General features: G+C 39.8%; 98 protein-coding genes and 1 pseudogene (1 of these 99 running past the window's edge). 34 read left to right on the forward strand and 65 right to left on the reverse strand.

The genetic code is table 11. The annotated features are described in order from the left end of the window. The first annotated feature begins 136 nt into the window (after positions 1-136). From QL984_RS03660 to QL984_RS03670, 3 genes and pseudogenes are all read left to right on the forward strand, one after another. On the forward strand, positions 137-766 hold the full coding sequence (locus QL984_RS03660; protein ID WP_036954828.1) for a hemolysin III family protein: 630 nt from the start codon (positions 137-139) through the stop codon (positions 764-766). A gap of 203 nt (positions 767-969) precedes the next feature. Further along, a complete protein-coding gene (locus tag QL984_RS03665; protein WP_290171983.1) occupies positions 970-3210 on the forward strand; it encodes a diguanylate cyclase in 2241 nt (746 codons plus the stop codon). A 12-nt stretch (positions 3211-3222) separates the two neighbouring features. Then, positions 3223-3999: pseudogene (locus tag QL984_RS03670) on the forward strand (EAL domain-containing protein); the annotation flags it as partial. Between the two features lies 1 nt (position 4000). On the opposite strand, the gene QL984_RS03675 reads toward QL984_RS03670, so the two are convergent. Both QL984_RS03675 and QL984_RS03680 read right to left on the reverse strand, forming a co-directional pair. Further along, positions 4001-4306: an MGMT family protein gene (locus QL984_RS03675; protein WP_013463248.1), complete on the reverse strand. Its 306-nt coding sequence runs from the start codon at positions 4304-4306 to the stop codon at positions 4001-4003. After that, positions 4296-5198 carry a LysR family transcriptional regulator gene (locus QL984_RS03680; protein ID WP_024600876.1) on the reverse strand — a complete coding sequence of 301 codons (903 nt, stop codon included), beginning with the start codon at positions 5196-5198 and terminating at the stop codon, positions 4296-4298. Before QL984_RS03680 ends, QL984_RS03675 begins: the two co-directional genes overlap by 11 nt. A gap of 122 nt (positions 5199-5320) precedes the next feature. Between QL984_RS03680 and QL984_RS03685 the strand changes: the two genes are divergently transcribed. After that, positions 5321-6403 (forward strand): efflux RND transporter periplasmic adaptor subunit, encoded by a 1083-nt coding sequence (locus QL984_RS03685; protein WP_013463246.1) that lies wholly within the window; start codon positions 5321-5323, stop codon positions 6401-6403. A gap of 2 nt (positions 6404-6405) precedes the next feature. Next, positions 6406-9471, forward strand: coding sequence for an efflux RND transporter permease subunit (locus tag QL984_RS03690; RefSeq protein ID WP_036954831.1), 3066 nt, complete (start codon positions 6406-6408; stop codon positions 9469-9471). A 57-nt stretch (positions 9472-9528) separates the two neighbouring features. Here the strand turns inward: QL984_RS03690 and rluF are convergent, their stop codons facing one another. The 10 genes from rluF to QL984_RS03740 all read right to left on the reverse strand — a co-directional run bounded on the left by rluF (position 9529) and on the right by QL984_RS03740 (position 24956). Further along, the gene (gene rluF, locus QL984_RS03695; RefSeq protein ID WP_024600878.1) at positions 9529-10518 is read right to left on the reverse strand and encodes a 23S rRNA pseudouridine(2604) synthase RluF; all 990 of its coding nucleotides are present in this window, start codon (positions 10516-10518) and stop codon (positions 9529-9531) included. A gap of 43 nt (positions 10519-10561) precedes the next feature. Beyond that, a complete protein-coding gene (locus QL984_RS03700) occupies positions 10562-11647 on the reverse strand; it encodes a DUF418 domain-containing protein (protein ID WP_024600879.1) in 1086 nt (361 codons plus the stop codon). Positions 11648-11674: 27 nt separating this feature from the next. Continuing rightward, complete coding sequence (locus QL984_RS03705) at positions 11675-12889, reverse strand: HDOD domain-containing protein (RefSeq protein ID WP_024600880.1); 1215 nt, start codon at positions 12887-12889, stop codon at positions 11675-11677. A gap of 83 nt (positions 12890-12972) precedes the next feature. Beyond that, positions 12973-14505: a glycogen/starch synthase gene (locus tag QL984_RS03710; RefSeq protein ID WP_024600881.1), complete on the reverse strand. Its 1533-nt coding sequence runs from the start codon at positions 14503-14505 to the stop codon at positions 12973-12975. A gap of 58 nt (positions 14506-14563) precedes the next feature. Continuing rightward, positions 14564-15838 (reverse strand): glucose-1-phosphate adenylyltransferase, encoded by a 1275-nt coding sequence (glgC, locus tag QL984_RS03715; protein ID WP_013463240.1) that lies wholly within the window; start codon positions 15836-15838, stop codon positions 14564-14566. Between the two features lie 20 nt (positions 15839-15858). Then, positions 15859-18384 carry a glycogen/starch/alpha-glucan phosphorylase gene (locus QL984_RS03720; protein WP_036954834.1) on the reverse strand — a complete coding sequence of 842 codons (2526 nt, stop codon included), beginning with the start codon at positions 18382-18384 and terminating at the stop codon, positions 15859-15861. After that, a complete protein-coding gene (gene glgX, locus QL984_RS03725) occupies positions 18377-20440 on the reverse strand; it encodes a glycogen debranching protein GlgX (RefSeq protein ID WP_051894360.1) in 2064 nt (687 codons plus the stop codon). The genes QL984_RS03720 and glgX overlap by 8 nt, the downstream gene beginning before the upstream one ends. Continuing rightward, positions 20433-22655: a 1,4-alpha-glucan branching protein GlgB gene (gene glgB, locus QL984_RS03730; RefSeq protein WP_058155994.1), complete on the reverse strand. Its 2223-nt coding sequence runs from the start codon at positions 22653-22655 to the stop codon at positions 20433-20435. The genes glgX and glgB overlap by 8 nt, the downstream gene beginning before the upstream one ends. Beyond that, entirely contained in the window at positions 22656-24644 is a 1989-nt protein-coding gene (gene malQ, locus QL984_RS03735; RefSeq protein ID WP_128583283.1) for a 4-alpha-glucanotransferase, read from the reverse strand. It abuts the gene before it with no gap. 9 nt (positions 24645-24653) lie between these two features. Next, positions 24654-24956, reverse strand: coding sequence for an isoamylase early set domain-containing protein (locus QL984_RS03740; protein WP_013463235.1), 303 nt, complete (start codon positions 24954-24956; stop codon positions 24654-24656). 384 nt (positions 24957-25340) lie between these two features. Between QL984_RS03740 and QL984_RS03745 the strand changes: the two genes are divergently transcribed. Further along, positions 25341-26264, forward strand: coding sequence for a hypothetical protein (locus tag QL984_RS03745; RefSeq protein ID WP_058155990.1), 924 nt, complete (start codon positions 25341-25343; stop codon positions 26262-26264). A gap of 1 nt (position 26265) precedes the next feature. Here QL984_RS03745 and QL984_RS03750 read toward each other — a convergent pair whose 3' ends face one another. The 3 genes from QL984_RS03750 to QL984_RS03760 form a co-directional block, all read right to left on the reverse strand. Beyond that, positions 26266-27291 carry a GGDEF domain-containing protein gene (locus tag QL984_RS03750; RefSeq protein WP_013463232.1) on the reverse strand — a complete coding sequence of 342 codons (1026 nt, stop codon included), beginning with the start codon at positions 27289-27291 and terminating at the stop codon, positions 26266-26268. 149 nt (positions 27292-27440) lie between these two features. Continuing rightward, on the reverse strand, positions 27441-27815 hold the full coding sequence (locus tag QL984_RS03755; RefSeq protein WP_024600887.1) for a hypothetical protein: 375 nt from the start codon (positions 27813-27815) through the stop codon (positions 27441-27443). A gap of 256 nt (positions 27816-28071) precedes the next feature. Continuing rightward, a complete protein-coding gene (locus QL984_RS03760) occupies positions 28072-28500 on the reverse strand; it encodes an Lrp/AsnC family transcriptional regulator (RefSeq protein WP_013463231.1) in 429 nt (142 codons plus the stop codon). Between the two features lie 191 nt (positions 28501-28691). Here QL984_RS03760 and QL984_RS03765 point away from each other — a divergent pair, with 191 nt between their 5' ends. The 4 genes from QL984_RS03765 to QL984_RS03780 all read left to right on the forward strand — a co-directional run bounded on the left by QL984_RS03765 (position 28692) and on the right by QL984_RS03780 (position 33319). Further along, positions 28692-29897, forward strand: a complete 1206-nt coding sequence (locus tag QL984_RS03765) for an aspartate aminotransferase family protein (protein ID WP_024600888.1) — start codon at positions 28692-28694, stop codon at positions 29895-29897. 81 nt (positions 29898-29978) lie between these two features. Continuing rightward, positions 29979-31013, forward strand: coding sequence for an arginine N-succinyltransferase (astA, locus tag QL984_RS03770; protein ID WP_013463229.1), 1035 nt, complete (start codon positions 29979-29981; stop codon positions 31011-31013). An 8-nt stretch (positions 31014-31021) separates the two neighbouring features. Beyond that, positions 31022-32488: a succinylglutamate-semialdehyde dehydrogenase gene (gene astD, locus QL984_RS03775; RefSeq protein ID WP_024600889.1), complete on the forward strand. Its 1467-nt coding sequence runs from the start codon at positions 31022-31024 to the stop codon at positions 32486-32488. Between the two features lie 27 nt (positions 32489-32515). Beyond that, positions 32516-33319, forward strand: a complete 804-nt coding sequence (locus QL984_RS03780) for a DUF1338 domain-containing protein (protein WP_013463227.1) — start codon at positions 32516-32518, stop codon at positions 33317-33319. A 213-nt stretch (positions 33320-33532) separates the two neighbouring features. Here QL984_RS03780 and QL984_RS03785 read toward each other — a convergent pair whose 3' ends face one another. Beyond that, entirely contained in the window at positions 33533-34813 is a 1281-nt protein-coding gene (locus QL984_RS03785; RefSeq protein ID WP_024600890.1) for a flavohemoglobin expression-modulating QEGLA motif protein, read from the reverse strand. Positions 34814-34959: 146 nt separating this feature from the next. Between QL984_RS03785 and QL984_RS03790 the strand changes: the two genes are divergently transcribed. The 7 genes from QL984_RS03790 to QL984_RS03820 all read left to right on the forward strand — a co-directional run bounded on the left by QL984_RS03790 (position 34960) and on the right by QL984_RS03820 (position 41772). Then, positions 34960-35217 (forward strand): DUF3081 domain-containing protein, encoded by a 258-nt coding sequence (locus QL984_RS03790; RefSeq protein ID WP_013463225.1) that lies wholly within the window; start codon positions 34960-34962, stop codon positions 35215-35217. Next, positions 35217-35519: a hypothetical protein gene (locus tag QL984_RS03795; RefSeq protein WP_024600891.1), complete on the forward strand. Its 303-nt coding sequence runs from the start codon at positions 35217-35219 to the stop codon at positions 35517-35519. Before QL984_RS03790 ends, QL984_RS03795 begins: the two co-directional genes overlap by 1 nt. 438 nt (positions 35520-35957) lie before the next feature. Continuing rightward, the gene (gene betI, locus QL984_RS03800; protein ID WP_024600892.1) at positions 35958-36533 is read left to right on the forward strand and encodes a transcriptional regulator BetI; all 576 of its coding nucleotides are present in this window, start codon (positions 35958-35960) and stop codon (positions 36531-36533) included. 1 nt (position 36534) lies between these two features. Beyond that, on the forward strand, positions 36535-37998 hold the full coding sequence (betB, locus tag QL984_RS03805) for a betaine-aldehyde dehydrogenase (protein WP_024600893.1): 1464 nt from the start codon (positions 36535-36537) through the stop codon (positions 37996-37998). A gap of 9 nt (positions 37999-38007) precedes the next feature. After that, entirely contained in the window at positions 38008-39675 is a 1668-nt protein-coding gene (betA, locus tag QL984_RS03810; RefSeq protein ID WP_036954848.1) for a choline dehydrogenase, read from the forward strand. A gap of 166 nt (positions 39676-39841) precedes the next feature. Further along, on the forward strand, positions 39842-41059 hold the full coding sequence (locus QL984_RS03815) for a BCCT family transporter (protein WP_013463220.1): 1218 nt from the start codon (positions 39842-39844) through the stop codon (positions 41057-41059). 8 nt (positions 41060-41067) lie between these two features. Continuing rightward, positions 41068-41772: a TorF family putative porin gene (locus QL984_RS03820; RefSeq protein WP_028834775.1), complete on the forward strand. Its 705-nt coding sequence runs from the start codon at positions 41068-41070 to the stop codon at positions 41770-41772. Positions 41773-41871: 99 nt separating this feature from the next. On the opposite strand, the gene QL984_RS03825 is transcribed toward QL984_RS03820, so the two are convergent. Next, the gene (locus tag QL984_RS03825; protein ID WP_016899724.1) at positions 41872-44118 is read right to left on the reverse strand and encodes a carbohydrate binding family 9 domain-containing protein; all 2247 of its coding nucleotides are present in this window, start codon (positions 44116-44118) and stop codon (positions 41872-41874) included. Positions 44119-44259: 141 nt separating this feature from the next. Next, complete coding sequence (fdxA, locus tag QL984_RS03830; RefSeq protein WP_008114035.1) at positions 44260-44583, reverse strand: ferredoxin FdxA; 324 nt, start codon at positions 44581-44583, stop codon at positions 44260-44262. A 188-nt stretch (positions 44584-44771) separates the two neighbouring features. Here fdxA and QL984_RS03835 point away from each other — a divergent pair, with 188 nt between their 5' ends. Together QL984_RS03835 and QL984_RS03840 are read left to right on the forward strand one after the other, a co-directional pair. Further along, positions 44772-46379, forward strand: a complete 1608-nt coding sequence (locus tag QL984_RS03835; protein ID WP_013463219.1) for an NAD(P)/FAD-dependent oxidoreductase — start codon at positions 44772-44774, stop codon at positions 46377-46379. Positions 46380-46471: 92 nt separating this feature from the next. Continuing rightward, the gene (locus QL984_RS03840; RefSeq protein ID WP_016899721.1) at positions 46472-47977 is read left to right on the forward strand and encodes an amidase family protein; all 1506 of its coding nucleotides are present in this window, start codon (positions 46472-46474) and stop codon (positions 47975-47977) included. Between the two features lie 29 nt (positions 47978-48006). Here the strand turns inward: QL984_RS03840 and QL984_RS03845 are convergent, their stop codons facing one another. Then, positions 48007-49308, reverse strand: a complete 1302-nt coding sequence (locus tag QL984_RS03845; protein ID WP_016899720.1) for a DEAD/DEAH box helicase — start codon at positions 49306-49308, stop codon at positions 48007-48009. A 317-nt stretch (positions 49309-49625) separates the two neighbouring features. On the opposite strand from QL984_RS03845, the gene QL984_RS03850 reads away from it, so the two are divergent. Further along, positions 49626-50093: a DUF3015 family protein gene (locus QL984_RS03850; RefSeq protein ID WP_008115277.1), complete on the forward strand. Its 468-nt coding sequence runs from the start codon at positions 49626-49628 to the stop codon at positions 50091-50093. Between the two features lie 39 nt (positions 50094-50132). After that, entirely contained in the window at positions 50133-51950 is a 1818-nt protein-coding gene (locus QL984_RS03855) for a DUF4105 domain-containing protein (RefSeq protein ID WP_016899719.1), read from the forward strand. A 72-nt stretch (positions 51951-52022) separates the two neighbouring features. On the opposite strand, the gene dapA is transcribed toward QL984_RS03855, so the two are convergent. Further along, on the reverse strand, positions 52023-52940 hold the full coding sequence (gene dapA, locus QL984_RS03860) for a 4-hydroxy-tetrahydrodipicolinate synthase (protein ID WP_016899718.1): 918 nt from the start codon (positions 52938-52940) through the stop codon (positions 52023-52025). Positions 52941-53112: 172 nt separating this feature from the next. Here dapA and QL984_RS03865 point away from each other — a divergent pair, with 172 nt between their 5' ends. Next, on the forward strand, positions 53113-53766 hold the full coding sequence (locus tag QL984_RS03865; RefSeq protein WP_016899717.1) for a DUF6058 family natural product biosynthesis protein: 654 nt from the start codon (positions 53113-53115) through the stop codon (positions 53764-53766). 241 nt (positions 53767-54007) lie between these two features. Here QL984_RS03865 and QL984_RS03870 read toward each other — a convergent pair whose 3' ends face one another. The 5 genes from QL984_RS03870 to QL984_RS03890 form a co-directional block, all read right to left on the reverse strand. Next, complete coding sequence (locus tag QL984_RS03870) at positions 54008-55069, reverse strand: DUF3137 domain-containing protein (protein ID WP_016899716.1); 1062 nt, start codon at positions 55067-55069, stop codon at positions 54008-54010. A 12-nt stretch (positions 55070-55081) separates the two neighbouring features. Then, positions 55082-55666 carry a LemA family protein gene (locus QL984_RS03875; protein WP_016899715.1) on the reverse strand — a complete coding sequence of 195 codons (585 nt, stop codon included), beginning with the start codon at positions 55664-55666 and terminating at the stop codon, positions 55082-55084. A 494-nt stretch (positions 55667-56160) separates the two neighbouring features. Next, complete coding sequence (locus QL984_RS03880) at positions 56161-56448, reverse strand: putative quinol monooxygenase (protein ID WP_016899714.1); 288 nt, start codon at positions 56446-56448, stop codon at positions 56161-56163. A gap of 66 nt (positions 56449-56514) precedes the next feature. Continuing rightward, on the reverse strand, positions 56515-57330 hold the full coding sequence (dkgB, locus tag QL984_RS03885; protein WP_013463211.1) for a 2,5-didehydrogluconate reductase DkgB: 816 nt from the start codon (positions 57328-57330) through the stop codon (positions 56515-56517). A gap of 147 nt (positions 57331-57477) precedes the next feature. Continuing rightward, complete coding sequence (locus tag QL984_RS03890; RefSeq protein WP_029609950.1) at positions 57478-58650, reverse strand: MFS transporter; 1173 nt, start codon at positions 58648-58650, stop codon at positions 57478-57480. 124 nt (positions 58651-58774) lie between these two features. Between QL984_RS03890 and QL984_RS03895 the strand changes: the two genes are divergently transcribed. Further along, complete coding sequence (locus tag QL984_RS03895) at positions 58775-59662, forward strand: LysR family transcriptional regulator (RefSeq protein WP_171046524.1); 888 nt, start codon at positions 58775-58777, stop codon at positions 59660-59662. Positions 59663-59775: 113 nt separating this feature from the next. Continuing rightward, positions 59776-60816, forward strand: coding sequence for a metal-dependent hydrolase (locus QL984_RS03900; RefSeq protein WP_008115296.1), 1041 nt, complete (start codon positions 59776-59778; stop codon positions 60814-60816). A 68-nt stretch (positions 60817-60884) separates the two neighbouring features. Here the strand turns inward: QL984_RS03900 and QL984_RS03905 are convergent, their stop codons facing one another. The 3 genes from QL984_RS03905 to QL984_RS03915 all read right to left on the reverse strand — a co-directional run bounded on the left by QL984_RS03905 (position 60885) and on the right by QL984_RS03915 (position 63154). Beyond that, the gene (locus QL984_RS03905; RefSeq protein WP_013463208.1) at positions 60885-61796 is read right to left on the reverse strand and encodes a diguanylate cyclase; all 912 of its coding nucleotides are present in this window, start codon (positions 61794-61796) and stop codon (positions 60885-60887) included. A 4-nt stretch (positions 61797-61800) separates the two neighbouring features. Beyond that, the gene (locus QL984_RS03910; protein WP_013463207.1) at positions 61801-62607 is read right to left on the reverse strand and encodes an alpha/beta hydrolase; all 807 of its coding nucleotides are present in this window, start codon (positions 62605-62607) and stop codon (positions 61801-61803) included. A 277-nt stretch (positions 62608-62884) separates the two neighbouring features. Next, entirely contained in the window at positions 62885-63154 is a 270-nt protein-coding gene (locus QL984_RS03915; RefSeq protein WP_013463206.1) for a hypothetical protein, read from the reverse strand. 252 nt (positions 63155-63406) lie between these two features. Between QL984_RS03915 and QL984_RS03920 the strand changes: the two genes are divergently transcribed. Together QL984_RS03920 and ykgO are read left to right on the forward strand one after the other, a co-directional pair. Then, positions 63407-63673 carry a type B 50S ribosomal protein L31 gene (locus QL984_RS03920; protein WP_058155974.1) on the forward strand — a complete coding sequence of 89 codons (267 nt, stop codon included), beginning with the start codon at positions 63407-63409 and terminating at the stop codon, positions 63671-63673. Further along, entirely contained in the window at positions 63670-63804 is a 135-nt protein-coding gene (ykgO, locus tag QL984_RS03925; protein WP_004586489.1) for a type B 50S ribosomal protein L36, read from the forward strand. Before QL984_RS03920 ends, ykgO begins: the two co-directional genes overlap by 4 nt. Positions 63805-63858: 54 nt before the next feature. On the opposite strand, the gene QL984_RS03930 is transcribed toward ykgO, so the two are convergent. Both QL984_RS03930 and QL984_RS03935 read right to left on the reverse strand, forming a co-directional pair. Next, positions 63859-64245, reverse strand: coding sequence for an OsmC family protein (locus QL984_RS03930; protein ID WP_016899710.1), 387 nt, complete (start codon positions 64243-64245; stop codon positions 63859-63861). Positions 64246-64254: 9 nt separating this feature from the next. Next, positions 64255-64644, reverse strand: coding sequence for a cytochrome b562 (locus QL984_RS03935; RefSeq protein WP_128583287.1), 390 nt, complete (start codon positions 64642-64644; stop codon positions 64255-64257). A 136-nt stretch (positions 64645-64780) separates the two neighbouring features. Between QL984_RS03935 and QL984_RS03940 the strand changes: the two genes are divergently transcribed. Beyond that, positions 64781-65860 (forward strand): ABC transporter substrate-binding protein, encoded by a 1080-nt coding sequence (locus QL984_RS03940; protein ID WP_058155971.1) that lies wholly within the window; start codon positions 64781-64783, stop codon positions 65858-65860. 52 nt (positions 65861-65912) lie between these two features. On the opposite strand, the gene QL984_RS03945 is transcribed toward QL984_RS03940, so the two are convergent. The 19 genes from QL984_RS03945 to QL984_RS04035 all read right to left on the reverse strand — a co-directional run bounded on the left by QL984_RS03945 (position 65913) and on the right by QL984_RS04035 (position 88724). Next, complete coding sequence (locus tag QL984_RS03945; protein WP_128583288.1) at positions 65913-67691, reverse strand: sugar phosphorylase; 1779 nt, start codon at positions 67689-67691, stop codon at positions 65913-65915. A gap of 20 nt (positions 67692-67711) precedes the next feature. Next, positions 67712-68932, reverse strand: a complete 1221-nt coding sequence (locus tag QL984_RS03950; protein WP_028834751.1) for a glycosyl transferase — start codon at positions 68930-68932, stop codon at positions 67712-67714. After that, positions 68925-70667, reverse strand: a complete 1743-nt coding sequence (locus tag QL984_RS03955; protein ID WP_036954909.1) for an HAD-IIB family hydrolase — start codon at positions 70665-70667, stop codon at positions 68925-68927. Before QL984_RS03955 ends, QL984_RS03950 begins: the two co-directional genes overlap by 8 nt. Positions 70668-70813: 146 nt before the next feature. Then, positions 70814-72052 (reverse strand): uracil-xanthine permease family protein, encoded by a 1239-nt coding sequence (locus tag QL984_RS03960; protein WP_028834749.1) that lies wholly within the window; start codon positions 72050-72052, stop codon positions 70814-70816. Between the two features lie 9 nt (positions 72053-72061). Further along, entirely contained in the window at positions 72062-72694 is a 633-nt protein-coding gene (gene upp, locus QL984_RS03965; RefSeq protein WP_008115315.1) for a uracil phosphoribosyltransferase, read from the reverse strand. 133 nt (positions 72695-72827) lie between these two features. Next, a complete protein-coding gene (locus QL984_RS03970; RefSeq protein ID WP_036955032.1) occupies positions 72828-73790 on the reverse strand; it encodes an oxidoreductase family protein in 963 nt (320 codons plus the stop codon). Positions 73791-74001: 211 nt separating this feature from the next. Further along, complete coding sequence (locus QL984_RS03975) at positions 74002-75108, reverse strand: serine hydrolase domain-containing protein (RefSeq protein ID WP_024600909.1); 1107 nt, start codon at positions 75106-75108, stop codon at positions 74002-74004. A gap of 109 nt (positions 75109-75217) precedes the next feature. Beyond that, the gene (locus QL984_RS03980) at positions 75218-75532 is read right to left on the reverse strand and encodes a hypothetical protein (RefSeq protein WP_016899706.1); all 315 of its coding nucleotides are present in this window, start codon (positions 75530-75532) and stop codon (positions 75218-75220) included. Between the two features lie 112 nt (positions 75533-75644). After that, positions 75645-76034: a hypothetical protein gene (locus QL984_RS03985; RefSeq protein WP_013463192.1), complete on the reverse strand. Its 390-nt coding sequence runs from the start codon at positions 76032-76034 to the stop codon at positions 75645-75647. Between the two features lie 128 nt (positions 76035-76162). Next, complete coding sequence (locus QL984_RS03990; protein ID WP_016899705.1) at positions 76163-76549, reverse strand: hypothetical protein; 387 nt, start codon at positions 76547-76549, stop codon at positions 76163-76165. A 138-nt stretch (positions 76550-76687) separates the two neighbouring features. Beyond that, entirely contained in the window at positions 76688-77077 is a 390-nt protein-coding gene (locus tag QL984_RS03995) for a hypothetical protein (protein ID WP_016899704.1), read from the reverse strand. A 113-nt stretch (positions 77078-77190) separates the two neighbouring features. Then, on the reverse strand, positions 77191-77703 hold the full coding sequence (locus tag QL984_RS04000) for a DUF4410 domain-containing protein (RefSeq protein ID WP_010388992.1): 513 nt from the start codon (positions 77701-77703) through the stop codon (positions 77191-77193). A gap of 119 nt (positions 77704-77822) precedes the next feature. Then, on the reverse strand, positions 77823-78527 hold the full coding sequence (locus QL984_RS04005) for a polysaccharide deacetylase family protein (RefSeq protein ID WP_010388993.1): 705 nt from the start codon (positions 78525-78527) through the stop codon (positions 77823-77825). A 239-nt stretch (positions 78528-78766) separates the two neighbouring features. Beyond that, entirely contained in the window at positions 78767-79084 is a 318-nt protein-coding gene (locus QL984_RS04010; protein ID WP_008112402.1) for a heavy metal-binding domain-containing protein, read from the reverse strand. Between the two features lie 323 nt (positions 79085-79407). After that, positions 79408-81663 carry an acyl-CoA dehydrogenase gene (locus QL984_RS04015; RefSeq protein WP_016899703.1) on the reverse strand — a complete coding sequence of 752 codons (2256 nt, stop codon included), beginning with the start codon at positions 81661-81663 and terminating at the stop codon, positions 79408-79410. Positions 81664-81956: 293 nt separating this feature from the next. Next, positions 81957-82982, reverse strand: coding sequence for a zinc-binding dehydrogenase (locus QL984_RS04020; protein ID WP_016899702.1), 1026 nt, complete (start codon positions 82980-82982; stop codon positions 81957-81959). An 8-nt stretch (positions 82983-82990) separates the two neighbouring features. Further along, positions 82991-84403 carry a TolC family protein gene (locus QL984_RS04025; protein ID WP_016899701.1) on the reverse strand — a complete coding sequence of 471 codons (1413 nt, stop codon included), beginning with the start codon at positions 84401-84403 and terminating at the stop codon, positions 82991-82993. Beyond that, positions 84396-87545 carry a multidrug efflux RND transporter permease subunit gene (locus QL984_RS04030; RefSeq protein WP_016899700.1) on the reverse strand — a complete coding sequence of 1050 codons (3150 nt, stop codon included), beginning with the start codon at positions 87543-87545 and terminating at the stop codon, positions 84396-84398. Before QL984_RS04030 ends, QL984_RS04025 begins: the two co-directional genes overlap by 8 nt. A 9-nt stretch (positions 87546-87554) precedes the next feature. Further along, the gene (locus QL984_RS04035) at positions 87555-88724 is read right to left on the reverse strand and encodes an efflux RND transporter periplasmic adaptor subunit (RefSeq protein WP_028834103.1); all 1170 of its coding nucleotides are present in this window, start codon (positions 88722-88724) and stop codon (positions 87555-87557) included. Positions 88725-88842: 118 nt separating this feature from the next. Between QL984_RS04035 and QL984_RS04040 the strand changes: the two genes are divergently transcribed. Further along, the gene (locus QL984_RS04040) at positions 88843-89781 is read left to right on the forward strand and encodes a LysR family transcriptional regulator (RefSeq protein ID WP_008112392.1); all 939 of its coding nucleotides are present in this window, start codon (positions 88843-88845) and stop codon (positions 89779-89781) included. On the opposite strand, the gene QL984_RS04045 is transcribed toward QL984_RS04040, so the two are convergent. Beyond that, positions 89778-90800: a GGDEF domain-containing protein gene (locus QL984_RS04045; RefSeq protein ID WP_016899698.1), complete on the reverse strand. Its 1023-nt coding sequence runs from the start codon at positions 90798-90800 to the stop codon at positions 89778-89780. The two genes, QL984_RS04040 and QL984_RS04045, sit on opposite strands and share 4 nt — an antisense overlap. A gap of 111 nt (positions 90801-90911) precedes the next feature. After that, positions 90912-91775: a DUF6279 family lipoprotein gene (locus QL984_RS04050; RefSeq protein ID WP_016899697.1), complete on the reverse strand. Its 864-nt coding sequence runs from the start codon at positions 91773-91775 to the stop codon at positions 90912-90914. 316 nt (positions 91776-92091) lie between these two features. Between QL984_RS04050 and QL984_RS04055 the strand changes: the two genes are divergently transcribed. Then, the gene (locus QL984_RS04055; RefSeq protein WP_013463177.1) at positions 92092-92817 is read left to right on the forward strand and encodes a tetratricopeptide repeat protein; all 726 of its coding nucleotides are present in this window, start codon (positions 92092-92094) and stop codon (positions 92815-92817) included. Positions 92818-92880: 63 nt separating this feature from the next. Here QL984_RS04055 and QL984_RS04060 read toward each other — a convergent pair whose 3' ends face one another. The 11 genes from QL984_RS04060 to dnaK form a co-directional block, all read right to left on the reverse strand. Beyond that, entirely contained in the window at positions 92881-94299 is a 1419-nt protein-coding gene (locus QL984_RS04060; protein ID WP_036954927.1) for a coniferyl aldehyde dehydrogenase, read from the reverse strand. Positions 94300-94487: 188 nt separating this feature from the next. Next, positions 94488-95963, reverse strand: coding sequence for a DASS family sodium-coupled anion symporter (locus QL984_RS04065; protein ID WP_016899695.1), 1476 nt, complete (start codon positions 95961-95963; stop codon positions 94488-94490). Positions 95964-95974: 11 nt separating this feature from the next. Then, on the reverse strand, positions 95975-96931 hold the full coding sequence (locus tag QL984_RS04070; RefSeq protein WP_138764055.1) for a porin: 957 nt from the start codon (positions 96929-96931) through the stop codon (positions 95975-95977). Positions 96932-97105: 174 nt separating this feature from the next. Beyond that, on the reverse strand, positions 97106-98473 hold the full coding sequence (locus QL984_RS04075) for a sigma-54 dependent transcriptional regulator (RefSeq protein WP_036954930.1): 1368 nt from the start codon (positions 98471-98473) through the stop codon (positions 97106-97108). Then, a complete protein-coding gene (locus tag QL984_RS04080) occupies positions 98466-100196 on the reverse strand; it encodes an ATP-binding protein (RefSeq protein WP_036954933.1) in 1731 nt (576 codons plus the stop codon). The genes QL984_RS04075 and QL984_RS04080 overlap by 8 nt, the downstream gene beginning before the upstream one ends. A 172-nt stretch (positions 100197-100368) precedes the next feature. Continuing rightward, a complete protein-coding gene (locus QL984_RS04085) occupies positions 100369-100632 on the reverse strand; it encodes a hypothetical protein (RefSeq protein WP_010389010.1) in 264 nt (87 codons plus the stop codon). A gap of 163 nt (positions 100633-100795) precedes the next feature. Then, on the reverse strand, positions 100796-101047 hold the full coding sequence (locus QL984_RS04090) for a hypothetical protein (RefSeq protein WP_013463170.1): 252 nt from the start codon (positions 101045-101047) through the stop codon (positions 100796-100798). Positions 101048-101183: 136 nt separating this feature from the next. After that, positions 101184-101552 carry a response regulator gene (locus QL984_RS04095; protein WP_058155943.1) on the reverse strand — a complete coding sequence of 123 codons (369 nt, stop codon included), beginning with the start codon at positions 101550-101552 and terminating at the stop codon, positions 101184-101186. Positions 101553-101734: 182 nt separating this feature from the next. Next, positions 101735-102196, reverse strand: a complete 462-nt coding sequence (gene ybaK, locus QL984_RS04100; protein ID WP_138764054.1) for a Cys-tRNA(Pro) deacylase — start codon at positions 102194-102196, stop codon at positions 101735-101737. Positions 102197-102300: 104 nt separating this feature from the next. Next, positions 102301-103440: a molecular chaperone DnaJ gene (gene dnaJ / locus QL984_RS04105; RefSeq protein ID WP_013463168.1), complete on the reverse strand. Its 1140-nt coding sequence runs from the start codon at positions 103438-103440 to the stop codon at positions 102301-102303. 215 nt (positions 103441-103655) lie between these two features. After that, positions 103656-105572 (reverse strand): molecular chaperone DnaK, encoded by a 1917-nt coding sequence (dnaK, locus tag QL984_RS04110; protein ID WP_013463167.1) that lies wholly within the window; start codon positions 105570-105572, stop codon positions 103656-103658. A gap of 239 nt (positions 105573-105811) precedes the next feature. On the opposite strand from dnaK, the gene QL984_RS04115 reads away from it, so the two are divergent. Continuing rightward, complete coding sequence (locus QL984_RS04115) at positions 105812-106621, forward strand: thioesterase family protein (protein ID WP_008464384.1); 810 nt, start codon at positions 105812-105814, stop codon at positions 106619-106621. Here QL984_RS04115 and QL984_RS04120 read toward each other — a convergent pair whose 3' ends face one another. Continuing rightward, the gene (locus QL984_RS04120) at positions 106622-107392 is read right to left on the reverse strand and encodes a transporter substrate-binding domain-containing protein (RefSeq protein WP_058155936.1); all 771 of its coding nucleotides are present in this window, start codon (positions 107390-107392) and stop codon (positions 106622-106624) included. Between the two features lie 193 nt (positions 107393-107585). Here QL984_RS04120 and QL984_RS04125 point away from each other — a divergent pair, with 193 nt between their 5' ends. From QL984_RS04125 to QL984_RS04135, 3 genes are read left to right on the forward strand one after another with little or no spacing between them, the layout of a single operon-like run. Beyond that, complete coding sequence (locus tag QL984_RS04125) at positions 107586-108755, forward strand: paraquat-inducible protein A (protein WP_232311379.1); 1170 nt, start codon at positions 107586-107588, stop codon at positions 108753-108755. Continuing rightward, positions 108748-110403, forward strand: a complete 1656-nt coding sequence (gene pqiB, locus QL984_RS04130; protein WP_058155932.1) for an intermembrane transport protein PqiB — start codon at positions 108748-108750, stop codon at positions 110401-110403. Before QL984_RS04125 ends, pqiB begins: the two co-directional genes overlap by 8 nt. After that, positions 110403-111011 (forward strand): PqiC family protein, encoded by a 609-nt coding sequence (locus tag QL984_RS04135; protein WP_028834116.1) that lies wholly within the window; start codon positions 110403-110405, stop codon positions 111009-111011. Before pqiB ends, QL984_RS04135 begins: the two co-directional genes overlap by 1 nt. Here the strand turns inward: QL984_RS04135 and QL984_RS04140 are convergent. Then, a complete protein-coding gene (locus tag QL984_RS04140; protein ID WP_128583024.1) occupies positions 111008-111523 on the reverse strand; it encodes a GNAT family N-acetyltransferase in 516 nt (171 codons plus the stop codon). The genes QL984_RS04135 and QL984_RS04140 overlap by 4 nt on opposite strands. A gap of 301 nt (positions 111524-111824) precedes the next feature. Here QL984_RS04140 and QL984_RS04145 point away from each other — a divergent pair, with 301 nt between their 5' ends. After that, positions 111825-113207 carry a Na+/H+ antiporter NhaC family protein gene (locus QL984_RS04145; RefSeq protein WP_008112356.1) on the forward strand — a complete coding sequence of 461 codons (1383 nt, stop codon included), beginning with the start codon at positions 111825-111827 and terminating at the stop codon, positions 113205-113207. Positions 113208-113309: 102 nt separating this feature from the next. Here QL984_RS04145 and QL984_RS04150 read toward each other — a convergent pair whose 3' ends face one another. Beyond that, positions 113310-115343, reverse strand: partial view of an insulinase family protein gene (locus QL984_RS04150; protein WP_128583025.1) — the 3' portion only. 849 nt of this gene lie beyond the right edge of the window; 2034 of the gene's 2883 nt are visible here — the last part of the coding sequence; its start codon lies beyond the right edge, outside the window; the stop codon is at positions 113310-113312.

A 115343-nucleotide genomic window follows, 5' to 3' on the forward strand; every position in this document is an offset into this window, starting at 1 on the left:
ATATAACCAAATAGTAGTGTATTTTTTAACATGCCGTAATCCATAAACTGGCAGCACCATGTCAATCAATTCTCAATTGATAATTTCAGCGTACACTTGTACACTAAACGTTAAATTGTAAGTGGTAGGATCTGTTATGTCTTTTGAAGCGCCCTATTCTAAAAAAGAAGAGCTATTAAATGTTGTTAGCCATGCTTTAGGTATTTTATTTGCTGCATTTGTAATTTGGGATTTATTTAAACAAGCTAACTCTGTAAAAGGTTACGCCAGCACAGTCGTTTATGGCAGCAGCTTATTTATTTTATTTTTGTCCTCTACACTTTATCACGCCAGTGTTCGTCCTAAATTAAGAGCGTTTTATAAAAAATGTGACCACTGTGCTATTTACATGCTTATTGCTGGCACATATACCCCTTTTTTATTACTCTCTTTATCTGGGATTTGGTCTTGGGCTACCTTGGTATTTATTTGGACAGTAGCTTTAGCCGGTGTTGCTTATAAACTGCTTGTTAAAAATGGCAATAAAAAAGTGTCACTCGCTACCTATTTATTAATGGGCTGGTTTGCACTGGCAATTATATACCCACTTTACTCAAACTTACCTATCAACGCACTATACTGGCTACTTACTGGCGGTTTATTTTATAGCGTGGGTACATTGTTTTACAGCGCTAAAAACACTCAATATAGCCACGCTATTTGGCATCTTTTTGTCATTGGCGGTTGTGTAAGTCATTATATTGCCATTACTCACTATGTGTATTAACTAAATACACATAGTGCCTTCCTAGCTAATCTCACAATGTAGCCTATTATTTTACTCAAGCTTTAGTAAATCACGGTGGTTATTTTAAAGTATAATTAAATCTCCCTAATGCTTTAGATGACTGTTTGCTATACTGTTTCAGGAACTTAAAACGCCATTGTTCTAAATGGACGCGGCTTAAACAACGCTAGGTGTTATTTACATTGTCACCATCTAATACTCGACCACAGATACTGAGCTTGTTTATAAAAGCAAGACTGGTGTTGATCACATTGTTAATCTCAACGCTTGCATCTGTGTATTCAATTTATCTACTCGATCAATACATTTATCAGCAAAAGCAAAACTCTATCAGAAAGGTGGCGGGTAGCTACGTTAACCATATTAGAAATAATCTTAACCAAGCACTTTCTGCAGCCTATCCTATTGCGGCATTAATTCGTACTCAAAATGGCGAGACTAAAGGCTTTGAAGAACTCGCTTCTGAAATGTTAAGTCTTTATCCTGGTCTTGACGCCTTACAACTTCATAAAAACGGTATTCTTACACACGTTGTTCCACTTAAGGGCAATGAAAGTGCTATCGGTAATAATGTTTTAGAGAACCCACTGCGAACGCAAGAGGCATTTTTAGCCAAAAAAACAGGTAAATTAACCCTTGCAGGCCCTTTTGAATTATTTCAAGGTGGTATGGGTGCAGCGGCTAGGCTGCCTGTGTATCTAGATACCTCACAGGGAAACCAGTTTTGGGGATTTGCCACTGCGCTTATTCGTTTTCCTGATATTCTTCAAAGCGTTAATTTAGCTCAACTGCCACAGGCAGGCATTGGTTATGAGCTTTCAAAAGTCATGCCCGATACAAATGATGTGCAAATCATTGCTACCTCAGACAACCAAATAACAAAAAACACGGTCGACTTTAACATACAAGTGCCAAACGGCGTTTGGGTATTTAAAGCCTACCCTATCAGGGGCTGGCAAGACAATAGTATGCTGTTACTTGGTATTGCTATTGCGGTTGTGTTTACTTTCTTAACTTCACTTTCATCTTATCTGATAACCCGATTAAGAGCGAGCCACCTAAAATTAGAAAAAAAAGTAGAGCAACGTACTCATGCATTACAAAATAACATTAAAGCATTAACTGATACCGAAAGACGACTTCTTTTAAGCCAAAAAGTGGGGGGAATTGCGACTTGGGAATGGGACATAAAAACCAATATAATCCGCTTTTCTGAACATGGTATAAGACTAATTACTGGCAATGTTAAACAATTAGAAATGACTAAAAATGAATACCTAGCCAGTATTCACCCAGATGATCGCGCCAATATAGTAAGCGATATAAATCAATGTATTGACGCGGCGAAAGAATATAATGTTGATCACCGTATTATTACTAAACGGGGTAACGTTCGTTGGTTTAATACTAAAGGGACTCTTGTTAGAGACAGCTCTGGCAGCGCAATTACCATGTTGGGTGTCTCGGTTGATATTACTGAACGTAAATTAATTGAAGAAAAACTGCATTTATCCTCTCGGGTTTTTAGAGATACCCATGAAGGGATTATTATTACAAATGCTGATAAAGTTATTGTTGATGTCAATCCTGCCTTTTGTCATATAACCGGTTATAGCCACGATGAAGTTATAGGCCGCAATCCATCATTTTTAAATTCGGGCAAACAAACAGAGTCATTTTATAAAAACATATGGAAACAGCTCAGCCTATATGGTCATTGGCAAGGTGAAGTGTGGAACTGTAAAAAAGACGGTGAACTTTATGCTGAGCTACTTAATATTTCAGTTTTAAAAGACGACAACAACGTTACTTTTTACTTAGGAATATTTACCGATATCACCCAAGCTAAACGCCAACAAGAGCAACTTAGCCGTATTGCACATTATGATTTATTAACTAACTTGCCAAACCGCGTATTGCTTGCCGATAGGCTCAGCCAAACCATGTTGCAATGCCGTCGCCATAACAATTCTCTGGCGGTGGTGTTTCTTGATTTAGATGGATTTAAGCATGTTAATGATTCTCATGGCCATGATATTGGCGATAAGTTATTAATTGCACTTTCAATCCGTTTAAAAGATGCACTTCGTGAAGGTGATAGCTTGGCCCGTATTGGTGGCGATGAATTCGTTGCTGTATTAACTAATTTAGGATCAGTTGCCGATTGCGTACCTGTACTTGAGAGGCTACTGGCTGCAGCAGCAAAACCTGTCACTGTTAACGATATTGTTTTGAATGTCTCTGCCAGTATTGGGGTAACAATATACCCAGAAGATAATTTAGATGCTGAACAACTGATGCGCCATGCCGATCAAGCCATGTATATTGCCAAACAAATGGGCAAAAATCGTTATCATTTATTCGATACAAGTCAAGGAGATACAGTTAAAGCACAGCAAACCGGCATTACACTTATCCGTTAAGCCTTAGCTAATGATTGGTTTGTACTTTATTATCAACCAAAAGTAGATATGCGAACGGGTAGTATGATTGGCGTTGAGGCATTAATACGCTTGCAACACCCAGAGCGCGGGTTGCTTAGCCCTATTGAATTTTTACCTGTAATTGAAAACAATGCGCTAATGATAGACGTTGGCGAATGGGTTATTAACGCTGCATTATCTCAAATTAACCACTGGCAAATTTTAACACCTAGTTTAAACATAAAAGTGAGCGTTAATGTTGCCGCAGTTCAATTACAGCAGCCTGAATTTACAGCGCGGCTAACTGAATTACTATTGGCACATCCACAGGTCGATGCTAGAAACCTAGAGCTAGAAGTACTGGAAACCAGTGCGCTTAACGATGTAGCCCACGTATCTAAAACCATGCAAGATTGTAAAGCTTTGGGCGTTGAGTTTTCATTAGATGACTTTGGTACGGGTTACTCATCACTCACTTATTTGAGGCGTTTACCTGCAAGCCTAATAAAGATAGATCAAAGCTTTGTTAGGGATATGCTTGAAGACTCTAACGATTTAGCAATTGTAAAAGGCGTTATTGCACTGGCCAAATCGTTTAAACGAAGCGTTATAGCTGAAGGCGTAGAAACCCCGGAACATGCAGCAACACTAATGCTACTTGGCTGTTATTTAGCACAGGGCTATGGTATTGCTAAGCCAATGAAAGCCGAAGATATTCCTATTTGGCTAGACGAATGGACCGCAGATGAAATTTGGGCTTTAACTGACTTACATAAAATGGATAATTAGTTTATTGCCAGCGGTGTTTTGCCATATTGATTCGTTGATTGTTAAAAGTAACACCCTCAGAAAGTAGCTTTTCTCGTTGCGTTTGATACAGCGCACTGCCCTGTGCAAACGCTATTTTACCTTGGCTGTTAACCACTCTATGCCAAGGGATCGTCGAATCTTTTGGCATCTCTTTTAATAATCGGCCAACTAGCCTTGCATTATTAGGATACCCTGCAAGCGCCGCTACTTGGCCATAACTGGCAACACACCCTGAGGGTATACTCGCAATAATAGTATAAATAACCGTTTCTTTATTAACGTCCATTATTGTTTAAGTACTCCTGACTGAGTAATTCAAATTGCTGCCAAATTTTACGGGCAACAGGACCATGGTGCATAGCATGTTGACGAAAAGCACGAATTTGCGCGCTAAACTGATGCTCTCTGTCTGTTACTATTATTTGCTGTAATGAGCCCGCGGCAATTTCTTTTTTACAGTGGCCTAAGCTCATCATTGCCCATCCTGCACCTGACAATAAAAACGACTTTAGGGTAGATATGTCATCTATTTTCATCACCGCAGCCCCTTTAGAATAAGACAGCCTGTCGCTGTCTATGCTCAAGCCACTTTCAAACATCGCTAAACACGGGTAAAGTTGTAACTCATCGTAGGTAAGCTGCTTAGGTAAAATCCCTTTTGCGCCAACAATACCTATATCTAGCTTGCCTATCGGTAAGCTTTCTAAATCGCCGGTGGCATGAAATAAATCAAACCATGGGCCAATCCCAAGCTCGGCTTGGCCGGTATTCACTTGCTCTAAAGATACAAACCGTTTACCACTGGTTAAACGAAATTCTGTACTAGAAAAATGCTTAAAAGTATTACTTATGATCTCGTTATAACTTTGCACATGACAAATTTGCTCATAGCAAACTCTATATTGCGCTTCATTCCCCAGCGCCAGCTCGGTTGCAAGCTGTGTAAGCTGCTCATTCGCGTTTAAAAGCTGTTTAGCTTCACGATGAAAAATACGTCCTTTTTCGGTAAGTTGTAATCGGTATTTAGAACGGTCGAGTAGATCAAAACCTAATTTCGCTTCTAAGTTTTTAATCGCCAGTGTCAATGCAGGCTGAGTTTTATGTAGCTTTAATGCAGCGCCACTTAAGCTCGCACTTTGCACAATAGCATCTAAAATTTGTAATTGATTAAGTTTCATAGTCAGCCCAGCACATTATAAGTAAAACTTATTGAGTTTCTAAAATTTAATGAATTTTATTTTATATGTTTGCAGCGTATGCTGCACTGACTTATTTAGCCTTTTTTTATCATGGAGATATCATGCCACTGTTTCGCTTATGTTTACTATCTGCGACATTACTAAGTTTAATAGGCTGCTCGGAGCCAGAGAAAATAGTTAAAGAAGAGCCGATTCGCCCTGTTAAATTATTTAGTATTGGTCATGATTCGCAAACAAACATACGCAGTTTTCCTGCGGAAGTCGTTGCAAACCAGGGCTCGTACCTGGCTTTTAGGGTCAATGGTGAGTTGGTTGAATTTCCTGTATTAGCCGGTGAGCAGGTAAAAAAAGGGCAACTATTGGCGAAATTAGACCCTGAAGATTTTCAATTACAATATAATGAGCGCAAAGCGCGCTATGAACTGGCTAAGTCGCAGCTAAAACGTATTAAACAACTATTTGATAAAAATATCACCAGTCAATCCGAGCTTGATCAAGCGGTTGCCAATGAACAAGTCGCTGAGTCAGCGTTTAAAATTGCAGAAACAAATTTAGAGTACAGTGAACTTCGTGCTCCTTTTGCTGGCATAGTAGCCAAAGTGTTTGTAAAAAACTTTGAAAGTATTCAAGCAAAACAAAATGTTTTGCGCTTAGAAACCCGTGATTTTATGGATGTAGCAATACAGGTTCCTGAAAAAATCGTGGCACGTATTCAAAAAGATACCCAATATCAACCTATGGTTGAATTTGATGGCTATCACGACAAGCAATACAAACTCACGCTTAAAGAATGGGATACCCAAGCCGATCCTGCAACACTCACCTATAAAGTGGTGTTTTCATTACCGGTGCCAGAAGATTTTAACTTACTTGCGGGTATGTCGGGACAAGTGATGATAGATTTGAGCAAAGTTACACGCTCACAAACCCCCTACACTATTTTACCTATTGAGTCGGTATTTTCAGATCCTAATAAAAGCCTAAGCGATAATGCCTATGTGTGGGTTTTTAATCAGCAAACTGGCACTGTGCATAAACAAGCAGTACAAGTGGGCCAATTGCATCACGACACTATTGAAGTTCTTAGCGGCGTAAAAGAAGGCCAACAAATTGTCTCTGCTGGTGTTCACTCTTTACAAGAGGGCATGTCTGTTCGCCCTTGGAATAAAGAGCGAGGCTTATAATTATGGGCTTTGCGCAACTATCTATTGAGAAAAAGGTCATTAGCTGGATGTTTACGCTGTTGCTGTTAATTGGCGGCAGTGTGTCTTATTTTGATTTAGGCCAGCTGGAAGACCCTGAATTCACTTTAAAAAAAGCCATGGTGATCACTTTATACCCGGGCGCCTCTCCACAGCAAGTAGAAGAAGAAGTCACATTTCCGATTGAAAATGCCATTCAACAGCTCCCTTATGTTGATTATGTCACCTCTATTTCATCCAATGGTAAATCACAAATTACCGTAGAAATGAAAAGCACCTATCGTAAACAAGAGCTTAGACAAATATGGGATGAAATGCGTCGTAAAATTAACGACCTTAGCCCGTCGCTGCCAAGTGGTGTTTACCCCAGTAATGTGATTGATGATTTTGCCGATGTTTACGGCGTTATGTTTGCCGTCACGGGCGATGGCTACTCGTATGATGAATTAAAAGACTATGTTGATTATTTAAAACGAGAACTTGTTTTAGTCAAAGGAGTGAGTAAAGTTACAATTGCGGGACAACAGCAGCCACAAGTAATGGTTGAGGTATCGACGCAAAAGCTTGCCCAACTCGGTATTGCGCCTAGTCATATTTATGATTTACTGCAATCACAAAACACCGTATCTAACGCTGGACGTATTCGCGTGGGTGATGAGTCTATTCGCTTGCACCCTACTGGTGAATTTAAAGATGTAAAAGAACTTGAAACCTTACTAATTTCAAAATCAGGTGCCAGCGAACTCATTTATCTAGGCGATGTTGCAAAGGTTTACCGTGAATATGCTGAAGTACCGACCAATGTGATTCATTACAATCAACAACAGGCTCTGCTTATTGGTGTGTCGTTTATGTCTGGGGTCAATGTTGTTGATGTGGGTAAACACATAGATGAGCACTTAGCATCTCTTGAGTATCAACGCCCGCATGGTATTGATATTAGCTCAGTGTATAACCAACCTAAAGAAGTAGAGCAGTCGGTAGATGGCTTTATTGTTAGTTTAATAGAGGCCATTGCAATAGTTATTGTAGTACTACTTATTTTTATGGGCTTTAAAAGTGGGGTTTTAATCGGCGGTATATTATTACTGACCGTATTAGGCACATTTATATTTATGAAGCTGTTTGCGATTGACTTACAACGTATATCATTAGGTGCGCTAATTATTGCACTAGGTATGCTGGTCGATAACGCCATTGTTGTGACCGAAGGTATTCTCATCAACCTCAAGCGCGGACAAACAAAGCTTAAAGCGGCAGTTAATATTGTCGATCAAACTAAGTGGCCACTACTTGGCGCAACAGTTATTGCCATAACCGCTTTCGCACCGATTGGTTTAAGCTCAGATGCCAGTGGTGAATTTGCTGGTAGCTTATTTTGGGTGCTGTTTATTTCTTTGCTCTTGAGCTGGATCACCGCAATTACGCTCACGCCGTTTTTTGCCCACTTGATGTTTAAAGAAACCGAATTTAAACACGAACATAATCAAGAGCATGAAGACCCTTACCAAGGCATCATATTCAATGGTTATAAAGCGATATTAAATTTAGCTATGCGCTTTAGAAAAACAACCTTAGTCCTTATGGTTGCTCTTTTATGCAGCGCTGTAGTGGGTTTTGGTGCTGTGAAGCAATCATTTTTTCCAGCCTCGAATACCCCGATGTTTTATGTCGATTACTGGCAAGATCAAGGCGCTGATATTCGCGCAACCCTTGAGGGCATTAAGCAGCTAGAAGCTTATTTACAAAAGAATGAACTGGTCACAGAAATCACCAGTACGGTTGGCCAAGGTGCGCCGCGTTTTATGCTGACTTACGCGCCTGAAAAATCCTACCCTGCTTATGGACAGTTAATTATTCGTGTCACCAATCGTGAAGCCGTCGCAAAAGTCATGCAAAAAGTGCGCGATTACGCAAAGCAACATCCACTGTCAGCAAAGTTAAAAGTAAAACCAATGGAGATTGGCCCCTCAACTGATGCCAAAATAGAAGCGCGGTTCTCAGGCCCCGATCCGGTTGTTTTAAGACAGCTTTCATCACAGGCTAAAGAGATTATCGCTAAAGACGACGGTGCCTTTAACATTCGAGATGATTGGCGTGCACGCACTAAAATGATTCGTCCGCAATTTAATGAACAAAAAGCGCGCCGTTTAGGGATCACCAAATTTGATCTTGACCAAGTTCTGTTAACGAGCCTGTCGGGTAAGCAAGTAGGTGTATATCGTGATGGTACGCAATTATTGCCTATTATTGCCCGTTCACCGGCAAGCGAGCGTTTAAATGTAGACAGTGTTCACGATTTACAAATTTATAGCCCTGTTTTACGCGTGTTTGTGCCGGTTACCCAAGTGGTTGATGAATTTATTGTTGAGTGGGAAGACAGCTTAATTATGCGTCGCGATCGTAAACGCACCATTACTGTGATGGCAGATCATGATGTTTTGGGTGATGAAACGCCTGCAAAATTATTTGCTCGGGTTCGCGCTGAGGTTGAAGCAATTGATTTACCCCGTGGCTATGAAATGCAATGGGGCGGCGAGTTCGAATCATCAAGCAAAGCGAAAAAGGCTATTTTTGGCTCGTTACCACTGGGCTATTTAGCAATGTTTGCAGTAACAGTATTACTGTTTAACTCAGTGAAAAAACCTTTGGTTATTTGGGCAACTGTACCGCTGGCTATTATTGGTGTTAGTGCAGGCTTAATAGTGATGAATGCGCCGTTTAGCTTTATGGCGCTACTGGGCTTATTAAGCTTAAGCGGCATGCTAATTAAAAACGGCATTGTACTGGTTGATCAAATAAACTTAGAACTGAGTGAAGGTAAATCGCCATATCAAGCAGTGTTTGACTCAGGCGTAAGCCGTGTGCGCCCTGTAGCCATGGCCGCTATCACGACAATACTTGGCATGATCCCATTACTATTCGATGTATTTTTTCAGTCGATGGCGGTCACCATTATGTTTGGCTTAGGGTTTGCCACCATACTGACGCTAATTGTAGTGCCGGTTTTATACACTGTGGTATTTAGGATTGATTACCCTAAACAGTAGGCTAACAAAAAACGCAGCTAAGGCTGCGTTTTTATTTGCTTTTTTACACAAGCTTAATTACTTTTTTAAGCTTAACGTGCCACTGCTGCGGGTTTTGTTTCCTGTGGCAGTATTTGCTTTGTGAGTATTTGATTTACCCACATAAGTAGTAGAGCGTTTTTGATAAGGCGTATTTCGACTACTTTTTTTAGCTTGCTTTTGTTGCTCGTCATTATTTTCACGACGTAGTTTCCCGCCCTGAAAGTCACGCTTATGAGCAGATTTAGCGCCACTATTTTTAGCTTGTTCAGTGTAATTGCGCTGTTCAGTATCATCATAAAGTGAGTGTTCTTGCGTTTTACCTGAATCAGCAATTGAGTCGTTAATGACCGCCATTTCAGCGTCGCTTAAATGTCGCCACTGCCCTACTTTTAAGCCTTTGAGAGTTACGTTCATAATACGCACACGTTTTAGTGTAACCACTTCGTAACCTAAGTATTCACACATACGGCGAATTTGACGGTTTAAACCTTGGGTTAAAATAATGCTAAATTGCTGCGCACCAGTCTGAGTAACTTTACACTTTTTAGTCACGGTATCTAAAATAGGAATACCGTTCGCCATTTTATTTACAAACTGACGATTAAGTGGTTTGTCTACAGTAACCACATATTCTTTTTCGTGGTTATTGCCAGCTCGTAAGATTTTATTAACGATATCGCCTTCATTGGTTAAAAAAATCAGCCCTTCTGAGGGTCTGTCTAAACGACCAATCGGAAATATACGTTCAGGATAATTAACGGCTTTAACTATATTACTTTGAATTTTACGCTCTGTGGTACAGGTAATGCCCACAGGTTTATTATAAGCAATATACACACGTTTAGGTGGTGCTTTTAATGGTTTACCATCAACCAAAACTACATCTGATTGGGCAACTTTAACACCCATTTCTGGTAATTCGCCATTAACGGTAACACGACCTTGCTCAATATATTTATCGGCTTCGCGGCGAGAGCAAAACCCGGTTTCACTAATAAATTTATTTAAACGCTTCAAGTCTGTCATCAGGCAAATCTTCTTAAATATAAAGGCGCATAGTTTAAACTACTCAAGCTATTTTTTCGCGGTTAATTTTCGCTAATTTACGCCATAGGTATTCAAGCGGGCCTTGCTTAAAATACCGGCAATAAATAGCTGTAAATATAAGCTGTACAATCACTAAGCTAATAGCGACGAGCCAATAATCGAGTCGGTTAAATTTGAGCGTCCACTGCGGAAAAAACACTTTAAACAATAATAACTGCATAATGGTTTGGCTTATGTATAAAGTAAACGCTAAGCGTCCAACTTGTTGGATAAGCCCCCCTATGTGGGCGCTGTTGTCACAAAGTTTAACGATTAAATGAATATAAAGCAGTGCAACACATAAGGCAGCAAGTTCATTAACAGGCTCTTGTAAGGCATAACCAATACCTTGATTGTATGGCACTAACATTAACCTTAAGCTAATAAATAACGCACTTAATAGAATAAGCTTAATAAGCAGCGCCTTACTAAGCCCTTTACTAAACACACCGTATTTGTAAGCCAAAATACCAATTAGCATAAACCCAGCACTAGCCCACAATAATAAAATAGGCACAGCCAACAACATATAGGCGCTCATTGCTATATTTTGGCTAAAGTGAGCACCGATGCTTTGGTAGTAACTAGTGTATATTTCGTAGTACTCGGGGGAATCTCTGTATAATGGCGCCTCATTAAGTCCTAACATAAATATGGCAATAGTCATTAAAGAAATAAAAGTAAAAAGCGCAGCTTTGTTTTTAAGCTCTTCATTCGTGTAATCTAAATAGCGCAATATAAATAAACCTGACACCCCATATAAAAACAAAATGTCGCCCGCCCACAATAAAAAACCATGTATTAAGCCAAACACAATTAGCCAATGTAATCGTTTTTTTAGTGGCTCAGTGCATTGGTATCGCTGATACTGAATATAAAGACCCGCACCAAACAGTAAAGTGAATAAAGTGCGAAACCGCCCTTCAACAAATATAAGGCTTAGTATGTTTAGAAACTGATCACTAGGTGGTGGTGTTGTGAGTGGCGTATAATTAAGCTCGAAAATAGCGAAGGAAAAACAGTTAATAAATACCAGACCAAGTACGGCTATGCCCCTTATAAAGTCCATATTATAATTGCGCAAAGCATGAATTCCCTAAATATTATCTTTATAGCTATCGGCCCATTGTACCGCTTGTTTGTATAATTTTGGTAAAAAAGCACTGTCTAAATTAATCAGTAATACTGCATTCTCAAGCGCCCACCAGCTTCCTGTTTCGTAGGCTTTTACTGTTTCAAGGATATAATATAAGTTATTTTTTTCACCAGTTAACGCTGCTTTTATATCTTCCGGGAATGGAAGTTTATCAACCAGCAAGTCCATTGGCTTGTCTAAAATAGCATCGAGCAGTGAAAAAAGCCCCGTTAAAAATGCTTCACCTTGAACCTGCTTAGCAACTTTAGCGGCTATTAATTCACAAAACCGTGCGCGAATAACGCACATCTGCATGAGCTCTATAGGCTTAGAGCGTGCTGTATGGGCAGTGACAATTAAACTAACAAACTTTTTTAAACGTGCTTGGCCGAGGTAAACTAACGCTTGTTTTAACGACGAAATTTGGCTTTGTAGCGGAAACACACCGCTATTTAATAAACGCAGTAACTTGTAGGCCAATGCCGCATCAAGCTCAAATAAACCGGTGATCACTTTAACATCAGGATCTGGCTTCATTACTTCTGAGTAAATAGCGATCACTAGGCCGTAATTATAGTGAATATCTTTTTGTTCTATCATCACTGGGCGCGCAAAATAATAACCTTGAAAATAATCAAAGCCCATTTTACGGGCCAATTTATATTCTTCATCGGTTTCTATTTTTTCGGCTAGTAGTTTAATATTTTTGTACTTTTTAAGCTTATTAACCACCAGCGGAATTTCAGCAAGTGGAGTAAGGCGAATATCAAATTTAATTAAGTTGACCAGCTTTAAAAAGCGCTCCCACTGCGGCGTATAAACAAAATCATCCAGGGCTAATTTGTAGTTACTGTGAAATAGCTTGCGACATAGCTCGTAGGTATCGTCGGTGGGCTCTATGGTTTCAAGTAATTCAATTACAACATCTTTACAAGGTAAAAAATCACACAAATCAAGTTTTAATGACTCAGGGCCAATATTGATCAATGCTTTTTTACCCGAGGTAATGTGACGAGTACCTAGGTTAAGCTGGTTTTCCATGATAAGCCTCGCCGTTGCTTGACCATCAGATACACCAGGAAAGCAATTTTCAGGACTATCGCGAAATAGCAGTTCATAAGCAACTACATTTTGATTCCGATTTAGTATTGCTTGCCTTGCCACAAATACAGACACATTACCTACTTTATATTATTTCCACCAGACTAAGTAATTAAAGCGTAAATAAGAACGGATGTCACTGAACTTTATAAAATTTTTTAATATAAGTATGTTATATAATCAGTTACCACACTATCCCAACTAAATCGTGCATCAGCAGCTCGCCTTTTTATTGCTTGCCATTGCTTAGGGTTTGTTTGATATAGGCTAAGTGCCTCAGTTAAACTCTGCAAGAGTGCATCAGCTTGTGTACTTAGCGTATCGCCGTTAAAACAAAATCCACTGACATTATGCTCTACGGTATCTTTTAAACCTCCGACACTGTGCACTAAGCAAGGTTGGCCGGCTCGCATTGCGAGCATCTGGCTAATCCCACAGGGCTCAAAAGAACTCGGCATTAAAAATAAATCACCTAATTGATACATTAAATCGCCAACATCTTGCCCATAGCCTTTTAAAAACAAAAAGTTGTTATTACGTGCCATGGCGCAGGTAAAAAGGTGTTCAAGTTTACTATCGCCTGAGCCCAGCACAAGTAAACGCCCCTTAAATTGATTAATGATCTGACACACTGAATCAATAGTCAGGTCTTTGCTTTGTTGCTGGCAAAGTAACAATACTTTTTGCTCAGTGAGCCGCCCTACACTTGTTACAAGTGGCCCTTGCTTATCACACGCCATAAATTGTAAAACACGCTGATGGGCGATGTAGTGGCTGCTGTGTAATTGCGCGCTTTTTGCCATCCAACTAAACAAAGTCGATTCTATTTGCTCTAATAGCTGACTATAGGTTGCTTCATGTTCGTCTTGAATTGCGTAATCACAGCCGTTGAGTATGCCAATTAATTTGCCTTGCTCAGCCGCTTGTTGTAAATCTCGTTCAAGTCCTTCGCCACCAAAGAATCCGTGGGCGTCATTACTTGCTATTTGCACTTCTTGGCTATAACTCGGTGAAACCACATGTACTTTGTCGGCTAAATTAATGGCACTGCGCATAGGGTTAAAGCAATGCGGATAACGAGGGTCACATAATCGTTGCCCGTCGTAACTTAACGAGGGAAACCATGCTTCTAAGCTTGAATCATCCCCTTTAAAAGGACGAATTCCCTGCAAAGCTAAATTGTGCACCGTATATACCAAGCGCAGCTTAGCAAGCTTGCCATAACGAGGATTAAATTTAAGTAACACGGCCACACAGGCACTGTGCCAATCATGCAAATGTAAAGTGTTGGGTTGTGTTAATACGCCCTGTATCAGGGCTTCACAAATAGCGGCATTAAACAGTGCAAACTTGGTTGCATCGGTAGCAAATGGTCTATTATCGTTGTCGTTACAATACACACTCAATGATTGACTAAAAAGAGGATGACTTATAACTATTTGCCTCACCCCTTTTTGATTCTGTGTAATTTCAAACAAAGATAAAACGTGTGTCTCTGACTTAAATGCCACACTCACTTCACCAATAAAACAGCGCTCACCTAGTTCAAAACCATAATCAGGAATAACCACATCTACCGTCAGCCCCTGCGCCACTAACGCCTTTGGTACATCACGAATAACATCAGCAACACCACCAACTTTGGCATTAGGTAACGCATCATTCTCTGCAGCAACCATTAATACATGCATTAATTTACTCTTATAGTTTGCTGCAAGGCTTTCGCCTTGCTCTTTTAATTATTATTTATTAACGATGTGACTTATTGTCTAACTTCATCAGCATATCGCGGGTGACCAATACAATCCCTTTTTTTGATACCCGAAATCCATTGGCTTCATCGGTTTTACGATCAAAACCAATCTCTAATCCAGGTGGGATCTCACAGCTTCTATCTATAATTGCTCGCTTAATTTTACACCCTCGATTTACAATAGCACCGGGTAAAATGACCGACTCCTCAATGGTACAATATGAACGAATATGTACATTAGAAAATAATAATGATTTTCTCACTAAAGAGCCGGAAACAATACACCCACCCGACACCGTTGAGTCAACCGCCATCCCTCGGCGATCATCATCATCAAAAATAAATTTGGCAGGAGGAAGTTGCTCTTGGTAAGTCCAAATTGGCCAAGTAGGATCGTACAAATCCAGTTGAGGCTCTGGCATAACCAGTTCCATATTTGCTTCCCAAAACGAATCTAGAGTTCCCACATCGCGCCAATAGGGTTGTCCTACCTGTGCGGGATCTCTAAACGGGTAGGCAAACACATTATGCTCTTCAATAATAGCCGGAATTATATCATGGCCAAAATCACGCCCTGAGCCCTCTGTTTGCGCATCTTTTTGTAGCTGCTCAAATAAAAACTCAGTATTAAATACATAATTTCCCATTGATGCTAAACAGGTGCCTGGTTTACCAGGCACTGAGCTGGGCTCGGCAGGTTTTTCGTCAAACCGACGTACACGACTTTCTTCATCAACCGTCATCACACCAAAGGTACCCGCAGCTTCTTCAACCGGTACTTCTAAACAGCATACCGTCATGTCGGCGCCATTTTCTACATGCTTTGCCAACAGCCCGCCATAATCCATACGATACACATGGTCGCCAGATAAAATCATTACATATTTAGGTAACTCATGGCGAATAATATCCATATTTTGAAATACCGCATCGGCAGTACCGCAATACCATTCATCACCATGGCGCTGTGACGCAGGTAATATTTCAACTGACTCACCTAATTCCTTTTTAAAATGCCCCCACGCTCGATTTACATGGCGAATCAGTGAGTGTGATTTATATTGCGTTGCAATTCCGACACGTCTTACACCTGAGTTAATGCAATTTGATAGTGGAAAATCAATAATACGATGTTTACCACCAAAATAAACGGCGGGTTTAGCACGCCAGTCGGTTAGCTCATGCAAGCGAGAACCGCGACCTCCGGCAAGAATTAAAGCGTAGGTTTCTCTTGTTAAATTACTTATATAACGATTTGCATAACTGGGCATATTACTCTCTCCGTTTAGTGTCAGCTATTAGTGTCAGTGTTTGTTTTTACTGTTTGGTGTGTGGTATCTAGTGGAGTTAAATGCCATATATCATCACAATATTGACTAATTGTTCTGTCACTAGAAAATGAGCCACTGGCGGCAGTATTTAAAATACTCATTTGAGTCCAGTAGGTTTGATCTGCATAGGCTTTATCAACATCACGTTGCGCAGCTATATAGCTGGCAAAGTCATGGGCGGTTAACCAAGGATCGTTGTTACTTTTAATGCCATTAATCACATCGTCAAATAAGCCAGGTTCAAATAGATTGAAATGGCCACTTTCGAGTAAGTGCATCACACTATTCAAATCAGGGTTATTCGCAATTATTTCACTGGGGTTATAATGTGCTTTTATGTCGTCAATCTGCTCAGCTTGTGCGCCAAATAAGAAGAAGTTCTCAGCCCCAACAGCGTCACGTATTTCGATATTAGCGCCATCTAGGGTGCCTATTGTTAGCGCGCCATTCATCATAAACTTCATGTTGCCGGTACCTGAGGCCTCTTTGCCTGCGGTTGATACTTGCTCCGATAAGTCCGTTGCAGGGCAAATGGTTTCCATGGCGGTGACATTATAATTAGGTAAAAACGCGACTCTTAGAAAAGCAGATACCTGTGGGTCTTTATTGATCACCTCAGCAACATTATTAATGAGTTTAATGATTTTTTTAGCCATCATGTAACCCGGTGCTGCTTTACCACCTAATAAAACGCAACGAGGCACCATGCCTTGTGTGTCGCCACGGCGTATGCGGTCATATAAATGAATAACGTGTAAAATGTTAAGTAACTGGCGCTTATATTCGTGAATACGTTTTACCTGCACATCAAATAGCATATTGATATCAAACTCTACGCCACATCTTTGTTTTACTAAATCAACGAAGCGTTGTTTGTTTTGCTGTTTTGCTTGATGCCACTTTATATGAAACTGCGGGTCATCGTAGTAACGACGTAATTGGCCAATTTGTGCAAAATCACCTATCCAGTCTTTGCCTATTTTTTCGCTAATGATCTGGCTTAAACTCGGATTGCAGTATGCAAGCCAGCGCCGTGGAGTAACACCATTGGTTTTGTTGTTAAATTTATCAGGCCATAGCGCGTAAAAATCTTTAAACAAACCCGCGGTTAATAACTGCGTATGTAGCGCTGCCACACCATTGACAGAGTAACTGCCGACAATGGCTAAAAAGGCCATACGTATTTGCGGCTCGCCCCCTTCTTCAATTAATGATAAATCCCGTTGTTTTTGCACATCACCTGGCCAATGCATGGCCACCTCGGCTAAAAAGCGGGCATTAATTTCATAAATAATCTCTAAAATACGCGGTAATAATTTAGCAAATAACGATACCGACCACTTCTCTAATGCCTCTGGTAGTAAGGTATGATTTGTGTAAGCCATGGTTTTGGTGGTGATATTCCATGCCTGATCCCAATCCAGTTCATGGTCATCAACTAAAATTCGCATCAGCTCGGCAACCGCAATACTTGGGTGGGTATCGTTAAGCTGAAACACATGATGCTGAGCAAATTCAGTAAAATCATTACCGTATTGTTCAATCCATTGTGTAAGTACATCTTGAATACTTGCCGATGATAAAAAGTATTGTTGACGTAATCTCAGCTCTTTACCATTTTCACTGCTGTCGTTAGGGTACAACACCATGGTTATTTGCTCAGCGAGATTTTTTTGTGCTACTGCTTCAGAATAACTTCCGGCATTAAATTCTGTTAAATTAAATTCGTCCGTTGCTTCAGACTTCCAAAGTCTAAGGGTATTAACAATATTATTTTTATAGCCCGGAATAGGTACATCATAAGGCACTGCTAATACATCTTGAGAACTGATCCATTGGCGATGCTCACGGCCAAATTTATCGGTGTAGCTTTGTACATAACCAGAAAACTTAACCCGTTTAGCTTGCTCCGGTGCGCTTAATTCCCAAGGATGACCTTCTCGTAACCAGTTATCTGGTTGCTCAACCTGATTACCCTCTTTTATTGACTGATTAAACATGCCATATTCATAACGAATACCGTAACCGACTACTGGCAGCGCTAAACTGGCACAGCTATCTAAAAAACAGGCCGCTAGTCGCCCTAAGCCGCCATTGCCTAAACCGGCATCATGCTCAGCTTGTTCAACACTTTCAAGCTCAGTACAGTAAGCTTGCAGTGCCTTTGTAACTTGTGATTCTAAATCTAGATTTAATACTGCATTACCCAGCGCTCTGCCCATTAAAAACTCTAACGATAAATAGGCTGTTTTACGGCGTTTTTGTTGTTTTATTTGTTGATTGGTTTCCCTGCAGCGTGCCACTAACCGGTCTCTGATCGTCAGTGCTAATGCATGATACAAATACAGCTGTGACTCGCCCACCACATCACGCCCTAAGGTGTAATAAAAGTGTCGTGTTAAATCATCACTTAAAGTACTTTCGTCTATCACTGGGCCTGCTTGCCAGCCTTTTACTACACACACTTGCTCGTCTTGCTTAGTCATAATCATCGCCTTCTAAATTGGCACTAAAAACCCAACTACTTTGTGCTGAAATATTCACGGTTGCATCTTCTTGAATAACAGATGATGCGTTATTTACACTTGATAATACTAACGTCCATGGCGCGATAATGGGCGATTGTGGTAATTGGCAGACCACAGGCAGTTTACTAGCATTAAGAATAATTAATAACGCATGCTTATTTTGCTTATCAAGTAAGCTATACATTAAAAATTGCCGTGTATCTTCATGCCAATGTGTTTCATCCATTTTTTTACCTTGCTCGGTAAACCACTTAACGGTGAAGCGCTCATCAATATCATCCAAAAACACACTGTGTTTAAATGCACTGTGACCACGCCTGATTTTTAGCGCATCATCAATAAACTGAATCAATGAATGATTCAGTTGTGAGTCTTTCCAGGCAAGCCAGCTGGTGCGATTATTTTGACAATAAGCGTTATTATTACCGCCTTGCGAGTGCGCCATCTCACTGCCAGCGGCTATCATTGGCACGCCTTTGGAGAGTAATAAGGTGAGTAGAAAGTTTTTTTGTTGTTGTAAGCGCAAACTCATTACTTCTGGGTCGCTGGTATATCCCTCAACCCCGCAGTTAAACGAATAATTAGCGCTATGGCCATCCTGGTTGTTTTCACCATTGGCCTGGTTATGTTTTTGCTCATAACTGACTAAGTCGGCTAACGTAAACCCATCATGGCTGGTAATAAAGTTAATGCTATTTAGCGGGCCTCGGTTACTGTGTTCAAAAATATCAAACGAGCCATGTAAACGCTTTGCCACATCACTAATAATGCCTTTTTCACTTTGCCAAAAGCGTTTAATCACATCACGATATTGATCGTTCCACTCTCGCCAAGGTGAAGGAAATGCACCAAGCTGATAACCACCAGGGCCTATATCCCACGGCTCACTGATCAGTTTAACTTTATTTAACACAGGATCTTGGGCAATTGCTTGTAAAAAGGTGTGAGACGCACTAAAGCCCGTATTTGAACGCGCTAAAATGGTGGCTAAATCAAATCGAAAGCCATCAACGCCCATAACTTCAACCCAGTAACGTAAGCTGTCGAGTACCAATTGTAAGGTTTTAGGGTGATCGATATTTAACGTATTGCCACACCCTGTATCATTAATATAAACATTGGGTTGCCGCTCAATGGTGCGATAATATGTCAGGTTGTCGAGCCCTCGCAGAGATAAAATAGGGCCATCATTTCCTCCCTCTGCGGTGTGGTTGTATACCACATCCAAAATAACTTCAATATTGGCGCGATGTAACTCACTCACCATTTGTTTAAATTCGTTTATATCGTCATTAACCAAATAGTCTTTATGAGGAGTAAAAAAATTAAGACTATTATAGCCCCAGTAATTTTGCAGTCCTTTAGCGGTTAAAAACTGTTCGCTTATAAAAGCATGCACAGGCAAAAGCTCAATAGCCGTTACCCCTAAACTTTTTAAATGCTCAATAAAACTGGGATGACTCAAACCTAAAAATGTCCCTTGTAGCGCTTTAGGGATATCAGGATGGCGACAGGTAGCACCTTTAACATGGCACTCATAAATAACGGTATTGGCCCAACTATGCTGTGGCTTATTATTTGAATAAGCAACCGGCGCAGTCACTTTTGATTTAGGCATATCTATCGCATTATTAACCACGCTTTTAGTGCCAATGGGCATTTGCCCGTAATGACGTTCGCTCCAAGTAAATTCGTTAAACAAGTCTTTTGCATACGGATCAATCAGTAATTTATGCTCATTAAATAACATGCCTTTTTCTGGGATGTATTCGCCATCAACCCTAAAGCCATACAATGCGCCTGTGCTTAATGGGGCTATATGAATGCTCCATACGCCGCCTTCATTAATATTCATGGCTATTTTTAATATTTCTGTATGACCACTTTTATCAAATAAGCACACAAAAGCTTGGCTTGCATTAGGGGCATACAAGGCAAAGTTGACGCCTTGGTTTTGTACACTCGAACCCAGTGGCAAAGGCGCACCCTGAGTAACCTCAAAGCAATTACTCATCATTCACCTTTTCTAAGTAAAGTGTGGTTAAGCCACCAATATTAACTGTAATACTGTGATCAAACCCATGACTTGGCTGAACGACTGAATGGATAAGCTGGTTTTTATCCTCTGTGACACGATAACCTGAGCCAAAAAAGCAAACTTCATCGGTATTTAATACCACTTTATATGTGCCCTTCGCTGGCACACCTAAGGTGTAGTGTTGATAAGCCGTTGGTGTAAAGTTAGCGACAATAACCATAAACTGGTCAGCATTTTTAGCATAACGAATAAAGCTAAACATACTCTGCTGGCTGTTATTATTATCTATCCATGAAAAGCCCGTTGCACAGCTATCGAGCTCATATAAAGATGGATGCGCTTGATACACTTGATTAAGACGTTTAACCGTATGCTGAATCCCTTGATGGCTTTGATGCTCAAGCAAGTGCCAGTCTAGTGAATGGTCATGATCCCACTCTTTACGCTGTGCTATTTCGGCGCCCATAAACAGTAATTTTTTGCCTGGATGTGCCCACATAAACGCATAATAAGCACGTAAGTTTGCAAACTGCTGCCAATCGTCACCGGGCATTTTGTTTAGTAGTGATCCCTTGCCATGCACCACTTCATCATGACTTAGCGGTAAAATATAATTTTCACTAAATGCATACACCATAGAAAATGTCATTTTATGATGGTGATATTTTCTAAATAACGGATCTTGCTGCATATAATCTAAGCTGTCATTCATCCAGCCCATATTCCATTTATAACCAAAACCTAAGCCATTGTGTTCAACACTTTGCGTGACCCCAGGCCAAGCCGTTGACTCCTCGGCAACCATCATAATGCCGGGGTTATTTTTATAACTGCGTAAGTTCACTTGTTTTAGGCACTCTATTGCCCCTAAGTTTTCTCGACCGCCATAACAATTAGCTACCCACTGTCCTTCTTTACGACTGTAATCAAGGTAAAGCATTGACGCCACCGCATCTACACGCAGTCCGTCTATGCCAAATTGGCTAAGCCAATACATCGCATTAGAAATTAAAAAGCTTTTTACTTCAGGGCGGTCATAATTATAAATATAAGTGTTCCAATCAGGATGAAACCCTTGGCGCATATCAGCGTGTTCGTATAAATGGGTGCCATCAAAGCAATGTAAGCCATGTGGGTCGCTTGGAAAGTGCCCAGGAACCCAATCAAGTAATATGCCTATGTTAGCTTTATGACATTGCTCAACTAAGTATTTAAAGCTGTTGTAATCACCAAAGCGGCTCGTAGGTGCAAACAGCCCTACTGGCTGATAACCCCAAGAGCCATCAAACGGGTATTCACTGATCGGCATAAGTTGTAAATGCGTGAACCCCATTTCAATCACGTAGCCTACAAGCTTATCTGCAAGCTCGGTGTAGCTTAAGTAACGGTTATGCTCAGCGCGTTGCCAAGAGCCTAAGTGCACTTCATAAATACTAATAGCGGCATCAATATGATTACGCTTTTGGCGATTTATAATCGCTTGTTCACTTAGCAAAATAGGCGCTGGTTTGTACTGTAATATACTGGCAGTGCCCGGTGCTTGCTGCATTTTAAATGCAAAAGGATCGGCTTTATCTAAAACTTCGCCACTGAGCGTAGTAATAGCAAATTTGTAGCACATGTCTGCACTTAAACCCGGGATAAATAATTCCCATACCCCACTTGCCGGATGAAATCGCATAAAATGGCGATTCGCTTGCCAAAAATTAAACTCACCAATAACCGATACACTGGCGGCATTAGGCGCCCACACACAAAAACGAACACCATCTACCCCTTGTTGTGTAGTAAATTGCGCACCTAGGTGAGTATAAGCATGCTCAAGGCTACCTTCGTTAAACAAGTACATAGCCTGTTCATCCAATGTACTGCTGAAGCTGTATTCATCATAAAATGTAACATCGCTATTTTCATAACTAACCTGGCATTGGTAAACACTGCTAGGCATGCTTGATAACTCAGCGATAAATAAATCACTGTGTTTATAGCGTAACGTGCTAATAACTTGACCATCAATTAACAGTTCGACGCGTAATGCCGCTGGCAAATAGACGCGTATTTCAGTGCCACTTTGGGTGTTGTGCGCGCCTAAAAAACTAAACGGGTCTTTAAATCGCCCTGCAGTTAATGCGTTTACCTGTGCGTCATAATCAACTAATTGCGTTGATACCCTATTTTTAGTACTGCCCATTTACGCATTCCTTATTGAATGTATTGCAGCCAAAAGAGCAGCATTATCTTTAAAAATATCGTCGCATGTATGTGTGAGTACCCGTCGCCAATTAGGATACTCTTTATCGGTGCCAGGAATATTGACTGGGTAGTGTTGCTTGTCTAAATCATCAAGCTGTAATGCAAATAAACGAGACGGCGATTTAGCTAAACATACAGCCAAAGCGCTATAAACATCAAAAGCATCCGTGTTAAGTGAAAAGGAAGTGTTTTGTGGATTTAAAAAGCGTAATAACCGGTGTTGCTCTTGCTCTCGCTGCTGAACTAACTGCTGATACTCATCAGTATCAATCAGCCCATACTGCTGTTTAATTTTTAAATCGCTATGCTGCCACCAGCCCACAAATGGCGGTACATCATGATTGGCTATCATTAGCAGGCATTGATCGCTAAGGTCATCGCTATTTACAAATTCATCATTTTGTTGTTTTTCAAAATAAAATAAGCTGTTTGAGAAAATGCCACTATCAACCAGTGCCTCTTTTACCTCAGGTGGTACAACCCCTAAATCTTCGCCTATTACTATGGCCTGATTAAGATGAGATTCAATTTTTAAAATTGCTAATAAATGCTCAAATGGGTAGTACACATAACAGCCATCTTGGGTATTATTGTTTATGAAACACCACCACAAACGCCTAATCGCCATTACATGGTCGATTCGTAACCCGCCTACTGCATCCATATTAGCGCGTATGAGTGAACGATAAAACTGATAGTTATTGTCAGCAAGGCGCTGCGGGTTTATTGCTGGTAGCCCCCAATTTTGGCCGTTAGGTGCCCAAGGATCTGGTGGTGCACCAAGGGTTGCATCTTGACTAAATAATCCCTGCTGATATTTAAATTCAGTGCCCTCATTAGCACAGCCCACCGCTAAATCATTAATTAAACCAATCGCCATCCCTTGGGCAATACAATGCTGTTGGCATTGCGTAAGTTGGCTGTGTGCTTGCCATTGGAGGTAATATTCAAATGTGGGCTCTGTAGTTTCTAACATAGCCAGCACATCATTGTACTGTTTACAAAACGCACTAAATTCGTTTTGCCGTGCTTGACTGCCCTGTTGTTGAAAATGCTTAAAAAGCAGCTTAAAAGCAGCATATTTACACTCAGTAACCGTTTTATAATCAATAAAGGCTACATCTTGGTCGCTGTATTTACTTGAGGTATAAGCAGATAACAACTCAGTTAAATCCGGATTGTTAAAGCTGTCTGGCGATAAATTAATTGCGATATATAGCGGATTGAGTAAGGCACGATTGTTTGGGTTGTAGGGGCTGGCGCACTCAGGGTTATCTGCAAACAATAAGTGCAATGGGTTAAGTAAAATATAATCCATATTTTGCTTTGCACATAAGGTTGCCAACTCAAGTAAATCACTAAAATCGCCAATCCCGAGTCCGGCTTTATTTTTTAATGTATATAACTGAATTGATAAGCCAAAGCGTTTTTTATCCGCTATTTGGTAGGCTTGTTCAGGGGTAGACCAAATTTGTGTTTTAGCTGATTGCTCACCCATCGTTAATAACGCATCATAATAGCCGGTTGGTAAATGCGTCAGTGGTAGCGCTATTTCTATATAACGACACCCATTTACAAAGTACTCACCTAATGCTGCATACTGAGCAATGTGTTCAAATTGCAGCTTTATATTTAATGCTGCCACAGTTAATGTAATTTTGTGATGCGTATCAGCTTCATTAACACGCACCTTTAGCACATTACTAGCCTGATCTATTATGCTAACAGCAGGTGCGAGTGTTAACCATGTAGCCGCATCCAATTGATAATTTAACTGGGTTATTTGCGCCGTATCACGTGTGTCAACGCCACAGCAGTGCAAAGCAGATATACGGGTGTCTTCGCTAAATATAACGTGTTCACCCGTATACTTAGTGTATTCGTAACCAATACCATGCAAATAAAACAATTGCGATAGTGCGTCCATTCAGCGACCTTAATTAATGCGTTGTGTATTTACTATACTATTTTCTGTACCAAAATTATTAGCAATATACCCATCAGCCTGATGATCGTTATCCCACTGTTTACCATTTATTAAATAGCGAAAATGAAACTCTTTATCAACGGGAAGACGTTGCTTGCATTTAAATACGCCAAGCTTTTTGTTGTGCTTCATTGGCACCGGCTGCCAATCATTAAATTCTCCAAGTAAACAGACATCATCTGCATCTGGGTGAGAAAATTCAAAGGTTACTTCTGCTTCATTTTTTGTTTTAAAAAAGCGTTTATTCAACATAATAGGCTCCAACTAAACCATAAGGGTTATTCATCTTTGCCACAGGCCAAACAGCTTAAAAAGGCGATGTGGAATCCATTCATTCACATAAAAACAGCTTTAAAGTTAATCAAAACTTTATTTACGCATTATTACAGTGCGTTATTTATTTTACCGCACTGGTTTGGTGCAATTTTAACCATTAAAACTGATTTTTAAGTAAGCACTGCAACTGAGCAACTTTTAAACCAACTACACCATAACAGCTAATTAATTTGCTTTTGTCCTTATACACATACTTATTAATTTTTATTACTACATTAAAACTATAAAAACCTTTAGCTTAACAACATCATCAGCGATAATAACTATCTACTCAGCCAACCCGATGAACACTTAAATACAATGTTGAAAAAAAGCATCCTTATTACTTCTGTTATCGTCTTTAGCATCATTACGGCTGTTGTAGGCAGTTCAATTTATACACTATATAGTAAAAAGGTGGTCTCTGTAGACCCAAAACTAAAAGAAATTTCAGGCATTGAGTTTGATAAACATAAACGGCTTTGGGCTATTAACGACAGTGGCGACGAGCCTAAGCTTTATAGGCTCAATGACGATGGTTCAATTGCAAAAGAAGTACTCGTCACGAATGCAAAAAATATAGATTGGGAAGATATGACGCAAAATAAGTTTGGTCATTTCTTTTTAGGCGACTTTGGTAATAATAAAAATGATCGTAAATGGCTAACAATTTATAAAATAGAAAACCCTATAGATATAAAAACCAATACAACAGAAGCTGAAATTATAAAGTTTACCTACCCAGAATTAGATGGCAGCCCAATACAACCTGATCAACGTAATTATGACTTAGAAGCGTTTGTGGCTTTTGGTCGACATTTATACTTGTTTACTAAAAATCGCACAGAGCCATTCGATGGAATTACTAACGTTTACAAAGTAGGTGACCATGCAGCGAATTTTGATGCCCAGCTGATAGATTCATTTAAAACGTGCACCACCATGGAAAAGCTTTGCTGGATCACATCCGCAGCACTTAGCCCAGATAGAAAAAAGCTCGCGCTATTAGATTCAACCAGTATTTGGCTGTTTGAAAACTTTAAAGGCGATAAGTTTTTCTCTGGCGATGTATTTAAAATTGACTTAGGTATTGTAACCCAAAAAGAGGCAATCACCTTTTATGATGACAATACAATCGCCTTTACCGATGAGGAGTTTAAAGGCATTGGCGGCAATGTTTATTTTATAAAGCTCGACCAAGTAACCAAAGTGAAAGTGCAGCGAAGCCATCCTCAGCCGCAGTAGTTTAAAATAAATCTATTTCTGAGGAATTAACTTGTACACTGATTAAGTTCTCGGCAAGTAAATCTTCATAGATACAAAATTTATCTCGGCCATTATTTTTTGCATAATAAAGCGCTTTATCTGCGCTTTCTAGCACTGCAATTGGAAAATCATAAGGACTAATACGCGCTAAACCAGCACTGATCGTCATATTTTCAACAAAAGGAAACGATGTATCTCTAATGAGCTGTATAAATTCAGCCATTTTATTACTGATTGAGTCAGCATCTGTGGGCTCAAAAACAATCACGAATTCTTCCCCACCAAAACGAAAAATTAAATCTGTTGAGCGAAAAAAGTGACGCATTTTTTGCGCTAATACGAGTAACACTTCATCTCCACAGATATGACCGTATTGATCATTTATATTTTTAAAATGATCAATATCTAAAATAGCCAGCCAAGATGTTGATGCCTGCTTTTGTTGCCTTTTATCTTTATCTCGGGATGAGCCGTGCATTTTTAATACTTGTTTTTCAATTAGCTGTTTTATTTTTTTCTCAAAGGTCTGTCTATTTAACAGACCCGTTAATTTGTCTCTTTCGTTTTCATGGAGTATCACTAAATAGTTTTCAAATATGCGGCAAAAAGCATTTAGCATCACTTGAGCCGAACTATCTAAACTTTTTGAAACCACAGAAATGGCAGCAACTGTTTTTTCTTGGCGGGTAATGGGGAGCCAACGGCGTTCAATTCCATCGGCAGACTGAACAGTAATAATACAGGCAGAACGTAAACACGATAGAAGTTCATCCTCAGGCTGTGCAACAATTTGTCGTTGTACCCACTCGAATTGCTTTTCACCCGTCACTTTTAAGCAAAGACTTTGCTCAATAGTCAGTTGGCCTTGAACTTCTATATCTTTATAAACTGAGACTTCTTTACAGCCTATAAATTCTTGGATGGTCGATATCAAACTATATTCAAGAGAATCTACATCTCTATTTTTTGTTATTTTGATGACTGAATTCAGTAAATTTTCTTGCATTGTACTCCCTAAAGCAAACTGGGCGTTTGAGCATTAATAAAATTTAGCATAGACCACGCAGTGGAATATGCTAAATAAAAATTAAAGCATCAATGCTCATCCAGTTTAGGAGCCGCATTTTTAATAAATTAAGAACTGTAAGCGCTATTTTAGCTATTGGTCATGCAATTAATAAACTTCTCAGAGAGCTGTGTTATTGCCACTTTATCAGTGTACATAGGCTCGTTATTTTTTATTATAAACTCAGCACATTGTGCTTGAGATTGTTTGAATTTTTGCTTACATGAGTTTACCGATTCGCCAATTACTTCTTGGTAGATGCTTTCATCACACAAGCTATCGGCAAATTGACTCGCCCCGGTAATAATTTCATTAATGCTGACAGGAGAGGATTCTAATTTGAAGAATATATCGCTGTAAGTTTCAACCGTTATGCTCTGTGCAGGGTCAAATAAAGTCGCTTTTGCACTTAAATATGAGCCAGCTATTAATAATGCCACAGCAGCCATTGTTGTGTATTTCATAACATTTCCTTGTAAAGTCTTAGCCCAGTGGTGCCAAAAACGTCCTATTTCACTCACACCTTATTAGCCAATGCTAATAAGATTAATAACTGTATTGATGAGATTTTTTAAGTACTGGAGGATTGCAACAAATGTAGGGCAATAAGCCTATTGATTTGGTTAAAAACATTCCTTGTTCCTAATATCAAGTAGACTACAATCAAGTTAGCTTAAATGCAAATAATTAATGCTCACTGAATGTACTAAATAAATCGAATTAACGCTTAAATTTAGTCTCTAAAATAACCGATGAACGGGTACGCTCTACCCCATCTAAGTTACCAATATCATCAAGTAAGTGGCTTAACTGCTCAAGGTTCTGTGCTTCTACAATAGCAATTAAATCAAACTCTCCACTGATTGCATACAACTGAGAAATCGCATCAATTTGCTTTAATTCAATATTAGTTTTTGTTGTTAGCTTCTGTTTTACTTTTATTGAAACATGCGCAGAGACCAAGCTATTTAAAAAGTCATCTCCAAAGTCAACGCTATAACCCTTAATGATCCCACTTTGCTCTAATTTTAGCATTCGGCTTTGCACCGTTGAACGAGATAAACTCAAATGCCTTGCTAAGTCAGAAATGCTAGCGCGGGCGTTCGTTTTTAATACTGAGAGTAGTTTTTCATCTTGGGGAGTTATCATAATGCTAATTAAATTCGTTAATTTGACTATTATTCTAATCATTTTTCACAAAATAGCACTGCAAATTTCATTCATAACCTTTGATAATGACATTTTTAATAAGTAAAACACATTGTATTGCTGAATCATCCTGACCTTATCGTTATTTTTTCAGCAACGTATTTTTTTATGTGAATAATTTAGGTGTAAAAATGCAAGTAACCAGAGATTTATTTAACGACGTAATGGTCCCTAATTACAACCCTTCGGCTGTTGTTCCTGTTCGCGGTGAAGGCTCACGTGTGTGGGATCAGAACAATAACGAATTTATCGATTTTGCCGGTGGTATTGCAGTTAATTGTTTAGGGCATTGCCATCCTGCATTAGTCGGTGCACTTAAAGAGCAAGGCGAAAAAATTTGGCACTTATCAAATGTAATGACCAATGAGCCAGCTCTTCGTCTAGCTAAAAAAATGGTTGATGCCACGTTTGCTGAAAAAGTTTACTTTGCAAACTCAGGGGCTGAAGCAAACGAAGCAGCATTAAAATTAGCACGTCGCTTTGCACTGGATAAATTTGGTGCTGAAAAAACTAAAATTATTGCTTTCAATAAAGGTTTTCATGGTCGTACATTTTTCACTGTAACAGTGGGTGGCCAAGCTGCTTATTCTGACGGTTTTGGTCCAAAACCTGCTGATATTGTTCATTGTGACTACAATGATATTGCCGCTTTTGAAGCCTTAATTGGTGATGATACCTGTGCGGTAATGATGGAGCCATTACAAGGTGAAGGCGGCATTGTGCCACCAACTAATGAATTTGCACAAAAAGTACGTGAACTGTGTACTAAACACAACGCACTACTTATTTTTGATGAAGTGCAAACAGGCGTTGGCCGTACAGGTCACTTATACGCATACGAAGGCTTAGATGTTATTCCTGATATATTAACTACGGCTAAAGCCTTAGGTGGCGGTTTTCCAATTGGCGCTATGATCACCACCACTGAAATTGCAGCACACCTAAAAGTAGGCACGCATGGGTCTACATATGGTGGTAACCCGTTGGCTTGTGCTGTTGCAGAAGCGGCATTTGATACCGTTAATACGCCTGCTGTATTAGATGGCGTAAAAGAGCGTGAACAAATGTTCCGTGATGGTTTAAATGCAATTAATGAAAAATACCATGTATTTAGCGAAGTCCGTGGTAAAGGCTTACTAATCGGTGCGGTACTAAATGAGAAATTTGAAGGCCGTGCTCGTGACTTTTTAGTAGCAAGTGCAAATAACGGCTTAATGAACTTAGTAGCCGGTATGAACGTTATTCGTTTTACACCTTCATTAGTGATTCCATTTGAGGACATTAAAGAAGGCTTAGCTCGCTTTGAAAAAGCAGTAAGCGATGTAGTAAACGGTTAATAACTAAGTAAAACATAACTAAGTCCTGAGGCAAACACACGTTTACCTCAGGATTTTATATGTTGTTGGAGCAAGTAGTTAATGCAAGTATTACGTCCTATTACTGTCAATGATTTTGCAGCACTTAAAGAGATTGCCATTGAGTCTGGCCATGGCTTTACCTCTTTACCTGTCGATGATGGGCAACTACAAGAAAAAATTGATCGTGCGCAAAACAGTTTTACTAAAAACGTAGATAAGCCCATCGACGAAAGCTATCTATTTGTTTTAGAAGACAGTGAAACCGGCAAGGTAATTGGTACTACCGCCATTGAAGCGGCCGTCGGGTTATCTGTACCTTTGTATCATTATCATCTAGGTAAAACCGTTCACCATTCACCCACTTTAAACGTTTACAATACCGTAGATATTTTGAGTATGTGTAACGACTACACTGGCTGCTCAGAAATATGTACTTTATTTTTACGTGAAGACAGTAGAAAAGGCCTGACGGGACGTTTTTTATCACGTTCACGTTTTTTATTTATGGCGCAACACAGCGAGCGCTTTGCCGACACAGTAATTGCTGAGATGCGTGGTGTTAGCGATGAAGACGGTCACTCGCCATTTTGGCAATGGTTGCAGGAACACTTTTTTAGCATTGAATTCCCACAAGCCGACCATTTAGTGGGATTAGGCGATAAAGTGTTTATTAGCGAACTCATGCCTAAATACCCTATCTATGTGAATTTGCTGAGCAAAAAAGCACAAGCGGTGATTGGCCATGTGCATGATAAAACCAAACCAGCACTTAAACTGCTTGAAAAAGAAGGCTTTGAACACCGCGGATACGTTGATTTATTTGACGCAGGCCCCACAGTAGAAGCAAAGCTCGGTAATATTCGCAGTATTCGTGATTCACAGGTGTGCCCTATTACTATTGGCGAGCTTGAACATATCAATGAGCAAAGCTCAGACACCCTTGCTATTTGTAATCAAGGGGTTAGCGATTTCAGAGCCACATTTACTAAACATGCTCATTACAATCAGGCAAAGCACACCTTAATCATCAGCCAAGAAGTAGCTGATGCACTTCATTTAAAACAAGGAGATGCAGCGCGATTTTTCCGCCTGTAACATTATTTATGAACACACAACTAATTAATAATCAATGGCTTGTAGGCAAAGGCCCAGCGTTTGATTCTATTAACCCAAGTAATGGTGAAATTGTATGGCAAGGTAATGGCGCCAACGCAGAGCAAGTTGACAGTGCCATTAAAGCGGCAAGAGCCGCGCAAGTTCAATGGGCAGACATGCCAATTGAGCAACGTATTACTATTTTAGAAAACTTCGTAGCCCAACTAAAAGAACACAGCGAAGAGTTTGCCACTATTATTGCTCGTGAAACAGGTAAACCGCTATGGGAAACACGCACAGAAGTGGGCGCGATGAAAGGCAAAGTGGCCATTGCGATCCGTGCTTACAATGAACGTACTGGTACAACCGAAAACCCAATGCCTGGTGCAAAAGCCTTTATTCGCCACAAACCTCACGGTGTGGTCGCTATTTTTGGTCCGTATAATTTCCCTGGGCATTTACCAAACGGCCATATTGTACCAGCCATACTAGCCGGTAATACCGTGGTATTTAAACCATCAGAATTAACTCCTCATGTAGCGCAGTTTACGCTAGAACTATGGTTAAAAGCAGGCTTACCTGCTGGGGTTATAAACCTTGTTCAAGGTGAGTTAGAAACAGGTAAAGCGCTGGCCTCACATCAAGATATAGATGGCCTATTTTTTACTGGTAGCTCAAACACAGGTCATTTATTACATAAACAATTTGCCGGCCACCCAGGTAAAATTTTAGCGCTTGAAATGGGCGGTAATAACCCGCTAGTGGTTAAAGATGTTGCTGATGTTAGCGCCGCCGTGCACGATATTATTCAATCGGGCTTTATTACTTCGGGTCAGCGTTGTACTTGTGCACGCCGTTTATTTATTGAAAAGTCGCCCAATGGCGATGCTATTTTAGAAAAGCTGATCAGCGCCACCAAAAATATCCTAGTAGACGATAGCTTTGCGGACGATCAACCTTTTATGGGTGCCATGATCAGTGAAAAAGCCGCATTAGGCATGGTTGCAGCGCAAGCTGAGCTAGTTAAACAAGGTGCTGAGATTCTTGTTGAGCTTAAACAGTTAAAATCAGGCACTGGGTTTGTAAGCCCGGGCATTATTGATGTCACTAATATAAGCGAAATTGCCGATGAAGAACACTTTGGCCCGCTTATAAAAGTATATCGTTACACTGATTTCAATAGCGCTATAACAGAAGCAAACAACACCAGCTTTGGTTTATCTGCTGGTTTACTTGCTGATAGCGAAGATGATTACAGTCACTTTTTAAAACGTATTCGTGCCGGTATTGTTAACTGGAACCGCCCTATTACAGGCGCATCAAGCGCAGCGCCATTTGGTGGTATAGGTGCCAGTGGCAACCACAGAGCCAGTGCATACTACGCTGCAGATTATTGCGCATACCCAGTGGCCTCTGTAGAGTCAGAAAAAGTTAACTTACCGCAAACCCTCGCGCCGGGCTTAATAATTGAATAACAATTTAAATAGATTTAAGGATTTACCATGCATACTGATGTAAACACATTATTTGATAACCTGTGGCAAAACTACCTAAGCGTAACGCCATCGGCTGACAAAATTCATGACCTATTAGGCTCAACGCAAAAAGACGACATAATCAACGATCATATTGCGCTGCGTACTTTTAATATTGAAAAAGTAGGCCTTGAAAAACTAGCTGCACACTTTTTAGCCATTGGCTACAAAGAATGTGGTGAGTACCATTTTGAAGCAAAAAAACTCTACGCTAAGCACTACGAGCACAGCGATCCAACGCAACCTAAAGTGTTTATTTCTGAGTTATTAGTTGAAAAATGTTCACCTGAGCTTCAAGCAATTGTTACTGATATGGTTGCACAAATTGACGAAAGTGCGGTGACCGCCGATAACTTTTTATATTCAGGTACACATTGGCAAGTAAGCACTGATACTTACAAAAAGCTATTAGCAGAGAGCGAATATGCGGCGTGGATGTCTGCGTGGGGTTACCGTGCAAATCACTTTACTGTGAACATTAATACCTTAGCTAAGTTTGATAACATCCATGATGTAAACCAAGCTCTTAAAGATGCTGGTTTTTCACTTAATACCTCAGGGGGTGAAGTAAAAGGCTCACCAGAGGTACTATTAGAGCAATCATCAACATTAGCTGATGAATACGCTGTAACCTTTAGCGATGGCGATATGCGCATTCCTAGCTGTTTTTACGAGTTTGCTATTCGTTATCCAAAACCTGATGGTGAAATTTACACCGGTTTTGTCGCTGCCTCTGCAGACAAAATATTTGAAAGCACCAACGCACGATAACCAAAGTGTGTTGAATTTAAAAAGCCCACTTTTGGGCTTTTTTTATGCCTAATGAATGGTTTAAAACAATTTTATGTATCGATAAAACAATAAAAAATGAGAACAATTAATTGCCCCCTTATGGGCATGCAGGCTTATGTGTGTAAACTTAAACGCAGTTGCTTATTCCCACTGCGTTTTTTACTAAAAAAGGAGCAGCTTTCCTCTTTAATATTATAAAAACAACGGTTTATAGTCATTTTCTAATTGTTCAAAAGACAAATCGCCAATAAATCGACCAAAGCTGAGCCACGTAGCAAGGCCTCTTAAATCTTTAAAATGAGGCGGCACAAATTGCGGATTTTCAATGACACCTAAGTCATGCAATTGCGATATTAATCTAAAGTCATCAATTGATATTTTACCCACCAGCAATAATGGCAACTGATCAATTCGACCAAGCTGTATCGCCACCCTAATTAAGTTGTAAACTAAAACAAAGCCTTTTATGTAAGCAATATCTTTGGTAAAGGGTAAGCCGGTTGCGGTACTGCCTCTAAAAACGCGCTGTGCAAGAGTATAGCTGTCGTCTTTTGATAAACCTTGAGCAACGTAATCTCGGTAAATATCGATAAACTCAGCACCATCAATCACTTTCGTCACCGCTTGAATACGGTTTACTAATTTTGATAAACGACGTGGTGTTGATTTAAGAGTAATAATTTCCGTCAGTACTGCAAGCCCCTCTTGGGTAACCGTAGAGCTTGGTGTGCCTTTACTCAAGCAAGTTAAATAAGGTTGCGCTAAGCCATTTTGAGTGGTGCCTACATGGATCCAGCCCTCGTGCACTTCTAAAATATCTAATTCGCGCTGAGAAAACTTAACATCTTGATTGAGCTTAATATTATTAGCACCTGCTGCCGCATCGCTGACAATACCATCACTTAGCATCACTTCTACGTTTATTCCCGGCATGCTGGCATTGACCTGTTCAGATAAAATCCGCACCGCGTCGCTGGCATCAATATTTTTAGGATCTTCAGGCAAAATATCCGCTGCAAGTAAATTTTTTAAAGGCTGTTCAAGCATATTAGCCAGTTCTGATAGCGATGGCTCACCAGCATGAAACAAATCTTTAGGATGACCAAATAGCTCCACTGATAAGTCATGAAACTCTGGCGTACCGCGGTATTCAAGCATGCTCAGAACCGTTTTATATTCGGTACACATTTTACCCATATATTGTGCAATTGGGTTTAATTGCCCCAACTGGTTAATAATATTGCGGTGCAGTGTTGAAAATGCTTGGCGCAACTCGCTAGGAACAAATCCTAAATCGCGCTGTTGATAATAAGCACGATCAATAAGTGGATTTTTTTGACATTTTTGTCTAAAAAATTCCTCTTTAATTTGTTTATCCCAATTTATTGCATCGAGTATTCTAATAGGTGTTTGCAATGCAATGAGTTGGTCGGATAATTCACGAGTTTTCGAAAGTAACGCTTTGTCTATCATGGTAAAAGCTCAACAAAAAGTGAACTTTGAGCATAATTTATAAATGAAAAATAACAAAGCAATATCATACTTTTTAGACTATTGTTTTTATGATGATCGACCCTCACTTCTATAGCGTATGAGTGATTAAATAAAAGGGACAAACAATGAAAAATGAAATCGACAATAAACAGATTCTAGCGGTTTACGAACGCATTCAACAACGCGGAGAAGTCACAGAAGAAGGTAAATTTTATCAAGGGATCACTGCATATTCTGATATAGATGGCTACACCGTCTATTTACAAGGCAGTGGTGTTTTACTTCGCTTTGGGTTTCATAATACTTATCACCTTGATTATGAACACGACAAACACAAAGACGACTTTTTGAAAAAACTTTACAACATAGCTAATGAAGAGTGATGCGATCAACAAATAGAAGAAACAGACCAACCAGTTCGCGCAATTTGCAGTTTATTAATCAAGTTATTGCGCAATTAAAAGCAGAGCCTGAAAAACTGCAACTCATCAAAAACAACCTTGCTTATTACCGTGCGCAAACGCATTTAAAACGTGGATTTTTACTTGCAATAGAACGTTTTGATTGGGTATTTGAAGCGACCGATAATATTGATGAAATTTGCGACCAAATTATGGCTGATGATTATATTGGCAACCGTTTAAGACGTTATCCTTTGCTCTTTAAAGGCGTTGTTGAAACCTAAACAGCGTCTTTATTTATCTCTTAACTAAGTTAACATTTCTGTAAATTAATCTCATATTTCACTTCCTAAATCTTTTTTCTTGGATCTTCCCACAAACTCGCCTTACCGCTTTTTAAAGTAATCTGCCCACAAAAAATACAATTAGTACTCTAATAGTTATCACACTAATAAATAAATCACTAAAAGTTTCGCCAATTATGTAAACAAATAATTACACCGCAAAAGGCAATCAAAGAAACACACATAACAAATTGTTATTAAACGATATTTTATAAAAACCCAGCTTGTTGATATAACTTCATTTTAGACTTATTTTATTAATTATTTATCCACATTTCAGACACTCACCATTTGCACGAACCTTGAATTGTTAGAGCTATTACCTTAAGCTTATCTTTATTGAACGATCAATTAATAAAAATCATGCCTAAAGTTGGAATGGAACCTGTAAGGCGTCAGCAGCTAATTGACGCAACAATAGAGTCAGTTGCTCAAAAAGGGTTACAAGCAACCACAATTAATAGTATTAGCAAAAATGCGGGGATGTCTTCTGGCATAATTAGCCATTACTTTGGTGGGAAACAGGGGCTAATTGAAGCAACTGTGCGTTACTTACTGTCTAACTTGAAATATGACTTGATCAGCAAAGTAGATGAAAAGACCACGCCAACTCAAAGGTTAATGTTTATTGTTGAATCAAACTTTGCGCTAGTACAACAACGAAAAGACACCACTCGGACGTGGTTAAGTTTTTGGGCGCAATCAATGCACGACAAGGAACTTCATCGTTTACAAAATGTAAACAGCAAACGCTTGCAAAGCAATTTAACCGTTTCATTTAAGCAATTAATGCCTTTAGCGCAAGCAAATCTCGCGGCAGAGTTAACCGCAGCAATGATCGATGGTTTATGGCTACGAGCCGTATTAAGCCAATCAGACGAAAATCAGTTTAAACACAGTGAATCACTGGCTAAAAACTACGTGCATTCACTTATCAAGCAATATGGAGCCTAACGTGACTACACCTATCTATCAAAACTTTATCAACGGTCAATTCCTTGCAAACAAAAGCGGCGAAACATTTGATGTAGTAAATCCTGCAACCGGCCAAGTAATTTATGCCGTTGAAGTTGCCGATGAATACGTTCAAAACGCAGCAATTGAAAGTGCAAAACAAGGCTTTAAAGTTTGGTCAGCCATGACCCCTATTGAGCGCAGCCGTATTTTATTAAACGCCGTTGCTATTTTACGCAAGCGTAATGATGAGCTTGCACTAGTTGAAGTGCTCGATACCGGTAAACCAATGCAAGAAGCTAACTGCGTAGATGTTGAAACAGGCGCAGATGTAATTGAATATTTTGCAGGCCTTGCCCCTGCGCAAGTTGGTCAACAACAAATGGTTGGCGATGATTTTTACTACACACGCAAAGAGCCTTTAGGTATTTGTGCTGGTATTGGTGCATGGAACTACCCATTACAAATTGCATGTTGGAAGTCTGGCCCTGCCCTTGCTGCGGGTAATGCATTTATTTTTAAACCTTCAGAAGAAACCCCGCTTGGCGCAATTAAATTAGCCGAGGTATTTATTGAAGCAGGTGTACCCGCTGGCGTATTCAATGTAGTTCAAGGCGCGGGTGAAGTAGGCCAATGGCTTACTGCACATCAAGATATTGAAAAAGTATCGTTTACTGGTGAAGTAGGTACCGGTAAGAAAGTCGTCGCCAGTGCAGCAGGTACATTAAAAGATGTGACTATGGAGCTAGGTGGTAAATCGCCGTTACTTGTCTTTGACGATGCCAATATAGAGCAAGCAGTAAGCGCGGCAATGTTAGGGAACTTTTATACCCAAGGTGAAATTTGTACTAATTGCACTCGTATCTATGTTCACAAAAATGTGTACCAGCAGTTTATTGATGAGCTTAAAACTCGCACCGAAAACAATATTATTGCCGGCGATCCACAAGATTTAAACACTAACTTTGGCGCGCTTATTTCTAAAAAGCATCAAGATTTAGTACTGAGCTACATCAACAAAGGCCTTGAAGAAGGGGCAACGCTATTAACCGGTGGCTCAACGCTTTCACCAGCATCTGCGCCAAATGGTTATTTTGTAGCGCCAACCGTATTTGTTGATTGCAACGATGAAATGACCATCGTTAAAGAAGAAATTTTTGGCCCAGTAATGAGCGTTTTAGTATTTGATGACGAAGATGATGTAATTGCACGTGCTAACTGCACTCACTTAGGTTTAGCTGCTGGCGTATTCACAAGCGATATTAAACGTGCTCATCGCGTTATTCATCAGCTACAAGCGGGGATTTGTTGGATCAATGCTTACGGTAACTCGCCGGCAGAAATGCCTGTAGGTGGCTATAAGCAATCAGGTATCGGCCGCGAAAACGGCATACAAACGCTTGATCATTACACGCAAACTAAGTCTGTTTATGTTGGTATGGCTGACATAGAAAGCCCATTTTAAGGAATCATTATGAACCACTCTTTTGATTATATTATTGTAGGCGCGGGCTCAGCAGGTTGTGTGTTAGCAAATCGCTTGTCTGAAGATTCAAGTAACAAGGTATTGTTACTTGAAACCGGCGGCAGCGATAAAAGCATTTTTATTAAAATGCCCACTGCTCTGTCGATTCCAATGAATACCGATAAGTATGCGTGGCAATTTCATACGCAGCCAGAAAAGTACTTAGATAACCGTGAAATGCACTGCCCACGCGGTAAAGTGCTTGGCGGCTCATCATCTATTAATGGCATGGTGTATGTACGTGGTCATGCGAAAGATTTTGATGAATGGCAGCAACATGGCGCTAATGGCTGGGATTATCAAGCCTGTTTACCGTATTTTAAAAAAGCAGAAAGCTTTTATCTAGGTGAAAACAGCCATCGTGGTGGAACAGGCCCCCTTGGCGTTAATAACGGTAATAACATGGAAAACCCTTTGTATAGCGCCTTTATTGATGCTGGTGCTCAAGCGGGTTATGCCACTACAGCTGATTATAATAGTGCTCAACAAGAAGGCTTTGGCCCTATGCACATGACCGTTAAAAACGGTGTGCGCAGCTCAGCCTCTCGTGAATATTTAGATCCGATTAAGCATCGCAGTAATCTAACAATTGTAACCGGTGCACTTGCGCAGCGCGTTATTTTAGACGGTAAAAAAGCAACCGGTGTTGAATACAAGCTCAATGGCACAGTTAAAACAGCCACAGCAAGTAAAGAGGTTATTTTAAGTGCGGGCTCTATCGGTTCACCTCACCTGTTACAACTGTCCGGTATTGGTGATACACAAATACTTGAAAAAGCAGGTGTTGAAGTAAAACATCACCTACCAGGTGTTGGTCAAAACTTGCAAGACCATTTAGAGTTTTACTTTCAATATAAGTGTAAACAACCCATTACCTTAAACGGTAAATTAGGCTTGTTTTCTAAAGGTTTAATTGGTGCAAAATGGCTGCTTACCCGTAAAGGTTTAGGCTCAACTAATCACTTTGAATCGTGTGCCTTTATTCGCTCAAAACCCGGTGTTGAATGGCCTGATATTCAGTATCACTTTTTACCAGCAGCAATGCGTTATGATGGACGCAGTGCTTTTGCAGGGCATGGTTTTCAAGTGCATGTAGGTCATAACAAACCTAAAAGTCGTGGCAGTGTCACTATTGCCTCAGCAGATCCGACGCAGCCGCCAAAGATTGTGTTTAATTATCTTGAGCATCAAGACGACATTGAAGGCTTTAGGGCGTGCGTACGTTTAACGCGTGAAATTATTGAACAACCTGCCTTTGACGACTTCCGTGGTGAAGAAATTCAACCAGGGCAACAAGTTCAAACGGATGAGCAAATTGATGCCTTTGTGCGCCAAGCAGTGGAAAGTGCTTACCACCCTTCTTGCTCTTGTAAAATGGGTGAAGACGACATGGCTGTAGTTAACTCAAATACCCAAGTGCATGGCATGCAAAGCTTGCGTGTAGTTGACTCGTCGATTTTTCCAACCATACCTAATGGTAATTTAAATGCGCCTACCATCATGGTGGCCGAAAAAGCCGCTGATATTATTTTAGGTAATAAGCCTTTAGCTCATACAGGAGTTGATGTTGTGAATGCCACTGATTGGCAAACTTCACAACGAAATAAAACCCTTTAATTTAGCCTGCCATAAAGGCCACTCTTTTAGCAAAATGCTTTAAGGAGTGCCTTTATGCGCCTTGCAGTGGCTCACAAGCATAAATAGGTTATGCCTGTGTTAATGCAAGCACAATAAAAAAACGGAGTATATATGTGTTATTTTTATTCATTCTGGGAGGGCGATAATGACTATTTGGCTTAATGCAGGCATTATTTTCACCTTACTTGCCATTGTTACTATTTTAATAAAATGGGGCAATGTACGCGTAGTGGGCGTCACACCAGTGAGAACATTCACTTTTATAGCAATCCTGTTTACCTCAGGCCTAGACGTTGGCCTTATTATGTTCCCTTTAACCGAATTTGCCGGTTATGCAGACATAAAAGCAAGCCCAGAATATGCATTTGCCAATCCTCTCTCAATTGAGTTTGGTTATTGGGGATTTTTAATTTGGGGATTTTATTTTCTTACGTGCTTTTATTTCTGTGTAATAGAACCCAAAGTGAAGTTTTTTGAAATTCCATGGGTTAAGTTTTTAAACAACGTGGTCATTATTGGTACTTGTGCGTTTACCGCTTACTTATTACTGAGTAACTTGCCGTGGTATTTACCTGAACTCGGTGATGGCTCAAATGTTATTCCTGCGTTTTACTTAATCGTGCTTGCCGCTATTTGCTTTGCGGTGTATTCAAGTACCGATATTAAATATGTGCGCTTTTTAAGTATTGCAACTACTTGGTTGTTTATCGCCCTAATTGGCTTTATGTGGGCTGATGCCTTCTTATTTGGCGACAGTGAACTCTCTGCATTTACTAAAAACATCGGATTAATTGGTAATTACTTTGCCAACATCAATGAGTTTGTATTACCACTGAATGATTACCATGAGTTTTACTTATTTTGGTGGTTTGCGTGGAGCATTATGATTGGTCAATTTACATCGCGTTTTGTGGGCGGTTTAAAAACCTATCAAGTCCTTGGTGCTATGCTGATTTTCCCATCGATTCCAATCGCTATCTGGTTTAGTGTGTTATATCACTACCATGAAGCCGGTATTCCAACCGAGGGAATTAAAAACTTTGCTATGGTGTTTGTAGGTATCGTATTTGTTATTAATTCGCTCGATTCCCTGATCCGTTTATACACAGATAATTTAAACCTAACCGTAAAACGCTTTGGTAAATTTAAATATATTGCCATGAACGTTGTCGCTTTGTCGCTACTAACACTGCTATTTAAGCTTGAGTTTTTGCAAATTCAATGGGTTGGTGCTTTAGTTATAGGGTTATTCTTTATTTGCCTTGGTTTTATTGCCTACAGCAAACTTAAAACGGTCAGCAATATCGAAGGATCGCCTAAAGCGAATAAAATTGATTACACAAAAATAGAAACTATCAGCTAAGAAAACACATGAACAATAAATTAAAACAACTTTTTATCGCTTTACCGTTCACCGTTTTATCAACAACGGCAGCGGCTAACTGGTCAACAACGATTACGGCTGCATCTGATTACACCTTTAATGGTGTATCACAAACAGATAACGATCCGGCACTACAAGCAAGCCTTGACTACGCTTATGATAACGGTGTTTATGCCGGTGTATGGGCATCAAACGTAGATTTTGGTGATGACACCGACTTTGAACTAGATGCTTACGTAGGCCGATACATTCAGTTAAACGAACAAGTAAGCCTGGATTACGGTATTGCTTATTACACTTACCAAGGTAATAACAGCGATGGTAACTACGCAGAAGCGTATACTAAATTTGGTTACGCCAGTGACTACGGCCAAACAGAGCTTAACTTTTGGTACAGCTGGGATTACTTTGGCTACGATACTGGCCATGTGATTTCTATGATTGCGCACACTTACGAGCTTGCGCCAAATCATGCGATTCGTGCCAGCTTTGATATTTCAAACTCACTCGATGGCAATAAGTTCCAATGGGATGAAGCTAAGGGCGACAAATCGTATTATCACTACCGCTTAGCATACCAAACGAGCTATGAAGGGTTTGGCATTGAAGTGGCTGCTGAGAATACCAGCCTAGATTACGATTACGCAGATGAGCGAATTGTACTGGCTATCTCACGTACATTTGACTTGTAATAACTAGGTTTACCATTTAGTAAACACAAAAAAACACGCTACCCAGTAGCGTGTTTTTTTATTGCCTAGCAAAATCTTACTTTTATATTATTTATAGCGTTATAACTGCCACGCATAACTGACTTTAGTAAAGAAAGTACGTTGGTCTCGCTCAATGCTTTTTAACGAGTCATCCTGATAACCTTTATCTGAATACCCTAAGTAAAATAAGGTTTGTGCGTTAATTTTGTATGAGTACACCAGCTGACTACCGTAATCTTTGTTGATTTCGCTAACCTGATAAAAGTAAGCATCCTCATTTCTGTCTATATCTTCAAACTGTAAAATCAGCTTAAGCATAGCGCGCATACTAAACTTATAATAAAGCCTAAAATCAATAAGGTTTGCGGTAAAAACACGTCGCCCTTGGTAATCATCTAAATGGCTATAATTATGCCTAACATCGACCTGCCAATGGTTATTAATATCCCAAACAGCCTGCGATTGTGTGGTTAAAACATCGCCTAGCTGCTCATTAGTGTAATCTATACGGCTTGCATATTCGGCATATAACGATAATCTCAGATCTTTTGACGGTCTAAAAGCCGTATAAAAATAACCAATATTTTGGTTATAAAACTTGCCGTTATAATTTTCATAGCGATTTAACAAACCCAGCTCAAATACAGACTGCTTTTGACCTTGAAAGGTCATGTAACCTTCGTATTCTTCTTCAAGTAACTCGCCATTTTGCGCCCAGGTTTTATCCCAATCGGCGGTGTATGACCAGGTTGTTAGCATGTCATGTTCATCACCATACCAAGTTTGTCCGCCACCAAAGCCTACCTTTTCATAGTCTACCTTTTCTTGATAACCTAAATCGGTCCGGTAATCCTCACCAATATTGTCATAGGTCGCGTAGAGCTTATAATCACGCTTATCGCGTGTCAGCTTTAATGCATACGCCATATCCGACTGAGAGTCTGCTAAATTGTAGTTATCAACTAAAAACGGCGAGTTATTGGTATCAGCATTCGCGATTTGATAATTAAGCGTATCTGACTGATTAAACCAATAGCTTCCATCAACCGATAGCACCGTATTATGGTAGTCACTACTTTCTCTATGTGTAGAAGTGACACCAATAGTACCTTGTTGGCCAATATCATATTGATAACGTGCCACCACTGCTTTGGTTTTATCATTTAAGTTGGCAAAGCCCGAGCCTTGGTTAGTTGGCAATAAAATATTACTGTTATCGTCATCTGCAAACATCAGCGCATAACTGTGGCTGTCGGTTTTACCGGTGAGCTTGGCGCCAATATTTGGCTCAGCTATGGTACGGGTGTAAAGGAGTTCAAATAAGTTACTTTTAAAGTAAGATGCGCCATCTAAGAAAAACGGGCGTTTTTCTGCGTAATAAATAGAATATGTGGTGTTTACATCCAGTTCTAACGAATCGGTTTCTACCTGAGAGAAATCAGGGTTTATGGTGGCATTAATAACTGCATCTTTAGTGACGCCCCAACGCAGATCAAGCCCTACTTCTGTATTTACATCGCCGTTATCCCACGCACCAGGTACCTGTGTTTTTTGATCGTTTCTTAATGCGGTTAAGGTTGGCGTTAATTGCAGATTTTTACTCGGTGCTAAATTATTAAATCCAGTTATTTTGTCAAACTGACACAAACTACATTTAATATCACGGTCAAAGCCTGTACTTGATAATTGATACAACACATCACGCTGATAGTTGCGCATTACAGCAAAACCCCAGGTAGATTGATCTTTATTTTGTGCAAAGCGCAGAGCTTTAAACGGAATACGCATTTCAATTACGTAACCTTGCTCGTTTATGGTACCGGCACTGTCCCAAATGGCATCCCATGATAAGTCTGACACCCATTCATCGGTATCCGTCATGCGAAGATCACCTTGAGCGCCCAGTGGGTTTACATAAAACTCATAGCCTGTACGTTCATCGTTAAAGGTATCAATCACCAAACCGACAGTATCATCTTGCCAGAGGGTATCTCTGTCACGAAGCGCCGCGCGAATTTTACTCGGATCCGGGTCATAAGCTACAAACGCCACATATAAATTATGACCATCGTCATAAAGGTATGCATCTGTTTTTACTGGCGGTGTGCCTTTTTCATTCGGCTCATCTTGGTAATTTACCGCAACATGTGTTGCTTGTTGCCAATGTGGCTCGTTAAGCACGCCATCTACATCAATATTTTTATTAATGTGCGCGAGTTGATAATTAAGCTTATCGGCAAGTGCATTAGGGCTGAGAGTTAAACCGAGGCTGAAGCTGATCAACAACAGCCATTTTATTATTTTTGTAGGTATAAAGTACTGCATAAACATCCATTTAGATTTATTTACTTGTTAAAAGTAAACTTTGGTCTGGAGTGTAAATTATACAGGTACGTTTGTTAATACTTGCGCGTTAATATTTGCAATAAAATTAACAAAAAACTAATACACAACAAAATGGAATGATTATGTGTCGAGAAGTTTTAATTTATTAGCCACACCATTCCAACTATCGGCATCTTCCGGGGCGGGTTTAACTTGGGTGATGCGTGGCCATATTTCTGCTAGCTCCGCATTTAATTGGGTAAACTCTTTTTGCGATTCAGGTAATTCATCTTCTTGAAAAATAGCATCAGCGGCACACTCAGGTACGCATAAACCACAGTCAATACAGTCAATAGGACTAATAGCCAAAAAATTAGGACCTTCAAAAAATGCATCTGCAGGGCATACTGATACGCAATCAGTGTACTTACATTTTATACAATTTTCGGTGACTACAAACGCCATAATGGTTTAATACCTAATGTTTCACAATAACAGCTGCGGATCATACCCAACCCTTACCAAAACACAATAAATAAGTGCCAAAAGTGGGCAATTTAACGTAACATATGGCGCTTATAAATCAGCGCTTTGTGCACACCCCTTATTGTGAGCGGAATTTAATCCCCGCTATGACACCTAAAGAGATATTAATGATACGTTTAACCGAAATAAAGCTGCCGCTTGACCATGACGAAAATGCCATTGGCCAAGCCATCATCAATAAATTAAATATAAGCCCAGAGCAGCTACACAGCTACAATGTGTTTAAACGCGGTTACGATGCACGTAAAAAAAGCGCCATTTTACTGATTTACACGCTTGATGTTGAAGTGGATAACGAAGCACAACTGTTAACCTCGTTTGAAAAAGACCAACACGTTAAAGTCTCCCCTGACACCAACTACAAATTTGTAGCGCACGCCAATAGCAGTATTAAAGAACGCCCTGTGGTAATTGGCTTTGGCCCTTGTGGCTTATTTGCCGGTTTAGTGTTGGCACAAATGGGCTTTAACCCAATTATTTTAGAGCGCGGTAAAGAAGTGCGTGAGCGCACCAAAGACACCTTTGGCTTTTGGCGTAAAAAGGCCCTTAATACAGAATCAAACGTACAGTTTGGTGAAGGTGGCGCAGGCACGTTCTCAGACGGTAAGCTCTACAGCCAAGTAAAAGATCCTAAACATTATGGTCGTAAAGTCATTACTGAGTTCGTAGAGGCCGGCGCTCCTGAAGAAATTTTATACGTGAGTAAGCCGCATATTGGTACCTTTAAACTGGTAACCATGATTGAAAAAATGCGTGCACGTATTATTGAACTTGGTGGAGAAATTCGTTTTAGCACCCGCGTTGACGATATCCATTTAGACAACGGCCAAGTGACTGGGCTTACGCTTTCTAATGGTGAACAGCTTGAAACTCGCCATGTGATATTAGCGGTTGGCCACAGTGCCCGCGATACGTTTAAAATGATCCACGATAAAGGCATTTATGTTGAAGCTAAACCCTTTTCAGTGGGCTTTAGAATAGAACATAAGCAATCAATGATTGATGAATGCCGCTTTGGCGATAATGCGGGTAACCCTATTTTAGGCTCTGCAGATTACAAATTAGTACACCATTGTAATAACGGCCGTACTGTATATAGCTTTTGTATGTGCCCTGGCGGCACTGTAGTTGCCGCAACCTCTGAAGAAGGCCGAGTCGTCACCAACGGTATGAGCCAATATTCACGTAGTGAACGTAATGCTAACAGCGCTATTGTAGTGGGTATTTCGCCAGAAAAAGACTTCCCTGGGCATCCCCTAGCCGGCATTGATTTACAGCGTAAACTAGAAGAGCAAGCCTATGAACTTGGTGGTAAAAACTACGATGCCCCTGCACAGCTTATTGGCGACTTTTTAAAAGGTAAATCATCGGCTAATTTAGGCGATGTACAGCCTTCGTATACGCCGGGCATAAAACTGACTGATTTGAGCAACGTATTACCTCCTTTTGCGATTGAAGCCTTGCGTGAAGCAATTCCAGCCTTTAACAAGCAAATTCGTGGTTTTTCAACTAATGATGGCTTACTCACTGGGGTAGAAACGCGTACTTCATCACCAATAAGTATCAAGCGCGATAAAACCTTCCAAAGTATTAATACTAAAGGGCTTTACCCTGCAGGTGAAGGCGCGGGTTATGCGGGTGGTATTTTATCAGCGGGTATTGATGGTATTAAAGCCGCAGAGGCGGTTGCGTTATCGATGCTAGAAAACGCCTAACTCGATTTAATCGACCTTTATCGAAAAACCTCACAATGTGAGGTTTTTTTGTGCTAAAAATAACCTGTGTTTCCATAAAATAGATAATAACAATGATTATAAAACGGCTACTTTTAACCTTATGTGTTTGTACAATAACTAACTTACACGCAGCGGCTAACAATACAGAGCTTAAAACCATTAGTGACATTCACAGCGCCTATAAAAATAATAGCACTACAGCTGAACAGCTTACCCGCACTTATATCGACAGAATAAACGCGCTCAATCCTAAATATAATGCAGTAATTAGTATTGAGCCCACTGCAATTGAACAAGCCAAACAACTCGATGCACTGTTTAAAGCCGGAAAATGGGCAGGCCCTTTACATGGTATTGCGGTATTACTAAAAGATAACATTGAAACAACAGGTACATTACCCACTACAGCGGGCTCATTAGCACTTAAAAATAACATTACCAATAAAGATGCCTTTGTGGTTAAACAATTACGCCAAGCAGGCGCTATTATTTTAGGCAAAGCTAACTTAAGTGAATGGGCTAATTTTCGCTCATCGTATTCGTCATCTGGTTGGAGTGCAATAGGTGGGCAAACCCATAACGCCCATGATGTAACGCGTAATCCGTGTGGTTCAAGCTCGGGCTCTGCTGTCGCGGTTGCTTTAAATTTTGCACCTATTGCGCTGGGCACTGAAACCGACGGCTCAATTACCTGCCCTGCATCTGTTAATGGGGTGTACGCCATAAAACCCAGTATGGGACAAGTTTCGCGCGCAGGCGTGGTGCCACTTTCTAGTAGCCAAGATTCGGTAGGCCCAATGGCACATTCTTTAAAAGATGCACTCGCAGTATTGTCCGTCATTCAAGGGGAAGACCCTAATGATGTATCAACACTCAACGTAAATAGAAAGCTTGATAGTATAGCGCCTAAGCCGTCACTGAGAATAGGCGCTTTACCTGCCAGTAAGTTTACTGTGGAAACACAAAAACTTTACGCTAAACAGCTACAAGCATTAAAAGACGGAGGTCATACCGTTGTCAATGTTGAAGTAAAAGATGATTTAAGCACACTTTACGTTGATGAATACGCCATCTTGCTTTACGACTTTAAAGCCGAAATTAATCACTATTTAAGCCAAACACCAACGCAAGTAACGGTAAAAAGTTTAGACGATTTAATCGCATTCAATACCGCAAATAAAAAGCAAGAAATGCTCTACTTTGAGCAAGATATTTTACAGCAAGCCAACGCGGTTGATTTGAGTGAGAAACAACAATATCAAAAAACCAAGGCGCGTTATCGCGCACTAGCAAACCGCGCTATTAGCAATTTATACCGCAATAATAAGCTCGATATTGTGATTGCGCCCACCGTTTCGCCCGCCTGGAAAACCGATTTAATTAACGGTGATAACTTTAAAGGCAGTAGTAGTTCATTGCCTGCTATTGCAGGAACAACCCATATCACTCTGCCAGTAGGTAAAGTAAGCCACTTACCGGTTGGATTGTCGGTTATTGCTAATCAAAATGCTGAAGCGGCTGCTTATGCGTACGCTGCTATTATCGATAATGTATTAGGCATAAAAAAACCTGAGTAAACTCAGGTTTTTTTAATGGCTTAGCTATCTTACTTTTTAAGTGATAGCTTTTCGCCTTTTAAGCTTTTACGTACATTAGAAATACGCGAACGGTTCTTCGCTCTCGCTTCACCGGTAGCTTGGCCTGATGGCTTATTAGCACGGGTGCGGCGTAAATGCGCTGGCTTTTTACCAATTTTATCAATCAGTACTTCACGATTACTTACTTCGTAACCTTCTAAGTAAACACGTTTAATTTTTTGACCAATTAAGGTTTCAATTTCAAACAACATGTTTTCTTCTTCGCGGCTAACAAACGAAATTGCTTGACCTTGGTTACCAGCACGGCCTGTACGGCCAATGCGGTGTACGTAATCTTCAGCAAGCCAAGGTAAATCAATATTAATAACGCGCGGTAAACCGTCAATATCAATACCACGTGCTGCAACTTCTGTTGCAACTAGAACGCGTACTTTGCCTTCTTTGAATTCACGTAACGCACGACGACGGTTACCCTGCGATTTATCACCATGACACACTGCCGCTGGGATACCGTCTAGGTTAAGCTCAGTGACTAGCTCATCTGCGGTTTCTTTCATGTTTACAAACACCAGCACTTGCTGCCAGTTTTTCTTACCAATTAGCTCAGAAAGTAACTCTTGCTTACGGCGCTCTTCTACCGGGTAAACCACGTGTTGTACTGTGCTTGCGGTGCTGTTAGTTTGATCAACACGCACAATTTCAGGTTGCTTTAGCACTTTAGAGGCAAATTGTTTAATTGCTGCTGGGAAAGTTGCTGAAAACAATAAGATTTGACGCTCATCAGCACAGCTTTTTATCACGCTTTGCATGTCATTAATAAAGCCCATATCGAGCATACGGTCAGCTTCATCAAGTACTAAGTGTTTTACTTGGGCAAGGCTTAAGTTACCTAAACGAATATGATCAAGTAAACGCCCTGGTGTTGCTACTACAATATCCACACCTTCTTTGAGTGCAATTTCTTGTCCTGCGGTATTAACACCACCAAATAAACTCACTACTTTTAGCGAAGTGTACTTAGCAAAGTCTTTAAAGTTATTCGCTATTTGCTCTGCAAGCTCACGCGTAGGCGCAAGGACTAAGGCGCTTGGCGCATTCGTAGTACTGCAATCTGACTCAAATAACTTTTGGATAATAGGGAGTGCAAAGGCAGCGGTTTTACCTGTGCCGGTTTGTGCACTCGCTAAAACGTCTTTACCTTTACGAACAGCCGGAATAGCTGCGCGCTGAATGGGCGTAAGGGTGTGGTAATTAAGTTCGTCTAACGCCTGAATAAGTTCAGGGGCAAAACTAAAAGATTTAAAATTCATTGCTGTATAACCTGCGGCCACATTATCAAGGGTCGCAAATTATACAGTAAAATCGCTTAAACAGTTAGTTTTAAACACCAGAAACCACTAATTTATAAAATGCAGGGTAATTAGCTATTATTAGCCGCTGTTTGAATTAGCTAAATGATTTTAACTCGCAATATTAATCCTCGCTTATTCACTTCTTTATTGCGATTTTATAAACTTTACACCGTTCTTTTACATTGTGTTACATAACCATTTGCATTTAAATAAAAAAAGCAGGTACACTTTCCCGCCCATTTTGTTGGGTGAATATAAATTAAAGGAAATTAATAATGATAAAAAGATGTTTAACTGCTGCGGTATTAGTAAGCGCGTTTGTTTCAATGCCGTCACAAGCAAAAAGTGGCATCAACCCATGGCAACAATGTGGTATTGGCGCGATGGTTTTCCCAGATAATGGCGTTGCTGCAGCAATTTCTAATATTATTTGGGATTTAGGCACAACTGCAGTGTCTTCTAACATCTCTTCAGTAGAAAGTTGTGAAGGCGCTAACGTAAAAACAGCGCAGTTTATTCAACAAACTTTTCCTGTATTAGAACAAGAAATAGCACAGGGTGAAGGCGAGTATATCGCTGCAATGCTTAACGTACGTGGTTGTGATGTAACTGCACATCAACAAATTATCACTTCGGTACGTAACGATTACGCAAACGCGCCAATAGACAATGCACAAGCATTTTATGAATTAGTTGAAGGTAAAATTACAACTAACTTTTCATCTCAATGCGCTGCAATCTAATAATTAAAGGGCTTAACAGCCCTTTTTTTTGGTTAAACAATGAAACCTCTATTTTATTTAATTAGTGCTTTTTTATTCATCTCTTTCTCAAGCTCTGCCACGAAATCTATCTCTGTTTTAGCCAAACACCCAATATGGTTGAAATTAGGGCATTACAAAAACCAACCAGCTACCATCAGTTATATTACTAACGCATCATTTTTTATTGCAGATAACGGACGTACTGATCCGGCTGCCGAATTAAAAGCAACAATCCATGCTTTTAATAACCTGCCCTCAATGCCATGTCGCTACCCTGCTCGTTACCAATGGCTCAAAGAGCAAGGTTTAACCTTTTCAATGCCAGCTGCAGAGTGCCCAAAATTAAAGCAATGGCGAGAGCAACAAGCAATTCACTCTGTTAGTTTAGTATTTGCATCTGGTTATATGAGTAATCCCGCATCATTATATGGTCATTTATTACTTAAACTTAATCGCTCGACCGAATCAAAAAACAAATTATTAGATTACAGTATTAACTATGGCGCACACGTTCCAGATAATGAAAACGGCTTGGTGTATATTCTCAAGGGCTTGTTTGGTGGTTATAAAGCCGGTTTTTCAGATCAACTATTTTACCGCCACCAGCATAATTACGGTGAGATAGAATTAAGAGATTTATGGGAATATACGCTTAATCTAAACGAGCGCGACGTGGCTTTTATTGCTAATCACTTATGGGAAATTTTAGGCACTGAATTTGATTATTACTTTGCCGATGAAAACTGTGCATTTCATCTTGCGCAAATTATTGAACTTGTTATTGGCGATCAACTAACCAGCGAAGGCGCTCCTTGGGTAATACCAGCCACTATTTTTTCAAGATTAAACACGGCCACTTACCAAGGCCAATCGGCGGTTAAAAATATCACATTTACCCCCTCGCGCGACACTGTATTTGCCAAGCACGTTCAATCTTTAAGTGAAAAAGAGCTCAGCTTTGCAAAACAAATCTTTGCCGAATCACCTGTACTTAAAAACGAATCGTTTTTAGCTTTGCCAGTACACTCTCAAAAAGCCATTATTGGCGCTTTATTTGAACTCGTACAAGTAAAACAAATTCAAAAGCAAACCCCAGTAAAAATAAGTGAGTTAAAGAATGCACTTATTAAAGCGCGCTTAAAGCTGCCAATGGGCGAAAACAAAGTAAAATTTCAATTTACCCAACAGCCACCACATCAAGGGCAAAAGCCCTCTAATAGCTCAGTTTCTGCGGTGCACACGGCTGAGCAAACACAGTACACTTTGGGTTTTAGGTTGAGTTATTTTGATACCCTTGCCTCTGATATTGCCCGCATTCCATTTTCTAATTTAGAAATGTTAGATACCGAGCTGATGTTTACTGATGGCGAAACTTACATAAACAAAGTTCATTTATTAGATTTGGAGTCATTCAATCCAAACCAATTATCTTGGGCTAATGAATCTAAGTGGTCGTGGAAAATTAATGTTGGATTCGACAGACAACCAGCACTGTGCAGAACCTGTAAACGTAGGTTTGTTATGGGGGGAGCCGGACAAGCTTGGCAATTTAGCAACAACACCTTAGCCTATAGCTTAATTAATGGTTATTTAGGTGATTTAGCTAAAAACAGCCACTTTTATGATTCGTCGGTAGAAGTGGGGGTTATTACTGGTACTGACTCAGGTATTAAACTTAAAGCATCCTACGAAAAGTCATTCTTAAATGCCAAAAACCCTGCGCAAACCAAACTAGAAATGGCAGTGCCTTTAAGCCAAGATATTGATATTAGATTAGCGGTCACTCACGCTAATTCAGCTATGTGGCAGCTTAAACTCAACTACTATTGGCAGTGATATAAAAAAGCAGCCTCTGTGTATACAGTAGGCTGCTTTGAAAATTTAGTATTTAATAAATAGTCTAACAGTTTAAGATAAAATCAAAACCTTACTAATATCCACACACTGCGCTCGACTACCGACAAAATCTTGCTCATTAAGCTGATTAATTAGGGTTTCACCTTGTTGCTGTTGCTCATCGCTAAGCGGCACATAAGGCATTCTAAACACTGGGTTAACCGCGCCTGTCATGATCATCGCGGTGTTAATGGCAATTGGGTTTGGCTCGCAAAACAGCCAGTTCATTAATGGTTGTAATGAATTATTTAGCGCATCATTTTTGCTATCCATTAATTGACGGAACAAACCCGGGATCAGGTTAGACGTAACTGAAATAACGCCATGTGCTTTATGAGTATGGCGTGCATCGTGTGCTTCGTCATCATTACCAGACCAACACGCAATACCCTGTCGTTCATAGTGCGCTATACGCTCATTGCCACCACATTCTTTAACACCAATAAAGTGCTCATGCTGGGCCAGTGGTTCAATAATATCAGGGGTGAGGTCTTGACCTGTGCGCCCTGCTACGTTGTAAATAAACGCCGGACCAATATCAAGCACACGTTTAAAGTGCTCTTTAACACCGGCAATTGATGTGCGCCCGTAGTAAGGGTTAATTTGTAATGAGGCATGCATGCCGCTGGCAAAACCATATTTTGTTGCTTTAATTGCTTCGCGCGTATTATTACTGCCGGTGTTACCTACAATCAGTAATTGCTCACCAAATTTATTGGCACTGTGCGCAATTAGCATTAAGTGCTCTTCCCAGTTCATTAATTGGCCTTCACCGGTAGTGCCACCAACAACTATGCCGTCAACACCCGCTGCAATTTGTATTTCAACGAGTTCATCATACTTTGCAATATCTATCTCACCATTGGCTAAGTAAGGTGTTTTAATTGCAGTAATAAGGCTTGCTTGTTTAATTTGTTCTAGGGTGCGCATAAAAAAATCATTGTTATTAATACTTGCCCTATTTGTACCATATTTACCGCGCTATTTGCAGTGATAGCCAGTATTTAATTATAAAATGGCTTGTGTTATTGAGTTTGATGATACAAAATAAACAACTGTATAAATAAACAGTATTTTGTTTTTTACTATTAAGCGAGCCACTATGCGTTTATCTGACTATTTAAGCACTCACTTTTATCACACTGATGAGTTATGCCAAGCACTCAACATAGACACTGAAACTCTTGAAAATTGGCAAGCACAGAGCATTTTCCCTAAACCCAGTTATTGCATTAAAAATCAAATGAGCTGCAGCTCTTATTCAGGGTTATATGAATGTGAAGAATACGACGATTATTATCCCCGAGGTTGTGTAAATTGGGGGCAAGGATTAGTTAAACAAAAAATTGAATCATCTAACCAAGCTTTTAATCTGTTTACCCAGCACTATACCCAATGTTTGGCAAAGCTTGCACAGCAAGGCTTTATATTTAACGAAGAATTGTTTGGCTGTGAAATAGAAGAACATTTACAGCAAGTATGGCAACAATTTTTATGCAGCAAATATGGCGTGCTCACCCAAAACGGCTTAATTGATGAAATTGTGGCTGTGGATATTGGCAGATTATTAGTAGACGATATAACCGAACTGCGCAGCAAAGCCAGTTTAGATAAGGATGAGCGCACCCGCATTCATCCTGCTATGAAGCTTTTAAATAAAGCCCTCAGCCATGGCGCCGATCACGAAAAGCAACTCACATTACGTAGCCGCTATATTGATGCTCTTATTTTAAAATACGATTTATCGATTAAGTAAAGGGTCGTGTTTGGCTGAGGAGTTTAGCTATTTAAGGTTGTTATTTGAATGCTGCTAAAGCCCTGAACACATTTTTTGCGCTTTTATTGTTTGCTCAAGCTTGATTGTTTTTAATCCCTATAGCAGTAACGAATTATGTGAGAATATTAACCGTGTTTTAGAGCCCTAAGTTATGGCTATCTTTCTTCTATTCGACATAAATCGATAAGAACTTAGCTGTAGTGGAGCTTTAGGACCTATATTAAGACTTACTGTCCAAGTTATTTTCTTTTGAGACTCTACGAGCTGCCATTAGATCTAGATTCAATTGTTTTGCTATTGATATGAGCAAGGCCAACTCTTGTTCAATAAGTGGTAACGCATTAATTTCAAATGCTGACTGGTCGATCCAAGTTGGCTCTAAGAGGTTTTCTGTATGCCGAATAAAAAATACGGCTTTATTGCCAACAAATTCACATTCAAGTTGAGTAGCATTAACTTTCATAACAAAGGCGTATAATAACGACAGCAGTTGTTCCATCATAACCGGTGTTAGAATATAACGCGCTAAAACCTGATCATTTGAATAAACTTCAAATTTATTTTCAAAGTCGACGTTTTCTAGGGCGACTTTCTCAGTTGCTTTGTTATCTTTAGTGAGCCAGTTTAATACCTTGCCATGATCATGTTTCACAAGCGTATGTGAATTAAAATTAAAAGGCATTGTAAGTAAGACTAAACACCCTTTAAATACTCTATTACTACCATTTTTACTTCTTTTATGAAGAGTTAACTCAGTAAATTCAAATCCAATGTCGTCTATCTTTCCTGTTACGCAGTCTTCAGTTTTTAGATAATCAAAATTAGAAGCAATAGCTAAATTTTTGATGTCGTTTGCTTGTAAATTCGATTTAAGTGAATAAGTAAAGTCGCCATACATTTTCACAAGGATTGGCATTACTTTAAGTTTATAATGACGAACATAATCAAGCGCTGGCTTGTATGCCCATCCGGTTCCGATACAAAAAGATACTGGAATTATATACAAGAAACTACCGTCTTCACCTGCAAATAAAGCAAAAATAGTAATCAAAGCCGCGATAGGCAAAATTACAAAGTTTAGCTGACGCTTACGTTTAATAAATTTTGCATGCAATGACTCACGATTTAGCTCAATTGACTTTAATTGAGGCTTAATGTCATTTTCAAATGTATTTTTTAACTCATCTGATGCATAAGCGTTATTAAGCTCTTTATTTTTTCGCCCAAAGCGTAGTTTAAAAGCATCAAAATAATCAGTGAATTCTGATATTTTATTCAACATATCAAATCCTTATTAAGAATCTAATATGTCTGTGGCAATGACTGGTTGACGTTCAGACTCTGAGACCTCAAAGAAAGCAACAGTTCGAACACCTATTATGCTTGCAATAATATTCCCAGGAAACACCTGAATACTATTTCTAAGTACTCGATTTGCACTATTAAAGTTGCGTCTTGCCGCTGAAATATGTTCTTCGATGTCAGCATAGGTACGTTGTGCATCAAGCATAGTTTTATCTGACTTAAGTTCTGGATAGTTTTCCACAGCAACCATTAAACCCGATAGTGAGTTTTGCAACTGTCCCTCTAATTTAAAACGCTCATCAGTATCATTATTACTACTTGATTGTAATATGTTGCTGCGTAAACGTGTTATCTCTTCAAGCAGCTCTTTTTCATGACTCATAAACTTTTTAGCGATAGCTAAAATATTAGGAATTAATTCTGTTCGCTTTTTCAATTGTACATCTATACCAGAAAAAGCCTCTTGCATCGCATTTCGTTTAGTAATAATTGATACATACCATGCATAAAAAATAACAACAAAAACAACGACGATTGCGATCACAACCCAGTTATTACTGAAAAACTCTGACATATCAATCCCTTGTTAAAAAATAGTCCATCACAAACTTTATAACATAATTAATTTTAAAAAAAAACGTTAAATAAATAACCTGAGATAAATTAACTTTATTAAATGATCCCAACCTAAAAAAGATCCTGAAATTGTTCTACAAAACTTACTATTATTAAACTCTACATTTAATTTCTTGCAACTTGAGAAGGTTAGTTTCAATTTTAAATAAATGTCGTTGCAAAACTTAAATCACAGACATGAAAGTGCAAGCTCTTTGTAGTTAAAGTAAGTACCAGATTGTTAGGTATCTCCAGTAATCGAAACAATATCTTCAAAAAAACACTTCAAGCGCTCTTTCGACTCTTCCGGCGACAGTTCTTCACGCAGAGGATTTGAGTGAGTTGCACCATTATACTTATAGAATGGCTTATATTTGTAGGGAGTATTTGGAAATCATATTAAAAAAGGGAGCTGTAAGTTACAGCCCCTACTTGGGCATTAGCTTTGTGCTGCTAACCAATGGTTTTATACACATCAATATTAGTAGAGGTAATAAATGTACCGACTGCATCACCAAACGCTTTAAAGTGGGGCGCGTTTTTATGGGCTTCAAAGTGCTCATTAGACGCCCATTGCTCACTCACTAAATAGGTGGGTTGCTCAGCCTCGTTTTTAACTGATAGTTCGTAACGCAGGCAGCCTACTTCTTGGCGCGAGGACTGTTGTAAGTTTTCGAGCTCGGTTAATAGACGCTCTGCATCGCTATTTTCACTCGATAGTGTAGCAATTACCGTTAACATGGGTGTTCCTTGTTTCAAAAATAAAGGTGCAGCTCAACTGCACCTGTTTTGGTTCTGGCTTTTTGGTTATTGATCCCACTGTGGTGCAAAGTCAGGCGTTGCTTGGCGGTCGTTGCAATCAAGGCCATCAATTCGCGCTATATCTTCATCATCAAGTTTTACCTTGTCGTTAAAGTTATCTTCTAAGTTTTTACGCTTGGTCGATGATGGAATTGTGGTCATGCCGTTGGCATTTTCCCATGCAATAACCACTTGCGCTGGCGTTGCATCGTGTTTATTAGCAATATCTATAATGGTTTGATCGTTTAACACTTTACCAACCACAAACGGCATATAGGCTGTTACATGTATGTCATGTTGAGCACAAAAGGCGCGCAGTTTGGTATTGGTTAAATAGGGATGCACTTCTACTTGGTTAGTAAATATTTCACGCGAGTCTAACGTTTGCATCGCTTCTTTTAAGTTCGCAATAGTGAAGTTTGATACACCTATATGTTTGGTTAACCCTAACTTTTTAGCTTTTAGTAGCTCAGTCAGGTATTCGCTCATAGGCTCATTGTTTGATGGTGCAGGCCAGTGAACTAGCAATAAATCAACCGAGTCAACTTGTAACTTTTCTAATGATTTTTCTACACTTGCGATAAAGTCGTTTTTATTGAGTTTATTGTTCCATACTTTGGTAGTAATAAATAACTCATCTCTGGGAATATTACTGTCTTTAATGGCTTGGCCAACTTGCTCTTCGTTGCCATAAATTTGCGCGGTATCAATATGACGAAATCCTACTTCTAACGCCATTTTTACAGATTCATAAGCAGTTTTACCTTCTAAACGAAAAGTACCCATACCTAAGTCTGGCATTTCAATTACACGTTGTGTCATAGCTTTATCCTTATTAAATAATTGGTTTAAAATTCAAACGTCGTGTTTACTAAATACACCGATTACTTTTTGATTTAAAATTTCGACCTCATGAAAATACTGAGGTCATTCATTTTTATTTCAAGACTAACCTACATAAGTTTCGCTTTATTTAGCCTGAACATTTTGTTTATCTAGCCTGCCACTGTACCGGGTGACTATTAAAGCCAGCAATGAAACAACGGCGCCAATCCATGCGGTATCTTTTAGTTCCATGTGCTCTACTACAAGGCCCCCCGTAATAGAACCCAATGCTATGCCAATGTTAAATGCTGCTATATTTAATCCAGATGCAACATCGACTGCGTTAGGAGTATGTTGCTGAGCTTGCTTAACAACATAAAGCTGCAAACCAGGTACATTACCAAATGCAAATGCCCCCCAAACTAATATGGTTAATACGGCAGCAACCTTTGACTCCATGGTAAAAGTAAATATCAGTAGAATTACAGTAAGTGCACTAAAAATAATGCTCAGCGCACTGATCGGGCCTCGCTTGTCAGCTAATTTTCCACCCCATATATTACCAACAGCCACTGAGACACCATATACCAGCATAATTATGCCAATTGTTGAAGATGCAAATCCTGTCTGCTGCTCTAAAATGGGGGCCAAGTAAGTAAACGCAGTAAACGTGCCGCCATAGCCTAAAATTGTCATTAAATACACAAGCAGTAATCTAGGTTTAGTAACAACTTGAAGTTGCTCTTTAAAGGTTGCCGGTACTGATTGCTTTAAATTTTTAGGTACTAATACAGCACTTCCAATTAAAGCGATAATACCAAGTGATGACACCACTAAAAATGTAGCGCGCCAACCAAAGTGCTGCCCTATCCAAGTACCTAATGGCACACCCGTTACTAGCGCTACCGTAAGGCCGGTAAACATAATTGCAATGGCGCTAGCCTCTTTATCTTTACTTACTAAGCTTGTCGCTATCATTGAGCCAATAGAGAAAAATACACCGTGAGCAAGTCCAGTTAAAATGCGTGCTATTATTAACGTTTCGTAGCTAGGGGCTTGCCAAGCTAATAAGTTACCCATAACAAATAAGCCCATAAGACTTATAAGTACCACTTTTCGGTTCCAGCGACCCGTTAATGCAGTGAGAACCGGTGCGCCAATAGCTACACCAACCGCATATAAGCTCACTAGTAAGCCTGCTGATGGTAAGCTCACGCCTAAATCGTTTGCAATAGTTGGCACTAAACCCACTATAACAAACTCTGTTGTTCCAATTGCAAATGCGCTTAAGGTAAGCGCCCATAAAGCCAATGGCATAGTTACATCCTCATTTTTAAAATAGATGTACAGTGTGAGTAAAAATGCCTTTGCAATAAATGGCATAAATGGCATAAATGGCAAAATACTTTTGTTTATTTTGCAAATATAAATGAGTGAATTTATGCCTGTTCAAGCTAAAACTGAAGATCTAGAAATGTTTATTACCATTGTTGATTGTGGCAGTTTTTCCGGTGCGGCTAGTTTACTTGATTTAAATGTAGCTAAAGTTTCAAGAGCACTATCTCGTCTTGAAAGCAGGCTAAACTGCACATTACTAAATAGAACAACACGCCGCTTAGAACTTACCGAGGAAGGGCATATATACATAGAATATGCGCGAAAGGCTTTAAACACGCTGCTTTGCGCCGAAGAAACAATTAACCTACTTAAGCAAGCACCTAGCGGGCACTTGCGTATAGATGCAGCAAGCCCTTTTGTTTTGCATCAACTAGCGCCACTAGTTAATGAGTTTAAAAAGCAATACCCGCAAATCACGCTCGATATTACCTCACACGACAATATTATTGATTTACTTGAGCGCAAAACAGATTTAGCTATTCGCATTGGAGACTTAAAAGATTCAAACCTGCATGCGCGTAAATTAGGCCAAAGTAAATTAAAATTGGTCGCAAGCACTGATTATTTAAAAAATGCGCCACCGTTACAGCAAGTTTCAGATCTTAAAAACCATAACCTAATTGGTTTCAGTGAACCCAATACTCTTAATCAATGGCCCTTGAAGCATGAGCAATCGCTGCACTTTGATTTAAGGGCTAGCAGCGGCGAAACCATTAGGCATTTATGTATTGCTGATCAAGGCATAGCACTTCTCTCACAATTTATGATTGCAGAAGATTTAGCCAAAAAACGATTAATAGAAGTTTTACCTCACAGCGTAAGTAGCCCAAATAATCGAGAATCTATTTATGGCGTTTATTACAAAAATGAGGCGGTTTCTTCCCGTATCGTTGCATTTTTAGATTTTATACAACCGCGACTAAGTTTATAAATCACTTTTAAATTGAGTTTAAAGAGCAACTTAATGAAATAATTTACATTATTGACGGTTTTAAGATTAAGCTGAGTATAAACATTGCAGTTGCATTATTTAGATGAGGTAGTATGGATTCTTTAACACAAGTTGCGTTAGGTAGCGCCGTAGGGTACGCAGTATTAGGTAACAAAGTGGGCCGCAAAGCGGTGTTATGGGGCGCTATTTTGGGCACTTTACCCGATTTAGATGTGTTTTTACCCTATGGCGGCAGTGTTGAAGCATTTACTTATCACCGTGGCTTTAGCCATTCATTTTTTGTGCACTTGTTAATTAGCCCTTTGATTGTTTGGCTAATTTTAAAAATACACACTGGCATGCAAGCGTATAAAACACGTTGGTTTTGGTTAGTGTTTTTGTGTTTATCAACCCATGCACTATTGGATGCACTTACTGTGTACGGTACGCAATTAATGTGGCCACTTACAGAGCATCCGTTTGCAATTTCAAATATGTTTATTATTGATCCCCTCTACACGTTACCGCTATTAGTAGGGGTTATAGGCACTTTAATACCAAAAATAACCGCCCCAACCGCCTACAAAATTAACGCAATTACGCTCACAGTAAGTACTCTCTATTTATGTTGTTCGCTTATTCTTAAAGTTGTTATTGACGATAAAGTCAACACTGCGCTACAAAACAGAGACATCACAGTCAATGAATACATTAGCACTCCAGCACCGTTTACTACTTTACTTTGGCGGGTGGTTGTGATGTCGGATGGGAAATATTATGAAGGCTATGCATCGGTGTTTGATACACCCAACGAGGTTACCTTAAATGCATACCAAACAACCCCTTCTTTACTAAACGAGATTAAAAATGAATGGGGTGTTAAACGCTTGCAGTGGTTTACAAAAGGGTTTTATTCCGTTCGCGAGCAGCAAGACAAAGTTATTCTCTCTGATTTACGCATGGGCATGGAGTGTGCTTATGTGTTTAATTTTGTTGTCGGTCAGAAAGATGGCTCAGCAATCAGTGTCGGTAATTTTGAAAAAATAAGTCAAAGACCCAACTTAAACAACCTACCTAAAATATGGGATAGAATTTGGCACCCCGATACCGTATTGGCATCGCCATTAGCAAAAAATAATTGTGTAGAGCAATAATACCAACTATAACTGCCATCTTTTGAGTAAACTCAACTCAATACCTTGTTGAGTTTACCTCTATTTAGTTAGGGGTTATCGTATAATTGGGTTCTGTTTTTTCCGCGCTCTTTGGCTTCATATACCGCATTATCGGCTTGGGCAAATAAATCAGTAAACGTCGTTTTCGCAGTACTCAAACTTGCCCCAATACTGGCGGTTACTGGGCGATTACCTACTTTAATTTCAGCAATTAATAAATGCAGCCTTTGGCAAAATGACAAAGTATCTGCTTTATTTGTATCTGGCACCATAATTAAAAACTCTTCACCGCCGTAACGAGAAATAAGGTCGGTTTGTCGACCAAAATGTTTAAGACGTTGCCCCAACTCTTTTAAAACTCGATCCCCTTCTAAATGCCCAAAGGTATCATTAACGACTTTAAAATTATCAATATCGATAATTAACAATGCAACCGACTGCTTTGATCGCATAGCCTGTTCGAGTAACAGCACGCTGCGGCAATTCATCTCTCTTCTATTTAATAAATTGGTTAACTCATCGGTAGACGCTAAAGATTGTAAGCGTTCAGTTTGCGCTTCTAACTTTTCCCGTGTTTTAATCAGCTCGTCGTAAAGCTTATCTCGCTGAGTCGCGTTAAAAAAGCTCCAGTATATATAGCCCTTTTCATCAAGCTGAGCATTAACGGTAACGGCCATACGCTCGCCTTGGGCGCTGAGCATAATTAACTGCATTTCTTGACACGCTTTTTCATGCAGTAAGGTAGGAAGCACATAACTTTGTAAAAATATTTTTGATGATTTAGTTATAATTTTATCAACCGACTTGCCAATAAGCTCATTACAATTCCACTGTAATTCCTTTTGAAAATAAGTATTTGCATAAACAATAATGTTATCTGCATTTGTCACTAATGCACCATTTAAAAAGTGATCTGCGGAATAATCAGCAAGCTTTTCATCTACTTTATCAAGTGACATGTGGCTAACTCACAAAATCAAAAATTAAACGGCTGACTGTTTCTGGGTGCGTCATATGAATACAGTGGCCATGCGCACTAATAACCTTAAGTGTTGCATTTGAAATTTCATTCGCTACAAACTCCCCAACAGAAGGCGCGGCTAAAGCATCATTTTCACTTTGTAAAATTAAAGTAGGCTGTTTTATATGTTCAAGTATAAAACGGTAGTCGGATAAAAACGTGGCTTCTGCAAAGGTTTTTGCAATAAGGGGATCGGTTGAGCAAAAACTTCCCGATAGTTCCGCTATAAATTCATCTGGATGAGAGTTGCCCATTACTAGAGGCGCTAAATAATTAGCCCAACCAATGTAATTTTTATCCATTAGGTTTAGTAATTCGTGAAGGTCTTGTTTTTCAAATCCACCAAAATAATCAGGGGGTAAATTTAAAAAGCACGGTGAGGGGCACACCATAACCAGCTTAGAAAATAGCTCTGGTTGCTCAATGGCAGCAAGTGCGCCAATGGTGCCACTAACCGAGTGGCCTATAAATGTAATATCGGTAAGTTCAAGTGCGGCACATATTTCTAGTACGTCTTTGGCATACCCATCAAGGGTTGAGTAGCGCTGTTTATTATATTTAGACACATCAGAGTTACCTGAGCCTACATAATCAAACAGCACTAAAGTAAAATGTTGTTCAAGGGCAGGAATAATAAATCGCCACATGTTTTGGTCGCAACCAAATCCGTGAGCCAACACCAAGGTTTTATCACCCTTGCCAATTATTTTGACGTTGTTTCTGCTGAGTATTTCATTTAAATGTTGCATGCTGAATTATCCCTTTCTTATTTCAACTTATTAATGGTAGTTCAACTACGAGCCGAAACTACTATTTTAACACTAAATGTAGTTTAACTTATTATAAAGCTTTAAACATCAATTAGTTAGTTGAAAAATAATCAAGGGGCAAAGTACATACTATTTTATTGAATAAGTGTAATTAATTATTTCGCTTATCTATAAAAACAATGCCTTTTTAACATTAAATTACAATCGTATAGCCAGTGTTAGCATAATGACTAATTAATATGCCTAATACAAACAGTTAGTTTTGGTGCTCATACTGTCCGCGATATACTTCAAATACTTTTAGCACGGTGTGTTGTTCTTTTGAAAGAGAGTCAAACCAGTCATCAAATAACTCATCATCTTCTTGTTCGCTTAATGCTAAATAATGAGCAAGCAATTCAATGATATCGTTATGAGAACATGCGAGTGAGTCAACTTGTTTTGCCAATACACTATGATCGCGCTCCCTTAGAGTGTCCATAACTCCTTGGTCGATTTGGTCCTGTTTTGTTTGAGCGTCACTCATAAACTACCTCTATTCTACGTGTTTAAATTTTTATTATTTTTTTTGCTGAAACTAGTTATAGCAGCCTAAATACTAATAGCCAGTACTTTTGATCTAAGTGCTTATTTTTTGACTAGATTGTGCAAATACGCAGCAATTACGGTGCATTAAAGACTATTTAACCAAAGTTCAAGCTATTTAAAATGATTTGCAAAGGGAAATTAAATGCGCTAAATTAAATGATATACTATCACATAACATTAAAGGCGTTTAATGAAACCAAATATTCACCCTGATTACCATGTGGTTGCTTTTCATGATACTGCAGCCGATTCATATTTCATTATAGGTTCAACCATCAAAACCGACCGCACTATCGAAATAGACGGTAATACATATCCCTATGTGCCTATTGATGTTTCATCTGACTCACACCCATTTTATACAGGCAAACAAAAAACGCTCGCTACTGATGGCCGCGTTGCGCAATTTAATCGTCGTTTTAAAAACTTATCTTCGGCTAAAAAGGAAAGCAAATGAAAGTATTAAGTTCATTAAAAAGCGCAAAGCAACGACCTGGTTGTCAAATTGTAAAACGTAAAGGGCGCGTGTTCGTGATATGTAAAGATAACCCAAGATTTAAGGCCGTACAGGGTATGAAGAAAAAATAGTGGGATAAAATAATAATGCCGAGTTTATTACTCGGCATTATTATTAAAGGGCATTTACTTTACTTCAACAGAAAACTCAGGCACTGCCTGAATAACCTTTTTCACGGTGCATGTATTTACAGCAGCAATAAGTGCTTTTTTATATTTATCGGGGAAACCTTCAGGCAACCCAATTTCAATAGAAAAACGTTTTTTACCGTTTTCATCCACATTCTCGTTATTTTGTGTCAGCGTCATGCCGTCGGTTGAGATCTCTCTTTGCTGACAAAATTTACGCGCATAAAAACCAGCGCACAAAACCATGCTAACCAAAAAATAGTCAAATGGTTCTGGGTGCTCTGCCCCACCACCGGCATTGATGCTTTGATCGCTTATCACTTCATGCTCACCAAACTTAGCACTCAACTTTTGACCATCTAACATTGAAACTGAAATTTCCATTGCTAATCCTTATTTTCCAAACAGTAATTCAAAAAAGCCTGGAGGCTCATGTAATTTATGATATTTTTTGCGTAAATTATCGATGGCTTTAAGTGGTTTTTTTGCAGCTTCGAGTCCCTGCTCATTCGCTACTTTTTTTGCCAACTGGGCTTGAACCAGTACTTTATCGAGCCCTTGCACCGACTTCTCAGCTTCTTTATAAAATTTGGCTTGCTTACCTTGCTCTATCAATCCAATAAATTGATCGATAGCACCATTAAATTCTTCAAGTTGGGTTGCTTCAACACTTTGTTTATAAGCCAGCCCAATATTTTTCATGGTCTTTTCTAAATCACTTACGTCATTAGCGGCAACTGTTTGACTAAAGAGTAATACTATTAACAATAAAACTGCTTTCATTCATAAATCCTAAAAAAATTAATTGCTGCATACATGCTAAACTTACTGGGGTATTATATAGCATAACGCTTAGATGTCACCACGGAGCTAGTTAGCAAGGTAAAAATCGAGCTTTATAAAATCTATAGAGAAACATATGCCTTTGTTTAAATTATACCGCCTGATAACTTATACCTGCCTGCTATTCAGTAGTTACAGTATTAATGCCTTAGAGATCATATTCATCAATCCTGGCTTTTCAAATTCAACTGAAGCTAATAGCAATAAAACCGGTGATTTTTGGTTTCATGTTTCTAAAATTATGCAAAATGCTGCCACAGATTTAGATGTGACATTAACTATAAAATACGCCAATCGAAATCATATTTTAATGAAAGAGCTGATCCAGCAGGCCATTAACGATAAGCCTGATTACCTGTTATTGGTAAACGAAAAAAATGTCACCAGCCAATACCTATCTAAAATAGACAGTAACAAGGTTCCCATTTATTTTTTATTAAATCGTCCTTCCCCTGCGTCTCTCGAGCAATTGCAAAAAAATGGCGTCAATGTGGTCGGCAGTATTACCCCAAATAATCGTGTTGCAGGTAAATCATTGATGCAGCAGCTTTATAAAAAGTTTACCAATAAAACAAAAACGCCAGCTCATACATTAGCTTTACTAGGAGACTACACAACCCCTGCTTCCACTTTACGTACCCAAGGGTTAATGGATTTTTTAGTGCAAACATCCAAAGTAACCTTAACCGCTAAAGAGGTTGCAAATTGGTCTGAGCAAGAAGGCTATATAAAAACCATGGCCTATATGCAACTTGCGCCTGAAATTAACATTATTTGGTGCGCTAATGATGCCATTGCGTTTGGTGCTAAAAGAGCATTAACGCAACTAAACAAACAATCGCAGGTTATTGTGGGTGGGATTAACTGGGATTCTGCGCCTAATAACGCATACACGCTTGATATATCGATAGGGGGTCATGTTTTATTAGGGGCTCATGCAATTATAAACTTATTTGATAACCATACTGATTTAAAGCATTGGCCACTTTTTCACAGCACTAATGATATTTTTCAGCCACTCAACGATACAAATAAGCCTTTATATAATGCAATTAATGCGAATAACCTAGCCGAAATAGACTTTTCGCAGTTTAGTAAAACCCGCCCAGACAAAGTTGAATTTACTATAGAAAACTTACTACTCGCGCTTGAGTAATGTAACTGTAAAGCCCCTTTACAGTTACATTGATTACTTTAAACGTCGTTAATTATGCCCTATTAGATAACCAGAGTGTTTGATACGGTGCTAATTGCATAGTTTTAAGCTCTTCATCCAGCACTGTTTTAGAGAGCAGCTCATGCCATTGCTGTGTATTTATTAAGTTCAAATCGGCCAAGGTTAAGCTTTGTGGCTGACTGCTGATATTATAAATACAAAAAATACTTTGCTGGCGGTCAATGCTTTGTCGCCAAAAACCAAATAACCCCTCTCCTAAATGCAAAGTGAACTGTGTTGCATTAGGATGAAATGCCGCTTGCCTTTTACGCACTGCTAATAACTGTTTTACTCCGTTGAATACTTGATGATGATGACTATATTTTTCTGCAATTGCCGCTAATAATTTTGACTCTTGCCAGCGATGACGGTTAATGGCGCGATTGTGCTGCGAATTATCAAAGCGATCATAGTCATTAGTGGTGCCAAGTAAACTATGTATATACAGCCCTGGGATCCCCTCCATTGCAAACATAATGGCGTGAGCACATAAAAAGCGCTCAAGGCCAAATTTATCCGCGCCATTATGCGTCCCTTGTAAGGCATCAAACAAGGCAATATTTAGCTCATACGGGGTATGTGTGCCATCGTGACTAGTACGCATTGAAACGCGCCCACCAAACTGCATGGTGGTACTGACTAATGAAGCAACCTCACTGGGTTGCAGCAAGCCTTCAATTGGCCTTAAACCAATGCCATCGTGAGAAGCAATAAAATTAAAATACGCAGTGCCGTTTTGTGCAGGCGGCATACTCATCATCCAATGCTTAAGCGCCGTACTATCGCCACTAAGTAAGGTATGCAACAACAACGGCGGCAAGGCAAAGTTGTAAATTGCATGGGCTTCGTTGGCATTACCAAAGTAAGACAAGTTCTCCTGATTGGGAATATTAGTCTCGGTGATGATCACCACACTTGGCTCGGCATGCTCAATCAGCGTTCGTAATAAACGTACTACTTCGTGGGTTTGCGGTAAATTTATACAACTGGTATTAAGTTGTTTCCATAAAAAGGCCACAGCATCAAGGCGAAATAAGCGAATACCGTTGTCTAAATAATGACGAATAATGCCGACAAACTCTTTTAACACCTCGGGATTTTCAAAATCAAAATCCACTTGATCATGACTAAATGTGCACCATACATGTTTTTCACCACTGGTTGTTGTTACCGTATTTAATAGTGGCGATGTACGAGGACGAACTACTTGGCTTAAATCGTCAGTTAAACTGGCTGTTTTAAAGTAATCTTTTCCGGGGTGTGTATCAGTTAAAAAGTTTTCAAACCAAATACTTCGACTAGAGCAATGATTAATGACTAAATCCGCCATCAGTTTTACATCATTTGCAATCGCGTTAATGTCTTGCCAGTCACCCAGCGCTTCATTAACGTGTGCATAGTTCATTACCGCAAATCCTTCATCTGAGCTATACGGATAAAAGGGTAAAATATGCAGTGCATTAAGCTGATGATCGCACTGCTCTTTTATAAAGCGATGCAAGGTTTTTAAAGGCGCCTCTAAAGGGGTGCCTACGGCTAAATCACTGTCTTCATGGTTTATTATCGAATCGCCATAGGCTATTAGCACAACATCTTGTTCATCCCAGCGGTTAGTGTGTGGCGTGGGATCGCGAAGTGGGTTATCACCTAGAATTAAGGTGATCAATTCTTCAGTCAATTCGCTTATTGCTATCGGTAATTCAACATCTTGATAAATAGCATGTAAATGTTGTTCAACTCGTTGAAAAAACTGTTCTTTAACTATACTCACAGGCGCCTCGTTTAATGATGTTAACTGTATTGCTCGTTATCTAGCTCAACGGCTTCTTTTAAACGCTCAAGTACGTCTGGCATTGCCGAGGCCACACGATTCCAACTCGGCACAAAGGGTGCTTCCATTGGGTTTTCTAAAAAGTGCTGACCGGCATTCATGATATTTTGCGCAAACATTTCAACGGCTTTTTCTTCTTGGTGAATATCAAGGGTTAAACCGTTCATTAGTGCATCATTATGATAGGTTTCAATAAAATCTAAACCAATACGGTAATATGTGGCTTTTAATGAGCGAATAGTTTCGCTGGTAAAGGTAACCCCTTGCGTTGCTAACTTTCTAAATAGTGCTTTGGTGATATCAATCGACATTTTAGAAAGGCCAGCGGTTTGGTCGTCGAGCGATAACGCCTGATGTTTATGATCGTAGTTATCCGCAATATCGACTTGGCATAATCGGTTATGAGAATAGTTACGGTACATTTCGCTTAATACGCCAATTTCTAATCCCCAGTCGCTAGGAATACGAATATCGTTTAATACATCGCGCCTAAACGAAAACTCACCCGCTAATGGGTAGCGAAACGAGTCCATGTACTCAAGGTAATCACGGCTGCCTAAAATGGTTTTAAACGAGCGCAATAACGGAGTAACCAATAGCCGAGAGACACGGCCATTAATTTTTCCATTGGCGGTGCGCGGGTAAAAGCCTTTACAAAACTCATAGTTAAATCGAGGGTGTGCAACAGGGTATATTAACCGCGCTAATAAGCCTCGGTCATAAGTTAAAATATCACAGTCATGCAAGGCGATTGATTCAACCTCAGCGGTGGCTAATTTATACCCCATGCAATACCACACATTACGCCCTTTACCGAGCTCGCGTGGCGCCACACCTAAGGCTTGAAGCTCTTTGTCGAGCGCTTGTAAGCGTGGCCCGTCGTTCCAAAGTACTTTGTGGTTTTGATCAAGCGCTTTAAAAAAGTTCAGTGCATAACGATATTGGCTTTCGTCGGCTCTGTCTAAGCCTATGGTAATTTGTGATAAATAAGGTACTTTTTGCAGCTCTTTAACAATATTTTGTAGCGCGGGGCCTTCTAACTCACTAAATAATGAGGGCAAAATAAGCCCCATGGGTCGCTGCTTACTAAAACTCAGCAACTCTTTTTCTAAATCGTCTACGGGTCTGTTGGCAATATTATGTAACGTTGTAATGATGCCATTTTGATAAAAATCAGCCATGTAAACTATACTCCTCAAAATTGGGTAAAATGCTGTTAATACAAGGTAATGCAGTGATTTCTTCTACCCAGCCTAACGGCGCTGGCAACTGAGAATAGCGCGCTTTGTTATGGGTTAATTTAACCGGCTTTTTACTCTCTGGATTGGCAATAATAATGGCAATATCTGCCTCTTCGAGCATTTGCTTATCGTTATCACTATCCCCAAGCGCAATAATGCTTAGCGGCTTAGTAAACTGCGCAGTAAACTGTTTCACCAGCCATTGCTGCGCCATGCTTTTATCGGTATTTTTACCAATGTGGATAAAGCGCCCGCCTACTTTAACGTCGTAGCCGTACACTGTTATTGCGTTTATAAATTCGTTGAGTTTGTGCTCTTCGCCATGCCAGCAGAGCGGATCTGAATATTGACGATTCTGTGCTTGCGCCGCCTGTATCGCGTTTAACCCTGTGATGTGCATTACCTGCTCACACGATAACTCACTGAATAAACTATATTGGTCGCTGTAGTCTTTTTTTAAATGTGTTAAATCAGCCCATAAATTGCTAATGGGTGCCGCAAATGAATAACACCAATAACCTTGGTATTCGCTGCAGCCAATGGGTCTGAGATTAAAATAATTTTTAGGAATATAAACAGCCGAGCCATTTTCAACAATAAAAGGCTGTTTAATATTGAGCGCTTGTTGCAGTGCCACCACTTCACTAAACGTTTTACTAGTGTTAAATACCACCGGCACACCGCTGTATTGCAACTCTTGTAATAAAGTGTCGACCGCTTCGGTGCTGTAGTCTCTATGATTTAATAACGTACCATCTAAATCGGTAAAAATAATGGGCTGACCAATATTGTCGCTAGTTAGCTGCATTGCGACTACATCACGGTGACTATCAAGCTCTATTAACGCATTTGCTTTGGCACTGAGGGTATTTAAATTTTCTCGGGTAATACGCTCAAAGTGAGAAATAAACCAAAGCAGCTGCTCGTCGGTCATGGTGCCTGCGCCTTGGCCTTGTTTTGCGATTAGCTTGTGCTCTTGCTCTTGTCGCCATGCAAATACATCATCAAAACTCGGCGCTTTAAGCATAATTGTGTAGTCAATTTTATTAAATACGGTTTTATACTCATTGGCTAAACAGCTATTAATACAGCGGCGCCATAGTCCTTGCTGATCGTATGATTTTTCTAGCTCATTAATGGGCTCAATTAAAGTAAAAGGCTGCTGTGGCTCACTGGCTACACACCACCCTTCTAAAATAACAATATCGACTGGCTGACTATTGGTTAACCATTTATTTTTTGCTACAGGTTCATCTTGTTGCTTGTCAAAACGTGGCAGCGGTACATTAACCTCTTTATTTAACAAGCGACTAATGGTTTTATCCATAAGGGCAACATCATGTGTGCCTGGAACTCCACGGGTGGCAAATAAACAATGCACATCTTGTGCTAGCTGCTGACGTTTTTGGGTTGATAAATAAAAGTCATCAATAGAGAGTGCGACACAATTTAGGTGGGTGTTTTGCTCAAACCAAGTCACTAAATAGTCACCAAGCGTGGTTTTTCCTGAGCCTTGGCAGCCGTTGATGGCAACAAATAAAGGCGCATTTTTTTTGCTGGTTAAAATATCCTGAGCAATCACAGAAAAATACTGCTCACTAATATATTGATATTTCAACGGCAATTGATGTTTTACTAAAAAAGCATTTATATCCACACTATTGGCCTCCAATATAACAATCCCTGATTCAACTATAGGGTATGAATAAGGAAATGCAGTTACTAGACCAATATTATTTATTGTTACTTTTTAGTAGGTTAAAAAAAAAGCGCATTTAAAATGCGCTTTTTTGGTGCAATATTTTTAACCACAGTGCAAATTTAATTCTCGTTGCTCTGTGCTTTTGGGAATACTAAATTTAATACTATGCCTAAAACAGCGCATAAGCTCACACCTTCAAGGCTGAACTGGCTGCTACCAATGTGCATACCACCAATACCGCAAATTAAAATAAGCGCCACAATACTTAAATTGCGTGGTTCGCTTAAGTCATCGCCCGATTTAACTAAGGTATTTAAGCCAATAACGGCAATAGAGCCAAATAATAAAATCATTATGCCGCCCATTACAGGGACCGGAATGGTTTGCAAGCCCGCGCCCATTTTAGCCACAAACGCTAAACAAATTGCAATAATGGCAGTCCACATCATCACTTTAGGGTTAAAGTTTTTAGTTAGCATTACCGCACCGGTTACCTCTGAGTAAGTGGTGTTAGGTGGGCCGCCAAATAATGACGCAGCAGACGTGGCTAACCCATCACCAAATAAAGTGCGATGTAGCCCTGGCTTTTTCAAATAGTCTTTTTTTGTAACTTGGCTAATTGCCATCATGTCGCCAATGTGTTCGATAGCAGGCGCAATTGCCACCGGCACCATAAACAAAATGGCTTGCCATTTAAACTCTGGCAGTACAAAGTTAGGCACTGCCAACCACTGTGCATTACTGACTGTTTCAAACTGTACTACACCCATAAATAACGATAGCGTGTAACCGGCAACAACACCGGCTAAAATAGGGATCAGTTTAAATACCCCTTTGCCCCACACGGCAAACACTAAAGTTACTAGTAATGAGAACATAGAAATAATAATGGCACTGTCGTAGGCAATAATTTGTGTACCACCATCGCCACTTTTACCCATGGCCATATTAACCGCAGCTGGCGCGAGTGCTAGGCCAATCACCATAATGACTGGGCCGACCACAATTGGCGGCAAAATTTTATGTAAGGTTTTTGTGCCTTTAAACTTCACCAATAAACTCAACAGCATATAAGTAAAGCCCGCTGCCATTAAGCCGCCCATAGTGGCGGGTATGCCCCACATTTGCACTGAGGCAATAATAGGTGCAATAAACGCAAATGACGAGGCTAAAAAGATAGGCACTTGGCCTTTAGTGACAAATTGAAACAACAAAGTACCTAAACCTGCGGTAAACAACGCAACACTCGGATCGAGACCCGTTAAAATAGGCACTAATACCAGCGCACCAAACGCTACAAATAGCATTTGGGCACCCGTTAAAATGGTTTTTATTGAAAACGTAGAATTATTTTGCACTGCTAAACCCTAGTAAACCGTACCGAAAATTTTATCACCTGCATCCCCTAATCCTGGGATAATATAGCCTTTTTCATTAAGGTGGCTATCAACTGAGGCAGTAAAAATCTCTACATCTGGGTGAGCGGCTAATGTTTTTTCAACGCCCTCAGGCGCAGCAACCAGTACAATAACTTTAATTTCTTTACAGCCCGCTTTTTTAAGCATATCGATGGTGGCGATCATAGAGCCACCAGTAGCCAGCATAGGGTCAATCACTAAGCTCAAACGCTCATCAATATTACCTACTAGCTTTTCAAAATAAGGTACTGGCTCAAGTGTTTCTTCGTTACGCTCTAAACCCACTACACTCACTTTAGCCGCTGGGAGTAATTGCATTACGCCGTCCATCATCCCAAGGCCTGCGCGTAAAATTGGCACCACGGTAATTTTTTTACCTTTAATATGCTCAACTTTAAGTTTATTACCGTCCCAACCTGTAATTTCGTTATCTTCTAATTCTAGGTTTTTAGTGGCTTCGTAAGTTAATAATGTGCCAACTTCTGAACACAACTCGCGAAAACTTTTCGTGCTAATTCCATGCGCGCGCATTAAACCTAACTTATGTTGAACAAGGGGGTGAGAAATAACGTGAATAGCCATAGTAATAAACCTAGTGATAAAAAATTTGACGTATTTTATATTAAAACAGGCCGTTTGACTGTTAATTTTAGCCCTGATTTCATAGTTCGTGCCTAAATATTTAATTTAGCCACAACTGTTCAACTTTTTGTGTTTATGAGTTGTTACTGGCTAACCAATTATTTACCTGAGCATGCATGTAGCCGTTAATTTTTTTGTGCTCGGGGCTCCACCCAAGTAAAAACCGATAAAAGTCTGCCCACGCCACCGGCCATAAATGAGCCCATTGTGCAATAACGTCATCCGCATTCACTGCTGGTTGGTAGTGACTGAGTGCGTTTTTAAACTGGCTAAAATAATAGTTGAGGTAGGTTTGTGCGTGTTTGTGAAGCTCAGAATCATCCATACAACTGGTCATAAAATACATAACATCTACCACCCCAACACCCGCACCCACATATTGAAAGTCATAACCGAGTATATGCCCTTGGCTATTAGTGGCAAAATTAGCAAGCTTGGCATCACCATGAATTAACGTTTGGTAGTCACATTGTTTTAACGCGTTATTTAATTGAGTAGCTGCCTGTTTAATATCGGACTTTTCAGGCAAGTTATTAAATTCATCAGGGCGTGTATCTAAATGCCAATAACTTCCTTGCGGCCATAAGCCATCAAACTTTGTATTTAAATGAAAGGCATTTAAATGAAAGGCATGAAAATGTGCCAACCACTTTAATATGGCTTTTATATTCTCGGTGGTTGCTTGGGTGTATCCCAGCTTTGAAAAATCTTTAAACACCAAGGCAAATTCATCGCCTTTGTTGATTGCTTTAATGCATTCAATAGCTGCCGCTTGCTTGGGCAGTTTATGGCTAAATTGCTGATAAAACGTATATTCAACGTGGTAAGAGTCACGCTTTCTATTAAGCGCAAAGCTGCTTTGTTTAATTTTAGGGTGATTAATATGATCGGGTACTTTAATCGCTTTAATCACACAGGCTAGCTCATCAAGTTGACACTTCACAATTTGACCACAGCCACTCCAAAGCGAGGTTAGGGTTTCGCCAATAGCTATACGTTGAAAATGCGGGGTAAGTAACGAAAGATAAAAAGACATAGCCATATTAGGTTGCTAAATTTTAGTTAGCTTAACATTAGACGGTGTTTTTAATAAAAGGTCTTAGTAAAAAGCTCTGTATGTTTTTTCACAACCCTGTATGTAAAAAACGAATGCTAGTTTTTGAATGGGCGGCAAAATTAACTATGCCACTACAAACTTATCGTCGAATTGAGCGCTTTACCCGCTGAAATACTTTGTTGTATCCATTTTAGTTATGGCTTTGTTTAACAATAGAAAGGATAAGACTATCAATGTCATTATTCACTGCGCCAATACTACTATTACTTAAAATCACATAACCAAAGTTAAGGTCAGTGATAGAGCGTGATAGCGAGACCCAACCACGATTAAATCCAGCAAAGCCAAGACTGCTATTCTTTGCGTCAACAACATAGCTCATACTCCAGCGCCCATTAGTGTTTGGCGCGGGCTTTATCATCAGATCAATTAATTTTTCTGGTAGCAACCCTAAACCATTATAATCACCATCGTTGTTGCGCAACACAGCCATATTAAAGCGTGCTAAGTCTATTGGCGTTGTCTGTAAACCAGCAGCTGCTTTCTCATTAAAATAAACCATGCCAGTGACTTTGCCGGAATTATCGTAAGGTGTTGCCGACTTTTTGATAACTTTTTTAGTAATGTTAAAAGTAGAATCCTTCATATTTAGAGGCTTAAACACGTATTGCTGCATATAGTCTTCAAATGCCATGCCTGACACATCTTCAATTAAAAGTTGCACCACTGAATACCCACCACCAGAATAAGACCATTTTGTATCGGGCACATGAATAAGTTCAACAGATCCGGCGCCATTGTTATTGCCATTTAGTGAGTCAACTATAGATGTTAACTTTTCTGGAGACTCCCAGCCTGTATATGGGCCAAGTGACAAGCCTGAAGTGTGAGATAAGATATTTCTCAATGTTACTTTTTTTGCGTTAAACTCAGACTTAGGGATCTGCCAACGTTTGAGGTATTGGTTTATTGGCGCATCTAAATCGACTTTGCCTTGAGCTACAAGTTGCATTACTCCCCAAACAGTAACCAGCTTAGAAATAGACCCTACGTTAAACATTGTGCTTTGGGTAATCTCAGTTTTGGCTGCTACGTCGGCAAAACCATAGGATCGAAACTCTAGAACTCTATTTCCATTGACAAATGCAAGTGCAACACCAGGAGCTTTGTGTTTATCTAAAATCTTTGGTATGTCATCTTCCAAGCGCTCTGTGATCTCAGACACATCAGTAAACTCTTCAGCGGTAGCAAGACTAGCTAAAAACAATGTAAATATTATCAGTATTGATTTAATCATAACTTTCCTTAGTTCGTAAAACGCCAATATAAACAGACTTGAAATAGTTGGCTAAAATATTAAACAGTGTGAAAACAACCAACGGTTTTTTTTCGTTTGAATATTCTTACTAAATACCGTTTGTTACCGATAAGTATTTGCTTTTACCGAAACTGACATAATAAATAGTTAAAAAAAGCAATTTGAATATATTACTACCAAAAGAATTTTTAATAATAATTCCTTTGTCAGTAATAGAGGCTACAGGAAAGGTTTGGCTTGAACACCAATCTATTTTCGCTTGAATATTTTTAGTTGAATCAGGGATGTTTACTGTTTGCGTAACCCCTCTTTTTATAGTGGCAACTTCTACGTCATCCGCAAACAACTTATAGTCTCTCGCCATATCCACAAATTGTTTTGGTCTAAAAACTTGAATATTCATCTAAACTCCATTTAGGTATTTAACGCCCCAAAAAAGGCAATACAATAGCTGGCAAAATTAGCGACGCAAGAACAAAAGCCAACTGTTTTGTCCTGCTTAATGTGTTTGTTGTCTAAATAAAGCTATTAGCAAGTAACCCTACGCCAAGCCCTAAACCAAATATAGAGAAGTTGCGTAATATATATACTTTTTTTGAGATATCATAAATAGTTTTACCTTTTGTTAATGACTCAACTATATAGTCTTGAGCAATTAAAGAGTTAAGAATTGAAAAACAAAAACAACCTAAAGGAATATAAACCTTTGAGCCAAAGGTAAGTACTTTTAATTGAATAAGTATAACAACAGCACCTATTATTGCTGAGGATAGCCATGCATACTGTTTTAACAACTCAAAATGTAACTCTGTTGTAATAGTTTCATTTTGGATTTTATTTTTTTCTACACTTCGAGATTTCTCTATACTATCTTCATTATTTTTGACTTGAACTGATTCTTCCATAATTAAAATAAAACTCCATATTTTGATAAAAACCTAAAGCCCGGATAATGGGCTGATAATTGTTGGCTAAAATGTGTAACGAAGCGAAACTAAGTCAACTGTTAGCAGTTCCGCGCTCAAAGCGCCTGTTATGTGCACTTGTTGACCGTTGCTAAACCTAAATCTATATTTGCAACAATATAGCCATACTCTTTCTTAGTTAACTTTTTAGCCTGATATTGTTGCTTAGCTAATTCGTGAGTCCAAGCCTTTTCACATGGGGCTAATGGAATGGTTGTATCAACCATTAAAAGGTGTTCTTCCTGAATCACGCCCCCTTTTTTGACAATGCTTTTAGCGCAAAGGCTTAAAGCATATTCAACAGCAAATTTATCAACTCTTGGCATACCTACAAATTCTACATCACAACCAAGTTTCTCATTACCTTTAGTATCAACATAATAAAGCTGACCTGACGTGGTGCAACCAGATATAAATAAGATGATAACGAGTAATAAAATATGTCTGATATTCACTTTGCCTCCTTGTGCATATAAGCCCGCATATAGGGTACAAAAACGTAACGGCGATTTGGTTAAATTATGCAGAGCACCAAACTCAATCGCCGTATAGTTTTGATATCCAACGAGCCTGCGAGTGCATTGATGGTTTTGTTATTTGCCAGACCTTGAATATATTGATAGCAAAGGAAACTTACTTTCACCAAAGTTGATAGTTAGCGATAGTGTCTCATCTGCTTTGAATGATTGTAAAAACTCCAATGGCGCAATTCGCTGCCCATCTGCAACGATAGCCATTAGGTGTTTGTTAGTTAGACTTCGTCGACCTGATGCCATATTAGTCAAAGTTACTACCGCCCAACGCTCACCAGAATCATTACTCATTAATACAAAATTATTTACACTAAAATCACTCAGCTCTGGCTGAATGTTTGATTCATTTGGGAAGGCCAAATCAAAACTATTAGGTACAACTCTATCAATGGAAAGTACCTCTTCACCCGAATGGGCACAAAATGTAAAAACCAGCAATATCCAAGACATCCTTTTCAACACAAATCTTCTCCTAATTTCATATAACACCTTGCAACAGGGCTAATGGAAGCGCTTTGGCCGTTTGTTTGGCCAACGAGCATTTGTTCCTGCCTGATTGCTTGTTAGCTATTCTTTGCACTTGAATTGATGATATCAACTATCTTTTTAGACATAGCTTCTAACTGTCTAGAAGTTGTAGCACCGAATATTCCTTCACTAAACTCTGAACGAGTGTCTAGTTGCGATTCACTAACTATTTGGTTTGTGGATAGGTCTACGAGCTTAACGTTTAGCATCAATTCGGCATCACCTACCATTACACCTGCCATAAATCGACCAAACCCTGAAACATAACGAAAATGCTCTATTGTTATTTCCACGGAGATATCAGCCTGATTAGATGAGTTGCTTGGTATCAAATTACCTTTGTAATCTGTAGTTATTAATGTATTAAGTTCAGTGATACTTTTAGTTAAATCTCTACTTTTAGAGATTGAATTAGATGAGGATATAGCTACTGATATACTATTTGGTATGGCTCCTTGCTGCATGTTCGATGTTTTTACTGATTGCTTAATGTTTGCAGCACAACCCGCAATTAAGCTTACTAAGATGATTAAAATAAAGTTTTTCATTGAATGCTAAATTTCCTTGAATAGCTAACGCTTTGCTAAGAGGCTAAAATGGTTGGCTGGCTTTTTTGCGGTACTTTGCAAAAAACGAGCAAACTGTTTTAGTCCTTTTAAGCACCTTGTTATGCGCTACTGCCTATTAATTCTGATACTGTAACAAAGCGATAACCTTTATCTTTTAACTGCTGAACAATTAAAGGTACCGCAGCCATTGAATTACCTCTAGATTTAAACATTACATGTAAAAGAATAATTGACCCTGGCTTAGTATTTTGGACAACGTAATCGGATATATCACTTGCACTAGCATTTTTATCTAAATAAGTTTCAGGCTCCACATCCCACGTAACGGTAGTTATATTATTATTATTTAGATAATAAGGTAGCGAAAACAATTTTTTACCATAAGGTGGTCTAAAATGTATTTCACCTTTATAACCTGCCTCTGTAATTAACTCATTAGTTTTTTCTAGCTCATCTGCAACAAAGTTATAACTTTTCAAAACCATACGTTGATGAGTATATGAATGGTTTCCAACTTCATGACCTTTATCAATGATATTTTTTGTTTCTTGAATGTTTTCTTCTATAGCTTTGCCGACTAGGTAAAATGTAGCTTTAATTTCTGATTCATCTAGGATTTGGAGAATTTCTTTTGTTTTAAGTCTGGTCGGACCATCATCAAAAGTTAATGCGACTACTTTTTCAGTTGTTTCTACTCGATCTATAAGGTTACCAAAAAATTGAAATTTTTCATTCTTACTCAGCTGCCATAAAGCAATAAATATGATCAGCACTAATGCTGATAGTTTGATTATTTTACTCATGCAGACTCCATTTGCGCATAACAATTTTATAGTGTGCTCATCGCGCATATCTCTGCCAGCGCCCCACTAATATATTTATTAATTTCTTTTTAACAAATAAGTTAACTCATTGCCAGCTTAAAACTTTTAGTAAGGCTGTTCTTTTAATACAGTGCAGAAAAGAGGAAAGCGTCCTCATTTCTTGGCTTTGAAAGAAAGCACCAAAATGCCACGTGTTGCGAATCTGCTTAAATTGTTTGTTATGTTCGAAGTTTAACTGCTGTGCCAAACACTAATATTTCTGATGCACCATCAGTAACTGAGCTAGTTGTAAATCGTATTCCTACTATTGCATCGGCATTTAACTTTTTTGCATCTTCTATTAATCGTTCTACCGCTACATTTCGAGCTTCCATCAACATCTCGGTATAGCCTTTGAGTTCGCCACCCACAATCCCTTTTAAACCAGCCATGATATCTCGACCAACATGTTTAGACTGAACCATGTTGCCATTGACGATTCCCAATACAGCTTCGATTTCCTTGCCAGGAACAGTTTCCGTTGTCGTATAAATCATAATTTTTCCCTAAAACATAACAGCTCATTAAACACCACTTTGGGAGTTATAACCCTCAAAACAGCGTATATTATATACGCTCAATAATTCCACTAAACAACTCTAATGTAAACAAGTAATTACGTAACTTATTTACCACCCATTGTTAAAATACACTAAAACAACGTTTAATAATGTTCTGTACCATTAAATTAGTCGTCATTAGTTATGAGCTTAAATTACACCCATAAAAAAGCCCCGCTTGATATTACTCAAGCAGGACTCCACACTAATTTTGTATCAATAAAAGCGCCTAAACTGCAGGCGCTTTGCATTATTGAATTTTATTGGTTAACCACGCTTTTAAGCGGATTAACTGGCTGTGCGTTGTCGTCTAGAATGTTCATATCGAAGTCGAACTCATCAACACGAATCGCTTTTTCACGCTTTTTGTTGTAATCACTTAACTGAACAAATTCAGCGTCGTTAATTACTTTTGCAGCAAGTGCATTTTCAAGCGTGATTGAAAAACGCGTACCCGGCTTAAAGGTTTTAGCACGTAGCGCTTTTTTCACTTTAGCTAATAGCTCAAGTGACTCCATTTTAGCTTTGTAAGCTTGCTCATTGATGTGATGACCATCACCTTCAATTGGCTTAACTAAATGTGTGATTTGCGCTTTAAATGCCGTATCAAGCTGAGCTTGTTTTGCTAATTCACGAATTAAATCATCGCTAATTTTTGGCATTTTAGTTGAGTAGTTCATAGTAATGAAACGAATGAACTTACGAGTACCACTTGCAGGGAAGTTGTCTAAGAACTTGTGCAATGCTTCTTCTGCACTTTGTAGTGCAAAACGAGTCGCATAATGGAAGTAAGGAGCCGCTTGCTCGCGCTCACTACTTGCTACTTTTTGCTCGTAATACTTAATAGATGCCATAGCTGCATACAAGAAGCTCATTACATCGCCTAAACGTGCTGAAAGCATTTCAGCTTGCTTTAACTTACCGCCAAGTACTAGTAACGAGAAGTCAGCATATACAGCTAATTTAGCTGATAGTTTATGAACTGCTTTTTCGTAGTCACGTACTTCTGGTAGTGCCGAGTTTGCACCAGCAGTAAACGGTAATACACCTAAACGGAATGCACGTAAGCTATTTGCTGTACTGTAGCCAATTGTTTTACGTAAAATACCATTAAATTCTGCATCTGCGTTTTTGTCATCGCTGTGGATAGACTCAACCATAGATTGTAAGTATGGGTGACAACGCATAACACCTTGGCCAAATATCATCAGGTTACGAGTCAGAATGTTTGCACCTTCTACCGTAATGGCAATAGGCTGCGCTACATAACCACTCGCTAATGTATTTTGTGGACCGTTTTGAATCGCTTTACCTGCTTGAATATCCATTGCTGAGTCAAGCACATCACGACCAAGCTCTGTCATATGGTATTTAGCGATTGCAGTCACTACCGATGGTTTTAAGCCCATGCCTAAACCTTCAGTTGTCAGTACACGCATTGCTTCTTGTAGGTATGTTTTACCTGCAATGTCAGCTAGCTTTTCTTGAATACCTTCAAATTGACCAATTGATAAACCAAACTGTTCACGCACTGCTGCGTACTCAGAAGCTGATTTAAATGCAACTTGGGCAGTACTTACGCCCAGTGCTGGTAATGAAATACCACGCCCTGCGCCTAAACAGCTAACTAGCATTTGCCAACCGCGACCGATGTTTTTCTGACCACCGATAATAAAGTCCATTGGTACAAATACTTTGTTACCACGTGTAGTACCGTTGTAAAAACGGATACCCATAGGATCATGACGGTTACCAAGTTCTACACCAGGGTGCTCTTTTGGAATAAGTGCACAGGTAATACCTAGGTTTTCTTTACCACCTAGTAAACCATCAGGGTCAACCACTTTAAACGCTAAACCAAGTACAGTAGCAATAGGTGCTAGAGTAATGTAGCGTTTGTCCCACGTAATTTCTAAACCAAGTACTTCTTCGCCTTTGTACATACCTTTAGTTACGGTACCTACATCTGGAATACCGCCTGCATCAGAGCCTGCTTCTGGGCTTGTTAATGCAAAACATGGAATGTCTGTACCATTTGCAAGACGTGGTAAGTAGTGTGCCTGTTGCTCCTCTGTACCAAAGTGAAGAAGTAACTCACCCGGGCCTAACGAGTTTGGTACCATTACGGTTACCGCAACCGCTGAGCTTTTAGTAGCAATTGTACCTACAATTGTTGAGTTAGCGTATGGGCTGAACTCTAAACCGCCAAACGATTTAGGGATGATCAGCGAGAAGAAACGCTCTTTTTTCAAAAACTCTAAAATGTCGTTTGGTAAATGAATACCATTTTGAATGACTGAATCATCAATCATGCCAAGTAGTTCTTGTACTGGGCCGTCTAGAAACGCTTGCTCGTCTGCGGTTAATTTTGCCGCAGGTACATCGCGTAGCGCGCTGAAATCTGGTTTACCTCGATAGATAGACCCTTCTAGCCATACATCGCCAGCGTCTAGCGCTTCTTGCTCAGTAACTGAAATGCTTGGTAATACTTTTTTTAATTTTGTACGTAAACTCATAACGAACTCATCCGACCAGATAAATAATACCTACATTACGTCATAAAAATCGCTTTAGATCAATTACTCTATTCAATTAATTAACAGTTTTTGCAATTTATTTTCTTTACCTGAACGTAAACTGTTGAAATAAAAAGGCTTACACCTGTACGCTGAATTGTTATTTTTTTTGTTAAAAATTTAATAATTCTGGTTGTTGGCGCCGCAAATACGGATTTGGTAATAAAGTAGAAACAAAAAAACGCAGCCTAAAATTAGGCTGCGTTTTTTAAAAGCGAGAGATTAAATCGAATCTAACTTATTTTAACTACCTGTTTGCCAGTAAAACCACCTGCTAACTGGTTATTTAGTGCAGCCGAAACAGCGTTTGCATTAAAATCAACAGCTAAAACTTCTGGAGGAATTATCTCGCCATTTGCTACCGTTTCAAGCAACAAATTACCCATAAAGCTCATCCGCTGCTGCGCACAGAGGCTGTTGGCCAACCACGCGCCTCCTAAGGAGACAATACTAATATTAGGCGCACGCCGATACATTAGCTGCTGTTCGAAGTTAGGGAGTGGATTTAAACAAGCAATACGACCACAAAAACGCATTAGTTCGATATTTTGAATGGTCGATTCCCCACCCATAATATCAATAACAGCGTCAAACCCTTGCGGACCTAACTCTCGACGAATTTTGTCACATAAGGCTTTATCGTTGTAATCAAAGACCACATCGGCGCCGAGTTGCTTAACTAACTTATGATTGCGCTTAGAGGCGGTGGTAAATACATCTGCACCGCGCTGCTTGGCAAACTGAATAGCAAATTGCCCTACAGCGCCAGCACCACCTTCAACAAAAAGTGTATCGCCCTCCGTTACTGATAGTTTATCTAAGCTGATCAATGCCGCCATTCCGGCGCAGGGTAAAGTTGCAGCTTTTTCACTGGCTAATTGCTTGGGAATAATAGACACCGCATAATTAGGTACTTTTGCGTATTCGCTCAGTACCCCTTGCTCACCTACGCTGGCGTGCCACATAACACGCTCCCCTACCCCCGGAAAAATACCTTTACCCGCTTTAACCACTGTTCCCACTGCATCCAAGCCTAAAACATGCGGGTATTGCCACGTACAAAAGCCAGACTTGGCAAATTGTGCATCCACCGGGTTTAAACCAACGTACTCTACTTTTACTAATAACTCATTCCCTGTGCACTGAGGCACAGGTAACTGAGTATCCGATAAGTTAATATCCTCATTGGGCTCATTTAACACAATAGAGCGCATTAATGTAGGAATAGTATTTGGGTTTGTATCTGCAGTATTAGGCATCAAAAACTCTACTTGTTAGTATTACTTAACGCGTAACTCCATCGCCCATTAAATGACTGGTAGGCATTTACTTTGGCAAGTAGCGATGAAATAGTTGAATCAACGGCATTTTCTTGTGCTATTAAAACATCCTGACGCGCATCTAACAACTCTAAGTAAGGAATTTGCCCTTCTTCGTACATTGCTTGTGCTTGTAAAAATGCATTATTAGCAAATTGATAACGCTCATTAGCAAAGCGCGATTGCTGTGCTTGATTGACCAATAATTGCAGAGAAAGTTCACTCTCGTTAATCGCTTTTAATACCACTTGTTGGTAATCGGTATACGCCGCTTGGCTTAAAAACTGCTGCGCATCGCGTTGTGCTAAAAGCGCAGGGTAACTTAATAATGACCACTGCAATTGCGGCGCTACTTGCCATTGCTGCTGGGTATCACTAAAACCGTTGCTCTCTAAACTTAACACGCCTGCAAAGCCGCTTAAGCTAATATCCGGCAATAAAGCTTTGCTGGCTGCTACACTCAGGCTATTTGCTTGGCTAAAATCAAATAAAGCACGACTTATATCAGGTCTTAATGCTATTGCATCATTAGGCTTTGCCAATGACACCGCAAATGCCTTAGTTAATATAGTACGTTCATCATTAATACTCAGTGATTGCGTAGTTTGCGCGCTTAATACGGCCAAAGTAGATAAGTCACGGTACTTGGCATATTCAATTGCCGGCACCAAGGCTTGCTGCTGTCTAAGTTGCGCCATAGTGCGGTTTAAGTCGAGCTCATTCGCCACACCTTCATCAACTTGGGCCTGTAGCACTTGAATGCTTTGTTCAAGCGCTTCTATTTGCATCTCAATAATTTGCTGCTTTTGCAGATTACCTTGATAACTCACAAAGCCTTTAACCACAGCCGACACCACTTCAATTTGCAATAACCTAACTTGCTCAGCTTGGCTCATTGCTTGTGAATTCGCGGCATCGACTAACGCAGTAATTCGACCAAATAAGTCGAGCTGCCAATCAAGTGCTATATTCGCACTTGATTGTCTGCTATTGGTATTGCCTAGCCCGCTTCGCTTTGCACCAACCGCAACACCGCCTTGCGGTAAGTATTGCGCTTGTTGCTCGCCAATACGCGCCAAAGCGCTTTTTAATACCAGCTGACTAGTTTGTAAGTCGTAATTATTAGCAAGTGCGTTGCTCACCAGTTGGTTTAGCTGCGCTGAGCCCAGCTTGTGCCACCAGTTTTGCTCATCTTCACCCATAAATTGCTCTGCAGATATTGCCTTGGCAACAAACTCATTAACCTGTTGTTGCTGAGCGGCTGTGTCAATTTTACTCGCACAACCTGATAACACAGCAACCGCTAATACAGAACTCAGCCATGGCGATAATTTAAGGGCGCTTAGGTTAAATTTAGTCATGTGAAGACTCCTCAACGCGCGGCTTTTTTACCACCAGCATATAAAACACCGGTGTAAATAATAGTCCAAACACAGTTACCCCAATCATGCCCGAGAACACCGCATTACCCATGGCATGGCGCATTTCTGCCCCAGCACCGGTTGCCAATACAAGCGGTATAACACCTGCGGTAAAGGCAATTGATGTCATTAAAATTGGGCGTAAACGTAATCGACACGCCGCTAACATCGCCTCAAGGTGCGATAATCCGGTGTCATGCTTATCTTTAGCAAATTCCACCATAAGGATGGCATTTTTAGAAGCCAATGCGACCAGTACAATCAACGCTATTTGGGTAAATATGTTGTTGTCTGAACCTACAAACCACACTCCTAATAACGCTGAGAAAATAGTCATAGGTACAATTAAAATAATGGCCAGTGGTAAACGTAAGCTTTCATACTGTGCGGCCAGTACCATAAACACCAGCAATACAACCAGAGGGAATACATACACCATGGTATTACCGGCTAATACTTGCTGGTACGTTACCTCAGTCCACTCATATTCAATACCAGTAGGCAATGTTTTTGCTAGTACAGCTTCAATCGCCAATTGCGCTTGATCAGAACTATAACCGGGCGCTGGGCTGCCATTAAGCTCTGCACTTGGGTAGCCGTTGTAATGCATTACACGATCAGGACCAATAGTAGGCGTTACCGTTAATACTGAGCCTAACGGCACCATATTACCGGCACGATTACGCACTTTTAGGTTTAGTATTTGCTCTGGGTCTACCCTAAAATCAGCATCAGCTTGGGCATTAACCTGGTAAGTACGGCCAAATAAATTAAAGTCGTTTACATACACTGAGCCTAAATAAATTTGTAACGAGTTAAACACTTCATCTAATGGAATACCTTGAATAAGCGCTTGCTCGCGGTCAATATCAATATCCATTTGTGGCACTTGAATTCTAAAGCTTGAATACAGCCCCATTAACGCCGGATCTTTTTGCGCCGCAGCAATCACTGATTGCAAACTGTTAAATAAGGCTTCAAAGCCTTTGTTAGCTCTATCTTCTATTTGCAGTTTAAAGCCGCCTGTGGTGCCAAGGCCTTGAATTGGCGGTGGTGGAAACACAGCGACAAAGGCTTCATCAATGGCCGCAAAACGTTGGTTTAGTTGCGCTGCAATAGCCGAAGCCGACATACTCGGATCAGTACGCTCTGCAAAAGGCGCCAGTGGCGTAAATACGATGCCGCTATTTGGGCTATTAGTAAAACCATTCACTGAAAGACCAGGAAACGCTACCGTGTTCGCAACCCCAGGGACCTCTAATGCAATTTGCTGCATTTGTTTTACCACCGCTTCTGTACGGTCTAAACTGGCAGCGTCAGGTAACTGCGCAATAGCGACTAAGTATTGCTTATCTTGTTGTGGAATAAACCCACCCGGTACTGCATCAAACAATTTAATCGTACCGCCAACTAAAGCAATATACGCAACCATAACCACAACACTCATACGAATAAGCTTTTGTACCAGCTTTTCATACCCTTTAGCACCACGGTCAAACACGCGGTTAAAAGGTTGAAATAACCAACGGCCAAATAATTTATTAAGCACGCGGGTAAACGCATCAGGCTCGGCATCATGTGATTTTAACAATAAAGCGGCCAGTGCTGGCGACAGCGTTAATGAGTTAAACGCCGAAATTACCGTTGAAATCGTAATGGTTAATGCAAATTGTTTATAAAACTGCCCTGAAAGCCCAGTAATAAAAGCCGTCGGAATAAATACCGCACATAATACTAATGCAATCGCAATAATAGGGCCGGTTACTTCCGTCATTGCCACGCGGGTGGCTTCAAGCGGTGATAAGCCATCTTCTATATTTCGCTCAACATTTTCTACGACCACAATTGCGTCATCAACCACAATACCGATTGCCAGTACTAAACCAAATAGCGATAAGGTATTAATAGACACTCCAAGCCACTGCATTACGGCAAACGTACCAATGAGTGAAATAGGCACCGCAATTAACGGAATAATAGACGCGCGCCAGGTTTGTAAGAACACAATAACCACAATCACCACCAGCACGATTGCTTCGAGTAAAGTGGCGATTACCGCATCAATTGAACCACGAACAAATACCGTTGGATCATAAACAATGTCGTATTCAACACCTGCAGGAAAGTCTTTTGATAAACGAGCCATGGTTTCACGCACCTGATCAGAGAGCTCAATGGCATTTGACCCTGGGCGTTGAAATATTGGCATCGCTAAAGCGGGTTGATTATCAAGCTCAGCACGCAATGCATAAGAATCTTGGCCTAAATCAACACGTGCCACGTCTGACAAACGGGTAAGCTGCCCTTGCTCCCCAACTTTAATAATGACTTGTTTAAACTCTTCAATGCTATTAAGGCGTCCTTTGACGTTTAATAGAATTTGGAACTGACTGTCATTTGAAATCGGTTGCGCACCTAAACTACCTGCTGCAACTTGCTGATTTTGCGAGCGTAGTGCATTGACCACGTCACTTGCAGTAAGCTCACGTGATGCTAGCGCATCGGGGTTAAGCCAAACTCGCATTGCATATTTACCACCACCAAATAAACGAATATCACCCACACCAGGTAAACGCGCTATTTCATCTTTAATATTTAAATCGGCATAATTTGATAAATACGCGGTGTCATGGCTGTTTTGGGGTGAATATAAATGCACCACCATGGTTAAATCGGGTGATGATTTTTCAGCAACAACCCCTAAACGTTGCACTTCTTGTGGCAAACGCGGCAGCGCACTATTTACTCGGTTTTGCACTTGCACTTGGGCACGGTCTAAATCAGTGCCTAACGCAAATGTCACAGTGAGCGTCATACGTCCGTCACTGGTTGCTTGTGAAAACATATACAGCATGTTTTCGGTGCCATTTATTTCTTGCTCAAGCGGTGTTGCCACTGTTTGTGCAATAACCGTCGGGTTCGCACCTGGATAACTGGCAGTCACAACCACTGTCGGTGGTACGACTTCTGGGTATTCACTGACAGGCAGCTGAAATAATGAAATGCTACCTGCAATTAAAATAATCAACGACAGCATGGCCGCAAAAATCGGTCGCTGTATAAAAAAGTGTGAAAATTTCATCTAATAACCTTATTGCTTAGCAACTAAATCGGCAGGGTTAGCACTTAGCGTAAATGCCACGCCTTGGGTATTAATTGCCACTTTATTTGGTGATATCGGCATACCGGGTCCTACACGAGCAGGGCCGTTTACAGCAATAATATCGCCTTGCTCAAGTCCTGATGTGATGGCTCGTAACGATCCATAGCGCTCACCTACAGTAACCAATTTATATTGCAGCACATTATTTTCGCCTACCGTTAACACAAAGCGATTTTTTAAATCTGTGCCTATGGCTCTGTCTGGAATAATGACAGTTTCACGCACTGCATTAGCAGCTAACTTAATGCGTGCAAATGAGCCCGAACGCAGCTCGTTACTGCGATCATCAAATACCGCACGAACGCGTAAAGTGCCTGTAGATGCGTTAATTTGATTATCTATAAAGTTAATATGGCCGCTATAGTTAAAATCGTCTTGCCCTACTTTTTGCATTACAACAGGCTGTTTGCTTGCAGCTGTTACTTCGTCAAATGCGCTATTCCAAGTACGTTCATCGACATCAAAGTAAGCGTACATTTTGTCATTAGAAACAATTGAAGTAAGCACGCTTTGCCCTGCAAGTACGTTGTTACCTTTGGTAATATTTGCGCGAGAAATCACGCCATCAATAGGAGAAACCACTGACGTAAACTCTAGATCGAGCTTTGCAGCTTTAAGCTGCGCTTGCAGTGCAGCAAGTTGTGCTTCACGCTGACGTAAAGTCGATGTACGCGCTTGTGCTTGCTCAGTCGAAATGGCTTTTCGCTCAGTTAAGCGTACAGCACGCGATGCTTCGCTTTTTGCTTGTTCAAGTGCTGCTTGAGCACTTTTTACCTGAGCGCTTAAACTGTCAACGGTTGCAGCGAATGAGCGATCGTCTAAACGAAATAATACATCGCCTTGTTTAACGCTATCCCCTTCTTTAAATTCAATTTGCTCAATAATGCCGGATACACGCGGCATTAATGCCACTTTCTGCGGTGACTCTAAGCGTGTTGTATAGGTATGCCAACTTTGAACTGGCTTAACCAAGACTTCGGCTACATCAATAGCTTGTTGTTGCTGTGCGGGGGCTGATTGCGCTGTACTTTCATCGGCACAACCGGCCAGTGTGATTAATGCAACAGATAGTGCTGTAGCAATTAAGTGTTTGTTCATAACGACGCTCCTTTTAATTTAGCATTGCATAATACGGAACAAACTTGATGACAAAAACAATAGATTTTTAAATTCATTAGTGCCAAAATGGCATCAATACTCACTAAGTGATGAAATAATGGATACAACCAGTCGACTATTAATGCTGCTTGAAGTGGTAGAGCAAGGCTCATTTGCAAAAGCAGCCGAAATACGAAATATTGACCGCTCAGTGATCTCTAAGCAAATTAGTCGGTTAGAGGATGAACTTGGGGTAAGACTATTAAACAGAACAACCCGCTCATTCTCTCTTACAGCAGCGGGCGCTGAAATGATAAAAAAAGCGGGTGAGCTGCGAAGCCTGCTTGGCGAAACGGTGCGCATGGCAGAAAACTACCACCAAGAGCCTCGCGGCGTATTAAAAGTGACCGCATCGACTTTAATAGGTCGACGCTACTTACAGCCAGTGATCAACGATTTCCAAAAACGCTTTCCACAAGTGGAAGTAGAACTGCGTTTAGATGACCGACTGGTTGATATTGTATCTGAAGGATTTGATTTAGCGTTTAGAGTGGGTGAACCCAAAGACTCATCATTAATTGCTCGTAAAATTGCCCGTAATCGTTTGTTACTATTAGCCGCGCCAGCGTTTATAGAAACATACGGTATGCCAACAACAATCACTGATTTGGCACAATTGCCAGCGGCCAGTTATGCCAGCAACTCACTGCGGGTAGAAGGCATAAATTACTATAACCACACTGGCGAGCACTGCGAGCAAAAAATAAAAAGTGTGTTTAGAGCAAACGATGCAGAAGTATTACTGATGAAAACTCTCTCTGGCACCACCTACTTTTTAGCGCCGGCATTTATTTTAGATAAAGAAGTGATTGATGGGCAACTAGTGCCCTTACTTACCGATGTAAAATTAATGGAACACAGTGCAATGTATGCTGTATACCCACACCGAGATTTACCGGTAAGAACACGATTGTTTTTTGATGCCGTGCGTGAATACATTGGCAAAGAAAGACCGATTTGGGAGAACAGTATTCCTAATTTTGATCAAATGTATTAAGCCGCATCTGCACAGAGGTTAATATCAGAAAAAACCGCATTGCGCCCTGCATCTTTCGCCTTATAAAGCTGCTTATCTGCTTGCGCTATTAATTCGGTCAAATTTTGTTGTTGGTACTTAACAACGCCAACACTGGCTGTTAAATTTATGGTTATACCATTGGCTTCAATATATTTATTTGCAACGGCTTGTCTAAGATTTTCAGCCATTGCCAGCGCGGATTGTGCACTATCAAAATTGCTCATTAAAGAAAATTCTTCACCCCCCACCCTAAACACATACCCTTTTGCGAAAGTAATCCTAAATAGAGTTGCCAACTCAACCAGCACTTTATCTCCTACATCATGGCCGTATTCATCATTTATTTGTTTAAAGTGGTCAAGATCAATTAAAAACAAGTACAACTGTGACTTGTCTTTTATCTCCACTTCAAAATAATGACTCATAGATAAACGGTTTCCTGCCCCCGTGAGAGGATCAAGTAAGGCCAAGTTTTTAAGTCGCTTCGAAAATTCGGCCCTATTTCCTTCAAAAACATGAGAAATGACCCATATAATAATATAAATAAACAGTAAGTTGAGCGCTAGGTTAAAAGAGGAAAAATAAGGGCTTGGTAATTTATAAAGCAACACTGATGATTGCATAACCAAAAGTGTGGCCGATAACACAATACCGTATTTTCGACCAAGAAGTAGATAATACAAAATGGGTAAAGAAAACGCCCACAAAAACAGACCATTTTTAAGTGGTGCCAAAAAGGTTCCACATAATATAACTAGCGTTACAGTCATACAAACCGTTATGGCATACCAGTTTCGTTGCTTGTTTTTAACCAATTGTATAAAAATATAAAAACAAAGTGCGGAAAAACACACCTCTAAGCCGCCTACAATATAAAAATGATTTTTTGATAGGTTAAACACAGCAAAAATAAATGACAACAAACCAAAAAATAAACACATCCATTTTAAGACATGCTTACGTAATATTTTTGTGCTATTAAGAGCGGCTATATCCATAAAAAACTTAAATCAAAACTAATCGTTTATATTACCCCTGAAATGCAATAATCACAATTTTATGCTTAACAACCCCCTTTAAAATAAGCAAAAAGGATTGGTTAAATGCAGCTATTCTGTAAGCAGCTCATTAACTGTCCCAACCAAGTCAGCAAATTCCTCATCAACATGTGCGACTTGTTTAGGGCTTAAGGTTTGATTTAATTTAACCAGCAACTGTGCGTATGCCCTTAAATTTTCCTCATTTCTCTCAATGAGTTCAGCACTCATAAACAGCTCTCGTTCTGTAATGATAGTGCGTAACTGCTGCGCAAATTGGGCATCATCAAGGGTTTGCTGATTAAACAGTGCTTCAAGTGCACCTAACCGAGTTAGTTTATAGTCATACCATAAATTGCTGGTACTGATATATTCACTGTTGGCTTGTGACACTAGCGTTCGCTGCTCTGAGGTGAGCTTACCAAGCCATTGTTCGTAGTAGTCTAGTTGCCTGTCTAAACGAGACTGCTGATGCTCCTCTTTGGTTAATGAAGCGTGCTCTTTTATTTCATTATTAATTTGCTCACGAATGTTTTCTATCATTTCACTGCGTTGTGATGGAGTTAACGTTTTTGCCAGCTCGATTAAGGGATCACTCGCGTACAAAAGTAAATTGCGCCAATGCTGCTTTACCTGCGTTATTTTTGCCATTAACTGCGCTGTATCGGCTTGTTTATCGAGCAACTGCCTTAAGTCGAGTAAATCGGCTTTATATTTTGGTAACTCAACCTCTCGATGCCAATCTCGGGTGTTATTAATAATCACTTTTAACTGCGTTGATTGGCTTTTGTTTAAGTCGACATAATCGTCTATCCAAAACGAAGACAGCCAACCAAGGTTGTTATAAGCAAAGGAAGTAGAACAACTGGCAATAAACAATAAACTGGTTATAAAAATAATTTTGCTTAGTTTTATATTTTTTAAATTATTTAACATTAACAGACCCCGTTTTATGATGCTTTGGTTGCCAAAAATCATCATAAGTAATTATGTAAGCTATTGCTCGCTTTTATTTTTTTCATTTTTCTATAGAATCGCAAGCTAACGCAATTTATATCATGACTATATGCTTAAGTTTAGAATTTTTGAGCTATAGTTAAAGCTACTTGTTAATACGTTTGTATACCTAGGTTATAAACGTTGGCGTTATTAATTTAGCTCATAATTTTTTACCTATCCCGAATAGATTCACTAGGTAAGTTTTACTTTTATGGCGCTTACATAGAACGACAACTAATTTGGAGACATGCTTATGTCACAGTCTAATTTTAAAGCACTGCTACTGGCCGGTATTATGCTCGCTACCCCTCTTGCCCATGCTGGACTAGAAGAAGGGATCAGAGCTGCTAATGCGGGTGAATTTGAAGAAGCACTTAAAGAGTTTAATTATTTAGCTGACAAAGGCTATGCACCGGGTATTTACGAATTAGGTAAGCTATACGAAGGTGGCCATGGCGTTACCCGTGATTATTACAAAGCAGCTGAGCTGTACCAACAAGCCGTTAAAAAGAACCATGTAGATTCAATGTTTGCACTTGCGGTTTTATATGACGAAGGCAATGGCGTTAAATTAGACAAACAAATGGCCATAACCTTATTCGAAAAAGCTGCAAATAAGAACCTTCCCGCAGCACAGTATAACTTAGGTGTAATGTACGCAAATGGCGATGGTGTTAGCCAAGATTATAAAGCCGCCAGAACATGGTATGAAAAAGCCGCTGCTAATAATTACACATTGGCGCAGTTTAATTTAGCACTGATGTATTTTGAAGGCTTAGGAATGCCAAAAAATCTTGAAATGTCGTATGTGTGGAATACCATTGCCGAGTATAACGGCAACATGCAAGCCAGTCACAGCCGTAAACTTGATGAACGTACTATGCTTCCTAAAGAGGTAGCTGAGGCCAAAGAAAAAGCCGATGCAATTTATACCAAAATTTTAGCGGGAACGTATGCTGGCGAAGGACGCCTGTTTTAAGTTAGCTATTAAAAAAGCTGAATGAAGTGATTCATTCAGCTTTTTTGTTTTAAACGCTACAGGCTATTTTACATAAAGCCACTTTAGCACTTTGATCAGTAATTTATTTTGTTTAAGTAATAAACCAATGCGCGGGTTAACCGAGCCAGAGACTAAGGTATTTTTTGCATGGCTAAAGGTGAGAAAACCTTCTTTGCCGTGATAATGCCCCATCCCCGAATGCCCCACGCCACCAAATGGCACATCATCGGCAGCTACTTGTATTAATGTGTCGTTTACCGCAACTGTTCCGCTAAGTGTTTGCTTAATAAGGTACTGTTGCGCCTGTTTATCTTGACCTAAAATGTAAAGGGCTAATGGGTGGTCGCGTAATCGAATATAATTAAGCACGTCCTCTAATTTGTCGTAACTCATAATGGGTAAAATGGGACCAAATAGCTCTTCTTGCATTAATGTCATCTCATCTGTTACGTGCGTAACAATATGCAGACCCATACGATGCTTTTCGCCATCTTGCTGGTTTTGTTCAAGCGGTTTAGTAATTTTAGCGCCTTGCTCTTGTGCTTGCTCTAAATAACCTAGCAAACGTTGATAATGTGCAGGGCTAATAATCGAGGTCAGGTTTTTGCCTTCTACGCCTTGCTTAAAGTGTTTTTTATAATGGGTACAAAGCGCTTTAATGAATTGATGCTCCAATGCTTTAGGAACAAACACGTAGTCAGGCGCTACACATATTTGCCCTGCATTGGCCATTTTTCCAAATAATAAAGCACGCGCGGCTTTATTTACATCGGCTTTTTCTAACACAATAACGGGCGATTTCCCGCCGAGCTCTAATGTTACCGGCGTTAAATTTTTACTGGCCGCGGCCATAACTAACTTGCCAACGGCAGTCGAGCCTGTAAACAGCAAATGCGCAAATGGCAATGATGAAAACTCACTTGCCACGTCGCTACCACCTTGAATAATTGTGCAGTGTTGGCTTAATTCACCTGCAAATATTTTTTCAATAACGGCATTGGTGTTAGGCGTAAATTCACTGAGCTTTAACATCATCCTGTTACCCGCTGCAATCGCGGTGATGACCGGCACCAATGCCAATTGAATAGGATAGTTCCACGGTGCAATCACACCCACCACGCCAATAGGCTGATAGGTTACACTTACTTTTGAGGGCCATAAGCTTAACCCCGCGCTGCGCTGACTAGGCTTAGACCAGCGAGGTAGCTTTTTAATAATATGCGCAAGTCCCTGCATGGTGGGCAAAATATCCCCCACTAAGGTATCGAACGCCGTTCGGTATCCAAAATCTTTAGATACTGCAGCAATCAAGTCTTGCTCTAACGTTACAATGTTAGCGCGTAATTTTTTGAGTAAAGCAAGACGTTGCTCAATGGGTAAATAAGGGGTGTCTTCAAAAGCATGCTTTAGTTCATTAAATTGCGAACGCAAAGACCCTGTAGATAATGTGTAAGTGTTCAAAATAGGCTACCCGATTTATAACGTTTTCAAGACTATAACCTTGTTCTGTTACTCGAGCAATAAAGAGTGATTTTGCAACACGAGGTAAAGGATTGCAAAAACACTCAACAGGTTGGTTGGAACGCATACCGATGCACTGCTTTTGTGTGCATCGGTTATCTGTTTTGTTAGTTGATTAAAGTGGGTTATTAAAAACCAAAAACTTGGGCTGCTATGGTCATTGTTACTAAGGTAATTAAAACAATAGCGACAATATTTAACACAAAGCCAGCACGGATCATGTCTTTCATTTTAATTTCACCCGAGCCAAACACAATCGCATTGGGTGGTGTGGCTACTGGCATCATAAACGCACAACTACACGCAATCGCAGCTGGAATAACCCACACTAACGGACTGCCTGTTACTGACTCAGCAACGGGGCCTAGCAGTGGTAAAAAGCCTGCTGCTGTTGCCGTATTACTGGTTATTTCGGTTAAGAACGTAATCAGCGCAACCACAACAAGAATGCTCATTACTAATGGAATAGTACTCGCCCCTTCAATCATATTGGCAATGTAGTCAGCTAATCCTGATGACTTTATTTGCGAGGCAAGTGTTAATCCGCCACCAAATAAAAGCAACACACCCCACGGCACTTTAGCGGCACTTTCCCAATCTAAAATACGCGCATCGCTGCCTTTATTTGCCGGTAGTACAAACAGTAATAATGCAGCGGCAATAGCAATACCGGTATCTGAAATTTTAAGCCCGGTAACATCGCCTAATAAAGGTCTAAATATCCAACAAATAGCGGCAAGCACAAATACAAACAACACGCCCTTTTCAGCACGTTGCATTAGACCTAAGTCTTTTAGCTGTGAAGAGAATACCGCTTTAGTATCAATTCGCTTGTTTGCTTGTACATTCGCATCAACTTTGTAGGTAAATTTAGTTAGCCAAATCCAGCTGATGATTAACATGCCAAGTGCTAATGGCACACCAACTATCATCCACTGGGCAAAGCCAATTTCAATCTGGTAGCTATCTGATAGGTATGCAGCCATTAATGCATTCGGAGGAGTACCAATTAAAGTAGCAATACCACCAATACTCGCACCATAAGCAATAGATAGTAAAAGTGCTTTACCAAACCCCTCATTACTAGGATCTGAGCTTTTAACTAAATGAGTGATAGATAAGGCAATAGGCAACATCATTACTGCGGTAGCGGTATTAGACATCCACATTGATAAAAATGCAGTCACTAACATCATGGCTAAAATTTGTAAACTTGGTTTTTTACCTGCATAAAGCATAGTTCTTAATGCAATGCGCTTATGTAATCCCCAACGCTCCATTGCAATTGATATTAAAAAACCGCCTAAAAATAAAAAGATCAGCGGATGCGCATAAGGAGCTGCAACACTTTTTATAGCCGCTATATCTACTACAGGTGAAATCACTAACGGAAGTAGTGCAGTAGCAGGAATGGGCACAACTTCACTTACCCACCACGATGCCATCCAAAATGCTAAGCCTGCAGTTTTAAAGGCAGCAGCCGACATCCCTACTGGCGGCTCAACTAAGCAAGTAAGTAGCATGACACATGGGCCAAGTAACAATAACAGCCACTGCATAAACGGCTTTTTATTGGCGTTATTTTCTAAAATACGTTTTGTCATATTAACAGCCTTTAAAATTTATATTTAAGACCAAGCGCAACACTGTTATCAGCATTTTCTTCTAGGTCGAGGTCAGTGTACAAAAGGTAAGCCGTGGTTTGCTTGTCAAAGATGTAGTCTACACCAGTAGTCCATTGGGTAGCGTCTGACGCTTGGCGCAATTTTGAATCATCTTTTGCAAATTGTACTTTAGGTACCCATTTATCTAGCTTGTAGCTTGCGCTTAACACGTAACCATTACCTGATTTAGTACCATCAATTGATTCTGAATGTTGGTATAACGCACCTAATTTTAGCTTTTCAAATTTATATACACCTGCGATACGACTTGCTTTAATGTTATTAAGTGAGTCAACATGGCTAATTGAAATAGAGTATGGTGTTTTATTTAAACTACGGTCACCATAAATCAGGGTTGCCGCAAATCCTGCTTCGTTATCTTTGTTGTCATCTTTTGGCGCATAGGTAAATGAAAACTGTGCATTGTGCCAGTATTTAGAGGTATAAGTAATGGTGTCGCCTAAGCGATCTTGTCCTGCAATAACTTGTGAAATATCTGCTTGGGTTTCGTTAAAGTTATCAAGCTTGCCTTCTGAATATTTAAAACGCGTGTCGTTTCGCCCTACGACCACTTCACCAAACGCACCTTTTAGGCCAAGGTAAGTATTACGTGCTGCAAAAGGCTCATTGGTATCGTCGTGTTCAAAACCTTTTACTTGAACCTCGTATTTAAATACGGCAGTAAAATACTCATTTAATTTATGGTCCCCTTTAATACCAATACGCGAAAAAGGGGCATCTATTTGTGTGCCTTCATCTGCGTAACGCATAATGCCAGTATCGGTGTTGGCAATTTGTACTTCGACTTTACCATACACAGTGTAATCTGCAGCAAACGCTGTTACAGGTAGTGTGGCAGCACTGCATAACGCAGCAAGTACTGAACCTTGGAATAGATTATTTTTCATTATGTATCCTAATTATGTGATGTTACTTGTTGTCTACAACTGTAGAGCAAGAACATGACCAACTAGATAATAACAATAAATTTCAGTGACTTAAAAAATAAAACCATGATAAAAAGCTTTAAAATGTGCGGATTTCCACACACTTTAAATACCTACTATCACCATTTCCACCCACTAATCGGTAAACATATCTCGATTAAGGTTATATTTACTCATTTTATCGTAGAGGGTTTTGCGCGCGATTTGCAACGTTGCCATGGTGTCTTTAATACTGCCATGATTAAGCTCTAAGGCTTCTTCAATTAAAGACTGTTCATAAAAGCTGACCTTTTCTGCAAGGCTTAAGTCCAATGATAACGACGAGCCACTACTGCTTGAGTCACTCTGTGCAAAAGCCAGATCGGGGCCAAGTAGTACCGCTCGTTCAGCCTGGTTTCTTAATTCACGAACATTACCTGGCCAATCATGGGCAAGTAGGCGCTGTTGTAACTCAATATTAAGCGCACCTAAAGGTTTATGAAAACGAGTGGCCGCAATAGAGCTAAAGTGCTTAAACAACAAAGGAATATCGGCTTTTCTATCTCTTAACGCGGGAATGCTGACTTTAACTAAACTCAATCGATAGTATAAATCGGCTCTAAACTCACCTTTTTCTACCAACGAAAGTAAATCGACCTTAGTGGCCGCAACAATACGAATATCAAGGTCAATGGCTTTATTTGCACCAACGGGAGTAACTTTTCGCTCTTCAAGCACCCGTAGTAATTTAACTTGTAGTGACAAGGGAGTGCTTTCAATTTCATCTAAAAAAACCGTGCCCCCTTGTGCAAACTCAAACTTGCCTTTGCGATCTTGTGTTGCGCCGGTATATGCACCACTAACAGCACCAAACAATTCACTTTCTATTAGTTGCTCAGGCACCGCGCCACAGTTAATAGCCACAAACTGACAGCTTGAACGGTTACTATGATCATGTAAGTAACGGGCAACCAATTCTTTACCTGTTCCAGTTTCACCTTCAATTAATACATCTGCGGGTGTATCAATCACTGTGTTGAGTAAGTTCATCATGTGCTGCATTTTAAGGGTCTCGCCTAAAATGCGCACACCGGGCGCGGAGGTCTTTTCAACCGCACGCTTCAGAGCTCTGTTTTCCATAACTAAAGCACGTTTGTCTGAGGCCCTAGCAATGCAATCTAATAAATTTTCGTTCAGGGGTTTTTCAAATAGATCATAAGCACCTAACTGCATTGCTCTAACCGCTACAGAAACATCGGCATAACCTGTTAAAAATATTACCGGAAGTTCACTGTCGAATGCTTTTACCTGCTCAATAAAAGTTAAACCATCCATAGTTGGCATATTTATATCACTGAGGACAACGCCATAAAAATTGCGACTTAAACGGCTTAAAGCAATACTCGCATCACTAAAGCACTGCACCTCATACCCTTCGAGGGTTAAAAGCTGATTTAACGAATCACGGATCATCGCCTCATCATCAATAACAACCACTTGCTTACAAACAACGGCTTCAATCATTTTTTGGGGCCTCTATGCTTGATAAACTAATAATAAACTGTGCACCGCCTTGAGGACGATTGTGCGCCGTTAAGTAACCATTAAATGAATCAATAATTTGCTTTGATATTGATAAGCCCAGCCCTAAACCATTACTTGACTTGGTACTGTAAAAGGGTTCAAAAATAGATCCCAGCACATGGTGTTCAATACCTGGACCACTATCTAAAATAGAAAGCTTAACGCGCTCTTCAAAGCATTCAACATCGAAACTAAGCTCTCGTTTAGGCTCACCTTTCATTGCTTGTGACGCATTGGTGATCACATTAACCAGTACTTGTTCAAATTTTAATGCATCAACCCACACGGTGATCTCTTGCGAAAACTGCGGAGCACTGACGTTAACATCGTCTTGTTTAAGTTGCGGGTGGGTGATCATCAACGCATTGTTTAATAACGCCGACAGTGGATGTGGTCGCAATTGCATTGTCGCCGGCTTACTAAAGTGTTTAAGCTGCGCCACTATTTTATGCACCCGCTCTACTAAATTCTCAATAATAATTAAATTTTCACTTAATGCATTGAGTTTCCCCTTTTTGAGGAAAATTTTAGCGCTTGCCAAATAAGTGTTCATGGCGCTCAGTGGCTGGTTAATTTCATGATTAATACCCGCACTTAGTTGCCCTATTGTGGCTAATTTTGCCGACTGTACTAGTGCTGTTTGCGCTTTTTCAAGCGCTTGGGTGCGCTCTAATACTTCAAGTTCTAAACTGTGACGCGAGTACAGTAATTTTTTATATCCGGCAAAGCGTGCCAATAAGCTATATCCGACAAAAATAAATACCCAATAAAACAACACAAGCCATAACAATCTGGGCACCTGTAATGCATTTATGCTTGAAATATCAACCAATACCGTCATCGTTGCATTTAGGTGTGTCAGTGGTCTTGAAGCGGCAACATATTGATCTTTAGCAATTTTAAATTGCTCAATGCCCTGACTTTTGTAGCGCTGCTGCTTTATTTGTAACGGTTGATGATCTAAGTAAGCACGGCGCTGTTTAATATCGCGACGTGTAGTAATATCAAGCTCTGTAAACGTGTTTAAACGCCATGCTGGCTCATCTGACATAGCAATAATTTTATCCGCAAGCTGCAAATAAAAATGACTGCCTTTTGAAGTATTTAATAACGAACGATCGTTTTCAAATTTAGCGACATTAATTTTTAGTGCCACAACGCCAATGGCTTTGCCATCTTGGTAAATAGCCTGCGAGAAGTATATTCCGCGTTCTTTCGAGCGTTGTCCAAGAGCAAAGTAGGCGACCTTTTCTCCGGCAAAAGCTTGTTTAAAGTAAGGCCGAAATGCAAAGTTGCTCCCTAAAAACGTATAGTCGGTTTGCCAGTTGCTACTGGCAATAACGTCGCCATGAGTATCTAGTATGTATACATCTGAGGCACCGCTGGCTTGTTGAATATCAGCCAAGTAATTATTAATTGCATTAAAGTGTTGTGATTCATTATTAGTAAAACGAATCAATAAATTATTTTCAGTTAGCAGCTGAGGGATAGCCGCAAATCGAGCGAGTTCGTTATCGATATAATTATTTAATTGAATGACCTGTTGGTCAGCTTGAATTTTAGCTTGGCCTAAATCATAAGCACGACCAAACGAAAAGGTGACCACTAATAACAGCACTAACAGAATACAAGCAAAAATAATTTTTTTAGGGATGGAGAACATAAACGCCTATGACACCAAGGTGCCAATAATAAGTAATAGCCACTATTGTATCGATTTATAGGTCTTTGCAGAAGAAACTTTTTGTTAACAAGTGTATTAAAACTAAAAAACCGTGAAACTAAAAATATTTCACGGTTTAATTCCCTGCAAGGGGATGCTGTTTTAGCTTAATCTACGCTTTTGCAAGCGCTGGCTTGTCTTTGAAGTACTTATACAAACCAATTAATGAGGCTGCGATCCAGAATATTTCAATTACAAAACTCGCTAAGTTAAAGTTATAGCAAAGACTAATAAGTAACAAAATAGCGCCACTTAAATTCATTAAATTATACGTCAAACTTTTTGGCGATACTTTATTTAGTTGCAGTAAAAAAAACGAACCAACCACTAAAAAAGTGCCACTCATACCAACAATATCAAATAAAAGTGCGATCACACGTCTATCCTTTTCCAATTTAAAACCCAACTGACTGGCCCAATCCATGGGGAGGGTTTTTTTCAATCATTGAAACAGCAAAACCAGCGAAGTTTACCAGTGAAATAAAAGCAAACAAGGGCTTATGTCCGCCCCTCACTACTTTAGACTATAAACAAAACGTTTATTTAAACGTGACTTTGCCACCAATCATTTTATAGGCTGGGGTCCCTCTTATAATTGTAGGGCGGGCAAAAGGTCGTTCACAGCCTGGGCATACACATTCAGTATGGGTGTGATCTTGGGTTATTCTTTCTATAAAACATTTTACTAAAGCACCTTTGCCACCTTTACGGTATTTGAATAACGGTGCCTTACACGCAGAACAAAATATATCGACCGTTTTTGTAGGCCCTTTTTTATTGGGCTTAGCCATACTTCCTCAATAATTACTTTACGATTAGTTAATAGCATAATGCTATCACATCAGCGGTAGAAAATAATGAATGGCTGTTGCGCTAATATATTTTTTAAACAGTCGGTAGATAACTCTACTTTATAAACGATTCGCTTTAGGCTTTTATCGATAAACGGGTTAATTGAGCTGATAACACATTCATATTAAAAGGCTTTACGATAAACCCTGACACTTTAGCATTAATCGCTTTTTTGACAGTCGAAGAACTATCTTCACAGGTCACCATAAGTACAGGAAGGTTTTTCAGCTCGGCATCTTTTCTAATATTATCAAGTAAAGTAATGCCATCCATTTTAGGCATATGAAGATCTGTTATAACCAAATCAAACATTTGATTTTGCAGTATGTTTAATGCTTGAAGCCCATCTGTGGCTTCAACAATATCTTTATAATTTAACTGCCTTAACATATTAATTAATACATGACGCATTAACGGCATATCATCAACAACAAGTATTTTCATGCGTATGTTTTACCAAAATAGCTGCGAGCAAATTTTCATTAAAACAAAGTAAAGGCGACACGCCAATCTAAAAGGTATTAACAAAAACGTGTTATGTGTAGTAACAACATTAGTTAACAATACCTATTGCCGCAAGTAATCAGATGGATACTTATATCCCCTTATTTTAGCTAAACAAAAGTTTAAAAAACTGCAAACGAAGCTTGAGTTATATGTGCTAAGCTTTTTGCACTTAGTGTTACTTCTAACCCTCGTTTTCCGGCACTAACATATATCATTTCAAAATCTAACGCACTGGAGTGTATGTAAGTTTTTAGTCGTTTTTTTTGGCCAAGGGGGCTTACTCCTCCCAAAATATAACCGGTACTCGCCTGCACTTTTTGTGGGTCTGCCATCATCACTTTTTTTACTGCACAAAGCTTCGCAAGCTGTTTAAAATTAACCTGCTGAGTGACGGGAGTCACCGCTACAATAAGCTGTTGCTCTGAGGTTTCAAGCACTAGGGTTTTAAATACTTGGGCGCTGTTAAGATTAAGCTTTTCAACCGCTTCGAGGCCGTAATTAGTATTGTTTATATCGTGCTCGTAACTGAGTATGTCAAACTTAATATTGCTTTTTTTTAGCTGCTCTATAGCGGGGGTCATCTGATAAAGTCCAAAATAAATTTCCCTAATAATTTAGCACATTAAACATAAAAAAACGGCGCTAAAAAAGCGCCGTTTTTACTAGGGTCTATTGATCCGACTAATTACTTAGTTAAGTCATCAAAAAACTTTTTAACCCCATCAAAAAAGCCTTGCTCTTTAGGACGGTTTTTTGAGCTGTCTTTGCCCATACTTTCATCTAATTCTTTAAGTAAGTCACGTTGACGCTCGTTTAAATTAACAGGCGTTTCAATCACAACCTTACAAATTAAATCACCTTGAGCACCACTGCGTACTGACTTAACACCTTTGCCACGCATACGGAACATTTTGCCCGTTTGTGTTTCTGACGGTATTTTAAGCTTTGCACGCCCATCAAGCGTTGGCACTTCAATTTCACCGCCAAGGCCTGCGGTGGTAAAGCTTATTGGTACTTCACAATATAAATTATTAGCTTCACGAACAAATATTTTGTGTTCACGAACAGATACTTGCACATACAAGTCACCTGCTGGTGCACCATGCATGCCTGCTTCGCCTTCACCTGATAAGCGAATACGATCGCCAGTATCTACGCCTGCCGGGATTTTAACCGATAGCGTTTTAGTTTTTTCTACACGGCCTTGCCCATGACATTTATTACAAGGATCTGAAATGATCTGACCTTGTCCATGACACGTTGGACATGTTTGCTGTACGGCAAAAAAACCTTGGCGCATTTGTACTTGGCCTGCACCATGACAGGTTGTACATGTCTTTGGCTTTGAACCCGCTTTAGCACCACTGCCATCACATGGTTCACAACTAACCCAAGTAGGTACTTTAATCTCAACGTCTTTACCACGAACCGCTTCTTCTAAGCTTAAGTCCATGTTGTAACGTAAATCTGAGCCACGTTGCTGGCGTGATTGACGTCGACCACCGCCGCCACCAAAAATATCACCAAATACGTCTCCAAAAATATCACCAAAATCACCTTGGCCGCCGCCAAAGCCACCGTGACCACCGCCACCACCTTGTTCGAAGGCTGCATGGCCGTATTGGTCATACATTTGACGCTTTTGCGCATCAGTCAGTATTTCGTAAGCTTCTTTAACTTCCTTGAATTTAGTTTCAAGGTCTTTATCACCGGCGGTACGATCGGGGTGATATTTCATCGCTAAGCGTTTATACGCTTTTTTTATGTCTCGCTCACTCGCATCTTTGCTTACGCCGAGGACTTCGTAATAATCGCGTTTTGACATATCTATCACACTACTCTTTTCTATTTACAGCGTTAGCTGCTGGACAAACCGATAAATCATATCGATTTATCATTGAATTTTTAAAGCGTTTTATTCACTTCTCTTTACATGCAAAAGGCGCGTTAAGCTTTAGCCTACGCGCCTCATGTGTTCATCCTAACTCAAACACTTGATTTGGTCATGTGTTTTAAATTAGCGAGAAGCGTTAGCAACAATTACTTGTCGTCTTTAACTTCTTCGAACTCTGCATCAACAACATCGTCATCTTGTTTAGCTGACTGTTGTTGTTCACCAGCGTCACCACCAGCTTGTTGTGCTTTAGCTTGAGCGATTTCCATTAGCTTTTGAGACTTTTCAGCAAGCGCTTGCGTTTTCGCTTCAATCTCTGCTTTGTCGTCACTCTTAATTGCTGCTTCTAGGTCAACAACAGCCGCTTCAATCGCGTCTTTGTCTTCGCTTGGCAGAGCATCACCCGCTTCTTCAATTTGCTTACGTGTACCGTGAACAAGTGCATCAGCTTGGTTACGTGCAGCTACTAACTCTTCAAACTTTTTATCGTCTTCAGCGTGCGCTTCTGCATCACGAACCATTTTTTCAACTTCTTCATCGCTTAAGCCAGAAGATGCTTGAATAGTGATTTTTTGCTCTTTACCTGTATCTTTATCTTTTGCAGATACATGTAAGATACCATCGGCATCAACATCGAATGTTACTTCGATTTGTGGCGTACCACGTTGTGCTGGGCGAATGCCTTCTAGGTTAAATTGACCTAGCGATTTGTTATCACTTGAACGTTTACGCTCACCTTGTAACACATGAATGGTTACTGCAGATTGATTATCTTCTGCTGTTGAGAATGTTTGCGATTTCTTAGTAGGAATCGTGGTGTTTTTCTCAATCAGTGCTGTCATTACTGACCCCATCGTCTCAATACCTAGAGATAATGGTGATACGTCTAGTAATAGTACGTCTTTCACGTCACCTGCAAGTACACCACCTTGAATCGCAGCACCCACAGCTACCGCTTCATCAGGGTTAACGTCTTTACGTGGTTCTTTACCAAAGAATTCAGCAACTGTTCTTTGAACAAGTGGCATACGCGTTTGACCACCCACTAGAATGATATCGTTGATATCGTTCACAGACAGGTCAGCATCAGCTAGTGCGCGTTTAAGCGGTTCAATCGACTTAGTCACTAAGTCTTCAACCAGTGACTCAAGCTTAGCACGTGTTAATTTCACGTTCATGTGCTTAGGACCTGATGCATCAGCGGTTACGTACGGAAGGTTAACTTCTGTAGATTGTGCTGATGAAAGCTCAATTTTTGCTTTCTCTGCTGCTTCTTTAACACGTTGCATAGCAAGCGGATCATTTTGTAAATCGATACCTTGATCTTTCTTGAATTCAGCAACTAAGTAGTTGATTACACGGTTATCAAAATCTTCACCACCTAAGTGAGTGTCACCATTTGTCGCAAGTACTTCAAATGTGTGCTCGCCTTCAACTTCATCAATTTCAATGATTGATAAATCGAAAGTACCACCACCTAAGTCGTATACCGCTACTACGTTTTCGCCACGGTTTTTATCCATACCGTATGCAAGGGCTGCAGCTGTTGGCTCATTGATAATACGTTTTACTTCAAGACCCGCAATACGGCCCGCATCTTTTGTAGCTTGACGTTGTGAATCGTTAAAGTATGCCGGTACTGTGATTACCGCTTCAGTTACTTCTTCACCTAAGAAGTCTTCAGCCGTCTTCTTCATTTTTTTCAGTACTTCAGCAGAAATTTGTGGTGCAGCGCGTTTTTCACCGCCTGCTTCTACCCATGCATCGCCATTATCTGCTTTGATAATTTTGAAAGGCATGATGCCGATATCACGTTGTACTTCTTCGTCTTCAAAGCGACGACCAATTAAACGTTTGATTGCAAATAACGTGTTTGTTGGGTTAGTTACCGCTTGACGTTTTGCAGGTTGACCTACTAACGTTTCACCGTCTTGCGTGTAAGCAATAATAGACGGGGTTGTGCGATCGCCTTCCGCATTTTCAATAACACGTGCTTTGTCACCATCAAGTACTGCAACACAAGAGTTAGTAGTACCTAAATCGATTCCAATAATTCTACCCATGAATCTTCTCCAACTTCTAAATTCGTTAATACATTCGATGACTAGTTAATAGGGATGCCACAAACTTAATTCAACTGTAAAAATGAAAAAAAACGCATTTTTTTTAATTTATTTACTAAATAACCCTAAAAAGAGTAGGGATTGCTCATTTTTTGTAATTTGGGAGCTTATTTATTGTCTGGTCTGATGAGTTTGGGTGTGATATAAATTTAGCAAATAACAGCAAAAGGACATTATTTGTGCACTTTGAACAATTATTAAAACAAGCAGCCCAAGCGAGTCAGGAAACTGACCCGTTAACCAATACCATGCAGTTTCCTGCTAACTGGTGCCAAGGTCGTACTGCTTTTGGTGGCCTCTCTGCTGCGCTACTTTATCAAGCAATGCGCAATAAAGTTGATTCATCAAGAAGACTGCTTTCTTTAAGTACAAACTTTGTAGGGCCATTATTGGCTGAAAAACCGTTTTCTTTATCGGTAGAAATATTACGTGAAGGTAAAAGCAGTACCCAAGTGCTCGCCAAAGCGATTCAAGATGATGCGGTGTGTGTCATCGTGCAGGCCTGTTTTGCAAAAAATCGTAACTCATCAATTAATGTGCCGGTATCAAAGTCGTTAACCTTACACCCTGTAAACGAAGGCCATTGTTTAGGCTTTGTACCTGGGAAAATGCCAGAATTTTTTCAGCATGTTGATTTATGCCCGCAACAAGGCGCCATGCCGTTTAGTAGTGCGCAAACCTCTCACCTTGGTGGTTGGATGCGATTTAAACACACGCCTGAAGAAATTACAGAAGCTCATGTTATTGCTCTTACTGACGCATGGCCGCCAACATTACTACAAATGTTTAAGCAACCTGCACCGGCTAGTAGCATGTCGTGGTATTTAGAATTTGTACAAGCGCCTAATTTAGTGCCAGGTGAATGGTTGGGTTTTGAAGCAATCACTCATCATTCAAAAGATGGCTATGGCTTAGAAGATGGCTGTATTTGGTCGCAATCCGGTGAGCTTATTGCGCTCACCCGTCAAACTGTTGCTTTATTTGATTAATTAAAAACGAGTGAAGTCGCGCTGGGTATATTGCTTATCTAAGTTAAGCATTATGGTGCGATATTCACCGCTTTGAATTATATTTGCTAAGCCTTTGTCAAACTGCTGTCTCAGCAAATCATTGTTAAAATACGCAGGCCTTGCCGCAGGTGGAAAAATAGCATGAATAACAAAATCTTTAGTGGTATTGGTTTTTTGATATTCCTTTAAGTAGTGAAGAAATATACGTCTATCGAGAATAATCGTATCAACCCACCCTGCCATTAAATGATGTATCTGCGCTTGTTGATTGAATACTTCTTCATAGCCTCTCAAGTTTTCCAAGTTATGACCAAATTCTTTGGGTAAATAAGCAGGCGCATTTTGAAATGCTAAAACACTTTTAGTCGCCAGATCGTAAATACTATTAATAGTGAAGTTACTCTTTTTAAGACTCACCACCACATTCTCATAACTAACAACCGATTGGCTTCGATATATGCCAGCAATTAAAATACCCGAGTAATTTAAAGCAATATCTACATGGCCTTGGTTCAATAAAGCATCTGCACGCTGATTTGACATGTAATGTACATCAACCTCATTTATGTCTTGATTGTTAAGTGCTGCCTTTACAATCTCGAGCTGAATACCTGAATCATTTTCACTTATTACATAAGGCGCAACAGTAGGGTTAGCCGCAATAATGACTCGTTGCTGCTTATTATCATTAACAAATGCAAAACTATCACCACATAAACACACTAAGGCCAATAAAAATACAACTTTCACTCTTTCACCTAATCCGTTTTTATTTTCAGTTATTGGGTTTACTTTTCTTTAGTAATTTAGCCGCAGCGTTTGTATTTAACTATTATTTATAGCAATATTTAAATTATTGAATTAATTATAAGCTAACATTTTGCAAACTGCCTGCCCAAGCTGTGATCTTATCATTGATATTCCCGAGATTAATGCCAAACAAGTGGCATTGTGCCCACGCTGTAGCCATAAAGTCCGCGGTATTAATATAAACCATGACACTGAAATAGTCGCACTGAGTTTAAGCGCATTATTAATGTTGCTCAGCAGTATGTTTTATCCATTTATCTCTTTTAGTAGTAATGGTATTACCCAAACTATTACCCTGCCCGACGCAGCACGGATTTTATTTAACTATGATAGTGACCTACTCGGCCTATTTATTGATATCAGCATTATTATTTTACCTATGAGTTTGCTGATTATTTTGATCCCTTTGCATTTAGGCGCACTCAAAGCACTGCCGCAAGCAGTTGCAAGAAGACTATTAAAATTCACTTTAACGCTAGAGCCTTGGATCATGTCAGAAATATTTCTGATTGGTGTTTTAGTTAGCATGGTAAAAATAATGTCATTGGCTGAGGTTAGCTTTGGTATCAGTTTTTTTGCTTATGTGGGATTTGTTATTTTTTATGTTAGTGCATTGACGCGTTTAAATCGTGCTAGGCTGTGGTCACAAGTAAGCCCTGCCACTACACTTCAAAATACTTCAAACGCTGAGCGGGCTATTGATGAGAATATAAAAGCCTGCCATGTTTGCCATCAACTAAGCGTTGAATCAATCTGCCCTCGTTGCCACAGTAAAACGTATTTAAGAAACCCCTACAGCGTACAAAAAGCGGCTGCATGGTTAGTTACTTCTCTGATTTGTTATATTCCTGCGAATTTGCTCCCCATTATGTACACTATTAGCCTAGGGGATGAAACACCTGCAACCCTTATTTCGGGTGTTATTACGTTATGGAATAGTGGATCGTATCCTATTGCAATTATTATATTTTTTGCCAGTGTGGTGGTACCGTTAGCCAAAGCGCTTATTTTGAGCTTTTTGTGTTTTATGGTTACAAAACCCGCTAACCTGCATACAAAAGGTTACACAAAAGTGTATCAACTTACTGAATTTATAGGTAAATGGTCTATGATTGATGTGTTTGTTGTGGCTATATTAGTTGCACTGGTGCAGCTAGGAAATTTAATGTCGGTTACACCCGGTTTGGGCATCGTCTTTTTTACCGTTATGGTATTATGCCAAATGATGGCGGCACACGCATTTGACCCTCGCCTACTGTGGGACTCACCAAAAATAATAACGCAGAGAATAAAGCATGACTAAAACAGCTAACGTAGCACAAAAATCAAGTATTTCTGCAATTTGGATCATTCCTGTGGTTGCCTTATTTGTTGGTGTTTGGATGCTTTATCAGTATCAATTAAATAAAGGGCAAACAATCTACATCACTATGCCCCAAGCAGAGGGGATTATTGCTGGTAAAACAGAAATAAAAGTGCGAAGTGTTAAAATAGGTCAAATTGATCACGTCCGCCTTTCTGACAGCCAAGACAGTGTAATTGCCCGAGCACAAATAGATAAAAACTATGATAATTTACTCACCGAAGATGCCAGTATTTGGGTAGTAAAGCCACGCATTGATGAAACTGGGATCAGTGGTATGAGTACCCTACTTTCAGGGGTTTATTTAGAGTTTTCACCGGGAGAAAGTAACCGACTTAAAAAGCGCTTTACCCTGCAAGAAGAGCCCGCATTAATTGGTAAACATGTTCAAGGTGGACGCTTTAAGTTACTCAGTTACAATGCTGAGGTACTTGATGTGAGTACTGGTATATTTTTTAAAAACTACAAAATAGGCCAAATAGAAACCGCCACCTTTGATTGGAAAAACCAAGCAATGCAATACGGTATTTTTATTAAAGCCCCCTATGAGAACCTGATCACTTTAAACTCTATTTTTTGGGTTAACTCAGGTATTGAGATAGATCTTTCTGCTGATGGCATAAATATTAATACCGGTTCACTAAGCAAATTATTAAAAGGCGGTATTTCTGTTGGCTTACCTGATCAGCAAGCCCCTGGCGATTTAGCACAAGATGGTCATAGCTTTTCTTTGAGTCAAAGTTATAAGCAAGCTTTAGAAGAGCGTTTTTATGATTTTGATTATTACCTTATTGAATTCGAACAATCGATTAGAGGACTCCGTGTTGGTGCGCCAGTTGAGTATAGAGGTACTCGCGTAGGCACAGTGGTTGAAGCGCCCGCCAATGTAATTATAGATGGAAAACCGGCTCATTTTCGCGCTAAAAATACCGCAGTTCCGGTATTGATAAAAGTAGAATATGGTCGTTTATACCATATCACCTCGGTAGCAAAAGAGTATTGGGAAACAAGCGTTAACGAGTGGATTGAAAATGGCATGAGAGCGTCACTTAAACCGGGTAATTTGCTAACCGGTGCAGTTTACGTCGATTTTGACTTTTATACCGACACCCCAAAAAGCGAGCTTAAAAAACTTGCTCAATACGATGTGTTTCCTAGTGTATCGAGCGGTATAACGGTGCTTGCCGATCAAGTATCGGATGTACTTAATAAAGTGAATAATTTAAAAATTGAAGACAGTTTAGCCAAAATGCAAACTACGTTTAGCGAGTATCAAGCTCTGGCCAGTGAGATGCGCACATTATTAAATAAGCCCGATACACAAAATTTACCTGGCGACTTTAATCGTAATCTCGAAAAAATAACCAAAAGTATGGAACAATTTGAAATAACCATGCGCCAGTTTGATAAAACCATGGCAAGCTATCAAGCAGGCTCTCAAATGCACTATCAACTTGAGCAAACACTGCTACAAATTAAACGTTTAACAGAAGAGTTTCAGCCTCTTACCCGTGGCTTAAACGAGCAACCTAATATGCTCATTTTTGACAAATCACTACCTAACGATCCACAACCGAGGAAGCAATAATGAAGGCACTATTTTTACTTTTAACGGGTGTGATCTTTATCAGTGGTTGCAGCTCTGCTATTCAAACAACAATTCAGTATTACCAATTTGAGCAGCCCATTAATGACTCTTCGCGAAATGTGCAAGATACACAGGCACAACTGCGCGTGCAAACAGTCACCCTAAGAGGCGCATTGAATAATCGGGGTATTGCTATGAAAGTAGATAGTAATCAAATCCATGCTGCTAATTATCATCTATGGGGTGAGTCGCCAGATGTTATGCTCAGTGCCAGCGCGCAGCAAACATTATTTAATACCATGACAAACTGGATGGTTATTAAAGGCTTACCCGTTATTACTGACCAACAGCAACAAACATTTTACGAATTAGAATACGAACTACACCACTTTAACGGTGATCTGCAAGGTAATGCAGATATTTCAGGGCTATGGCGTTTATACTACACTCACCCAGAATCGGGTAGGCGTTTACTAAGCATCCATAATTTTTCATCTGTTATGCCAATCGATGATGATGGCTATGATTCATTGGTGGCTACTCTTGAAAAAATGTGGCAACAAATCAACATCCTTGCGGCAAAAGAAATTGAAAAAGCGCGAATTTAATTTCGCTCTGTATTAAGTAAATATACGTCTACCGCAATGTTAGTGCTTTCTATGATCACTTGACCTTGGGTTTTAAAACCGAGCTTTTGTAATACATTTTTTGATGCACGGTTATCACAGCGGGCGATCGCCGTAACCTGGTTAATCCCCAAGTTTTGTCTATGGTTTAGCAAGGTATTTGCCGCCTCAAAAATATAGCCCTTTTTTTCAAAACCGTCTTTTAGCGCAAACCCTAAATCGGGATATTGCAGAACAGCTCGCTGATAAAACCCAACAATACCAACTAGTGTTTCATCATGTAATGCGATTATATAAGGCCCAAAGCCATGCTGCTTATGGGCAGATATAAAACTGTCTTTGATGTATTTTTTAGCGTCGTCTAAAGTATAAATACCTTTATCACCAATGTATTTGGTGAAATTAGCCTGATTAACCAACTTAAATAACTCTGCCGCATCTGCTATTTGTGCGAAGCGAATGTGTAAGCGCTCTGTAGTAAAAGCAATATTCAAAATAACTCCTAATAAATTTTTAACGACCCGATATTTTTTATTGACTGAAATAAAAAAGAAGATTATTTTTGCGCCGATGTTTTTAAAGGCACAACAATAGCGGCATGCATTCCTTGCGCCGTCTGGCGCCAAAGCCAACGCGTTTCACTAAAACTATTAATTTAACATAATTTTTTAAGTGCCCTCCACGCGTGCAAAAGCAGTGACTTGGAAAATGATTTAACAACAAACTTATCATCTTCTTTGTTTTTGTATAAGCAGTTTACTTTTTAAATCTGCTTTTAATTTTGTGATCTTATAAATGCTTGAACCTTCTGCGTTAACTCTACTGCCGCCTGCGGTAGTGGTTGTATTGGCTGTTGTTTTACGCCGCCCTATTTTATCGTTACTGATTGGTGCATTAGTTGGCCTTGTTTTAGCTGACCCTAGCAAAGTTCTCTCAAATTTTGCCAGCACATCACTCAAAGTAATGACTGATGAAACCATTGGTTGGTTAATACTTGTGTGTGGCGGCTTTGGTGCGCTTATTGCCTTATTAGTGCGCACTGGAGGGGCTTCTGCGTTTGGTAGTTTGGCTTTAAAGTACACCCGAGGTAAACGATCCTCCTTATTTATGACCTTTTGTTTGGGTGTCGTGATATTTATTGACGATTATTTAAACGCGCTTACCGTGGGTGAAACCATGAAGCGGATCACCGACAAATTTAAAGTGAGTCGTGAAATGCTCGCTTACGTTGTTGATTCAACGGCAGCGCCTATTTGTGTACTCGTCCCTTTGTCAACGTGGGCTGTATTTTTTGGTGGCCTGTTAGTGGATAACGGCATTGCAGAAGAAGGCAAAGGCATTGCCGTTTATATTCAAGCCATTCCGTACATGTTTTATGCCTGGTTTGCGGTGTTGACTGTGGTGCTGGTTATTGCCGGCGTGATCCCTACTTTTGGCCCCATGAAAAAAGCCGAGCAACAGGCGCTAACTCACGCTCCTACTTTAGAGCCTGCGATTTATACTCAAGTACAAACTGCCGATGAATATGCAGTAAAAGCAGCGGAGGAACACTTTGAAGATGCGGATCCTAAAGGTAAGTTATATAACTTTTTGTTGCCGATTATTTTATTAGTCGCATTTACCGTATATTTTGAAATAGATGTGTACAAAGGTCTATTAGCGACAATGGCTGTCACTTTGCCATTTTATGCGTTACAAAAATTAATGAGCTTTAGCGAAATGATTGAGCGTATGCTGGATGGTTTTAAAAGTATGATCCCCGCAATTGGAACCGTGATTGCCGCCTTTATTTTTAAAGATGTATGCGATTTAATTGGCTTGCCACAATTTGTGATTGGCAGCTTAAGCCCGTATATGACCGCTGGCTATTTACCTGCGGTGGTATTTATTGCGATGTCGATATTAGCGTTTGCGACGGGTTCAAGTTGGGGGATTTTTGCGGTTTCAATTCCTATTGTCATGCCCCTTGCGACGGCGGTTGATGCAAATATTCCATTGGTGATTGGCGCATTACTTTCAGCGTCTTCATTTGGTAGCCAAGCCTGTTTTTACTCTGATTCAACCGTACTAGCAGCACAAGGCTCTGGCTGTAATTTGATCAGTCATGCTGTAACGCAATTACCTTATACCTTAATTGCTGCAGGCTTTGCCATAATTGGCTTTTTACTTATGGCCTAACATGGCAATGGTAGCCATTTTACTAAAACCATAATTAACGCCGTTAAAACAAAACCCAGTCAACAATGGCTGGGTTTTGTTTAGTTTTTGAGTAATTTCAACTTACTTTTGCAATTTTATATCGCTGTAGTAAGCATCTAAACTCGTCACTTTAGTTTGGTTTGGCAAATCAGCGAACTCGCTATCACTAAACTTACTGCCACGTAATTGCACATTTAAGCGGGCTGCTTGTGGATTTAACATGGTTTGCTGGTAGTAGTCTTTAATATCAGCAAGGGTGACCTTTTCTACTTCTGCAATTAGCTTTTGTTTTGAATCAAAATCAAAGTTTTCACGGTACCAATCGTTAATCAATGGACTCATTTCGTCACTTAAATTCTTTGGCTGTTCTTTTAACGAGACCAACGTTGCATTTTTAAGCTGTGCAAATGTCTCTTCACTCATGGCATTAAGCTCAGAAGCATACTCTTTTTTGAACTTATCAAAGCGTACTTGAATTTCTTTTGGCCCTTTAACCGGCGTTTGAATAAACAATCCAATACCAGAGTAATCCTCAATAGGACGCGCTAATGCCCCTACCGCATAAGCTAGTTGTTCTTCGGTACGCATTTTGTCAAACGCGATTGTTCTAAAGTGTCCTTGTAAAACCGCCGCCTGCGCTTTTTGTTTGTAACCTGGCGTTGGGTGAATGGTCATATCGACAACGGCTACATCGGCTACATCAATATCTTTGTGTAATACGCGCGCTTCACCTAGTTGTGGTAACCAAGCTTTACTGCGGGCAAACTCAGATTTTGTATGATTATTTGGTAAAATAGCCGTTAATTCAGCAGCAATGGCATCAATATCTTTTTGGTTATAGTTACCATAGCTAAATACGCGTAAGTTATTATTCGCTAAGGTGCTTTGTTTTAAGGCTTGTAAATCAGCGAGTGTCAGTGATTGAGCTGCCTTAATAAGCGCGTCAGTATCAAAACTACCGGTTCGAGTCAGTTTTGAATATTCACTAAACGCTTGTGCATACGGGAACTGTTTTTGCTGATTGAGTAAATCACGTTGATAACGGTCAATCGCTTGGTTAAATGCTTGCGCTGAAATTTTATCGTCAAATCCAGCTAACGCTTGTTTAAGTAAGGTATCTTGTTTATCGGTAAAACCACTTAATGATAAAACTAAACCATTGCTTGAGCTTAAATTAACATTCATACCGGCAATAGCCGCTTCGGTTCGTAGCTGACTTAATTGAGTGTTATATAAATCTGCCCACACAGAATAAAGGACGGTTGAGTTAATATCACGCAACCCTGTTTGTGTGTTGATATACACCTCAACTAAACCTTTGGGTTGCTCTGCAAACTGCTGGCTTGCTTGGCGCCAAATTTTTACACCGTTTTTATCATAGCTAAGTTCTGGGTGTTTTTGCTCTTTAAAAGCCTGCGTTTTAATTGCAAAACTCTCTGGCAGTAAGTTGTTAACACTTGGTAAGGCTAAATTAAATTCACTTGGTTTTTCCCAGCTGGCAATTTCTGCGTCGCTAATATCACTAATTCGGTATTTACCATCATAAAAATGTAATTGTGAATCAGTGTCTTCTTGTTGAGAAATATACCAAACACGTAAGGTGTCTGCGTTAAGTTGTTTTAGTACATTATTAACCGCATCAGCATCAAACTTAGCGTAGTAGTATGGTGCGTTTATCGCATGATTTAACGGATAATCTTGCATGCTTTGAGTCAGCGCACTGACGTAGTTAAACTCATCGCCTTTTTCTAAAAATTTAAACTGGTTATTCAAAGAGGTACGAATTTCATTAAAGTACTTACTATTAACACCTTCACGTTTAATTAAATCAATATATTGCATAATAGTCGCAACAATGGCTTCGCGGTTTTTCATGCCCTCATCAGTCAGCTCTATGTTCACATTTAAAGAGCCATAGTTACCATATTGATTTGGTGAAGCAGATGCTGATAACTGCGATACCCAGCCTTTATCACGTAATATTTGTGCTGGGCTACCTGGCATTTCATTGCTAAGTAAATAGGCAACAAAACGATTAGGTTTTACTGCAAATTCAGTTTGATTATTAGTGATTGTAAAGTCGAGCTGTAATTGTTTAACGTCTTCGTTTGGCGA

The sequence above is a fragment of the Pseudoalteromonas sp. APC 3495 genome (assembly GCF_030407645.1).
GTDB classification, from domain to species: domain Bacteria; phylum Pseudomonadota; class Gammaproteobacteria; order Enterobacterales; family Alteromonadaceae; genus Pseudoalteromonas; species Pseudoalteromonas tetraodonis.

Excerpts from the sequence above, each read along its gene's own strand:
- ykgO (WP_004586489.1), top strand. The coding sequence starts at position 63,670 with ATGAAAGTATTAAGTTCATTAAAAAGCGCAAAGCAACGACCTGGTTGT.
- QL984_RS03820 (WP_028834775.1), top strand. The coding sequence starts at position 41,068 with ATGAACAATAAATTAAAACAACTTTTTATCGCTTTACCGTTCACCGTT.
- QL984_RS04090 (WP_013463170.1), bottom strand. The coding sequence starts at position 101,047 with ATGGCTAAGCCCAATAAAAAAGGGCCTACAAAAACGGTCGATATATTT.
- QL984_RS03855 (WP_016899719.1), top strand. The coding sequence starts at position 50,133 with ATGAAACCTCTATTTTATTTAATTAGTGCTTTTTTATTCATCTCTTTC.
- QL984_RS03760 (WP_013463231.1), bottom strand. The coding sequence starts at position 28,500 with ATGATAACTCCCCAAGATGAAAAACTACTCTCAGTATTAAAAACGAAC.
- QL984_RS04020 (WP_016899702.1), bottom strand. The coding sequence starts at position 82,982 with ATGCCTAATACTGCAGATACAAACCCAAATACTATTCCTACATTAATG.
- dnaJ (WP_013463168.1), bottom strand. The coding sequence starts at position 103,440 with ATGTCAAAACGCGATTATTACGAAGTCCTCGGCGTAAGCAAAGATGCG.
- betA (WP_036954848.1), top strand. The coding sequence starts at position 38,008 with ATGAACCACTCTTTTGATTATATTATTGTAGGCGCGGGCTCAGCAGGT.
- QL984_RS04080 (WP_036954933.1), bottom strand. The coding sequence starts at position 100,196 with ATGTTCTCCATCCCTAAAAAAATTATTTTTGCTTGTATTCTGTTAGTG.
- QL984_RS04025 (WP_016899701.1), bottom strand. The coding sequence starts at position 84,403 with ATGACTAAATTTAACCTAAGCGCCCTTAAATTATCGCCATGGCTGAGT.
- QL984_RS03980 (WP_016899706.1), bottom strand. The coding sequence starts at position 75,532 with ATGAATATTCAAGTTTTTAGACCAAAACAATTTGTGGATATGGCGAGA.
- glgX (WP_051894360.1), bottom strand. The coding sequence starts at position 20,440 with ATGAGTAATTGCTTTGAGGTTACTCAGGGTGCGCCTTTGCCACTGGGT.
- QL984_RS03790 (WP_013463225.1), top strand. The coding sequence starts at position 34,960 with ATGAAAAATGAAATCGACAATAAACAGATTCTAGCGGTTTACGAACGC.
- QL984_RS03900 (WP_008115296.1), top strand. The coding sequence starts at position 59,776 with ATGGATTCTTTAACACAAGTTGCGTTAGGTAGCGCCGTAGGGTACGCA.
- malQ (WP_128583283.1), bottom strand. The coding sequence starts at position 24,644 with ATGGACGCACTATCGCAATTGTTTTATTTGCATGGTATTGGTTACGAA.
- QL984_RS03745 (WP_058155990.1), top strand. The coding sequence starts at position 25,341 with ATGTTGAAAAAAAGCATCCTTATTACTTCTGTTATCGTCTTTAGCATC.
- QL984_RS03985 (WP_013463192.1), bottom strand. The coding sequence starts at position 76,034 with ATGGAAGAATCAGTTCAAGTCAAAAATAATGAAGATAGTATAGAGAAA.
- QL984_RS03710 (WP_024600881.1), bottom strand. The coding sequence starts at position 14,505 with ATGCATGTATTAATGGTTGCTGCAGAGAATGATGCGTTACCTAATGCC.
- QL984_RS04045 (WP_016899698.1), bottom strand. The coding sequence starts at position 90,800 with ATGGATATAGCCGCTCTTAATAGCACAAAAATATTACGTAAGCATGTC.
- QL984_RS04000 (WP_010388992.1), bottom strand. The coding sequence starts at position 77,703 with ATGAAAAACTTTATTTTAATCATCTTAGTAAGCTTAATTGCGGGTTGT.
- pqiB (WP_058155932.1), top strand. The coding sequence starts at position 108,748 with ATGACTAAAACAGCTAACGTAGCACAAAAATCAAGTATTTCTGCAATT.
- QL984_RS03780 (WP_013463227.1), top strand. The coding sequence starts at position 32,516 with ATGCATACTGATGTAAACACATTATTTGATAACCTGTGGCAAAACTAC.
- QL984_RS03935 (WP_128583287.1), bottom strand. The coding sequence starts at position 64,644 with ATGAAAGCAGTTTTATTGTTAATAGTATTACTCTTTAGTCAAACAGTT.
- QL984_RS04010 (WP_008112402.1), bottom strand. The coding sequence starts at position 79,084 with ATGATTTATACGACAACGGAAACTGTTCCTGGCAAGGAAATCGAAGCT.
- upp (WP_008115315.1), bottom strand. The coding sequence starts at position 72,694 with ATGGCTATTCACGTTATTTCTCACCCCCTTGTTCAACATAAGTTAGGT.
- glgB (WP_058155994.1), bottom strand. The coding sequence starts at position 22,655 with ATGGGCAGTACTAAAAATAGGGTATCAACGCAATTAGTTGATTATGAC.
- dapA (WP_016899718.1), bottom strand. The coding sequence starts at position 52,940 with ATGCGCACCCTAGAACAAATTAAACAAGCAAGCCTTATTACTGCAATT.
- QL984_RS03690 (WP_036954831.1), top strand. The coding sequence starts at position 6,406 with ATGGGCTTTGCGCAACTATCTATTGAGAAAAAGGTCATTAGCTGGATG.
- QL984_RS03995 (WP_016899704.1), bottom strand. The coding sequence starts at position 77,077 with ATGTCTTGGATATTGCTGGTTTTTACATTTTGTGCCCATTCGGGTGAA.
- QL984_RS04075 (WP_036954930.1), bottom strand. The coding sequence starts at position 98,473 with ATGATTGAAGCCGTTGTTTGTAAGCAAGTGGTTGTTATTGATGATGAG.
- dnaK (WP_013463167.1), bottom strand. The coding sequence starts at position 105,572 with ATGGGTAGAATTATTGGAATCGATTTAGGTACTACTAACTCTTGTGTT.
- QL984_RS03920 (WP_058155974.1), top strand. The coding sequence starts at position 63,407 with ATGAAACCAAATATTCACCCTGATTACCATGTGGTTGCTTTTCATGAT.
- QL984_RS03865 (WP_016899717.1), top strand. The coding sequence starts at position 53,113 with ATGCGTTTATCTGACTATTTAAGCACTCACTTTTATCACACTGATGAG.
- QL984_RS03870 (WP_016899716.1), bottom strand. The coding sequence starts at position 55,069 with ATGTTGAATAAAATATCAGAATTCACTGATTATTTTGATGCTTTTAAA.
- astA (WP_013463229.1), top strand. The coding sequence starts at position 29,979 with ATGCAAGTATTACGTCCTATTACTGTCAATGATTTTGCAGCACTTAAA.
- QL984_RS03875 (WP_016899715.1), bottom strand. The coding sequence starts at position 55,666 with ATGTCAGAGTTTTTCAGTAATAACTGGGTTGTGATCGCAATCGTCGTT.
- QL984_RS03970 (WP_036955032.1), bottom strand. The coding sequence starts at position 73,790 with ATGTCTTTTTATCTTTCGTTACTTACCCCGCATTTTCAACGTATAGCT.
- QL984_RS03975 (WP_024600909.1), bottom strand. The coding sequence starts at position 75,108 with ATGATTAAATCAATACTGATAATATTTACATTGTTTTTAGCTAGTCTT.
- betI (WP_024600892.1), top strand. The coding sequence starts at position 35,958 with ATGGAACCTGTAAGGCGTCAGCAGCTAATTGACGCAACAATAGAGTCA.
- QL984_RS03905 (WP_013463208.1), bottom strand. The coding sequence starts at position 61,796 with ATGTCACTTGATAAAGTAGATGAAAAGCTTGCTGATTATTCCGCAGAT.
- QL984_RS04065 (WP_016899695.1), bottom strand. The coding sequence starts at position 95,963 with ATGACAAAACGTATTTTAGAAAATAACGCCAATAAAAAGCCGTTTATG.
- QL984_RS03750 (WP_013463232.1), bottom strand. The coding sequence starts at position 27,291 with ATGCAAGAAAATTTACTGAATTCAGTCATCAAAATAACAAAAAATAGA.
- glgC (WP_013463240.1), bottom strand. The coding sequence starts at position 15,838 with ATGCCCAGTTATGCAAATCGTTATATAAGTAATTTAACAAGAGAAACC.
- QL984_RS03785 (WP_024600890.1), bottom strand. The coding sequence starts at position 34,813 with ATGATAGACAAAGCGTTACTTTCGAAAACTCGTGAATTATCCGACCAA.
- QL984_RS03915 (WP_013463206.1), bottom strand. The coding sequence starts at position 63,154 with ATGAGTGACGCTCAAACAAAACAGGACCAAATCGACCAAGGAGTTATG.
- QL984_RS03765 (WP_024600888.1), top strand. The coding sequence starts at position 28,692 with ATGCAAGTAACCAGAGATTTATTTAACGACGTAATGGTCCCTAATTAC.
- fdxA (WP_008114035.1), bottom strand. The coding sequence starts at position 44,583 with ATGGCGTTTGTAGTCACCGAAAATTGTATAAAATGTAAGTACACTGAT.
- QL984_RS03940 (WP_058155971.1), top strand. The coding sequence starts at position 64,781 with ATGCCTTTGTTTAAATTATACCGCCTGATAACTTATACCTGCCTGCTA.
- QL984_RS04135 (WP_028834116.1), top strand. The coding sequence starts at position 110,403 with ATGAAGGCACTATTTTTACTTTTAACGGGTGTGATCTTTATCAGTGGT.
- QL984_RS04015 (WP_016899703.1), bottom strand. The coding sequence starts at position 81,663 with ATGAGTTTACGTACAAAATTAAAAAAAGTATTACCAAGCATTTCAGTT.
- QL984_RS04040 (WP_008112392.1), top strand. The coding sequence starts at position 88,843 with ATGGATACAACCAGTCGACTATTAATGCTGCTTGAAGTGGTAGAGCAA.
- astD (WP_024600889.1), top strand. The coding sequence starts at position 31,022 with ATGAACACACAACTAATTAATAATCAATGGCTTGTAGGCAAAGGCCCA.
- QL984_RS03740 (WP_013463235.1), bottom strand. The coding sequence starts at position 24,956 with ATGTTGAATAAACGCTTTTTTAAAACAAAAAATGAAGCAGAAGTAACC.
- QL984_RS03825 (WP_016899724.1), bottom strand. The coding sequence starts at position 44,118 with ATGCAGTACTTTATACCTACAAAAATAATAAAATGGCTGTTGTTGATC.
- QL984_RS03850 (WP_008115277.1), top strand. The coding sequence starts at position 49,626 with ATGATAAAAAGATGTTTAACTGCTGCGGTATTAGTAAGCGCGTTTGTT.
- QL984_RS03950 (WP_028834751.1), bottom strand. The coding sequence starts at position 68,932 with ATGGCTGATTTTTATCAAAATGGCATCATTACAACGTTACATAATATT.
- QL984_RS03675 (WP_013463248.1), bottom strand. The coding sequence starts at position 4,306 with ATGGACGTTAATAAAGAAACGGTTATTTATACTATTATTGCGAGTATA.
- QL984_RS03890 (WP_029609950.1), bottom strand. The coding sequence starts at position 58,650 with ATGCCATTGGCTTTATGGGCGCTTACCTTAAGCGCATTTGCAATTGGA.
- QL984_RS03815 (WP_013463220.1), top strand. The coding sequence starts at position 39,842 with ATGACTATTTGGCTTAATGCAGGCATTATTTTCACCTTACTTGCCATT.
- QL984_RS03845 (WP_016899720.1), bottom strand. The coding sequence starts at position 49,308 with ATGAATTTTAAATCTTTTAGTTTTGCCCCTGAACTTATTCAGGCGTTA.
- QL984_RS03755 (WP_024600887.1), bottom strand. The coding sequence starts at position 27,815 with ATGAAATACACAACAATGGCTGCTGTGGCATTATTAATAGCTGGCTCA.
- QL984_RS03880 (WP_016899714.1), bottom strand. The coding sequence starts at position 56,448 with ATGTTAACGGTAATTGCTACACTATCGAGTGAAAATAGCGATGCAGAG.
- QL984_RS04145 (WP_008112356.1), top strand. The coding sequence starts at position 111,825 with ATGCTTGAACCTTCTGCGTTAACTCTACTGCCGCCTGCGGTAGTGGTT.
- QL984_RS03895 (WP_171046524.1), top strand. The coding sequence starts at position 58,775 with ATGCCTGTTCAAGCTAAAACTGAAGATCTAGAAATGTTTATTACCATT.
- QL984_RS03795 (WP_024600891.1), top strand. The coding sequence starts at position 35,217 with ATGCGATCAACAAATAGAAGAAACAGACCAACCAGTTCGCGCAATTTG.
- QL984_RS04005 (WP_010388993.1), bottom strand. The coding sequence starts at position 78,527 with ATGAGTAAAATAATCAAACTATCAGCATTAGTGCTGATCATATTTATT.
- QL984_RS04030 (WP_016899700.1), bottom strand. The coding sequence starts at position 87,545 with ATGAAATTTTCACACTTTTTTATACAGCGACCGATTTTTGCGGCCATG.
- QL984_RS03700 (WP_024600879.1), bottom strand. The coding sequence starts at position 11,647 with ATGGACTTTATAAGGGGCATAGCCGTACTTGGTCTGGTATTTATTAAC.
- QL984_RS04050 (WP_016899697.1), bottom strand. The coding sequence starts at position 91,775 with ATGTTAAATAATTTAAAAAATATAAAACTAAGCAAAATTATTTTTATA.
- QL984_RS03660 (WP_036954828.1), top strand. The coding sequence starts at position 137 with ATGTCTTTTGAAGCGCCCTATTCTAAAAAAGAAGAGCTATTAAATGTT.
- QL984_RS04035 (WP_028834103.1), bottom strand. The coding sequence starts at position 88,724 with ATGAACAAACACTTAATTGCTACAGCACTATCTGTTGCATTAATCACA.
- QL984_RS04055 (WP_013463177.1), top strand. The coding sequence starts at position 92,092 with ATGTCACAGTCTAATTTTAAAGCACTGCTACTGGCCGGTATTATGCTC.
- QL984_RS03680 (WP_024600876.1), bottom strand. The coding sequence starts at position 5,198 with ATGAAACTTAATCAATTACAAATTTTAGATGCTATTGTGCAAAGTGCG.
- QL984_RS03835 (WP_013463219.1), top strand. The coding sequence starts at position 44,772 with ATGATACGTTTAACCGAAATAAAGCTGCCGCTTGACCATGACGAAAAT.
- QL984_RS04070 (WP_138764055.1), bottom strand. The coding sequence starts at position 96,931 with ATGAAAAATAATCTATTCCAAGGTTCAGTACTTGCTGCGTTATGCAGT.
- QL984_RS03685 (WP_013463246.1), top strand. The coding sequence starts at position 5,321 with ATGCCACTGTTTCGCTTATGTTTACTATCTGCGACATTACTAAGTTTA.
- rluF (WP_024600878.1), bottom strand. The coding sequence starts at position 10,518 with ATGACAGACTTGAAGCGTTTAAATAAATTTATTAGTGAAACCGGGTTT.
- QL984_RS03840 (WP_016899721.1), top strand. The coding sequence starts at position 46,472 with ATGATTATAAAACGGCTACTTTTAACCTTATGTGTTTGTACAATAACT.
- QL984_RS04095 (WP_058155943.1), bottom strand. The coding sequence starts at position 101,552 with ATGAAAATACTTGTTGTTGATGATATGCCGTTAATGCGTCATGTATTA.
- QL984_RS03910 (WP_013463207.1), bottom strand. The coding sequence starts at position 62,607 with ATGCAACATTTAAATGAAATACTCAGCAGAAACAACGTCAAAATAATT.
- ybaK (WP_138764054.1), bottom strand. The coding sequence starts at position 102,196 with ATGACCCCCGCTATAGAGCAGCTAAAAAAAAGCAATATTAAGTTTGAC.
- QL984_RS03930 (WP_016899710.1), bottom strand. The coding sequence starts at position 64,245 with ATGGAAATTTCAGTTTCAATGTTAGATGGTCAAAAGTTGAGTGCTAAG.
- QL984_RS03720 (WP_036954834.1), bottom strand. The coding sequence starts at position 18,384 with ATGACTAAGCAAGACGAGCAAGTGTGTGTAGTAAAAGGCTGGCAAGCA.
- dkgB (WP_013463211.1), bottom strand. The coding sequence starts at position 57,330 with ATGACACAACGTGTAATTGAAATGCCAGACTTAGGTATGGGTACTTTT.